This window comes from Leptolyngbya sp. FACHB-1624 (genome assembly GCF_047649235.1).
Lineage (GTDB): Bacteria > Cyanobacteriota > Cyanobacteriia > Leptolyngbyales > Leptolyngbyaceae > Leptolyngbya > Leptolyngbya boryana.
Genome location: NZ_CP180258.1, coordinates 5,967,555 through 6,082,897 on the forward strand (window position 1 = coordinate 5,967,555; position 115,343 = coordinate 6,082,897).

General features: G+C 47.1%; 97 protein-coding genes, 2 tRNA genes, 2 pseudogenes and 1 riboswitch (2 of these 102 cut by a window edge). Of the genes and pseudogenes, 53 read left to right on the forward strand and 48 right to left on the reverse strand.

The features are described from left to right. The 4 genes from ACMUEV_RS28415 to ACMUEV_RS28430 form a co-directional block, all read left to right on the forward strand. On the forward strand, positions 1-915 hold the 3' portion of the coding sequence (locus ACMUEV_RS28415; RefSeq protein WP_190652986.1) for a valine--pyruvate transaminase. 354 nt of this gene lie to the left of the window's left edge; only the last 915 of its 1,269 coding nucleotides appear in the window; its start codon lies off the left edge, out of view; its stop codon occupies positions 913-915. 3 nt (positions 916-918) lie between these two features. Next, positions 919-1,446 (forward strand): ribosome maturation factor RimM, encoded by a 528-nt coding sequence (rimM, locus tag ACMUEV_RS28420; RefSeq protein WP_017285804.1) that lies wholly within the window; start codon positions 919-921, stop codon positions 1,444-1,446. A gap of 511 nt (positions 1,447-1,957) precedes the next feature. Then, positions 1,958-2,488 carry a hypothetical protein gene (locus tag ACMUEV_RS28425; protein ID WP_017285803.1) on the forward strand — a complete coding sequence of 177 codons (531 nt, stop codon included), beginning with the start codon at positions 1,958-1,960 and terminating at the stop codon, positions 2,486-2,488. A 134-nt stretch (positions 2,489-2,622) separates the two neighbouring features. Continuing rightward, the gene (locus tag ACMUEV_RS28430; RefSeq protein ID WP_199329687.1) at positions 2,623-2,940 is read left to right on the forward strand and encodes a hypothetical protein; all 318 of its coding nucleotides are present in this window, start codon (positions 2,623-2,625) and stop codon (positions 2,938-2,940) included. 88 nt (positions 2,941-3,028) lie between these two features. Here ACMUEV_RS28430 and ACMUEV_RS28435 read toward each other — a convergent pair whose 3' ends face one another. From ACMUEV_RS28435 to ACMUEV_RS28480, 10 genes and pseudogenes are all read right to left on the reverse strand, one after another. Beyond that, a complete protein-coding gene (locus ACMUEV_RS28435; RefSeq protein ID WP_242044729.1) occupies positions 3,029-4,789 on the reverse strand; it encodes a mechanosensitive ion channel family protein in 1,761 nt (586 codons plus the stop codon). A gap of 77 nt (positions 4,790-4,866) precedes the next feature. Next, the gene (locus tag ACMUEV_RS28440; RefSeq protein WP_242044728.1) at positions 4,867-5,025 is read right to left on the reverse strand and encodes a hypothetical protein; all 159 of its coding nucleotides are present in this window, start codon (positions 5,023-5,025) and stop codon (positions 4,867-4,869) included. Between the two features lie 19 nt (positions 5,026-5,044). Beyond that, positions 5,045-5,170, reverse strand: a pseudogene (locus tag ACMUEV_RS28445) (hypothetical protein); the annotation flags it as partial. A gap of 173 nt (positions 5,171-5,343) precedes the next feature. Next, positions 5,344-6,147 carry a CPBP family intramembrane glutamic endopeptidase gene (locus tag ACMUEV_RS28450; protein ID WP_190652985.1) on the reverse strand — a complete coding sequence of 268 codons (804 nt, stop codon included), beginning with the start codon at positions 6,145-6,147 and terminating at the stop codon, positions 5,344-5,346. 28 nt (positions 6,148-6,175) lie between these two features. Next, complete coding sequence (locus ACMUEV_RS28455; protein WP_190652984.1) at positions 6,176-8,155, reverse strand: alpha/beta fold hydrolase; 1,980 nt, start codon at positions 8,153-8,155, stop codon at positions 6,176-6,178. Positions 8,156-8,225: 70 nt separating this feature from the next. After that, positions 8,226-9,539 (reverse strand): alpha/beta fold hydrolase, encoded by a 1,314-nt coding sequence (locus ACMUEV_RS28460; protein ID WP_190652983.1) that lies wholly within the window; start codon positions 9,537-9,539, stop codon positions 8,226-8,228. Next, positions 9,526-9,780, reverse strand: a complete 255-nt coding sequence (locus ACMUEV_RS28465) for a hypothetical protein (RefSeq protein ID WP_190652982.1) — start codon at positions 9,778-9,780, stop codon at positions 9,526-9,528. Before ACMUEV_RS28465 ends, ACMUEV_RS28460 begins: the two co-directional genes overlap by 14 nt. A gap of 64 nt (positions 9,781-9,844) precedes the next feature. Beyond that, positions 9,845-10,558, reverse strand: a complete 714-nt coding sequence (locus tag ACMUEV_RS28470) for a CPBP family intramembrane glutamic endopeptidase (protein ID WP_190652981.1) — start codon at positions 10,556-10,558, stop codon at positions 9,845-9,847. A 461-nt stretch (positions 10,559-11,019) separates the two neighbouring features. Further along, entirely contained in the window at positions 11,020-11,718 is a 699-nt protein-coding gene (locus ACMUEV_RS28475) for a hypothetical protein (RefSeq protein ID WP_199329686.1), read from the reverse strand. Between the two features lie 73 nt (positions 11,719-11,791). Next, positions 11,792-12,397 carry an SH3 domain-containing protein gene (locus tag ACMUEV_RS28480; RefSeq protein WP_242044727.1) on the reverse strand — a complete coding sequence of 202 codons (606 nt, stop codon included), beginning with the start codon at positions 12,395-12,397 and terminating at the stop codon, positions 11,792-11,794. A 452-nt stretch (positions 12,398-12,849) separates the two neighbouring features. On the opposite strand from ACMUEV_RS28480, the gene ACMUEV_RS28485 reads away from it, so the two are divergent. Beyond that, positions 12,850-13,749, forward strand: a complete 900-nt coding sequence (locus tag ACMUEV_RS28485; RefSeq protein WP_415354661.1) for a transposase family protein — start codon at positions 12,850-12,852, stop codon at positions 13,747-13,749. Between the two features lie 54 nt (positions 13,750-13,803). On the opposite strand, the gene ACMUEV_RS28490 is transcribed toward ACMUEV_RS28485, so the two are convergent. The 4 genes from ACMUEV_RS28490 to ACMUEV_RS28505 all read right to left on the reverse strand — a co-directional run bounded on the left by ACMUEV_RS28490 (position 13,804) and on the right by ACMUEV_RS28505 (position 17,897). After that, positions 13,804-14,823 carry a lipase family protein gene (locus ACMUEV_RS28490; protein ID WP_190651040.1) on the reverse strand — a complete coding sequence of 340 codons (1,020 nt, stop codon included), beginning with the start codon at positions 14,821-14,823 and terminating at the stop codon, positions 13,804-13,806. Continuing rightward, entirely contained in the window at positions 14,813-15,229 is a 417-nt protein-coding gene (locus ACMUEV_RS28495) for a hypothetical protein (protein ID WP_190651038.1), read from the reverse strand. Before ACMUEV_RS28495 ends, ACMUEV_RS28490 begins: the two co-directional genes overlap by 11 nt. Positions 15,230-15,248: 19 nt before the next feature. Beyond that, positions 15,249-17,219 (reverse strand): alpha/beta fold hydrolase, encoded by a 1,971-nt coding sequence (locus ACMUEV_RS28500; protein ID WP_190651035.1) that lies wholly within the window; start codon positions 17,217-17,219, stop codon positions 15,249-15,251. Between the two features lie 75 nt (positions 17,220-17,294). Further along, entirely contained in the window at positions 17,295-17,897 is a 603-nt protein-coding gene (locus ACMUEV_RS28505) for a hypothetical protein (protein WP_199329473.1), read from the reverse strand. A gap of 582 nt (positions 17,898-18,479) precedes the next feature. Between ACMUEV_RS28505 and ACMUEV_RS28510 the strand changes: the two genes are divergently transcribed. Further along, positions 18,480-19,835, forward strand: coding sequence for an AAA-like domain-containing protein (locus ACMUEV_RS28510; RefSeq protein ID WP_190651033.1), 1,356 nt, complete (start codon positions 18,480-18,482; stop codon positions 19,833-19,835). Between the two features lie 7 nt (positions 19,836-19,842). Further along, positions 19,843-23,769, forward strand: coding sequence for an AAA-like domain-containing protein (locus ACMUEV_RS28515; protein WP_190651031.1), 3,927 nt, complete (start codon positions 19,843-19,845; stop codon positions 23,767-23,769). Between the two features lie 43 nt (positions 23,770-23,812). On the opposite strand, the gene ACMUEV_RS28520 is transcribed toward ACMUEV_RS28515, so the two are convergent. Both ACMUEV_RS28520 and ACMUEV_RS28525 read right to left on the reverse strand, forming a co-directional pair. Then, on the reverse strand, positions 23,813-30,025 hold the full coding sequence (locus tag ACMUEV_RS28520; RefSeq protein WP_190651029.1) for an AAA family ATPase: 6,213 nt from the start codon (positions 30,023-30,025) through the stop codon (positions 23,813-23,815). Positions 30,026-30,321: 296 nt separating this feature from the next. Next, positions 30,322-30,813 carry a hypothetical protein gene (locus ACMUEV_RS28525; protein WP_190651026.1) on the reverse strand — a complete coding sequence of 164 codons (492 nt, stop codon included), beginning with the start codon at positions 30,811-30,813 and terminating at the stop codon, positions 30,322-30,324. 325 nt (positions 30,814-31,138) lie between these two features. Between ACMUEV_RS28525 and ACMUEV_RS28530 the strand changes: the two genes are divergently transcribed. The 4 genes from ACMUEV_RS28530 (at position 31,139) to ACMUEV_RS28545 (ending at position 34,862) form a co-directional block, all read left to right on the forward strand. Continuing rightward, positions 31,139-31,738, forward strand: coding sequence for a Crp/Fnr family transcriptional regulator (locus ACMUEV_RS28530; RefSeq protein WP_017285788.1), 600 nt, complete (start codon positions 31,139-31,141; stop codon positions 31,736-31,738). Between the two features lie 150 nt (positions 31,739-31,888). Continuing rightward, entirely contained in the window at positions 31,889-32,131 is a 243-nt protein-coding gene (locus ACMUEV_RS28535) for a hypothetical protein (protein WP_199329471.1), read from the forward strand. 102 nt (positions 32,132-32,233) lie between these two features. Continuing rightward, complete coding sequence (locus tag ACMUEV_RS28540) at positions 32,234-33,136, forward strand: ATP-binding protein (RefSeq protein ID WP_199329469.1); 903 nt, start codon at positions 32,234-32,236, stop codon at positions 33,134-33,136. Between the two features lie 625 nt (positions 33,137-33,761). Continuing rightward, entirely contained in the window at positions 33,762-34,862 is a 1,101-nt protein-coding gene (locus ACMUEV_RS28545) for a glycosyltransferase family 4 protein (protein ID WP_190651024.1), read from the forward strand. A gap of 162 nt (positions 34,863-35,024) precedes the next feature. Here the strand turns inward: ACMUEV_RS28545 and ACMUEV_RS28550 are convergent, their stop codons facing one another. The 5 genes from ACMUEV_RS28550 to ACMUEV_RS28570 form a co-directional block, all read right to left on the reverse strand. Further along, positions 35,025-35,456, reverse strand: coding sequence for a DM13 domain-containing protein (locus ACMUEV_RS28550; RefSeq protein ID WP_242044402.1), 432 nt, complete (start codon positions 35,454-35,456; stop codon positions 35,025-35,027). A 215-nt stretch (positions 35,457-35,671) separates the two neighbouring features. Continuing rightward, positions 35,672-37,333: a GAF domain-containing sensor histidine kinase gene (locus tag ACMUEV_RS28555; RefSeq protein ID WP_242044400.1), complete on the reverse strand. Its 1,662-nt coding sequence runs from the start codon at positions 37,331-37,333 to the stop codon at positions 35,672-35,674. Between the two features lie 448 nt (positions 37,334-37,781). After that, positions 37,782-38,456: a response regulator transcription factor gene (locus ACMUEV_RS28560; protein ID WP_017285780.1), complete on the reverse strand. Its 675-nt coding sequence runs from the start codon at positions 38,454-38,456 to the stop codon at positions 37,782-37,784. Beyond that, positions 38,453-39,457, reverse strand: coding sequence for a HAMP domain-containing sensor histidine kinase (locus tag ACMUEV_RS28565; RefSeq protein ID WP_347277604.1), 1,005 nt, complete (start codon positions 39,455-39,457; stop codon positions 38,453-38,455). The genes ACMUEV_RS28560 and ACMUEV_RS28565 overlap by 4 nt, the downstream gene beginning before the upstream one ends. A 253-nt stretch (positions 39,458-39,710) precedes the next feature. Next, positions 39,711-40,073 (reverse strand): hypothetical protein, encoded by a 363-nt coding sequence (locus ACMUEV_RS28570; protein ID WP_348251562.1) that lies wholly within the window; start codon positions 40,071-40,073, stop codon positions 39,711-39,713. Between the two features lie 305 nt (positions 40,074-40,378). Between ACMUEV_RS28570 and ACMUEV_RS28575 the strand changes: the two genes are divergently transcribed. The 7 genes from ACMUEV_RS28575 to ACMUEV_RS28605 all read left to right on the forward strand — a co-directional run bounded on the left by ACMUEV_RS28575 (position 40,379) and on the right by ACMUEV_RS28605 (position 46,227). After that, entirely contained in the window at positions 40,379-40,717 is a 339-nt protein-coding gene (locus tag ACMUEV_RS28575; protein ID WP_242044395.1) for a hypothetical protein, read from the forward strand. Positions 40,718-40,765: 48 nt separating this feature from the next. Continuing rightward, positions 40,766-41,062, forward strand: a complete 297-nt coding sequence (locus ACMUEV_RS28580) for a hypothetical protein (RefSeq protein WP_199329467.1) — start codon at positions 40,766-40,768, stop codon at positions 41,060-41,062. A gap of 520 nt (positions 41,063-41,582) precedes the next feature. After that, a riboswitch (cobalamin riboswitch) is annotated at positions 41,583-41,713 on the forward strand. 30 nt (positions 41,714-41,743) lie between these two features. Next, positions 41,744-43,018 carry a precorrin-3B synthase gene (gene cobG, locus ACMUEV_RS28585; protein WP_190651016.1) on the forward strand — a complete coding sequence of 425 codons (1,275 nt, stop codon included), beginning with the start codon at positions 41,744-41,746 and terminating at the stop codon, positions 43,016-43,018. Next, on the forward strand, positions 43,011-43,634 hold the full coding sequence (locus ACMUEV_RS28590; RefSeq protein ID WP_199329465.1) for a precorrin-8X methylmutase: 624 nt from the start codon (positions 43,011-43,013) through the stop codon (positions 43,632-43,634). Before cobG ends, ACMUEV_RS28590 begins: the two co-directional genes overlap by 8 nt. A gap of 3 nt (positions 43,635-43,637) precedes the next feature. Further along, on the forward strand, positions 43,638-44,333 hold the full coding sequence (locus ACMUEV_RS28595) for a precorrin-2 C(20)-methyltransferase (protein ID WP_190651013.1): 696 nt from the start codon (positions 43,638-43,640) through the stop codon (positions 44,331-44,333). Next, complete coding sequence (gene cobJ / locus ACMUEV_RS28600) at positions 44,321-45,700, forward strand: precorrin-3B C(17)-methyltransferase (RefSeq protein WP_190651010.1); 1,380 nt, start codon at positions 44,321-44,323, stop codon at positions 45,698-45,700. The genes ACMUEV_RS28595 and cobJ overlap by 13 nt, the downstream gene beginning before the upstream one ends. Before the next feature lie 71 nt (positions 45,701-45,771). Next, positions 45,772-46,227 carry a hypothetical protein gene (locus ACMUEV_RS28605; protein ID WP_190651008.1) on the forward strand — a complete coding sequence of 152 codons (456 nt, stop codon included), beginning with the start codon at positions 45,772-45,774 and terminating at the stop codon, positions 46,225-46,227. 10 nt (positions 46,228-46,237) lie between these two features. On the opposite strand, the gene ACMUEV_RS28610 is transcribed toward ACMUEV_RS28605, so the two are convergent. Further along, a complete protein-coding gene (locus ACMUEV_RS28610) occupies positions 46,238-47,560 on the reverse strand; it encodes an SGNH/GDSL hydrolase family protein (protein ID WP_190651005.1) in 1,323 nt (440 codons plus the stop codon). A gap of 658 nt (positions 47,561-48,218) precedes the next feature. On the opposite strand from ACMUEV_RS28610, the gene ACMUEV_RS28615 reads away from it, so the two are divergent. Beyond that, positions 48,219-49,424, forward strand: a complete 1,206-nt coding sequence (locus ACMUEV_RS28615) for a hypothetical protein (protein WP_190651003.1) — start codon at positions 48,219-48,221, stop codon at positions 49,422-49,424. Between the two features lie 102 nt (positions 49,425-49,526). Here ACMUEV_RS28615 and ACMUEV_RS28620 read toward each other — a convergent pair whose 3' ends face one another. Beyond that, a complete protein-coding gene (locus tag ACMUEV_RS28620) occupies positions 49,527-49,964 on the reverse strand; it encodes a type II toxin-antitoxin system VapC family toxin (protein ID WP_017285767.1) in 438 nt (145 codons plus the stop codon). Continuing rightward, positions 49,958-50,215: a hypothetical protein gene (locus ACMUEV_RS28625; protein ID WP_017285766.1), complete on the reverse strand. Its 258-nt coding sequence runs from the start codon at positions 50,213-50,215 to the stop codon at positions 49,958-49,960. Before ACMUEV_RS28625 ends, ACMUEV_RS28620 begins: the two co-directional genes overlap by 7 nt. Before the next feature lie 93 nt (positions 50,216-50,308). Here ACMUEV_RS28625 and ACMUEV_RS28630 point away from each other — a divergent pair, with 93 nt between their 5' ends. The 3 genes from ACMUEV_RS28630 (at position 50,309) to ACMUEV_RS28640 (ending at position 52,173) form a co-directional block, all read left to right on the forward strand. Then, a complete protein-coding gene (locus tag ACMUEV_RS28630) occupies positions 50,309-50,899 on the forward strand; it encodes a helix-turn-helix domain-containing protein (RefSeq protein WP_190651000.1) in 591 nt (196 codons plus the stop codon). Positions 50,900-50,930: 31 nt separating this feature from the next. After that, a complete protein-coding gene (locus tag ACMUEV_RS28635) occupies positions 50,931-51,518 on the forward strand; it encodes a Uma2 family endonuclease (RefSeq protein ID WP_190650996.1) in 588 nt (195 codons plus the stop codon). Between the two features lie 112 nt (positions 51,519-51,630). After that, a complete protein-coding gene (locus ACMUEV_RS28640) occupies positions 51,631-52,173 on the forward strand; it encodes a Dps family protein (RefSeq protein WP_017285763.1) in 543 nt (180 codons plus the stop codon). Positions 52,174-52,230: 57 nt separating this feature from the next. On the opposite strand, the gene ACMUEV_RS28645 is transcribed toward ACMUEV_RS28640, so the two are convergent. Both ACMUEV_RS28645 and ACMUEV_RS28650 read right to left on the reverse strand, forming a co-directional pair. Continuing rightward, the gene (locus ACMUEV_RS28645; protein ID WP_190650993.1) at positions 52,231-53,757 is read right to left on the reverse strand and encodes a phytoene desaturase family protein; all 1,527 of its coding nucleotides are present in this window, start codon (positions 53,755-53,757) and stop codon (positions 52,231-52,233) included. A 109-nt stretch (positions 53,758-53,866) separates the two neighbouring features. After that, complete coding sequence (locus ACMUEV_RS28650) at positions 53,867-54,454, reverse strand: Uma2 family endonuclease (RefSeq protein ID WP_190650991.1); 588 nt, start codon at positions 54,452-54,454, stop codon at positions 53,867-53,869. Between the two features lie 167 nt (positions 54,455-54,621). On the opposite strand from ACMUEV_RS28650, the gene ACMUEV_RS28655 reads away from it, so the two are divergent. From ACMUEV_RS28655 to menB, 10 genes are all read left to right on the forward strand, one after another. Beyond that, complete coding sequence (locus ACMUEV_RS28655) at positions 54,622-56,850, forward strand: tetratricopeptide repeat protein (RefSeq protein WP_242044394.1); 2,229 nt, start codon at positions 54,622-54,624, stop codon at positions 56,848-56,850. Between the two features lie 231 nt (positions 56,851-57,081). After that, entirely contained in the window at positions 57,082-57,297 is a 216-nt protein-coding gene (locus ACMUEV_RS28660) for a hypothetical protein (RefSeq protein ID WP_190651051.1), read from the forward strand. 34 nt (positions 57,298-57,331) lie between these two features. Further along, the gene (locus ACMUEV_RS28665; RefSeq protein WP_190650988.1) at positions 57,332-57,667 is read left to right on the forward strand and encodes a XisI protein; all 336 of its coding nucleotides are present in this window, start codon (positions 57,332-57,334) and stop codon (positions 57,665-57,667) included. 225 nt (positions 57,668-57,892) lie between these two features. Next, complete coding sequence (locus ACMUEV_RS28670) at positions 57,893-58,078, forward strand: hypothetical protein (RefSeq protein WP_415354711.1); 186 nt, start codon at positions 57,893-57,895, stop codon at positions 58,076-58,078. A 16-nt stretch (positions 58,079-58,094) separates the two neighbouring features. Continuing rightward, positions 58,095-58,376: a type II toxin-antitoxin system RelE family toxin gene (locus ACMUEV_RS28675; protein WP_199329463.1), complete on the forward strand. Its 282-nt coding sequence runs from the start codon at positions 58,095-58,097 to the stop codon at positions 58,374-58,376. 134 nt (positions 58,377-58,510) lie between these two features. Beyond that, positions 58,511-59,887 carry a cytochrome P450 gene (locus ACMUEV_RS28680; protein WP_190650981.1) on the forward strand — a complete coding sequence of 459 codons (1,377 nt, stop codon included), beginning with the start codon at positions 58,511-58,513 and terminating at the stop codon, positions 59,885-59,887. A 109-nt stretch (positions 59,888-59,996) separates the two neighbouring features. Next, positions 59,997-61,379: an isochorismate synthase MenF gene (locus ACMUEV_RS28685; protein ID WP_190650978.1), complete on the forward strand. Its 1,383-nt coding sequence runs from the start codon at positions 59,997-59,999 to the stop codon at positions 61,377-61,379. Further along, the gene (locus ACMUEV_RS28690; protein ID WP_190650975.1) at positions 61,376-62,053 is read left to right on the forward strand and encodes a Uma2 family endonuclease; all 678 of its coding nucleotides are present in this window, start codon (positions 61,376-61,378) and stop codon (positions 62,051-62,053) included. Before ACMUEV_RS28685 ends, ACMUEV_RS28690 begins: the two co-directional genes overlap by 4 nt. Beyond that, on the forward strand, positions 62,050-63,753 hold the full coding sequence (gene menD / locus ACMUEV_RS28695) for a 2-succinyl-5-enolpyruvyl-6-hydroxy-3-cyclohexene-1-carboxylic-acid synthase (protein WP_190650973.1): 1,704 nt from the start codon (positions 62,050-62,052) through the stop codon (positions 63,751-63,753). The genes ACMUEV_RS28690 and menD overlap by 4 nt, the downstream gene beginning before the upstream one ends. After that, positions 63,750-64,583: a 1,4-dihydroxy-2-naphthoyl-CoA synthase gene (menB, locus tag ACMUEV_RS28700; RefSeq protein WP_017285750.1), complete on the forward strand. Its 834-nt coding sequence runs from the start codon at positions 63,750-63,752 to the stop codon at positions 64,581-64,583. The genes menD and menB overlap by 4 nt, the downstream gene beginning before the upstream one ends. A gap of 184 nt (positions 64,584-64,767) precedes the next feature. On the opposite strand, the gene ACMUEV_RS28705 is transcribed toward menB, so the two are convergent. Beyond that, positions 64,768-65,670, reverse strand: coding sequence for an ADP-ribosylglycohydrolase family protein (locus tag ACMUEV_RS28705; RefSeq protein ID WP_190650970.1), 903 nt, complete (start codon positions 65,668-65,670; stop codon positions 64,768-64,770). Between the two features lie 192 nt (positions 65,671-65,862). Here ACMUEV_RS28705 and ACMUEV_RS28710 point away from each other — a divergent pair, with 192 nt between their 5' ends. Further along, positions 65,863-66,273, forward strand: coding sequence for a XisH family protein (locus ACMUEV_RS28710; RefSeq protein WP_017285748.1), 411 nt, complete (start codon positions 65,863-65,865; stop codon positions 66,271-66,273). Beyond that, on the forward strand, positions 66,264-66,617 hold the full coding sequence (locus tag ACMUEV_RS28715) for a XisI protein (RefSeq protein ID WP_017285747.1): 354 nt from the start codon (positions 66,264-66,266) through the stop codon (positions 66,615-66,617). Before ACMUEV_RS28710 ends, ACMUEV_RS28715 begins: the two co-directional genes overlap by 10 nt. Before the next feature lie 135 nt (positions 66,618-66,752). Here ACMUEV_RS28715 and pdhA read toward each other — a convergent pair whose 3' ends face one another. Further along, entirely contained in the window at positions 66,753-67,784 is a 1,032-nt protein-coding gene (gene pdhA / locus ACMUEV_RS28720) for a pyruvate dehydrogenase (acetyl-transferring) E1 component subunit alpha (RefSeq protein ID WP_017285746.1), read from the reverse strand. Between the two features lie 347 nt (positions 67,785-68,131). Between pdhA and ACMUEV_RS28725 the strand changes: the two genes are divergently transcribed. The 9 genes from ACMUEV_RS28725 (at position 68,132) to ACMUEV_RS28765 (ending at position 83,111) form a co-directional block, all read left to right on the forward strand. Continuing rightward, positions 68,132-70,219 carry an IMS domain-containing protein gene (locus ACMUEV_RS28725; RefSeq protein WP_190650967.1) on the forward strand — a complete coding sequence of 696 codons (2,088 nt, stop codon included), beginning with the start codon at positions 68,132-68,134 and terminating at the stop codon, positions 70,217-70,219. Between the two features lie 64 nt (positions 70,220-70,283). Next, entirely contained in the window at positions 70,284-71,285 is a 1,002-nt protein-coding gene (locus ACMUEV_RS28730) for an AEC family transporter (RefSeq protein ID WP_199329461.1), read from the forward strand. A gap of 80 nt (positions 71,286-71,365) precedes the next feature. Then, positions 71,366-72,130 (forward strand): response regulator transcription factor, encoded by a 765-nt coding sequence (locus ACMUEV_RS28735; protein WP_017285743.1) that lies wholly within the window; start codon positions 71,366-71,368, stop codon positions 72,128-72,130. A gap of 54 nt (positions 72,131-72,184) precedes the next feature. Next, positions 72,185-73,471, forward strand: coding sequence for a PAS domain-containing sensor histidine kinase (locus ACMUEV_RS28740; protein ID WP_190650965.1), 1,287 nt, complete (start codon positions 72,185-72,187; stop codon positions 73,469-73,471). Positions 73,472-73,628: 157 nt separating this feature from the next. After that, positions 73,629-74,417, forward strand: coding sequence for a pseudouridine synthase (locus tag ACMUEV_RS28745; RefSeq protein ID WP_026148340.1), 789 nt, complete (start codon positions 73,629-73,631; stop codon positions 74,415-74,417). Beyond that, a complete protein-coding gene (locus ACMUEV_RS28750; RefSeq protein WP_190650962.1) occupies positions 74,414-75,205 on the forward strand; it encodes a helix-turn-helix domain-containing protein in 792 nt (263 codons plus the stop codon). Before ACMUEV_RS28745 ends, ACMUEV_RS28750 begins: the two co-directional genes overlap by 4 nt. A 161-nt stretch (positions 75,206-75,366) precedes the next feature. Further along, positions 75,367-76,704: a UDP-N-acetylmuramoyl-tripeptide--D-alanyl-D-alanine ligase gene (locus ACMUEV_RS28755; protein WP_190650959.1), complete on the forward strand. Its 1,338-nt coding sequence runs from the start codon at positions 75,367-75,369 to the stop codon at positions 76,702-76,704. Between the two features lie 159 nt (positions 76,705-76,863). Next, positions 76,864-80,052, forward strand: a complete 3,189-nt coding sequence (locus tag ACMUEV_RS28760; RefSeq protein WP_190650957.1) for an MFS transporter — start codon at positions 76,864-76,866, stop codon at positions 80,050-80,052. A gap of 200 nt (positions 80,053-80,252) precedes the next feature. After that, on the forward strand, positions 80,253-83,111 hold the full coding sequence (locus tag ACMUEV_RS28765) for a UPF0182 family protein (protein WP_190650953.1): 2,859 nt from the start codon (positions 80,253-80,255) through the stop codon (positions 83,109-83,111). Positions 83,112-83,173: 62 nt separating this feature from the next. Here the strand turns inward: ACMUEV_RS28765 and ACMUEV_RS28770 are convergent, their stop codons facing one another. From ACMUEV_RS28770 to ACMUEV_RS28780, 3 genes are all read right to left on the reverse strand, one after another. Next, positions 83,174-85,114 carry a sensor histidine kinase gene (locus ACMUEV_RS28770; protein ID WP_190650950.1) on the reverse strand — a complete coding sequence of 647 codons (1,941 nt, stop codon included), beginning with the start codon at positions 85,112-85,114 and terminating at the stop codon, positions 83,174-83,176. A 2-nt stretch (positions 85,115-85,116) separates the two neighbouring features. Further along, positions 85,117-85,995 (reverse strand): substrate-binding domain-containing protein, encoded by an 879-nt coding sequence (locus tag ACMUEV_RS28775; protein WP_199329457.1) that lies wholly within the window; start codon positions 85,993-85,995, stop codon positions 85,117-85,119. A 367-nt stretch (positions 85,996-86,362) separates the two neighbouring features. After that, on the reverse strand, positions 86,363-88,423 hold the full coding sequence (locus ACMUEV_RS28780; RefSeq protein WP_190650947.1) for a recombinase family protein: 2,061 nt from the start codon (positions 88,421-88,423) through the stop codon (positions 86,363-86,365). 165 nt (positions 88,424-88,588) lie between these two features. Between ACMUEV_RS28780 and ACMUEV_RS28785 the strand changes: the two genes are divergently transcribed. Beyond that, positions 88,589-90,055: a proton extrusion protein PcxA gene (locus ACMUEV_RS28785; protein ID WP_017285735.1), complete on the forward strand. Its 1,467-nt coding sequence runs from the start codon at positions 88,589-88,591 to the stop codon at positions 90,053-90,055. 99 nt (positions 90,056-90,154) lie between these two features. Here ACMUEV_RS28785 and ACMUEV_RS28790 read toward each other — a convergent pair whose 3' ends face one another. Further along, positions 90,155-91,111 (reverse strand): RNA polymerase sigma factor, RpoD/SigA family, encoded by a 957-nt coding sequence (locus ACMUEV_RS28790; protein ID WP_190650944.1) that lies wholly within the window; start codon positions 91,109-91,111, stop codon positions 90,155-90,157. Positions 91,112-91,433: 322 nt separating this feature from the next. Here ACMUEV_RS28790 and ACMUEV_RS28795 point away from each other — a divergent pair, with 322 nt between their 5' ends. Further along, positions 91,434-91,583, forward strand: a complete 150-nt coding sequence (locus ACMUEV_RS28795) for a hypothetical protein (RefSeq protein WP_190650942.1) — start codon at positions 91,434-91,436, stop codon at positions 91,581-91,583. 197 nt (positions 91,584-91,780) lie between these two features. Here the strand turns inward: ACMUEV_RS28795 and carB are convergent, their stop codons facing one another. From carB to ACMUEV_RS28820, 5 genes are all read right to left on the reverse strand, one after another. Then, on the reverse strand, positions 91,781-95,017 hold the full coding sequence (carB, locus tag ACMUEV_RS28800) for a carbamoyl-phosphate synthase large subunit (protein ID WP_017285733.1): 3,237 nt from the start codon (positions 95,015-95,017) through the stop codon (positions 91,781-91,783). 87 nt (positions 95,018-95,104) lie between these two features. Then, the gene (locus ACMUEV_RS28805; RefSeq protein ID WP_017285732.1) at positions 95,105-95,395 is read right to left on the reverse strand and encodes a protealysin inhibitor emfourin; all 291 of its coding nucleotides are present in this window, start codon (positions 95,393-95,395) and stop codon (positions 95,105-95,107) included. 15 nt (positions 95,396-95,410) lie between these two features. Then, positions 95,411-96,484 (reverse strand): M4 family metallopeptidase, encoded by a 1,074-nt coding sequence (locus ACMUEV_RS28810; RefSeq protein WP_190650940.1) that lies wholly within the window; start codon positions 96,482-96,484, stop codon positions 95,411-95,413. 132 nt (positions 96,485-96,616) lie between these two features. Further along, entirely contained in the window at positions 96,617-96,877 is a 261-nt protein-coding gene (locus ACMUEV_RS28815; RefSeq protein WP_190650938.1) for a hypothetical protein, read from the reverse strand. A 4-nt stretch (positions 96,878-96,881) separates the two neighbouring features. Continuing rightward, positions 96,882-97,655, reverse strand: a complete 774-nt coding sequence (locus ACMUEV_RS28820) for a tetratricopeptide repeat protein (protein WP_017285729.1) — start codon at positions 97,653-97,655, stop codon at positions 96,882-96,884. Between the two features lie 608 nt (positions 97,656-98,263). On the opposite strand from ACMUEV_RS28820, the gene ACMUEV_RS28825 reads away from it, so the two are divergent. Then, entirely contained in the window at positions 98,264-99,019 is a 756-nt protein-coding gene (locus ACMUEV_RS28825) for a 2-phosphosulfolactate phosphatase family protein (protein ID WP_017285728.1), read from the forward strand. A 74-nt stretch (positions 99,020-99,093) separates the two neighbouring features. Here the strand turns inward: ACMUEV_RS28825 and ACMUEV_RS28830 are convergent. The 4 genes from ACMUEV_RS28830 to ACMUEV_RS28845 form a co-directional block, all read right to left on the reverse strand. Next, positions 99,094-99,164: transfer RNA gene (locus ACMUEV_RS28830), tRNA-Gly, on the reverse strand. Positions 99,165-99,326: 162 nt separating this feature from the next. Beyond that, positions 99,327-99,875: a Uma2 family endonuclease gene (locus ACMUEV_RS28835; RefSeq protein ID WP_190650936.1), complete on the reverse strand. Its 549-nt coding sequence runs from the start codon at positions 99,873-99,875 to the stop codon at positions 99,327-99,329. 121 nt (positions 99,876-99,996) lie between these two features. Then, positions 99,997-101,619, reverse strand: a complete 1,623-nt coding sequence (locus ACMUEV_RS28840) for a radical SAM protein (protein ID WP_190650933.1) — start codon at positions 101,617-101,619, stop codon at positions 99,997-99,999. Positions 101,620-101,693: 74 nt separating this feature from the next. After that, positions 101,694-102,212, reverse strand: a complete 519-nt coding sequence (locus ACMUEV_RS28845) for a DUF4330 domain-containing protein (RefSeq protein ID WP_190650931.1) — start codon at positions 102,210-102,212, stop codon at positions 101,694-101,696. 179 nt (positions 102,213-102,391) lie between these two features. Between ACMUEV_RS28845 and ACMUEV_RS28850 the strand changes: the two genes are divergently transcribed. Further along, a complete protein-coding gene (locus ACMUEV_RS28850) occupies positions 102,392-103,222 on the forward strand; it encodes a M48 family metallopeptidase (protein ID WP_190650928.1) in 831 nt (276 codons plus the stop codon). 157 nt (positions 103,223-103,379) lie between these two features. On the opposite strand, the gene ACMUEV_RS28855 is transcribed toward ACMUEV_RS28850, so the two are convergent. Continuing rightward, positions 103,380-104,132 carry a metallophosphoesterase gene (locus tag ACMUEV_RS28855; RefSeq protein WP_190650926.1) on the reverse strand — a complete coding sequence of 251 codons (753 nt, stop codon included), beginning with the start codon at positions 104,130-104,132 and terminating at the stop codon, positions 103,380-103,382. A gap of 143 nt (positions 104,133-104,275) precedes the next feature. Continuing rightward, positions 104,276-104,998, reverse strand: coding sequence for a DUF1995 family protein (locus ACMUEV_RS28860; protein WP_017285722.1), 723 nt, complete (start codon positions 104,996-104,998; stop codon positions 104,276-104,278). Between the two features lie 73 nt (positions 104,999-105,071). On the opposite strand from ACMUEV_RS28860, the gene ACMUEV_RS28865 reads away from it, so the two are divergent. Continuing rightward, positions 105,072-105,971, forward strand: coding sequence for a class II fructose-bisphosphate aldolase (locus ACMUEV_RS28865; protein ID WP_190650924.1), 900 nt, complete (start codon positions 105,072-105,074; stop codon positions 105,969-105,971). Between the two features lie 2 nt (positions 105,972-105,973). Here ACMUEV_RS28865 and ACMUEV_RS28870 read toward each other — a convergent pair whose 3' ends face one another. After that, a complete protein-coding gene (locus ACMUEV_RS28870) occupies positions 105,974-106,144 on the reverse strand; it encodes a hypothetical protein (protein WP_154660817.1) in 171 nt (56 codons plus the stop codon). 258 nt (positions 106,145-106,402) lie between these two features. Beyond that, positions 106,403-107,722, reverse strand: a complete 1,320-nt coding sequence (gene gshA, locus ACMUEV_RS28875; RefSeq protein ID WP_017285719.1) for a glutamate--cysteine ligase — start codon at positions 107,720-107,722, stop codon at positions 106,403-106,405. A gap of 75 nt (positions 107,723-107,797) precedes the next feature. Here gshA and ACMUEV_RS28880 point away from each other — a divergent pair, with 75 nt between their 5' ends. Beyond that, complete coding sequence (locus ACMUEV_RS28880) at positions 107,798-109,402, forward strand: DUF1565 domain-containing protein (RefSeq protein ID WP_190650922.1); 1,605 nt, start codon at positions 107,798-107,800, stop codon at positions 109,400-109,402. Positions 109,403-109,415: 13 nt separating this feature from the next. Here ACMUEV_RS28880 and ACMUEV_RS28885 read toward each other — a convergent pair whose 3' ends face one another. Further along, a complete protein-coding gene (locus ACMUEV_RS28885; RefSeq protein WP_225885719.1) occupies positions 109,416-109,715 on the reverse strand; it encodes a DUF3493 domain-containing protein in 300 nt (99 codons plus the stop codon). A 69-nt stretch (positions 109,716-109,784) separates the two neighbouring features. On the opposite strand from ACMUEV_RS28885, the gene ACMUEV_RS28890 reads away from it, so the two are divergent. Beyond that, positions 109,785-109,856: transfer RNA gene (locus ACMUEV_RS28890), tRNA-Thr, on the forward strand. A gap of 396 nt (positions 109,857-110,252) precedes the next feature. Continuing rightward, the gene (locus ACMUEV_RS28895; RefSeq protein ID WP_190650920.1) at positions 110,253-111,284 is read left to right on the forward strand and encodes an Arm DNA-binding domain-containing protein; all 1,032 of its coding nucleotides are present in this window, start codon (positions 110,253-110,255) and stop codon (positions 111,282-111,284) included. On the opposite strand, the pseudogene ACMUEV_RS28900 reads toward ACMUEV_RS28895, so the two are convergent. Both ACMUEV_RS28900 and ACMUEV_RS28905 read right to left on the reverse strand, forming a co-directional pair. Next, positions 111,261-112,408, reverse strand: a pseudogene (locus ACMUEV_RS28900) (ISAzo13 family transposase). The gene ACMUEV_RS28895 and the pseudogene ACMUEV_RS28900 overlap by 24 nt on opposite strands. A 335-nt stretch (positions 112,409-112,743) precedes the next feature. Further along, positions 112,744-113,253, reverse strand: a complete 510-nt coding sequence (locus tag ACMUEV_RS28905) for a hypothetical protein (protein ID WP_190649209.1) — start codon at positions 113,251-113,253, stop codon at positions 112,744-112,746. A gap of 748 nt (positions 113,254-114,001) precedes the next feature. Between ACMUEV_RS28905 and ACMUEV_RS28910 the strand changes: the two genes are divergently transcribed. Both ACMUEV_RS28910 and ACMUEV_RS28915 read left to right on the forward strand, forming a co-directional pair. Beyond that, positions 114,002-114,931: a glycosyltransferase gene (locus ACMUEV_RS28910; RefSeq protein ID WP_190649212.1), complete on the forward strand. Its 930-nt coding sequence runs from the start codon at positions 114,002-114,004 to the stop codon at positions 114,929-114,931. Positions 114,932-114,936: 5 nt separating this feature from the next. Further along, positions 114,937-115,343 carry the start of a glycosyl transferase gene (locus tag ACMUEV_RS28915; protein WP_190649214.1) on the forward strand. Its footprint extends 580 nt past the window's final position, so the window shows 407 of its 987 coding nt (coding positions 1-407); its start codon is at positions 114,937-114,939; the stop codon falls past the right edge of the window.

Sequence of the window (115,343 nt, forward strand, 5' to 3'; positions counted from 1 at the left end):
GCTAATGCATTTGGGGGTTACACCGCGAGCGGAGAACTGAGAAAGATTGTTCTTCCTCTGAGTCCAGACTATACCGGATATGGCGGGGTCACACTGACTCCAGAAGCGCTGATTGCCTATCGGCCTGAATTAGAAATCGATCAAGAAAATCATCGCTTTAAGTACCGTCCAAATTTCAATCAGTTACAAATTGATGAACAAACGGGATGTGTCATTTTTTCCCGTCCGTGTAATCCTACGGGGAACGTACTGAGTGACGATGAAGTGAATAAAATTGCAACACTTGCAGCAACGTATGATGTGCCAGTGTTGATTGATTCTGCTTACGCTCCGCCTTATCCAGCCTTAAACTTTACAGACATGACTCCGCGTTTTGGAGGAAATGTTGTTCACTGTATGAGTTTATCGAAAGCAGGATTGCCTGGAGAACGTATCGGAATTGCCATTGGCGAACCCGAAATTATTCACACCCTCGAATGTTTTCAAACTAATCTCTGCATTCATTCCCCGCGATATGGACAAGCGATCGCAGCGCGCGCGATTCAATCCGGCAGACTTGCTGAAATTTCAACCAATGTGATTCGACCGTTCTACCAACATAAGATTGAGATTGTTGAAGCAACGCTCGATCGTAGTATGCCGCGATCGCTGCCTTGGTATCTCCACCGTGGAGAAGGCGCAATCTTTGCGTGGCTTTGGTTGGACGAATTACCGATCACGGATTGGGAATTTTATCAAGCATTGAAACAAGTTGGAGTCATTGTTGTTCCGGGTAGCACCTTCTTCCCAGGCTTACGAGAGGACTGGCAACACAAACAACAATGCTTAAGAATCAGTTTGACTGGAACTGATTTAGAATTACAAACTGCGATGGAACGACTCGCGCAAGTTGCAGAGCAAGTTTATGGAAGATAAAGCATGGGTTATTTAGAAATCGGGAAAATTGTTGCGGCGCAAGGACTAAAAGGCGAACTGCGAGTCTATCCCAACACAGATTTTCCCGAGCGATTTGAAGAACCAGGAGAGCGCTGGCTATTGCGCCCTAACCAAACCGAACCCGAAGTGATCGAACTCGTCTCCGGTCGCTATCTCGATGGCAAAGGTTTATATGTGATTCAAATTAAAGGCATTCGCGATCGCGATGCTGCTGAAGCTCTGCGCGGCTGTCAACTGCTCGTACCTGATAGCGATCGACCAGATCTCGAAGAAGGCGAATTTCATGTTGCGGACCTGCTGGGCTTATCGGTATACGAACAAGCTAGTCAAGAATTAATTGGAACAGTCAGCGATGTGATTCCGGCTGGACATGATTTATTAGAAGTCAAAAAAGTTACGCCGGAAGGCAGAACGATCTTAATCCCATTTGTCGAAGCGATCGTGCCCGTAGTTGACTTAGCGCAACGCCGAATTGAGATTACCCCTCCGCCTGGATTGCTGGATCTCTAGGCTAAATCGCTCTATCGCCATCCGGTTATCTCGGATAAGTAAACGATTATTACTAAAACAAATCTGTTTAATTCCGCATGGTAGCTTAAATAAAGGTTAGCTCCGCTACAAAACTGGATTGTTCAAGACAGAGTAAGGATTAGTGAATTGTGAAGCTAGGGATTAAGTAGTCAGAATTTGGACTGTCACGTTGTCAAGTAATCCCAACATGACAGGCATGATTTGATGGTTATGTAGCAGATTTAGGGCAAGGTATCGGCAACGCTATGCAATAGCAGAGTCGATTTCTGCGTGTTCGATCGCTCATTTTTCCGCCGTGTTGATCAGACTGATCCCATCAGAAAAATTTTCAGATATCTGCCTTCCGCTTTCCGAAATGACTTCCTAAGAGGGAGTAGTAATACGTAGACCGTGACTGAAACTATTCACTAGCCCCCGTGGTGAAATCAAACTCAGTCAACCGCATCCTCGCACCCCCTGTTAAAGACTTTATTTATTGAGAGGGCATTCCATGAAAGCATTACTGACTTACCTCCTCGCCCCTGTTAAACAGGTAACCCCCGTGATTGCTGGCTTCTCGCTTGCGGTTGCAGGTTTAATGGCGATGAATGCACCTGCTCAAGCTGCTCCCCGCACTCTGGTTAACACTGCAATGGCGCAGGCAACCACACTGCCGGATGGAGTTTACCTGTATGGGCAATCTGCACAGCCGAATCAACTTGGTCAAGCTTACTTTGTGTTTGAATCTCGGCAAGGCAAATTAGTTGGCGCACTCTACATGCCAAATTCCTCGTTCGATTGTACCTATGGTTCAGTTGAGCCTGAAAAGCTTTCGCTCATGGTGATCGACACATACGATCGCTCTGAGAATCCTTATGTGATTGCAACCGAGCAACCTGAGACAACCGTTGCATCGCGCTTAAATCCGGTTGCATCTCCGGTGAGCCTAGAAGGCTACCACCGCATTCAACAAGTGAGTGCAAACGATCAGCGAATTTTGAATACGTGCAAGCAGAACTATCAAACTCGCGTTTGGAAGTAGATGAAATGCAGGGGTTAAGTGTGGGTGCTGATTGATTTCAAGTTTAAACAGCACCCGCTTTCTCTGAACTCTTGGAAAAATTGGTTAAATTCAGCTGAATCGTCCCAGTTTAGCGCTAAGGTTTAGGCAAATTTTTGCTCTTTAAGCTTTTGGTGACGCTGGTGAAGTATTTTTTTCTATCTGATGGTTGGAGTGTGGGTCGAGTCTGGGAGCTAGGTGGCTTGTGGAATGAGACCGCCTGGAGACGCAAACCTCAAATTGATCGATTGAATATTTGTATTTGGGAAAATGGCGAAAAGCTCTGGCTTTATCGTGTTGAAGATGAAATTTTAATGGTCGAAGTCAAGCCTACTGAAAGTGTCGAGTCAAGCTCGATCGGGCAAGTGGTTTTGAAACGGTTAATTACAGCAGATCAAGCGATCGATCTCATTGGTAGCAATGTGGAATTTTGACTCATAAGTTGTGGGGGCAGTTTGCCCTCATCATGAGTTCAGAAGACCTGTTCTGCTCCGTCGATGATGAGCGAAATCATGCTCCAGGTTAGGAAATTTTGTTGAAATCTGTGTGATAAGTGATCAATTGAGGTTTGCCAATCTGAATTTGATTCGCTTCAAAAGCTTGCCGAACTCGTAATCGAAATTCTCGCCCAACGCTCCATTGTTCCATTGGGGCTGTTTTAATCCAAACGCGCACGAGCATTCCGGTATGGGAAAGATCATCGATGCCTAGCACTTCAGGCAGTTCGGGTATGCGATCGCGCCATTGGGGATCATCATACATTTGCTGTGAGACTTGCTTTAAAACATCAAGCACTTTTTTGGGGTCGTTTTCATAAGCAACTACGATCGAAAAATCAATCCGTGACCAGAGACGGGTGAGATTACAAACATTTGCGATCGTGCTGTTCGGAATGGTAATCAGGTGACCTTCGCTATTTCGCAGTTGAGTTACCCGCAAATTGAGATTTTCCACCAAACCGCTCTGCTGATCAATTTGAATCACATCTCCGACCGCAAATTGATCTTCCACTAAAATCAAGCAACCATTGACGAGATCTTTAATCAGACTTTGAGACCCAAAAGAAATCGCCAAACCAATGACTGCGCCTCCTGCCAAAATTGAACTCGTCGGAACGCTGAATAGATCCAGTGTCCAAATGATTCCAACCATGACTAAAACAAAAGTAATTAGTCCTTTCAAGGCTTCCGCGATCGTCGTACTTCTCATGACGACCCGTTGAGCTTCTCCTAACGGAAGCAGCGAACTCTGTTTCCAAGAGTGCATCAAGCGATCAATTAAACTTTTGCTGATTCGGATCGCTAAACTGATGCCAAACCAGAGAACTAAGAGTGCGACGGGCGTTGCCCATAAGTAAAAGCCCCACCTCATCAAAACGGGAATGATCGACAGGATATGAGCAATGCCGACATACCACATCAGGATGAATATCCACAGCAGCGCCCATTTGAGAAACTTGTTAAAGTCTAATTGCCGCTTTAGGCTAAATTGATGTTGCAAAGTTGCTAAAAACCGCGATCTTAGATTTGCAATTTCTCTTGCTTCTGTTTCTTCGGGGATCTCTGATTGCTGCGCTTTTTCTTCTACAAGCGCGTCTAATTGTTGCTGATACCGAGTTTCTATTAAGTTTTGCTGATGAGTTAGACCTCGCCGCAGTAACCAGATCACTCCACTCGACACCAGCAATCCCAGTAAGATTTGTGATGCTTGTCCAATGCGTTGCCGTAAGACTTCTGGTGCGGTCATCTGCTTGAACCGAACCATTTCAGCTTGAAGAATTTTTTTCCACTCTTCTGCTAATTCGTCCAGAGGTTTTCCATTGAAGTCAGCATCCGGTTCTGTCACTGTTACTAATCGAATCGGGCGAGTAGATTGACCGTCACTAATCTGAAGGATTAGGTGTTTATTCAAAGTTGAGATCGCTACTGTTGGAGGCTGTTTCGCCTCAATTGTTCGAGATAGTACTCGCCACAGCCGCTCATTCACCTCACTGGCTCGAATCTCGATCGGTAATTTATCGTCTGGAACTTTGTCTCGATTCAGAATCGTGGGTGAAGTTACCTCAAATAAGACTTTGCTATCTAAAGGCGATCGAATCGCAGCCGTTTCATACTCCCCATAGCGATTCACTCCATCAGGTAGAGTGAACGAAGAATTGGCAGAATTCGTTGGCAATGGGGGTAGTTGGCTCTGAGCGAACGGAGTCCAGCCAAGAACTAAGCTGAAGGTGAAGGCACTGACTAAAACAAAGTGAATCAGAGAAGAACGAAACAGTCTACGCATAGATAGCTCCTACAGATTTACCCCGCTATGGAACTAAACTACGAATTGCGCTGTAACGCAACCACTCCGGATTCAATCTAATAGAGACCTGAGTCTTGTTCCCTCAGATAGCTATCGATCATAGATTGAGCTTCACTGATGTCTCTCGAATTCCAGGAGCGACCATTTTGTAAGCGTTTTCCTTGAGGGCGGCACCACTGATGCACCATGCCCAACGCCTGGGAAGTTGTAAACATAGGCGGTTTTCAACTTCTTAGCTACAGCTTCTCCATAGGGCTGGGGAGTAACCGGGTCGTAAGCGCCATTCAATACCAGGGTGGGAATCTCCGGATTTTCGGTGACATAACCACAATCTGATTGGGCGGCAACAGAGGCAGGCACGTTAAAGGTTTTACAGTCAACAGTTTTCCATGTCGCACCAAAGCTGGTACGATTAGGGGCCGCGCTATTAACTGTACTGCTGCTAGTAGTGACAACCGCAACCGTAAGCAGGGTGAATGATCAAAAATGAGCCAGCCGTGGGTTCATGAGGGATTGTCCTTAAACGTACTTGCTTAGAGATTGACAGGTTTGGGCAGATCAGCGATCGCCCGCTCCGGGACTTGCTTGATCTGCAACCACATCACAATGCCCCCAATGAGTTCAATGGGATCGCTGAGTTGCACGATCGATCTCATAGCTGTGGCAGTTTGTTCATCCACCAGCGACGGTGCGACAATCTGCACAAAGTCCCACAGCCAGTGGAAGATAATCAACGGCAGGATGTTGTTAAGTTTGAGCATCAACGGCGCAAAGAGAAAGCCAAACTGAAAGGTATTGAGCAATTGTATGGGGACAGCTAGCAAAGGAACGCCCCCAAACACATTGACGGCATGGAGTAGGGAGAAGGCGATCGCGCTCACCAGCATGGCCCAACGGACTCGGTTGGTGGTCAAAAAGGCATGTAACACAATGCCCCGATACATGATTTCTTCCCCAAACCCGACTAACAGAGTGGTGAAGCCAACCAGGGCAAACGATTGCCATTGGGCGGCACTCAGGGAGGCACGAGCCAGACCCGACAGGAAGACTACCCAAGTGGCAATCAGCACAGCGATTAAGGGCAGAAACCATAGCAGTTGCTGACGGTTGAGGCGACGAAAGCCGATCGTCTGCCAACTAAAATAGCGAGTCACCCAGAAGACATTGACAATATTGAGCATAATGAGGATGAACCAGAGCAGGTTCATCATTTCTGGTTGACCGTAGTTGATGCCCATGAAGGTTTTCATGTAGAACATCCCGATACCCATAATCGCCGTATAGAGGACTGCGGCGACGATTGCGATCTGCGGCTTTGAAAACGAATTTAAATTCATACAGGTTGCTTCTGGTTAAATTTTGCTTCTACTTCGATGTAGTTGGCAGTACAAACTTCGGTTTCAGCGCGGCGGTACAGCTTGGGTTGGGAGGGATCTCAGGACGGTTAATAAACGCGATGCCGATATCTCTGCCACAGGGATTTGGGAGCACCACATGACCCTGGCTATAAAATTCTACATAGGTGCCCTTGCTTAACCATTCCAGGGCGCGTTTCCCGCGATCGGTGGTGGTGCTGGCATCGTAGCGACCCTGCAAGACCAGGGTGGGAACGTTAATTTTCACGACTTGCCGTTCTATGGGGTCTGCGGGTTTAACCGGCCAGTGTTTACAGGTAGTGATGAATTCCAGATTCTCCCCAAAGCTTGCTTGGGCTAACAGAGGCAGCGGCAAACTGCGATTCATGGCTTCGGCTTCTGCCACGGAACTCCAGGACACATGCTCGCGACAGTCGAAGCTGAAAGTCATTCCTATCATGATCCCCCCTTCATCGACGGGACTGACCTGATTGATGCTGTCTGTCAGCAGTTCATAAATGTGCCGAATCTCTGCCTCGTTCATGATCTGCAATTTTGCTTGGAGGGGTTGGGCGGTTTTAGTTGGAAAGATTTCAGCGATCAAGTCCAGCAAGGTCTTGCGATCGCGCGCCCGGTCGGCATCGTAGCCTGCACCATAGAAGTTGGCGATCGCGAGGTTTTGCTGGGGTTCTGGCAACGTCTTCAGCGACGTTTTTACCTGCTTGACCCACTGGGCTGAAGGCCGGTTTGCCTGGGCAGCGGCAGCGTTTGCCTGGAGGAGTTCCTGGGCTTTAATTTCAAAATTAGTTGCCAGTTTCCGATACTGCTCGACCACTGGCAAACCCTCAGGTTTGGGGTCTGACTCGAAGAGTTTACCAGAGAGGGCTTGCACATAGGTTGTTGTTTCGCCTCGTTCCAGTTCAGCAATCATCAACGGCAAATAGCCCCCGAAGATCCGTTGACCCAGCCATTGCGGTACATTGTTAGCAAAGCTCTCGAGCGTAATGCTGGTTTCGGGTGGGGGTGCCCCTGGGGGTGTGGCAGACGTCGTTTTGGGCAAAGGAATCGGCTGTTTAGCCAGTTTTTCGAGCAAGGCGTTGAGGCGAGCTTGCAGATTGGGGTATGCCTGGTTACACGCGGGATCGGCGGCACAATCCTCCAACAGGTTAACCACAGGTGTCACGTTCCGTTTTCCTGCCTCGGTGTATTTGTTGACATGGGGGGTAGCGGTGGAATCCAGGACAACACTCCGGACTACGGTAGGGTAGTTCCGGGCGATCGCCATCGCCAGATAGGTGCCATAGGAAATGCCATACAGGTTGATCTGTTTGTACCCCAAAGCAGTGGCTAAATTCACCGTATCGCGGGCACTATTGGGAGTGTTGAACTGACTTAAATCAAAGCCATGTTTTTGCAGCACCTGGGCGCAGAGCGCATGCTGGGCGATAGTGCGATCGTTTGTCAACGGATTATTATCGGCAATCTTTTTCACGTACTGGTCAAACTTGTTCCCCAACTTATCCAGGGCAAAGGCCGTGGGCGCACAGCCTAAGGAACTGGAAAACTGAGTTCCCCGCTGGTCAAAAAACACTACATCGCGGGTCTGGCGGTGAGGGACAAAAATAACCCGACTGTAAAAATCCAGCCGACTCACAGAGCTGCCCCCTGGACCCCCTTCTAAAAAAAAGATCGGATCGGGCAACGGTGACTGGCTGGTGCTGTAAAAGCGGGCATAGGTGATTTCGACTTGACGACCATTCGGCTGCTCATAGTTTTCGGGGACGGTGAGCACGCCGCAGGTCACGGTTTTTCCTTCCGTTTCCGCTGGCAGTGCGACCGGGCAGGGAATGGTTTGAGTGCGGTACGTTGGGGGAGACGAAGAGGCGGAGGCGATCGCGGCTTCCGGTTTGTTTACAGTCTGGGTCGATCCACAACTCGTTGAGAGCGCAGCCATGACGGCCAGTCCTAAAAATGGGTAGATTTTTTGCATGGGCATTATCCCTGATTGCTAATGGATTGCTAATGAAGGCGATCGCTCAACGTTCATGCAAAAGGCAGGTTTACTTCACCACAAAGAGCGGCTTGACTTGGGTCAGACAACTGCTGTTGGGCGCTTGCTTTGGGTTCGCCAGAAAGCCAACGGCAATTTGAGTTATGCAGGCTTCCGCAGCCATACCCCGAGGCGCAAATAACGCCCCATGCCCGACACCAGGGAAGGTGTAAACATAGGCGGTTTTTAAGTTCCTGGCTACGGCTTCCCCATAAGGCGAGGGAGTCACCGGATCGTAAGAGCCGTTTAACACCAGGGTGGGAATCTCCGGATTTTCGTAGACAAAGGGTGGTTTCAGGTCGGCTTGCAGAATGGAGCAGACTTTCGCCACCGTTTCACCTTCGCGGATGCCCAAGGGGATCAGTTGCGGATAGGGCGGCGGCAGCACCTGGGCGGGCGTAACTTGCACCGATTTCGCCCGAGCACAGAGGACGGTGTGATACATTCCTTTGGCGCTCTCATTCCGACTTTCCAGATCCCCTGAAAGGCCTTCTGCCATCCAATCAAAGTTGCCCTGGCTCGCGGTCTGGATGAGCTTGGGGATAGAAGTACCACGGGCACTTTCACCGGAATAGGGTCGGGTTAAACGAGATTCGAGGCCAATGAGAAAGGCATTGCCATCGAGTTGGGTCACGAATGTTTTTTTGCTGGAGGGAATGGTCAGGGTCAGAGGCACCGGTTTCTGGTTGAGTTGATCGACGATCGCCAGAAATTTCTGCTCCAGGTTGGGATAGGCTGAGCTGCATTGTTGATCTTGGGCGCAGGCGTGAAACAGATTTCGCAGGGCATAGCTCATGGTGTGACCCGACGCCAGATTAAAATCAACATCCGGTCTGACTACGCCATCCAGGATCACACTGCGGAGTTTCGCCTTGTGCTTGTCCGCCTGAGCGGTGACATATTGCCCCAACAAGGTGCCGTAGGAAACGCCATAGTAGTTGAATGTCCGGTAACCCAAAGTCTCTGCGACGAAGTAGACATCGGCTGCGTTTTCGCGGGTATTGAAGGCGCTGAGGTTGATGCCCTGTGATTTGAAACGCTCTTGGCAGGTCTTGAACCAGCTTGGGTCGGTGTATCCCATCTCCCCCTTGGCGATGGCGATGTTCTTGGCGTCGTACTCCGGGCAGGACAGGAAAGGCCTGGAATACCGGGTCCCCCGCTCCTCTACGAAGATCAAATCGCGGCTTTTTAACAAAGCTTGTAGTTCGGGAAATGCCGGCAAAGCTCCATCGAGAATAGCGCCGATGGTTGAGTCACCAGGGCCGCCCTGTTCAACAAACAATGGATCGGCGGCAGGGGCTTTGCTGGTGCTACGGGCACGCACGACAGCAAGCTGGATGGGTGCGCCCCTGGGGTTGGGCGTGCTGTTCGGGAACGGTGACGTAACCACAATCCGACTGGGCAGCAACGGCGGGAGGCACGTTAAAGGTTTTGCAGTCAACGGTTTTCCAGGCTTTACCAAAGCTGGCACGATTAGGGGTTGCGCCCTGGGCGGCACTGCCACTGATGGTAACCGCAACGGTGAGTATGGCAATTTGGCACAGGCGAGTTAGAGGCATCGTCATGACTGGTGATGGTAAAGGTGAGTATGGCAATTTGGGGCAAGTGAGCAGAGGTATCGTCATGGGGTCAATCCAGGAGAGGATTGGGGACATCGGAGATCGATCGCTCTGGTACGTGCTTGATCTGCAACCACAGCACAATGCCCACAATGATTTCAATGGGAATGTTGAACAGTCCGATCGCAGCCACAGCCGCGTGCGTTTGTTCACCCGCCAGGGGAGCGGCGAATACCACAAAATCCCAGAGCCCGTGAAAAATAATCAACGGCAGGATGTTGTTGAATTTGAGCATCAACGGTGCAAAGAAGAATCCAAATAGAAAGGTCGTGATCAATTGCATGGGGAGAGCCACTAAAGGAGCGCCCCCAAACACATTCACTGCATGCAGTAGCGAAAAGCCGATCGCGCTTACCAACATCGCCCAACGGACTCGGTTGGTCGTCAAAAAGGCGTGTAACACAATGCCCCGATACATGATTTCTTCCCCAAACCCCACTAACAGGGTGGTGAAGCCAGCCAACGCAAATAATTGCCACTGGGCGGCACTGAGGGAGGCACGACTTAAGCCCGATAAACAAACAACCCACATGGCAATCAGCAAAACGATCGAGGGTAGAAGCCACACGAGTTGCTGACGACTGAGGGAACGGAAGCCGATCGCCTGCCAGCTAAAATAGCGAGTCACCCAGAAGACATTGATGGCATTGAGGAGAATCAACACCAACCAGAACAGGTTCATCATGGCTGGATCGCCGTAGGTAATGCTCAGGAATGTTTTCATGTAAAACATCCCGATACCCATGATTGCCGTATAGAGGCATGCCGCTAGGATTGCGATTTTGGGTTTTGAGAGTGATGCAAGCTTATCCACAATGGTTAAGTTCCCTTTTTATGCAATGGTTTCTTCAATGCTTCCGACTCCTGCCATCATCGCCCTCGAACCTCATGAAGCTAGGAGGGTGCAACACAAAACGAGGCTTTAAACTGGCACGACAGTCAGCCTGGGCACACGCAACGGATCACTCACAAAGCTAGCTCCCACATCCCTGGGCACTTTGGGAAAAGATCAGTCCCTCATGGTCAAGATTCGGGTATTCGAGCAAGGTCGCTTTCGATAACCTTCGATCGAGCTACGCCCTGCCCGACTATTGGTTTGGATGTGAATTCCGGAAACTATGTTTGTGTCGCCGCGAATTTATTCATCAAGGCATTCATGCAAAAAGTCTATAATTGCACCGTAAGCTAAAATCGGTTTCTGCTGCTCCAATCCCCCGACTCACAGCTCCCCCGGAAACGTTCGATTCCATCGATCGCAATTCGACCACTCCGCCGATCAATCGTGACACGCGGATGATTTAGCCCATTCATCCGATATTTGCCTGTAATCTGGTCAGGCGTAATCTTGAGGTCGTTGAGCTTCCACCATCCGTTAGACCCGCCCGAATTGATTGGTGCAATTAGCTTTCCGGTTAGATGAATTTTCCCCTGCATATCGCGAACCTCGACTTGCACATCGGAATCGAAATTGTCAGTTGATGACTCGACACGATCGCGTCGGACAAATCGGTGGCGGCGATCGCTCCATTCATAACCAGCACGGGTTTCAACACCAGGTTTGCGGCCTTCCCCGTAGCAGATCAGGGTCAGACCTCGACGCGCTGAATCGCTATTTTCATGGGTAGAGCTACCTTGTTCCCGCAGATAGCTATCGATCACAGACTGAGCTTCACTGATGTCTCTCGAATTGCAGGAGCGACCATTTTGTAGAAGTTCTCCTTGAGGATTAAACAGTACCGTGCAGCCACTTCTAGGTCTCATTCCAGTTACGCTTAGATTGCCATTGTCTAAGGTATCAATCACGGCTTGAGCGTTAGCAGAACTTGTTCCGGTAAGAGCGAGCAAACCGAGGAAGATAGGAGCTAAAATTTTTGAGGATTTCATGGGTTGTCTTAAAGCAAATTGATTTGGACAGTTTGTTGATTTTCTGCAGGAGATCGACCTGCTGCGCAATCTACTATTCTGCAAAGAGGATGAAGTCACTGCGAACCCAGCCGATCGATTTAGATTGGACGAATTGCACTTTGCACCAGTTGAGGTCACTGCCGGAAGTATCTTTATCCGGTACGCACTCAAGGACGCTCACCTTGTCGCCTGGGACTCCATAGCTCGGTGAACTGGAGTTGACGGTTGGCTGCGATCGCACATTAATCTGAGCATTCGCACTACTGGCTTTCAGCGTACTAATGCCTCTTGGCGCAGTCGGTTGAGTGGTTGTAGGCGCTGTGCTCCAGTACACGTAGACTAGACCGCTCGGCAGTTTGAAGATCTGCCCTTTGTCTCCCAGTCCTGTCTGACGATAAACAGCGCCGCCTCTTTGATCGACATAGTTACCAGGATTGCTTCCAGTCGGCGTAAACTCATTGCGGACTCCATCTGCCCATTCGATGGAAATATTGCCCTGACGTTGAGAGAACTTACAAGACGTTGAAACGGTTGCTTTACTTTGTCCATTTGGATAGTATTCGCAACGGGCATTTGTAGTATCAGCTTTTGCAGATACAGCAAAACTAGCGGACGCGATCGTTGTCGCGAAGAGCAAAGATAGATTGCGTTTCAGCATGATGAAAACTCCAAGACTACGAATTTAGAGAATGATAAAGTTGTGCTGATGGCTCTTTAGACAAAAGACTTGATGCAGGAAGCTGTGATTTCAAGATTATTTCAAGATTTCTGATTGCTGAGTAGCAAAGCTCTTGAATAGAGCAAGTAGCTAAATGAGGAGGTATTGATAACAATATGTTAGTTCAAGGAAAGCTGTCAAATAGAATTGCTCCAAATCGATTAGGCACAAATCTGCTACAAACGGAGATGCACATTGTTAAACTCCTGGTTAACTTTCTGGCGTATTTTCGCTTCTGCTTCTTGCGCGATCGCAGTTCGATAGGTTTCGACGATGTGATTGGGCATGATGTCACCTTGATAGGATAGAAATGACCATTGCTCTCCACCATGCACGAATTAGACCTGTTGGGAAATAAGTGATAATAGACAAGAGAACCGTCATCTTACCCGATGCTAAACCTTGAACGCGCACTGAACCAAGACCGACTGCTGCGAGCATTGACAGGGCTAAATCGCAAAGCTTTTGATGCCTTGCTGCCGAGTTTTGAGCAGGCGTATGAGGTAAGTCGAGTAGCAGCAAAGCCCGTGCGAAAACGAGCAAGGGGAGGTGGACGCAAAGCGAGACTGCAAAGCATAGAAGCGAAGCTGTTCTATATTTTGCTCTACTTCAAGTGCTACCCGACGTTTGATTTAGCGGGAATTTTGTTTGACCTGGACCGCTCCCAAACACACGAATGGATGCACGAACTGCAACCTGTTCTTGAAGCAGCGTTGGGTCATGAGATGGTGCTACCAGAGCGCAAGCTGCGGAGTATTGAAGCGTTCCTAGAAATGTTTCCAGGTGTGGAGCGGGTGATGATTGATGGGACAGAGCGCCCGATTCAACGTCCGCAAGATCCAGACACTCAGACGCAGAACTACTCCGGCAAAAAGCGCCGACATACTCGCAAGCATCTTGCGGCAGTAGACCAAACCAAGCGAGTGTTAGTGTTGAGTCCATCTCGTGAGGGAAAGCTCCACGATAAGCGATTTGAAGCGGAAGAGGAGATCGCTTTTCATATCCCGGATGAGATCCCAATCGAGGTAGATTTAGGCTTTCAAGGCTTGCAATCCGAGTATGTCAATATTCGTATTCCACACAAGAAACCGAGAGGAGGTGAGCTAAGCGAGGAACAGAAACAAGAAAATCGCAGTTTGAGCCAATCGCGAGTTGTCTGTGAAAATGCGTTTGCAGGCATCAAGCGTTATGGGGCGGCGAGTGCGATTTATCGGAATCGCACACAAGATTTTGATGACCGTTTGATGCTGACTGCTGCCGGACTCTGGAACTTTTACTTGATCGCTGCTTAACCTGATGGCAAAAAGCAGGAATTTCACAACTCTACAACTTATTCCCCAACAACTCTATTCTATATTCAGTTGTTTGCTCATCGGTAGTAGAGGGATCGTATCGGCTAGATTGACGATTCGATAGTGATTTGGAATCAGGTTGCTGTGAGCCTCAATAAATTCCTTGTCGCCCACTCGTGGCCCTGCATACGCATAGAGCCGTAAATTTGGTCGAAGCTTGGGATAAAGTAGGGCGACTTCCATTGATGCAAATACTGCAAGCGCTGCCCCAAGACTATGACCTGAAACTAGCAGGGGTTTAGTTGGATCTAGGGATTGCACAGCCTCTGCAATGGGTTTCGCGAGAAACGTTTTGTAAAAATCATAGATTCCATAGTGAACTTTACCGATCTCAGTTTCGGTTTTGGGATCACTGTAGGGCGCTTGGAGTGCAAGGACATTCTCTAACCATTCAGTTTGACGCTGAGTGCCCCGAAGCATCAAGAGATTGACCTTGGGCGACGTTAACAGAAAGCCGTAGTAAACTGAGATCTTCTGCTGGAGTTGGACGACTTGCTTGACTTGATCTTGAATCACTCCCTTTGTTTCATTCAAGCGATCGCGAAGTTGATGCAAATTCTGGTTCGCGGAGAGTTCTGAAATGGGAATCTCGACAGGGATCGACTCTTCAACTTGCTCGTCTGCTTTGAAGGAAGTCACTTGCTTAAAGCTTGTAAATCCTTCTGAATAGAGGGGCAAGCTGGCAATACTGCCATCATAATCTGCTTGGTATTTGCCGCGCAGGTATTGATAAGTGCAGATCTTACTTCCAGTGATCAGAAGCTTTGAGATTTTCCGATCGTAAGGAACCGTGGGAGATCGTAGTTTGACGCTCTGCTGAACGGAAAGCGTATCTTTAAGCGCCGTCATATCTGAGCGGAAGGCAGTTTGAATCGACTCAGTTGGGTTGTACAACTGTCGAAGCTCAGCTTGCTCAGCTTCAATCTCACTTCGTTGCCAGTGATCTCGCCCTAATGCAGCCGCGATCGTGGCACCTAATCCTGACCAGAGTAGAAGACGGCGATTAAATCTCATCGGTTTGTTCCATCCCTCTAGGAGCTTTGCTGAGATAAAAATGATGCACAGCTTGTCCGATGCCCCAGAAGTAGCAGAATGCCATTGCTCCGGGTGCTAAAACCATCAACCGAGGCGATCTGAACAAGACCGCCAAAATAAATAGCCCCAACCAAGCGAATCCTGCACTCAGAATCGCTCCAGCAATGCCAAAGAGAATTCCCATTCTCGCAAGTAAGTCTCCTCCCTTTTGAAAGTGCCAGAGCCGCGCAATTCCCATAATCAGGAAAAGATTGAGAACAATCAGCGTGATCGCTTTGAGAAGATCAATATTTGGGACAGGGAGCAACGCCACGATCGAGGCTCCCAGCGCATAGTCTAAGATCAGATCCCGAACTTTGACATTGACCCTAGCAGGATGCTCCATGACGTGCAGAACACTCCTATTATCGAGGTGGGAGAACAAACTTAGGCTTCAAATCCTCTCTACATTCCGCTTTGGGAGGACGAGTCGGGTTATTGACAAAGGCAGCCCCGGCATCTCGCGCACATTGCGAAAATAACAATGCACCATGCCCACCATTCGGAAATTCTAGGTAAGTGCCGTTGGCTAATCCTGCAGTTGCCTCCTTGCCGATTAGTGTTGGGGTTTGGCTGTCATAGCGACTCTGTAGCACGAGAGTTGGAATGTTGCTCTTGAGTACGCCAGCGAAGGCAGCAGGTTTGACTGACCAGAACTGACAGATCGCATAAGCTGCTATGCCTGCCTCGACTCGCGATCGTCCCAGTTCAGGCATTTCCATTGCTTTGGACACCGCAGCACTCCGGGCGGGATCATTGCCTGCAATCATATCCTGACAGTCCATTGAGCGAAAGGCTCCCTGAGTTATCCCGCGATCTACAGAAGATGTTGAAGTCAGAATCCCTGAAATGACTTCATAAGCGTGACGAATTTCTGCGTCGGGCAGCGTTCTCAAAGGTTGAGTTAACGGCTCTCTCATCTGTTTGGGAAAGATTTCGGCGATTGAGGCAATCAAGGTATTGCGATCGCGCGGCTGCCCCTTGAGAAAGCCTACTCCGTAAAAATTGCCTCTAGCAATGGTGCGGTCTGCTTCTGGCAAAGTCTCGATCGCATCTAGGACTTGCTTCACCCACTTTCGAGAAGGTCGCTGTGATTCTGCTAGTTGAATTCTTTGAGACAGTAGCTTTCGAGCCTCTGCCCGCAATTCATCTGATTTGGAGATCAAATTCTGAGGTTCACCAATGGGAGGGATTTTTGTTGCAGGGGTTTTAAAGATTCTTCCGGATACAACTCCGACATACGTTGTCGTGACTCCCCGCTCTAATTCAGAGATAATCAGGGGCACATAGTTACGGATTCGATTGTCTGCATCTGAGTTGAGTGAAATAATCAAATCAGCAAAGGCATCAGAATTGATACTTTCTGGAATTGGTTTGTCTGACTTAAAATTCTGTTTAGGAATTGGGATCGGCTTTTTATCAAGGGATTTGAGCAGTGCGATCGTGCGGGCTTTGAGGTTTGGATATGCTCGATCGCACACTGCATCTTTCTGGCAATCCTCAATCAAGTTAAGGGTTACCACTTCAAGGTCAAGCGGATTAGCTTCGTACTTCCTGACATTGGGTGGAATAGTAGAGTCTAAGATTACGCTGCGAACCCGTTGAGGATGATCCCGCATAACGCGCATCGCTAGGTAAGTTCCGTAAGAAATCCCATACAGATTGACTTGATCATATCCTAGAGCAGAAGCAAGGCTGACGACATCTTTCGCGTTGTTGGAGGTGTTGTACTGAGTGAGATCATTCCCGTGCAGTTCTAGAACATTAGAACAGAGCGCGAACTGTGCCAAAGATTCACCTGTCGGATCAAGCTCGTTTTTGAATTTTGTAGCAAACGTTTCAAATTTCTTTTTCCACGGGCTGCCTGGAACCGTGAGCACCTGTGCAATGATATTGAGGGTTTGAGAACAAGCTAAATCGCCAGAATACTGTGATCCGCGTTGGTCAAACAGAATCACATCGCGGGTCTGACGCTGATGGTTATGAGCCTGAGTAAAGAATGATAGCGCTGAAATATCACTCCCGCCTGGCCCTCCGTGCAAGACGATTAGGGGATCAGGTTGGGGCGTGAGACTTTTACTTCGCAAGAGCGCGTAAGTTAGCTCGATTTGCCGCCCGTTGGGTTTACTGTAGTTTTCGGGAACAGTAACTACACCACAAATAGTGGTTTTTCCTTCGATTTCATCCGGATTGATCGGGGTTGGGCAAGGAATCTGAGTATTGCGAATTGGCTTCACAGTAAGCTGCTGAGTTTGCCCAGAGGCAGCCTGAGCAAGAGCCACAATCGGAACTAGGGCGTAGTTCAACAAAAGCGCCTTCAAGAAACGTTTCATCATAGTTTAAACTTCTAGTTTTCGATAATGCGATCGCGAGTTCGTGGGGCATTCAGAACTCGCGATCGACACTAAGATCTACAAGCCGCCTTCATTGACATCCGAGAACTGATAGTTATAAAACTCAGTTCCGGTTACTTCATTGATGATGACGACTCTTGCAGTACCGCGATCGTACATGACTCGCACCCGTCCATCCGATCCCACAAACATATTGCCAGAGGTGCGCTTCAAGATACCAGAGAACTTGAACTCTGCTTCTGTAATGGTTGCTGCTATCTCGTTTGCGTTGCGAGAAGTCATTTGGGTGATTGGAGTTGCAGATTGCATCGTATTCGGATTTGCAGGCTTGGGTTTAGGAGATGCAGTGGGAATCCAATAAACGTAAATTGACTCATTTGCAAGGCGATAGATTTGTCCTTTGTTGCCGAGTCCCGATTGCTGATAAGCAGCGCGACCGTTTTGGTCGAGATAGGTACCAGGCTGATTTCCTCGCGGACGTAATTCATAGCGTCTGCCGTTCTTAAGTTGAATGCTGACAAAGCCTTGTCGTTGTGAAAAGGTACAAGCGCCGGAAGATTTTGCGCGATCTTCTCCTTTTGGATAAACATCGCAACGAGCATTCACAGTGTCCGCTTTTGCGGTCATTGCAGGACTGAGAGATGCGATCGAGACTGCCACTGCTATAAGAGAATTTTTAAGCCTCATTTCAAGAAAGCCCCCTAGTTATTATTGGGATGTGGAAAGCAAGAAGTCGTACATTAATTGCGCTTAGTAGCGCCTGATTTTAGAAGAATAAATCGGAGCTTAATTGATTGCTGAACTGGCTGTACGCGCGAGGTTATTGCAAGTACTAAGCGAATTAAACTAAAAGCATCATAAGCCAAGAAATGTTCAGAAGATAGAGTGTCAACCCTCTTATGTAGGATTTATAACTTCCCTAAATCAGAGGAGGCGAGTTTTTCTGCTTCAGATAACAATATCCCTTTACTATTTAAATCAAATCAGTCAGAAAATACTGAAATTAACCGACAATTAGCCAGAATAAATCAGTTAATTAATTCTAAAGAAAATCTTGAATTTCTAATTGAAGTTAGCGCGACGATAAGAGACAAACTTCTATCGTAGAAATAGACTGAATCTATCAGTTAAGTCAGTTAAGTTACAAATACCAATCTAGTTTTAACCGACTGTCCATGCTAGTCTTGAGCATAGAAAATTAATCGACGATCACACCTCGATTCTTTCCCTTCCTAGCTGTCCATGACCTCGACCCCCAACCCTAAATCGAGCACGAAGCGAAAGCGTGGAATCTCTCTCAGTCCAAGTGGTTTGCGACGATTGAATCAGGCGATTCAGATTGTAGAAGCCTCAGAGAATGCTGGAAAGCGATTCACAGTCGAAGAGTTAAGCAAGCGAACTGGAATTTCGACTAGTACTTTGAGCCGTTTGTGGGCATCTAAATCTGGCATCGATCGCAGAATTCTACATTTGCTATTTAATGCATTTAAGCTGGATCTCCTCGATGGCGATCTACAAATCGATTCGGATGAGGTTGAAGCAAAAGAGATTCAATCTTGGGCTAGTACTGCTTCGACGATCGTGCAGATCCCCTATCCAAGTGGTTCGCTTCCAGTTGATTCACCGCGCTATGTGAGTCGTCCGGAGGTAGACGATCGCGCCTTGCATGAAATCGTACAGCCGAGTTGTGTGCTTCGCATCAAAGCTCCTAGTGGTTTTGGCAAAACTTCGTTGCTCTTGCGGCTCTTACATCACTGCAATCAACTTGGATACGCAACGGTTTCGATCAATCTTCAGCAGGCAGATACAGAAGTGCTTGCAGATTCTCACGCCTTTTTTCGCTGGTTTCGTGCAGTGCTAGCGCTCAAGCTAAAGTTGGATTCTAGTCAGGATCAATACTGGGATGAGCTACTTGGAAGTAAGCTCAGCACAACCCTGTATCTGCGAGAGACAGTTCTACCGCAGTTACACCGTCCCTTGGTTCTGATTATTAATGAAGTTGAGCAGGTCTTTGAATACGCTGATACTGCGAGAAACTTTCTGCCTTTACTGCGATCGTGGCACGAAGAAGCCCAGCACGATGAAGTCTGGCAACAACTTCGGCTCGTCGTTGCCTATTCAACCGATGCTTACCTACCGTTAGACATCAATCAATCCCCATTCAATGTTGGGCTACCTTTAACGCTGCCAGAGTTTAACCAAGAACAAGTGCAAACTCTGGCTCAGCTTTATTCGGTCAGTTGGAGTGAGCAAGATTGCGATCGTATCCTGGCACTCAGCGGCGGCAACCCTGCTTTAGTCAGTCTTGCTCTCTATCATCTGAATCAGGGCATGAGATTCGACGACTTACTACAATCTGCTTGTACTTTAAAGGGAATTTATCGAAATCATCTTCAGCGCCTGCTTGCTCAAGTAAATGGGAATGCACAGTGGATAGAACGCCTTGCCCCCCTGGTACAAGGAGCAGATTCAATCCATCTTGATCCAATCTTTGCCTACAAACTAGAGGGAATTGGACTGATTCAGCCTACATCGGGTGGATGGAAACTGAGTTGTGAACTCTATCGAACTGCGTTTCAAACTTATTTACTGAATTGATCCCTTCATGACAAACTCATTTCACTATAAAGTGGGTGGTAGCCTCCAAGCAGATGCTCCGACCTATGTTGTTCGACAAGCTGACCTTGAACTCTATCGGGCACTGCAAGCTGGGGAATTTTGCTATGTGTTCAATGCGCGGCAGATGGGAAAATCATCGCTGCTCGTGCGCGTTAAACAACAACTTCAACAAGCTGGAGCAGAGTGCGCTTATCTAGATATGAGTCGATTAGGAAGCGATCGACTGACTCCGAAGCAATGGTATTACGGCATTATTGTAAGTCTGCTCCAGAGCTTTCAGCGATTGAATCAAGTCAACTCTCGAGAATGGTTTGCGGCTCATGCCGATTTACCGCTCATTCAATGCTTAACTGCTTTTATTGAAGAGATTCTATTTGCAGAGTTTGCAACTGCACCAATTTATATCTTTATTGACGAGATTGATAGCTTACTTAGCTTAGAGTTTCCAGTCGATGATTTCTTTGCCTGGATTCGCTCTTGCTACAATCAGCGATCGCATGATGTTCGATATCAGCGCTTCAATATTGCTCTGTTTGGGGTAGCGACTCCTGCGGATCTGATCGCCGACAAGCAACGCACGCCTTTCAATATTGGTCGCGCAATTCAGCTTGATGGATTCACTTCAGAAGAAGCAATCCCACTGGCAACGGGGCTACAATCTGCGATCGACCATCCGATCTCAGTTCTGCAAGCGATTCTGCACTGGACAAAAGGACAACCCTTTCTCACGCAAAAGCTCTGTCAACGAGTCATTGATACGATCGGGCAAGCAACTTCGCTTCAAATTCCACCCGGTATGGAGTCCTTTTGGATCGATGAATTAGTCAAAGCTCATCTTCTAGACAATTGGGAAGCCCATGATGAACCTGTGCATTTGAGAACGATTCGCGATCGACTATTCTGGAATGAGAATCGCACTGGACGACTATTAGGCATCTATCAACAACTTTTACAAGGCGAGGCAATTCTCCTGGATGATAGTCGAGAACAGATTGAACTATTACTCTCAGGCTTGGTTGTTCGGCAAGGGAATTTACTGGCGATCAAAAATCCAATCTATCAGCAAGTTTTTGACCTGAAATGGGTCAATCAACAATTCAGTACCCTACGCCCCTATGCCAATGCGATTAACGGCTGGATTGCTTCTGCTCGAACTGATTCGACCTATCTTTTACAAGGGCGAATGTTGCTCGACGTACAGCAGTGGGCACAAAACAAAAGTCTCAGTGATTTGGACTATCAGTTTATCGCTGCAAGCCAAGATGCAGAACGGCAGCGCATTCAGCAAGAGCTAGAAACTCAGCGAGAAAGCGAACGATTTTTTCGGCAACTTGCAGAAGCGGTTCCTCAAATTGTGTGGATTGTGGAACCTGATGGCACCTTGTCTTACACGAATCAGCAAGGAAGTACTTTCTCTGGGCGCTTGTTTTCTGAAGTCGCAGATTGGAAGCGATTGGATGTTATTCATCCTGACGATCGAGAGCAGAGCCTTACGGCTTGGACGCATTCTCTCGCAACCGGAGAACCTTACGAAATCCAACTGAGAATGCAAGATGCAACTGGAAACTATCGTTGGTTTCTGAATCGAGCCATTCCCATTCGAGATAGCAATGGGCAGGTTGTGAAATGGTTCGGAACGAGCACAGACTTAGATTCGCTCAAACGAGAAGAAGAAGTTCGCCGCTTGCAAGAAGTGGAAAAACGACTGCATCAAGAACAACGCGCGGGTCGTCTGCAAAAATGGCTGCTTGGAACAATTAGCATCGCCTTTGTGATTGCAAGTGGACTCGGACTCTATGCCTTTGCCCAAAAACACGAAGCGACTCTGCGCGAAATCGAAGCGATCGCGAATGTTTCAGAAGCTCAATTTGCCTCTGGCGATCGCTTAGATGCTCTGATCACAGCTATCAAGGCACACACTCAGCTCAATCAGTTACAGAATGTTCCTGCTGAGCTTGCCGATCAAGTCGATCGAGAACTGCGCCGTGCTGCCTTTCAAGCGGTTGAGCGTAACCGATTTGCTCCGGATAAAGGCAGAGTTCGAGGTGTTGCAGTCAGTCCCGATGGGCAACGCCTCGCCACAACTCACGATCGTCCATCTATCATTTTATGGAAAGCTGATGGCACTCAACTTACCACTATTCCAGAGAAAGCTCAGAAAGTCCTGTTTAGCCGAGATGGGCAAGTTCTGATCACGGGACTAGATGACGGAACAGTGCGCTTGTGGAGCAGTCAAGACGGTAAGCCGATTGCAGTTTTTAAGGGAAGCGACAAGCTCATAATGTCGATCGACATCAGCCCGGATGGACAACAGATTGCCGCAGCGACGGGTAATCTCATCAAAATCTGGAGCTTCGATGGCAAGCTGATACGTACTTTAACTGGACATCAAGCAACCGTGTGGGAAGTAAAATTTAGCCCCGACGGGAAATCGATCGCGAGTGCGGGTGCAGATAACACTGTGATTGTCTGGAACTCAGAGGGCATCAAGATTCGCACCTTAAAAAATCCAATTGCCTCGAATGAAGGCGAAAACCGTCTCGTCGGGCTAGCTTTTAGCCCTGATAGTAAACTGCTCGTTGCAGGTGATTGGTATGGCAATATTCTCTGGTGGAACAACGAAGGGAAGCTGATCAATACTACTTCTGAGCATCGTAATGCAGTGGATAGTCTAGTCTTTAGTCCCGATGGGCGAATGCTAGCGTCTGGCAGTTGGGACAGTACGATCAAGCTATGGGATGTGAATGGAACGCTACTTCAAACCTTGCCTGGACACCCTAGCGGTACTTTGTCGATCGCATTCAGTCCCGATGGACAACAGCTTTTCTCTGGCGGTGAAGATGATCTAATTCGAGTCTGGCAACTCTCGTCTGATTTTGCCACGATCCTACGAGGACATCGCGCCTCAGTCTGGAGCGTCAAACTCAGCCCAGATGGACAAACCGTCATTTCTTCTGGCTCAGATGGCACGATCAAGCGCTGGAATCAAAGCAGTCAACTGTTGCAGAGTTTACCTTCAGAACATGGAGAGATTTGGGCAGTCGATCGCAGTCCGAATGGACAAACGATCATTGCAGGAAACGATGATGGTACGCTGACGTTCTGGAGCAAAGAGGGCAAGCTTCTCCGCACAGTAAAGGCTCACACAGCCGCAACGTTTGGTCTCACGTTTAATCCGACTGGCGAAGAAATTGCCTCTGTCGGCTGGGATGGAGCTATCAAACTCTGGAACCGCGATGGCGATCTGATTCAAGCTTTAGAAAAAAGTCGAGAGTCGTCTGATAAACTCAGCGATCGCATTAACGCTGTCGCTTTTAGCTCAAATAACCAATGGCTTGCAACCGTCGGTCGAGACGAATTCATCCGGCTCTGGCAGCGCAACGCTAACGGGCAATTTACTCCCCGCCCTCAACTCAAATTTAACGGACAGCAAGGCAATCTTTGGGATGTCGCCTTTAGTCCCGATGCTCAAATCCTCGCAACCGCGAGCGAAGACAGTACGATTAAACTCTGGTCACTGAATGGAAGCTTAATTCGCACCTTGAAAGGACATCACGATCGCGTCAATTCAATCACCTTTATTCCACCGAACGCTGGACTGCCTGCTGAATGGGGAACAGTTATCGCTTCTGCAAGTTGGGACAAAACCATCAAACTGTGGAAACTGGATGGAACACTACTCACCACACTCGAAGGACATGAAGACAGAGCTTTAGATGTGACGTTTTATCCAGCAACCCAAACGAGCAGTGCATTCCTCGCTTCTGCTGGACTCGATCGAGCAGTGATTTTATGGCGGCTTGATCGAGTGCTCAAGACCGATCAGATTTTGAACGCGAGTTGCGTCCGAGTGCGCGACTATCTGCGGAGTCAGCCAGAGTTGAGCGATCGACAATCTCTGTGTCAAAATTAAATTGTTTGACTACAGATGAATTTGGATAATCGTCGATAACTATCTATGCAGGCAGTTGGATCAGGAATTCAGTTCCCGCCCCCAAACTGGAGTTGACTAAAATCTGACCTCCATGTTTTTCCTCCACAATTTGACGGGCGATCGCTAACCCCAAGCCGGTTCCTTTTCCAACACCTTTTGTAGTGAATAAATGGTCAAAGATTCTTGCTTTCACCGCTTCGCTCATACCCTTGCCATTATCCCGAATCCGAATTTCGACGTGATTGCCTACGATGGCGGTCTGAATCTCAATACGTTGCGGGTTGGCTTCTAATTCAGCATAAGAGAAGCCTTGTGCCATTTCATCAAACATATCGATCGCGTTTGCCAAGATATTCATGAACACTTGATTCAATTGTCCAGGAAAGCACTCAACAGCCGGTAATGTTCCATACTCTTGAATAACTTGAATCGCTGGGCGAGCATCATTTGCTTTGAGGCGATATTTCAAGATGAGCAACGTGCTGTCGATGCCTTCATGCAGGTCAGCACAGACTTTATGCTCGGTATCGGCGCGCGAGAACGTGCGAAGACTATTACTAATTGACTTAATGCGATCGACGGCACCTCTCATTGAGTTCAGTACCTTCGGCAAGTCCTCGTAGATAAACTTCAAATCAATGTCTTCCGCATTGTCTTGAATGGGTGCAGCTGGGTCGGAATAATGTTGTTGATACAGTGCTAGGTGTCCGAAGACATCTTGCACATAATCGCTGGCATTTCTGATACTGCCATTGAGAAAGCCGATCGGGTTGTTGATTTCGTGAGCGACTCCAGCGACTAGGTTGCCCAAGGATGCCATTTTTTCGCTTTGCACCATTTGGAGTTGAGCATTTTGCAATTTGGCTAAGGCTTGTTCAAGTTCCTGAGATTTTTGCAAAACCGCATTTTCAGCCCGTTTGCGATCGCTAATATCTCGCGCCATTGTCGAGAAGTACTCAACTTCCCCATGACTCGATTTGTGGGCAAGCACCACTTGAGAAATCGGAATCTCCTGTCCAGTTTTATCGAGGACGGCTGTTTCACCGATCCACATTCCTGAACGGACAGCTTCAGGCAAAGCTTGATTCGCAATGATCTCGATTGCCCAATCAGGATGGTGATCGGCGATATTCGTTCCTTCTTGATCGAGACGCAACAGATTGCGCCAAGCCCGGTTCACGTAGAGAATTCGTCCTTCCGGATCAGCGGTGCCAATAAAGTCTGAGGTACTCTCTAAAATGGCGAGTAACCTTGCTTGTTCTGCTTCAACTTGTTTACGATCGCTAATGTCAATCACAATGCCATCCCAAACGACTTCGCCATCCTCCCGACGCTCGGGTTGAGAAATCGCTTGTACCCACTTCATGGCGCCAGTCGGTGTTATAATGCGCCACTCATGCCGAAATGGTGTGAGATTCTGAGCAGACTCTAGTACAGCTTGAAAAACTCCTTCTTGATCGTCGGGGTGTTCAAACTCTCGCAGGCTATACTTCCCACTCATCAGATCTTCTGCTGCGACCTCATACAGAGTTTGGCAGCCCGAACTTACATAAGGTATCGATGATGTGCCATCAGGCTGAATCCGAATCTGATAGATTAACCCTGGAATATTATCTGCAAGCTTCTGGAAGCGGGTTTCACTGACTTTTAACTGTTCTAAAGACTGTTCTAGCTGTTGTCCGTAGACTTGAGAGGCTTGGTAAAGACGCGCATTCTCTAAAGAAATTGCTGCCTGAGTACAGAGAAAATTGAGCAGGAGCAAGCGATCGCGCGTAAACACGCCACTCGTGGAGCGATTTTCTAGGTAGACCATGCTGATCAAATTTCCCCGATTCAGGATGGGCACGCAGAGGACACTTTTCGGCTGATGTTTGCTCAAATATTCATCAATTACGGGTAACTCTGTGTCGCAATTGTCAATCAGCACCATATCTTGGGTGCGTTTGACATACTGAATCAGTTTAATCGGCAGATGAGCATGATCCGCTAAGGGTTCTGTACGAAGTGCTGTCGCGTCAGCTGTGGCGATCGCTTTTACAATCCAGTCTCCCGCTTGATCGGGTAAGAGTACTGCACAGAGATCGCTGCCTGAGTATTGCAGAATCACTTGCGTCAGTTGATGAAGTAAGTCATCGAGTTGAATAGTTCCTGACAGGCTTTGGGAGGTCTTGAGGATCGCGTTAAAGTCTAGCGTGAGATTAACGCTCATCTCAGAAGAATGATTTGAACTAGTAGCGGGATGGATCGAAAGTGGTAAAGCAATTGGGGCAAGAGTTTCGAGCACATTGAAAACTGGACTCACGGGCTGGAGAATTGGATGAAGTAAATCTGGATATCGGTTTTCCAGATCAGCTGTTTTGGCTTTGGCTCCCCAACGGCTGTAGCAGTAGTATGCTTGCTGTATGTAACTTGCAGCAATTTTGGCTTTGCCCCAGTGGAGGTAAAATTTTGCTGCCAGTTCGTTGGAAAGCGCTTCATCTTGAATAAAACGATTTTCCTTGGCAATGGCGATCGCGCGATCGTAAGCTTCGATCGCATTCGTTTTATCGCCGAGAACTCGACATCGTTCTGCTTCCACCAGTTCCCAACGATGTTGATGGTTCATTGGGGCTAAGGTTGCCCAATGGTGCAATTGGTCTTGATGCTCTTGCACTTTGAGGAGTATTGTTTGACGCTCTTCGTCTGCAACTTCTGAAACTTGAGCCAGTTGAATGAGTGCCTCAAACCAGGAGTAGAGCGGAACCATAAACGTTCCTAATCCGCCATCAAGGTATTGGGCAGTTTGGGCAGAGGTTTCGATAGCCTCCCGATTTTTCTCAAAGAGATAGTAAAGAATCGTTTGGTTAATGTGCCAGATAAACAACGCAGCGCGATGATTCATCGCTTTTAGCTGAGGCAAACATTGGTCGTGGTGAAAAATCTCGCCAGTGAGCCGATAAGGAACTGCGGTCTGTCCTAGTAAATTCAGAACAGTTTGTTGATAGATCTCTTGGTAGGGTAGGCTGAATGTCTGTTTGTATCGCGCAATCGTTTGACGGTAAGCCTCCAAGGTTGGAGCCAAATCGACTAAGTCCTGCCCTGCATGATAGGCGTAATAACAATAAGCTGTTGCATTCAAGCTCAGGGATTCAATGTCTCCAGTTTCCAGCCCACTCTGATAGGCTTCCTGCAAAGGCGGAAGCATGTTAGATAAATGGGTTTTCCAATGTTTGATGTAAGTATGAACTACATACCAGGAACGACTCTTGAAGAGTTTGTCTTGCAGTTGTTCTAGTAAACTTAGTGCTAACTCTCCAAACTCATACCCGTTATCAATATCACCGATCACACAACTCAGAATCAAACCGTAGTCTGCGTAAGTAAAGATAGAAACCGGGCTGTTCCCAAATTGGATGGATAATTCAACTTGCTTGAAAATTAGTAAGGGCATTAAGTTCGGTGCTGCCATGTAAGCTGCAGACACCAATACCGTCAGGATTTCCATCGTAGCTAATCGATGGGAATCAGTCATTGCGGGCAGTTCGAGTAAACGCTGAGGTGCTTGATCTGCCCAAAGCGATCGCGTTACTCCAAAGGCTTGTCCAATGTCTGCTTGGGTGGGTTGGGCTGGAAATTCGATTCCTAATTCTTTTAAGACCTGTAAACCAACGGCGATTGAATCGAGGAATTGCCCTTGGACTTTGGCTCCCATGATTCGGATTTGCTGTACTTTGATGGTATCGAGTAAAGTTCTAGCATGGTGCAACACGATGCCTGCCCACTGTTCCATCTGCTCAAAATCTGTGTTCAGATAGCTGGCTTCAGCAATTTCTTCATGCAGTGCCAACATTAGTGGATAGTGGCTCTCCCACGCGGCTTCTGGCAAGAGTTCAATTCCTATCCTCAGATAAGCGATCGAGGCTCCATAAGCTGTCGAAGTCTTCGCTTTGCGGCCCGCTGCTACGTTTAACTCCGCCAGTTTTTCCCGTTCTGGCAGATGTGTGATCAAGGGAATACCCACATTAAGATGATTAGCAATTTCAAAGAGGCGGTCTTCCCGTTCCTGCTGAGAAGAATTCTGGAGTAATAATTGCCCCATTTTTAGATGCGTAGACTGCTGCTGACCAGCAGCAATGAGAGAATAAGCAGCTTGCTGTACTCGATCGTGCAAGAATTTATAAATCACAATAACTTCGTTCTCTTGCGTATCTCGATCCTGCGATTGAAAGAACTTGTAGGTTTCATTGATCGGGAGAATCAATCCTTCTTGTAATGCCTTCCATAACTGACTTGCTGTTTCGATCGAGGATTGTTCTGCAACGATTGCCAAGGTTTTCAAATCAAACTGGTTGCCAATGCAAGCGGCAAACTTTAACACAGTCTGCGTCTCCACAGGCAGCTTCTGCAACTGCTGCGCCATGAATTCCACGACATCATCAGTAAGTGTTAACTGCCGCATTGATGCTAAATCACATTGCCAGTATCCCAAATTAGCCTGGAATGTAATCCACCCCTCTTCATAAAGAGCTTTGAGAAACTGCGTCGTAAAGAAGGGATTGCCTTGGGTTTTTTGATAAATCAGTTGCGTGAGAGGACGTGCTAGGTCATCAGTGCAACTCAAAGTGTCAGCCACTAACAGATTTACCGTCATTTCTCTCAGAGGAGCAAGGGTAATTTTATTGATCGTGGCTTGTGCTTTCTGAATTTCTTCCAAGGTCAGCATTAAGGGATGGGTTGTGAAGACTTCGTTATCGCGATAAGCTCCCAGAATCAGTAAATAGCCAGAACTCGCTTGGCTCATTAACAACTTCACAAAGTTCAGTGAAGCAGAATCTGCCCACTGCAAGTCATCCAGAAACATAACCAGAGGATGCTCTGAGGTGCTAAACACCTGAATAAATTTCTGAAACAGAAGATTAAAACGATTCTGAGCCGCAGTGCCAGAAAGTTCTGGCGCAGGAGGTTGCACACCAAGAATGCGTTCGAGTTCCGGAATCACTTCAATAATGACTTGAGCATTCTCGCCTAAAGCTTTAAGAATCCGGGATTTCCAGGTGTGCAGTTGCTCATCTGATTCTGAGAGCAGTTGTGCCATCAAGTCGCGGAAAGCTTGAACAAAGGCAGAGAAGGGAATGTTGCGATTGAATTGGTCAAATTTGCCTTTGATGAAGTAGCCGCGTTGTCGCACAATCGGCTTATGCACTTCGTTGATGACCGCAGTTTTGCCAATTCCGGAGAATCCCGCGACTAGCATTAATTCGGTCTGTCCCTGCGCAACACGATCGAAGGCATCGAGCAAGTCTTGTACTTCCGCTTCTCGTCCATAGAGCTTTTCGGGAATGGTGAAGCGATCGCTGAGATCGCGAGTGCCGATCTCGAAAGGTATCACTGTGCCGGTTTCTTTCAGTTGATGTAGGCAAGTTTCCAAGTCATACTTCAGACCCAAGGCGCTTTGGTAGCGGTCTTCCGCATTTTTTGCCATGAGCTTCAGCACGATTTCCGACACGGTGATCGGGATCTCTGGATTGAGTTCATGGGGTGCACTCGGGACTTTAGCGAGATGACTATAGACGAGTTCCATCGGGTCATCGGACTGAAACGGAAGTTGCCCGGTCAACAGTTCGTACAAGGTGGCTCCAAAAGCATAGAAGTCACTGCGGTAATCAATGCCCCGATTCATTCGCCCGGTTTGCTCTGGAGACAGGTAAGCGAGCGTTCCTTCTAAACTGTTCGGATTCTGGATTTCTTGGGTTTCCCGAGGAAGGAGTGACGCGATGCTGAAATCGATCAACTTCACTTGTTTCGAGGTAGGCTGAATCAGAATATTTGCAGGCTTGAGGTCTTTATAAATGACCCGCTGCTGGTGCAAATCGTGCAGAATCTCGGTCAGTTGTATCGCGATCGTCAAGACCTCACACACGGACAGCGTAACCTGACGGGTATAGTCCTGAAGGGACAGCCCGCCAATGTCTTCCATGACTAAAACATAGCTGTTGCCATAGGCTTCAAGGCTATAGGGACGAATCACCCCTGGCAGGTTGAGGGCTTTGGCGATCGTGTATTGATTGCGAAAATGCAACAGATCGTCGAAGGTGGGATACTCCTGCTGTAGGAATTTCAGGACGACAGGACGCTGGCTAGACTCTTCCACCGCGCGATAAACCCGAGTGCGTGATCCAGCATACAACTGCTCCACGATCTCATAGCCAGAAAGGCTTGGAAAAGGCGTTGGATGGGTGTGAGTTGCCGGTGCCATAGGAAGGATGCGTCTCAAAAATCTAGGTTTTTTCTAGATTTCCCCTGACCTTTGGCGCGAGCAACAGGCATAATCTATGGGTTGGGCTGAAGATCACCTTAGTAATTGAGCTATGTCTAGTTTCTGAAAGGCGGCATCGACTCGGGAATGACGACTCCACCTTATTTTTCAGACTGTAAGAGAACTTTGAAGAAAACGGTCATCTCTATTGTTCAGTCTATCAATGAAAGAAATGGACAAAGTTCAGACATCTGAGCTTTGTCCAGCATTGGTGTGACAATGAGCAAGCTGAGCGATTAATTTCGAGGAGGAACTTGAATCCGAGCTGTACCAATTGGGATTTCTGCATTGAGTCCAACTTGTTTAGCTGTGACACTATAGAGTAAAATTTCGCCTTCTTCCATGGTGATATCGGTATCAGAGAAATTAATCTCGATTGTTTTTCCTGAAATTACGGGCTGATTGAACACGACTGCTACTCTTCTATCAACTCTCTCAATTTTTGCAGGAATCATTTTACCTGTTTCATCAGCCACAGTGATGCTCCGAAACTTCGCCATTTGAGGAGGAACGAGAACCATCACATCTTGTAATGACATTCCCAAAACCATCACACGGATCAGATGATTTTCACCTCGAATTTCGGAACTACTGATAAAAGGGGAATTGAAGCTAAAAAACATCTGATTGTTCTGGGATCTCACCAGAGGAGCGGTAGCAGTAGCAGGAAGAAATGTTGCTACTGAAAGTGCGATCGAGGATAGACCAACTAAGACAAAGCGTTTCATAAGCATTGTCCTGGATAAAAAGTGGTTGGATACGATTGAGTTCAGTCGAGTGTTGAACTGCTTAACTAGATAATGCTGTATGAAGCTCTAGAAAACCTGAGAGCGAGATTAAGGTTAGCTGAGAGATAGAGCTTGTAGGAAGGTTACTACGAGCATGAGGAAACTATGTTGTGCTTAAAAGATGAGGACTCACAGTTTAGGGTTTCTCAGCGTGTATAAAGTCATCTCTCATCAACCGTTAAAGCAAGTAGTGGATACTAGGCAAATTGCAGTCGTATATCCCGGTTGACCTAGGGATTAGAAGATTACCGTTTCTCTTAAAGATATGAACTTCTCAAATTTTGACCAACTTCCTACCGCCTTACAGACCGTCGTCACTCAGCAAACCTTGACGATAGGTCAGGCGCTCTTTCATAAAGGTGAACCTGCTGACACAGTATTTGTGATTCAGTTTGGACGGATTCGGTTACTGCATTACACCGAAAGTGGGCAGATTGTAAATCACTACCAAGTCAATCCCGGTGAACTTTGTGCAGAGTTGGTACTATTCATTGAGACTTATGCTTGCACTGCGATCGCGGAAGAACTCACTCAGGTTTTAGTTTTTCCGAAACAAGCCTTTCTGAAAGCACTGCAACAAGATTCGGATCTTGCGATCGCGTTTATGGCACAAATGGCGTATCGATTGCACTTGACGAAAACAATGCTAGAAGTCCGTGGAATTCGGTCAGCACGAGAACGGGTCTTGCATTATTTACGGTTTGTGATGCCAACGGATCAAAACTCTGTCCTCTTAAAGCAGCCTTTGAAGAGCATTGCCTATGATTTGGGGATCAGTCCGGAAGTATTATCGCGTACTCTGACTCAATTAGAGATCGAAGAGGTTATTTTACGGGAAAAACGTCGAATTACACTCCTCGAATAAGCTGTAATCAACTTAAAATAATCTAAAGAATAAAGAATGCTGCAAAATTGATTTGAATCAAAGACAGGCAGAAAATTACCGCCTATTCTCGTTAAAACAGACGAAAGAATATTTCCTAAGTGATGAGAGCGCATGATCAACCAGCAGAGGATGCAACACGTCGATCAAAAGCAGAGCATTCTGGATTCTTTGACGACTTTAAGCTATCGTGCTCATGATTTAAGCAGCTATCTGCATGAAATTACCCGTGCAGTCAACCAACTCCTCGATTCTGATTGGACAATCGTGGTGCTCTGCGAAGGCAATACGATTCAGGTGATTGCGAGCAGTCTAGAAATCGAGACTGAGGCTGAAGTTTCGCTACATGGCACGCTCGCGGAAAGAGTTATGTAAAGTGGCGAGCCTTTTCTGATCGAAGATGCTGGGTGTGAAGCACTGCTAGAGACCTATTTTTGTTATCTAGGTGTTCCCCTTCGGACGGTTCCGGGCGAGATTGTGGGGACAATTTGTTCGTCTAGTCAGCAACACCACCAGTATAGTCAAGATCTCATCGCCTCTGTCGAACTCTTTGCCGAACGAGCAGCAACGGCGATCGATAACTATCGCCTCTATCAACAACAACAGCAGTTTAATGAACTGCTCGAAGCAGAAATGATCAAACGCACGATCGAACTCCGCGCCGCACAAGCAAAATTGATCGAGCAAGAGCGACTCGCTGCGATCGGAGAGTTTGCTGCGATGATTGTGCATGAAATTTGCAATCCACTCACAACCGTTCAGCTTGGATTAAATCATTTTTCAAAGCTTGACTTACCCGCATCGGCTCAAGCGCGATTGTCACTAGCAACCAATGAAGCAGGGCGATTAGCAAATTTACTCGATGAGATTCTACTTTACTCCAAACCTCAAGTGTTGCAGCTCGCTGAAATCGAGATCAATACTTTTGTTCAAGCCTTACTGATGCTGTTGCAATCTATGCCCCAAGCGCAAGAACGGAGGATTGTCTTTGTTCCTTGGGATTCACCAATTTATATCTTGGGTGATGCAGCCAAGCTCAAACAAGTTTTCATTCATCTGATCCGCAATGCTTGTGAAGCGGTTGATCCTGGTTCAACAATTCTATGGACAATGAGCTTGTTGCCAGAGCAGCTTTGTCTCTCAATCCAGAATGGGGGTGATCCGATCGCGCTTGATAGTCTACCAAAATTAACACAGCCGTTTTACTCGACAAAAGCGGAGGGAACTGGATTGGGACTCGCGATCGTCAAACGCATTGTCGAAGCTCATCTCGGAAGTCTGAGTATTACTTCTTCTGAGCCTGAAGGAACAATTGTGCAAGTGCAATTGCCCCTTCAACACCAGTCTTATCAAACCTTAGTCAACCAAGAAGCCGAATAATTTAAGAAGAGATTGTGAAATGTCACCCCAAATTTGCACAGAGCACTAAGAGTAGTATCCTTGTTCAATAAAGGACAAATGGAACGAACAACAGAAGTAGCAATGTGGTAGAAAGTAGTCACGCTTAAACTGTTTGTGCTTCTGTCCGAATTGAAGGGTCATTTCAGGTCCATCGTACTGAACAAAAGTAAGCTCAGTATGAATTCAAGACTTTGTAGAGGCTCTATAACTTCCTTCATATCAAAGGTAAGCTACTTCGCTTTGATTAAATCTATCTCAACCATAAGTCCTTGCCCTCTCACGGTATCAATGCTGCCTAGAATTATCTGATGTATCTCGGGACTTCTACTGAATATTTAACCTAAGCTTTACTAAAATTCTCCTATTATAAAGAGTCTATAAGCACTACTTCTCAGTATTACTAACAGTCGTAAGTCACTGTAAGATTTGAACAGACTGCACTCGGCATCTCCACAGTGCATCTATAGCGACGCTGTTGCAATGAAATTGCAAAACTTAAGATAAATCTCAGTATTGGCTTGTTCATCTTCAACTTAAGGCTTAAATCTAATTCGTCTAAGCCTTTAGCGAATCTACCCGTACACTTTATCTATCTGTGTAGACGATGAGACATCATATAGTTTTAAGTAAGCCATTTGATTTAGAGCAATTCAGCGAAGGCGCAAGACAAGGAATAAATCCACGCCATGTCTTAGCAGACTTAAGCCAGAAACTTGATGCGACGATTCACAAAACCGGAAATCACCCGATCACGTTTCTCGATCGAGTGTTTGCGAAGTTCTTCGGCACGTTACCTGAACAATGGGCAATGGCTCGATCGATAGTGCCCCAACTTAGCAATGAAGATATCATCTTTTGCAATGGGACTGATGTTGGTTTTCCGTTAGCCATGTTGTGTAAGGTTGCAGGCAAGCGCCCGAAGCTCGCGACGCATGTGATGGTTCCCGAAAACAGACGGGTACGTTTGCTTCTGAAGTTGTTTGCGCTAGACACTCATATTGATGCTTTTCAGGTTTACAACCAGAGTCAGGGCGACTTTCTCCAATCGTTTCTCAATCTCAGCAGCGATCGTGTTAGCGTGTTCGCGCTTCACACCGATACGGATTTCTTTTCTCCCGGTGCGACTTCTCCGAGTAAATCCCGTCCTATCATTGCGAGTGCAGGCTTAGAGCAGCGAGACTATGTGACGCTTGCCGAAGCAACCCACGATCTTGATGTGGATGTGAAAATCTGTGCTGCTTCCTGTGCGGCAAAAGCAGCAGGATCGGGGGGGTTTCCGAAAGTCATTCCGGCAAACATGGAAGCGCGATATTATGATTTTGCGGAATTGCGCCAGTTGTACCGCGATGCTGACATTGTGGTGGTTCCCGTCGTGAATCATACCTATTCTGCTGGATCAACGGTTGTCTTAGAGGCAATGGCATGCTGTAAGCCTGTGGTTCTCACCAGTACGCCGGGTCGTAACACAGCTTTGAGAGATGAAGGTGTGGTGAGAGGTGTGCCAGTCGGCGATGCAGCAAGTTTAAGAGCAGCGATCGTGTCTTTGCTCAACAATCCCCAAGAAGCTGCGGCTTTAGCACAACGCGGACATGAAAAAGTGCTGCGGGAACATACTACGGAAAGGCACTTGCAGTCCTTAATCTCCCTATTAACTGCCATGGAGACAGAATCAAGTGGCGATCGCGCTGTCACTGCAGAGGCTTGAGTCGTTCGATTACGGGCGCTTTGTCACTAATGCTGTTGTAGCACTTCTGACTTTGCCAGATTGAGCATATTCAGTCTGGCATTACCATTTCCTGTCTCATGCCCTGGCTACTCCCTGCAACTAGAGCCACTTGAAGGTCAAGTGACACTACAATTCTCCGAATTAACTTAATGGAGCAGTCCCAAAAGTTGCATTAAACTTACGACACCAAATTACAGTGGACTGAAAGCTTTTTAGGTCAACATTGGCTGGAATCGCATAGCTTTGAGCACCATTAAACTTTTGTAAAGGTGCGAGAACGACATATTCTCCCTCTTTCAAGGGATAGGAAGGTGGTTTTGCGGATCTCAGTACATTGTTGGAACGATGTAAAACAACAACTAAATCAGGTCCCAAACTGGAGGTTTTAAACCCTTGATCTAGTTCTAGGAAAGATTTGCCATTCTGAGTAACAATTTGAGCTTTTCCCTGGGTTGGATGTTCTCCAGACTGAAAACTGCCTGATTTTACAATGGTTGATGCTGGAGTTTTCGCCTGAGTTGCTAATTCTGGTTTTGCTGGAAGTTCCGGTTCCGTTGCCTGATTCTTAGCCATCGTTCCAACGCACCCAACAAAGATGAAAGAAGCTAGACTGAGTGAAATCCAATGGTTTACTTTCATGATTAAAGCTTTCTGGATGAATACACCCCTGATTATGATGGTTAGGTTGAGCAGCGAAATGATGAGCGCTTAAACAGTCCATAACAAAATGCTGATATTTCACAGAGAAAGTTTTCAGGTCATTCTCAGCGAATTCTCATCTTGAGGATTTATGGTGTTAGAGGCAGCAATACTTGAACGATCGTTCCTGTTGTCGCAGAGGATTCGATACTCAATTCACCTTCATGAGCTTCGATGATCCGTTTGACAATCGCGAGTCCTAACCCGGTACCCGCCGTTTTTGTCGTGAAGAAAGGTTTCGTTAAGTTGGGCAGACTCTCTGTAGGAATCGGTTGACCCTGATTTTGAATGTGAATGCAAGCTTGATGATTTCTAAGCGTATAGAGCTTAACCGTTACTGTCTCTCCGGTATTGCTGGCTTCATAGGCATTGATGATTAAGTTAATGAACACCTGTTTCAGCTTATCTTGATCCGCTAAAACTTGAATGGGTGCGGATGCGATGTCCACCTTTAGGTATTTCTCCGACGCAGCAGGAATGGTCTTGAGAGTATCAAGTGTTTCGGTGATCAATTGATCCAAAGCTAACTGCGATCGTTGTAAAGTTTGCGGTTTAGAATACAGCAAAATTTGGTTCAATAATCGCTGTAAACGTTCGGCTTCATCTAATGCAAGCGCAAGATATTCCTGAAACCGCTCTGTCAAATTCAGCCTTTTGAACGTATTTAGTCCCATTGAAATTGTCGTCAGCGGGTTTCGGACTTCATGCACAATCATCGCGGCTAGCTCACCAATTTCTGCGAGCCGTTCTAATGCTTTCTCGGCTTGTTTACGATCGCTAATATCACGGGTTACGCCTACAATCAGCGGTTGTCCGTTTGTATCTTGAGTCAATCCGATATTTGCAGTGAGCCAACGCCAGCCACCTTGTTTATGAGGAGCACGATATTCTGTTCCCGATTGTTTCTGTCCGGTTGAAAGCAATTGTTCGATCTCGCCAAGACAAGCTTGAATATCATCAGGATGGATGAACGATGTGATCAAGTTTCCTTCCATTTCCGAAGGCTGAAATCCTAGCACATCAGCAACATTAGGAGAAACATAGGAAAATACATTGTCCGGCGTGATTGCAAAGATAATATCATTTGCATTCTCAACGATTGCTCGAAACTTTGCTTCTGCTTGTTTGAGTTCTGCTGTGCGCTGCTCAACTCGTTGTTCTAATTCAAGGTTAGCAGTCAATAACTCTGATTGGGCGGCGCGGAGTTCGATTGTGCGTTTCATGACCTCCGCTTCTAACATTTCGTTGAATTGTTGCTGCTGTTGGTAAAGCTGATAGTTATCGATCGCCGTTGCAGCTCGTTCAGCAAACAGTTCTGCTAGCTTCACTTCGTTTTCTGTAAAGCAACGGGGCTGCCGTTGGAAAGAGCAAATTGTCCCAATCACGTCACCGCTTGAGGTTCGTAAAGGCACGCCTAAATAAGCCTGATAGCCTTCTGGTGCCTGACCATAATCCTTACAGGTACTTGCATTCTCGACGACTAACGGAGCGCCCGTTTTTACAACTGTACCAGTCAAGCTACCATGCAGCGAATACACCTGATTTGCTGCTTCCCCTAGCTCGATCGTACTTGCCAGAATCCGCTCGCTATCCCCTTGGCAATAGGTCACAACCGACCAGTCTAACCCAATCAGTTCGCTAACTCCTTGCGCCACTTCATACAAATAGGAGCTGAGTTCGCCCGTTCGATAACTCAGGGAGGATAGAATTGCTAAGGTTCGCTGCTCCGGTCTCGAAGGAATCGTCATCATTGCTTCCGATACTCCTCAAGGAGCGATGTACATTACGATGCAATTAGTTTGATCAAGTCTGCAAGAAATGGGCGTCCTTCAACTTCTGATAAAGTATCCTAAAGTTCTTTTGATGGAGATTGCTGTTCTTTCAGCAAAAATTAACCTTTCTATTAGAACTGCATCATCTATGCAATGTGACTGAATTCAGGGATGCAACCAAAATTCTTAGAACTCAGTTTTTTTGAAAAACTCTGAGTTCTCGCATTGTGTAGCCTTTGCCAACGTTAGTGTACGATCGAGGATTGTCCATAACTTGATCATTCAGCAGCAGCAGCATGGCTGCTCGTAACATCCCAGTAGAGAAATTTTAGCCCTGAAAGGACACTGTTCGATTAGCCTTTCAACTTGGGTGAGACAGCATCGCAATGCTCCGCTTTAACCCATCCCGATGGAAATGCTGCTTGAATCAATCGCGTAGCGTATAGCCAACTCCCCGAACAGTATGAAGGAGTCTCGGCTCTTGTTCTTCTTCTAATTTCAGACGTAAATAGCGAATGTAAACTTCAATAATATTAGAATCGCCGATGAAGTTATATCCCCAAACATGCTCAAGAATCTGATCACGAGTAAACACCTGACGCGGATGCCGCAAAAGATACTCTAGTAAATCGAATTCCTTTGCAGTAAGAGAAATCGATCGAGTGCCGCGATATACCTCGCGAGTCTTCCGATTCAGGCGTAAGGTATTGAACTGTAAAATCTCTTCATCACCGTCTTGCACTCGACGCAAATGAGCACGGACTCTTGCGAGCAGTTCCTCAATGCTAAACGGTTTCACCATGTAATCATCGGCTCCTGCATCCAGACCCGCAACCCGATCGCTTACCTCATCGCGTGCTGTTAACAGAATGACTGGAACTTTACTTCCGGTCGATCGCAATCGCCGACAGAGTTCTAAACCAGACAATCCTGGAAGCATCCAATCGAGAATCGCCAGATCGAGCGTCGCCTCGCGAGCAAGCATCAAGCCTGACATGCCATCATGCGCGACACTAACCGTATAGCCCTCACTAACCAGTTCTAGTTCGATAAAACGAGCAAGTTTAACTTCATCCTCAACTAATAGAATATGAGCACTCATGATCGGGTTCCTACTGCTGGAAGTGTTAATGTGAACGTACTGCCTTCACCGGGTTGAGATTCGACAGTAATATTGCCGCCCATCCGTTCTGCTAATGTTTTTGCGATCGTCAATCCTAAGCCAGTCCCACCAGTTGTTCGTGCCCGCGACGGATCAGTTCGGTAAAATGGCTCAAATACAAAGGCTTGTTGAGATGGGGAAATACCGCTTCCGCGATCGCGCACTTGAATAATCGCTGTGTTGCTTTCTTGGTGGAGTGTAATGATGATTGGAATATCTAAATTGGAATGTTTAATTGCATTGCTAATGAGGTGATCTAGAATTTGCATTAAATAGTCGCGATTTGTTTGGACTCGGATTGGCGTTGTGGATAATTTGGTTTCAATATTACAAGACTCAAACTGTTCGGTCATATTGACGACATCGTGAACAAAATTGTTTAAGATAACGACTTCTTCATGAATTGCAATATTAATACTTTCTATACGCGCAAGATCAATCAAGTCTTTTAAGATGAGCGTCATTCGCTCTGCTTCTGTAATTGCCATCGCAAGTGTTTCTTTTTGCGTGTCTGTCAATGTTTGATTTTGTTTTTGACTCCGCTGGAGATAGCCGTAAATTAAACTCAATGGCGATCGCAGTTCATGAGCGACCGCATTCGTAAATTGTCGCTGTTGATCTTTAACCGTTGCTAGTTGAGTAACGATCTCATTCCAACGTTGCGCTAATCCTTTGATTTCGGTCGGTGCAGGGTATAAATTGAGCGGATAGGGATCTAGTCGATTAGTTGAAGAAGTTGTCCATTGATGGAAATGTCGTAATGCTGAAAGCAATCGCCAAACTAATCCGAGCATGATCAACATCAGCACGCCAATAAAAATTAAGCTTAAGGTCGTTAACTGAGCAGCGAGCGTGAGAAATTTTGCAGTGGTTGCTGCATCAAACGAACTCATCGACAGAAAGTTTTGCACATCTCGACGACTGAGAAAAACGAAACTCACAGCAGCGATCGCAGAAAAGATCACGATACAGAAAAACAGCCGAAAATGGAGTGAGTTGGTATCGAGGTGATTCCATCTCAGTCTGAACCTTGTTCTTGAAAATCTACTCAAGCGACGCATGGAGATCACCTACTTTGACGCGGATAGCGTTCAAACTCAGTCTAGAATTATCAACGTCTAGAATTATCAACTCATTGTAGACTAGCTGGAACTCAACGAAGAAGCCAAATCGTTTCGGCTTCTTCAGGGGCACTCAATGCAGGTTAAGGTCGCGCAACTGATTGTCTACGGCATTGAGATAACCGCGATCGTCCAAAGTAGAAGCTGGCAGATGATGAGTATTCACTGCGGCTTGCACAATGTCTTTAGCGCTAACTTTGCCAGTATTATGATCTTGAATTAAGCTGCCATAGCCATTGATGCTCTGAGACTTGAAATAGCCGCGATAAGCAAAATGTGCAAGATCAGCTGGAGATAATCTGACGGTGGTTTGAGTCGTGCCTAGATTGTTGCTCGCGATCTCTTGGTTGATGCGAGGCTGAGCACTTGCGGGAACAGTTGAAGTCGTGGAGACCAGCATGAGCGAGAATGCTGTCAATAAGAAGCGTTTCATCATCACTCTCCTGAAGCTAGTAAGTGTTTGATAACAACAAGCATGACAAACTAGCCTGAATGCGTTCTGATCAACCGCTGAGAATTGACTGAGAAACTGATCTTAGGCGCATCAGCATAGTTTTCTGAGAAAATGCTGAGTTTGGCATAAGTTTTCTACACGGTTAACTTCACAGAAGGTTTAGTTTCGGTTTAAGCTCCTCTCAACGAAGACCTGCATTCTGGAATTAACTGAACTCCTCAGGAATGAACTTCATGAAACTTACTTCTTTACTCACCACAACTTTCACCACGGCTGCTTGAGTTGGCATGGTCACAATTTGGGATGCTCCACTCAAAGCCATCAATCCTCACCTCATGCAGGCATCAGCAGCTCAAGAAATGAAAGATAGTACAGGCTTAACCCCGTCGCAAAAGATCGCTAAAATTGTCCAGCATAAGGGACAGTTTGGGGGTGGTGATGAGTTACGACGCTACTTCTTTGGCGATTTAGAGCCAGTCTCCGTGCAACCTGGTGGTGCAGGTATGGTGGTCAATCTCTACAACAAAGCCAACAATACTACATTTGCTTACTGTGCAACCTATGATGTGGTTGTGGCAGTTAAGTCGGGTCGTGTTACACAATTTGCATCTAGTGAAGTGAAGTAACGGGGCTGTTTCTTCTCGTACTTGGAAAGGCTTCATCAGTGAAGAGACATGATCACCAAAGCACCATCTTACTTCTTGAATCAAATTGTGATGAACTTCAGAAAGGGAACGAGATCGCATCAAAAAGTCCCAGGGCAACTGTACCTCTGGATGGTTATTTTGATTTTCGGTGCTTCAAGTGCGGTCACGCGCAAGCTCACCGAAATTGGTGCTATCATTCTGCTCGGACTATTCTTCAGTCAAATTGGTATTCGTCAGATCTGCCGACGGACAAAGTGCGATCGAACAATGCAGCAAGCCGAGCAAATGGGCATCGAAATGGATCTGGGCTTTAGAGGAGTCTAATCCTTTAGCTTCTTTGAATATCAGTTTGGGCTTCCTAAATCTGAGTTATTTTCTCAACAAGCTGTCTGGAATTACCTTATCGTTATCGTTTGTGCGCGACTGATGCGCCACTGTCGAGAATGGAAGACGGTGTAGTCGAAACCGTATGGCAGTGGTGCAGAGGAAAAAATCGCGCAAGCCTTGATTGTGCTCACAACAGCAAGTTGGGTGTTGTTGTGGGCGTTGTGTGTATGATTAGAAACAGAATGCTCTGTCAGTGTCAGCATTTCGATGATGCGGCGAACATGGGCGTAGATGAATTTGAGCATTAAAAAGACATTTAGGGCAACTGAAGCCGAAACCGAACGCTGCTGAGATGCATTTGGACATAACGCGATCGCAGCACCATCGTTCGTCTATAGATCTAAAACATTACCGCCCCTGTCACGCTCATTCATGCTCTCAGTCATCCATGCCAAAAATTGAAGCTCAATGGATGATTTCGCGTTGAGAAAGATTTAGAGAAGTTTGAGAATCGAAATCTTGCGCAATCGAGTGTGATATGCTTCATTGGCTTGGATTGGGAAAATCCGGTGCAAATCCGGTACTGTGGCGCAGCTGTGATGATGATCAAATCGAGTCAGAATGCCAATTCCAAGTCAGTCTTCATTCAATTCTCTGCGAACCACGGAGAAGGAGCATATGAGTGAGTTAGTGAGTGCAAACCCCTGTCCAGGGCTATTTTATGAAACGCCTGCCCAAGATGGAATCTTGATGCGAATTCGAGTTCCAGGCGGGATTTTGACTGTAGCGCAGGCAAGTGCGATCGCTGAAATTACCGATCGCTGGAAGACTTCGACGATTCAAGTGACGAATCGTGCGAATCTTCAATTTCGAGCGGTTTCATCGGCTCCAGAAATCTTTGAAATCTTGAAAAATATTGGGCTTGCGGCAAAAAATGCTCAGGTGGATCATCTGCGCAATGTGATGGCAAGCCCAACCGCAGGAATTGATCCAAGCGAATTAATCGATACGCGATCGCTCGTTCAAGACATTGATACTTACATTCAATCTACGCCAGAACTAGCAGGTCTGCCCCCAAAATTTAGTATTGGGATTGATGGCGGTGGGCAAGTGAGTATCGGAACTCGCGCTGCACAGCCCTGGCAACATCGATACAATGAGATTCAACTTTCAGCGATATCATCGAATCAGCTTCAGTTAGCTTTTGCAGCAGATAAACAACTGTATGAAACTGGAGTCGTGATTGATGCGACGGAGTGTGTTTCTGCGATCGCAACTTTAGCCAAAGTTTATTTGAGCTATGTCCAACAATCTCAGCGTCCGAAAAAGCCAAGGATGAGAGATATGTTGAAAGATTGGGGGGTTCAAGGAATTCTCGATCGTGCAGGATTTGAAACCTTCAGCACTGCAATTTCTTTAAAGTCTGGGATTGTTTCCCTTATCGGAGTTCATCCTCAAAAGCAAGCTGGATTGTTTTATATCGGGATTGCATTACCTTTGGGGCAACTCTCGATCGCGCAATTTCAACACCTCATCGAACTTGCTAAAACCTACGGTTCAGGCGAAATTCGACTAACACCGTGGCAATCGATCATTCTGCCAAATATTGCCGATCCATCTACCGTATTGCAAGAGCTATCTGGTTTCTCAATTGACCCGATTCAATCCTCGATCGTTGCCTGTGCTGGCAAGCCTGGATGTGCTTCTGCTGAGACACATACGCAAGCTGATGCTCATGCTTTGACTCAGTCCTTAAAGCATCCCATTAATATTCACATTACAGGCTGTCCAAAAGGTTGTGCTCAACCGAGTCCTGCTGATATCACCTTGCTTGGAACTAGGATGGAACAGTCCGAAGCTTACTATCTTTTTGCTGGAGAGGAACTGCTGACAGAACAGCCTGTGTCAGACCTCTCTACGATCGCTCAACTTATCAATGCTCGATATGATTGATTACATTCGCAACGGTGAGGATATTTACCGTAAATCATTTGCCATTATTCGGTCTGAAGCGAATCTCGAACGGTTGCCTGCGGATTTAGCTCATGTCACAGTGCGATTAATTCATGCTTGTGGAATGACTGATCTCGCGAATGATATTGAGGCTTCTCCAGATGCGGTTCAAGCAGGTCGTCAGGCGTTAGCCAATGGAGCCGCAATTTACTGCGATGCTCAAATGGTGGCAAATGGGGTGACTCGAAAACGTTTGCCAGTCGATAATCCTGTGATTTGTACCCTCAATGACCCAACTGTTCCAGAACTCGCTCAGAAGCTGAACAATACGCGATCGGCTGCTGCTTTAGATCTTTGGGACATGAAAGGAGCCGTGATTGCGATCGGGAATGCGCCGACTGCATTATTTAGATTGCTGGAATTGCTCGATGAAGGTGCACCAAAACCTGCGTTGATTTTAGGCTTTCCCGTTGGTTTTGTTGGAGCGGCAGAATCGAAAGCCGAACTTGCAGCCAACAGTCGAGGTGTGCCGTTTATTACCTTGCATGGGCGACGAGGGGGAAGCGCGATCGCAGCAGCGGCAGTCAATGCTTTAGCAAAACAAGAGGAGATATAACTTATGACGGGTCGGCTTTATGGAATTGGAATTGGTCCTGGAGATCCAGAACTGCTTACAATGAAAGCGTTTCGCGTGTTGCGATCGGCGCAAGTTGTAGCATATCCGCTGTCAGATAGTGCTTTGAAATTAGCGCGATCGATTGTGGCAGAGTACTTACACCCGGAACAAATCGAAGTTCCCATGTACTTCCCATTTAAGCTCGAAGAATCTGCACAACCCTACTACGATAAAGCAGCAGAAACCCTCGCAGAACATCTTCAGCAAGGGCGCGATGTTGTCGTTTTGTGTGAAGGGGATCCATTCTTCTATGGCTCATTCATGTATTTGTACAGTCGGTTGTCGGATCGGTTTCCTACCGAAGTCATTCCAGGCGTGTCCTGTGTTATGGCAAGTCCAGCGATGTTAGGGACACCTTTGACTTATCGAAATGATGTGTTTATGGTTGTCTCGGCAATTATGTCGGCTGAAGAATTGAAAAAAAGCCTAGCAGTCGCAGATGCAGCCGCGATTATCAAGCTGGGGCGGCATTTTACAAAAGTTGTAACTGTCCTAAAAGAGTTGGGATTGTACGATCGAGCAAAGTACATCGAGCGAGCAACAACTTCTCAACAGCGGATTGTTCCGATTAGTGAGCTTGATCCGGCAGAAGTTCCTTATTTCTCTATGATTGTGATTCCGAGCAAATGGCAACCTTAATTGCAGTCATCGTTTTAGGTCAGGCGAGTGTGCCGATCGCACGTCAAATTGTCGATGCTCTACCCAATGCGACTTTGTATGGGCTAGAGCATCGCACGGCAGGCGTCGATGTTTCCTTTACTCAATTTGGCGAAACCGTTCGAGAGCTATTTACCCAAGGCACTGCGATCGTCGGAGTTTGTGCAGCAGGAATTTTAATTCGCACGATCGCTCCCTTGCTGTCAAATAAGTGGCAAGAGCCGCCCGTAATTGCAATGGCTGAAGATGGGAGCGCAGTCGTGCCATTACTCGGTGGATTGCAGGGCGTGAATGATCTCGCTCGCCAAATTGCAACTGTTGTAGAAGTCGCACCTGCGATTACAACTACTGGAGATATTCGATTTCGCACCGCACTGCTGTCTCCGCCCAGTGGCTATCGGTTAGTGAATCCCGATGATGCAAAAACATTCCTCGCTGAGCTACTGGCAGGAGCGACGGTTAAAATTGAAGGCTCTGCGCCTTGGTTAGAAAAGAGCCAGTTACCGATCGCGGATGATGCAAAGCTCACGATCAAAATTACAACAGAAGCAGTTCAAGGCAGTTCAGAATGTTTGGTTTATCAATCTTCTAAGCGGCTTGCCATCATTGGAACAGGTCCCGGATCGGCTGAATGGATGTCCCCTCAGGTCAAAGCGGTACTTCGCAATTCAACCGATTGGATTGGCTACCAAACTTACTTGAACTTAGTTGAGCCACTGCGCACCTATCAGAATTTGCATATATTTGATAATCGTGAAGAGCTAGACCGGGCAGCATTAGCACTCGATCTTGCAGCACAGGGCAGATCTGTTGTAATGGTTTCTTCGGGTGATCCGGGAATCTATGCGATGGCAGCTGCAGTGTTTGAAGTGCTAGAACGCGATGCGAAGCCAGACTGGCAGACGATCGAGATTCAAGTGTGTCCAGGGATTTCTGCGATGCAAGCGGCTGCGGCTCAAGTGGGTGCGCCGTTAGGGCATGATTTCTGCGCGATTTCACTTTCGGATATTCTCAAGCCTTGGGACACGATCGCAGATCGAATTTGTGCGGCTGCGAAAGCAGATTTTGCGATCGCATTCTACAATCCGATTTCTAACACTCGTACCTGGCAGCTTGAAAAGGCAAAAGAACTGTTGTTGAATTATCGATCGCCCAATACTCCGGTCGTGCTAGCGCGCAATTTAGGAAGACCTGGACAGCAAACGCAAGTGAAAATGCTGAAAGAGTTAGAGCCAACCGATGCAGATATGAGAACAGTTATTTTGATTGGATCAAGTCAGACCCGAATTTTCAATCAATCAGAAAGCAACGTTTGGGTCTATACGCCTCGTCACTATCGAAAAGATTAATTAAAAATTAAAAAAGTTTTCGCTTCCCCGGTATAGTAATGCTACTCAATATTTTCTCTGAGTCGATTCCTATGCCGCATCGTCGTGAAAACAAGTATCTCCGTCCACCTGTCGGTTATACGCCACCCACCGATCCGCATCAACAGGCAATTCGTCCGCCGATTGGCGGGGTCATCCCTTCTCATGATTTGATGGTGCCTCCTCCGATTGTAACGACTCCTCCTCCTGGCTATTTGAGCTATGAGATTAAGCCGCCGATCGGAGGAGTCGCGATTCAGCCATCTTATTTGCCGCCGATTGGCTCAGAACCTTCAACTTTGGTTCCAAGCGCGTCCGTTCAGCCGCCAATTGGGGCTGAACCGATTGAATGTTGTTCGTTTGCGCCGCCGATTGGCTCAGAACCTTCAACCCTGATTCCAAGCGCGCCCATTCAGCCCCCAACTGGTGCACATGCTGCAACGCTGATTCCGAGTTATCAAATTCAGCCCCCAATCGGGGGCGCACCGATGCCCTATCGAACTCCTTAGCGGATGAGGATTAGGAAGGCGGCACATCACCGCCTGCATAGGGTTTCGGCTGAACGTGCAGTTTGGGCGTGATCGTGTCAAAGAGACGATTCGCGATCGCGCGATTTGCAGTGTCTGTAAGATGAATGGCATCTTGGAAGACTTCACCCTGCGTTCCGTTCGCGATCTCAGCTAAATTCAGCGTCGAGAGCTGAGGTGAGCCTTTTTTCACCTGCTCGATCGAGCCTTGAAGCTTGGTATAACCTGATTTGATCTGCTCTGGGTACTGCGACCCCAACTGCTCTAGAATCTCTTTTTCTCGTCCGGCAGGCTTTGCGCTGCGAATCGATACTTCAGGTTGAAGTCCCACAAATAAAGGAATTTTAGCAGCAGAAGTTAGACGTGCCACTTGTTGGAGATTTTGACGATAGCGATCGGTACGTCTTTCTAGCTCTTTGGAATCTGCCGTGAGGTGATCTTGAACAGATGTATCAAATGCGGGCGGAATCATTTGATGGAAGCTAGCTTGTGGGCGTAAGACCCAATATTGGAACCCCTTAACGAGATAGAACTGATCAAAAAAGTTACGGATTCCATTGCCTAAGCCTGCCATCAAATGCCGAGGCGCACTTTCTAACATCGCGTCTGTCCCAGGCATATCTGCGCCTTCTTGGGCACTCGGAACCAAAAGGTCAGCATAGCCATTCATCAGAACGATCGCATCGGGCTGATAAGGCAAAATTTCAAACGCCAGTTGGGCGAGTTCGTTCCCAGAAGCATAGCCGGGAACTGCGGCATTCACCACGCGGTAGCGGGCTTCTCGAATTCGGGGCGGGAGTTTTAGCGCTTTTTCTAGCTCATCTGCGAAGTAAGGCAGCGTATCCGGTCGAAATTTATTCGGACTCGCTTTCTGAGCCGCGACTTGTTGATTGAGTCGAGTTTCGAGTTGACCCGCGATCGTACTTTGATTGTTGGTGCTCAGTTGCCCAAACGCTGCTGACCCGCCCAAAATGAAGACTCGGACTTCATCTTTGGGTTTATCTAAGTTAATCGGCTGATCGGAGCGGAACCCTTGATCATTAATTTTCCAAGCCGAATTTTGCTGATTGCCGACTAAGCGGTAGCCCATGACAGGACTGCGTTTTGCTGCTAATTGCCCATGATCTGGCAACCCGTCAAAAGGTTGCCCTTTCGCATCTAAAAACTTCAAGCGGTAGGCTGTTAAATTCAGCGGTTCGCCTTCAAAGGCGTTCAACTCTGCGGTTTTGCCTGTAGCACTGACGACCAACCGCGTTAATAATTCCAGCCCCAGTAGAACTAGCGGAATGGAGAGTAAGATCCACCGCTTCGGCACCGCCTTCTTCTTTTGGTATAAAGAACGGCTAGACCAGGAGGACTTTCGGCTAGACCTAAAAAACATTCACAATTCCTCTTTACGATCGCGTTGGGGGTTACGAGAGTCCGTATATTACCCAGGGAGATGAAATTTGATCGAGCACCTAAAAAAGCCTCGCTGATGCGATGGGCTTCAGTCAAGTTTGTTCGATCGCACCCCTTAATATGTCAGTACTCGGTCACTCGAATCAAGCTCGTTTGCTAATCAGTACATTCTGGTTGATGTGGTTTCAAATCTTACTACTATCCGATGCAATTTGATGATTTATTTTAAATAAATTTGTTGGCATCTACTGCCCCTATTCGCTAAAACCTCGGCAACAAGAGCAATTCAGAACTAAGAAATATTCGAAAAAATAAAGAATTTTCAACGCGATCGTCATCTCTTTCCTCGTTGATTGCCCGTTGATTTTCTAAAAATGGGTTGATCGACGAGCACCTTCATAGATTTGCTAGTAGTTCATCACAATAGATTGTGAGATTGTGATAAGGAGATAGCGAGCCATCTGAGCCTGGTTTCTCCCCACTCCCAACTCCCCACTTCCCTACGGCAAGATAATTGGGTACACAGGTGAAATGATCGGGAACGCTAGCGGTAAAGATCTAGAAGTCCCGCTATGGAAATTTCAAAATGTTACGAGGTGTTGGGATTAGAGTTGGGCGCATCAATGGAAGATGTTGACGCGGTTTATTCAGCGCGATTAATGCAAGCAATTCGGCAAGAGGCAAAAGAAGAAAAAGCGTTGCTGAAAGCTGCCTATGAACGAATTCAGGAACATATTTATCAGAGCGTCGAGACTGCCCAGACACGAGATCCCATTACTGAGTTATTGCATCGCTTGAATTTAGAACACTTTCAGGTTCGGATTCAGCAAGAAATACTGCAAATTTATATCAAAACAAATGGGAAAGCCGAGGTCGCTGATCGGTTATATCAGCACCTCACTCAATTGGAATTACCAGAAGAGATCAGCAAGATCGTGATTTATGGAATGCGATCGTCGAAAGCTGTTCTTTGGAAAAAGCAATTTGATCTACATGTGATCGAGAAAAATGATTTAGATCTGTATTCGTTTAAAAATCGCTATGTGTTGTTCTTAGCCTTTCCGAGCGCAATGAGTTTTGCTGTTTTGCTGCATACGATCGGCTTTCACCGGGTATTCATCTTTTTGCAAATTTGGATCCATGAATTTGGACATGCCACGATCGCTTGGTTTTCAGGACGACGGGCACTGCCTTTGCCCTTTGGCTGGACAACTGTGATTCCTGAGCGATCGCTGTTTGTGTATTTTGGGGGATTGATCCTCTTAGGTTTGCTGTTTCGAGCAGGATGGCGGGAGAAAAAGCGATCGACGATGATTGTGGCGATTGTTTGTGCGGTGATTCAGTTTGGCATGACTTGGTTGTTGCCAGAAGACACCTTTGATATGTGGCTGTCTTTTGGAGGAGTGGGCGGAGAGTTTTATTTGAGTGCTTTGCTGATTGCTGGTTTTTACTTTCGGCTTCCCGATTACTTTCGATGGGATTTCTGGCGATATCCTGCAATGTTTTTGGGAGCAAATACGTTTTGGACAATTTTCTCGTTTTGGCGATCGGTCAAGCAGGGAACTGAATCGATTCCGTGGGGGTCGCTGATTGCTGGCGATTCAGTTGGCGATATGAATCAACTCAGTGAGGTTCATAACTGGAGCAATGCCCAAATTATCAATACTTATACGGGGTTGGGAAATCTCTGTTGGTTCGTCCTGTTGGGCTTGTACATTTTCTTTGTGATCAAACATCGACGTTGGATTTTGGAACGAATTGTGAGCAAGCCACTTTAGTCGTTATTCTGAGCTTACAAATTGAGCAGCGATCGTGCTAAGAGTACGATCGCTGTTTTTTCTGTTACGACTTGCTAGCTTTATTGAAGCAGGAAGAAAAGCTTAGCTTGGAACTTGTACCAATCGAGAAACTGATTCTCCCAATCGCGTAAAATCCTTAGCGTTCAGGGTTAGAAGCGTATCAACTTCGGCTTTCAAGGCAGCTTGAGCAATCAGCGCATCATAAACGCCTCCACCTGCACGTCCCATATTGACCATTTGAGCTATCGCAGCTTGATAATCCTCTATCGTCAATACGATCGCTTCAAATGAACTCAAAGTTTCTGTGATCAAGCGTTGTGCTTGTGCTGGACTAATCCGAGGACGAAGCGGCAAATTTGTCAAAGTCGAAAAGCACTCAGCGTAAGACCGAATCGCAATCACACCTTGAATTTCACCTGACTTAACCTGCTCTAACCAAGGAAGACATTCCGAATGGCGCGGATGCACAGGCACGATCGCTGCAATGACAACAGACGTATCAAATAAAACTCTTACCAAGCTTCTAACTTCCTATCTCGTATTGCTCGATCTTGCTCAACTGCAAACTCAATGTCTTCAGGTGTTACCCCCTCATCAAGTGTCGCTTTTACGACTAAAACTCCATTCACATACTCAAATAAATCCTCGTCTGCAACATAGTGACTCTCTGACTTATGCTGCAAATCCTGAATAAATCCCATCACCTGCACACAATCTTCTTCGCTCAGATTGGCGATCGCATTCTGCAAAGATTCCTTGATTGGCGACATGATATCTACTAATACGCATATTCTCTATTCTAACAAAATTCTCATGCGATCTCACTGCTGGTAAAGTTGAGACAATCTGGTATTTTTGCTGTCATGGACTACACACCGCAAATTCGAGAACTGATGCGATTGCGTCAAATCAAAACCTTTCGCGAATTACGCGATCGTACGGGCATCTCTGAGAAACAGTTACTCAAAATCCGCAAAGGCGAATTTCAACAATTAAAGCTCGAAACCCTCACGCAGTTTGCGATAAAGTTAGAATTGAGCCTAGCAGATTTACTAGCACTGTTCGAGCTGATTCCATCGCTGCAAAAAGAATATGATCGGCTCAAAGCACAGCTATCTGAACAACGAGAAACTTTACTACAAGAGTTCCAACAATCGAGTCTACAAACTTTAGAACCTTGGCTCCTGCAATGGTCTGCTGCTGCTTATGCTGCTCAGCAAAATCCGCAGGCGCCTGCGGTGAAGCTTTTACCCTTAGTTCGTCCGATTGAGCAGCTTTTACAAGATTGGGGAATTGAGCAAAGCGCGATCGTTGGTTCTGAAATTCCATACGATCCGCAGCAGCATCAATTGATGGGCGGCATGGCTGAAGCTGGAGATTTAGTTCGAGTCAGATATGCAGGATATCGGCAAGGAGAACGATTGCTCTATCGTGCCAAAGTGAGTCCCGTATAATAAAACTACTCTCGTTGGGAATGTCGATCGTATGATTCTGCAAACTTCAAAACGTGATTACACCCCCGAAGAATACCTGGAATTTGAAATTCACTCAGAGGAACGGCATGAGTACATTGACGGTGAGATTGTTCTAATGACAGGTGGACTTCCGAATCACAATAAAATTGCTGGAAATCTTTACATCGCATTAAGCATTGACCTCAAGCGAAAACCGTATGAGATCTACATTACGGATCAGCGACTTTGGATTCCGAAGAAACGTATCTATACCTATCCCGATGTCATGGTCATGCCGCAACCCATTCAATATCAGGAAGGTCGGCGCGATACTTTGATTAATCCTATTTTTGTTGCAGAAGTTCTATCAAAATCCACTCGGAGCTATGACCGGGAGGAAAAGTTTGAAGCTTATCAAACGATCGCACAATTCCAAGAGTACCTGCTCATCGATCAGTACAAGGTTCAGATTGAGCATCGAATTAAAGACGATAACGGCATATGGACGACCAAAACTTATGAAGATGAGAATTTAGCGGTTTCGTTGAACTCTGTGCCTTGTCAGTTCGTGATTGCAGACTTATACGACAAAGTTGATTTTAGCGCTGACCAAGAATAAACCGCTCTCAAGGATGGGATTCTCGATCGCTGCCTTCTTTCCTGCGACTGATGCTGTTCTCGGTGGAATTTGGTGAACTAGTCAAGGAAACCGAAGATAAAGAGTAATTGCCATGCGTAAGATTAATATTGGTTTGTCGGATGAACAGCGTCAAGGCGTTTGTGAACTGTTGAATCGTGATTTGGCAGACATGAATCTGCTATTGATCAAAACAAAGAAATATCATTGGGATGTGACTGGTCCTGAATTTCGATCGCTACACCAAATCTGGGAAGAGCAATATACTATTCTGAATGAATCGATCGACCAAGCGGCTGAACGGATTCGCGCTTTGGGTGAGTACCCTGTCGGAACCGCTGCTGGTTTTATCCAATATTCGTCGATTAAGGAACATACTGGTGACGTTCCTTCTTCTTCTCAAATGGTGATCAACCTAGTAGACGATCACGAGCAAATTATTCGCAATTTGCGTCAGCACATTGATCAGTGTTCCGAAGATTTCCATGATGAAGGAACGGCTGATTTTCTCACCGGATTGATGGAAGGACATGAGGAAATGGCTTGGATGTTGAGATCGTTCGTTCAAGGTAAGCGCGTTGAGTCTGATAATGAAACGCCGAACGAAGTCAAATTCCCCGCAGGTGTTGCAAAGTAGTTCGCGAATTTGAGTGAACTTCCTAGTCAAATACCCAGTGCGAGAGTGCTGGGTATTTTATTGGATTTGTTTCAAGAGGTCTAAATGCTTCCGAATAGGTGCGATCGTATTTGCGGCAATCATTCCACTTGCTGCTACCGCAGGTAATCCAATTCCCGGAAAAGTTGAATCACCACAGCAGAGCAAGCCTGAAATTGGAGTTAAAGCACTAGGAAATAATCCATCTGTTGCTCGAATTGCTGCCCCATAAGTTCCACGATGTCGGCGGAGAAATCTTTCGTGTGTTAAGGGGGTTCCAACTAAAGCGAGTTCGGTTCTCGATCGAATATCTGGAATCACTCGCTCCAAAGCTTTCCACATCACCTCGGCTCGCTGTTGCTTGAGTTCTGGATAAGAGTCGCACTTCTCCCAAATCTCATAAGGTTCATTTCCGGGTGTGTAGACATGAATTGCGTGTTTCCCGGTTGGAGCAAGGGAAGGATCGAGTAACGATGGAATCGAAATTAAAACAACATTCTGCGGTGCTGTGATACCTAAGCTCCAATCATTGACAACAATGTGGTGGCAAGCTAAATGATCTAAACCTTGCCCATCAATTCCTAAGTGCAAGTGCATGAAGCTATCACACTGCGGAGTATCTTGGCGCTGCTGAGTAAATTCAGAACTGTTGACGAGTTTCAAAGTATCCCAGATTGAGGCATTTGAAATCACATAGCGCGATCTCAGTTCTTCTCCATTTCGCAACTTTACTCCAACTGCTTTTTGATTTTCGACTAAGACTTTCTCAACGTGAGCATTGAGGCGAATCTTGCCGCCGAACTTTTTCAATCCTCGAACTAAAGCATCGACGATCGCGCCACTTCCACCTTTTGGATAGTCAAGCTGCACATTCGGGCGATACCAATCTGCAAACATAAAAGCGACTTCAGCCGCATTGGTACTCTCGGCGGGTAATCCTGATAGTAAAAAGCAAAGTAAATCCATCCAGTTGCGAATAAATGGATCACTCACAACTTTATCCATGACAGGCGAAAAAGCTCCTGTAATTTGAGAAAGTCCGATCGCATTTTGCAGCATCTTAGGAAGATATTGTCCAACACTCAGTAAGGCTCCGAAATCATATCGAACAGCGGCAGGTGGAAGCGCGATCGCGGCTTTTGCCAAAGGAGTCATGACCTGTTGTAATTTCTTCCACTCTGCAACTGCATTTTCGCCTCGGAGTCGCTGTAAAACCTCACAAAACTGTTCTGACCCAACTTGCGTATCAAATGTGCCTTCAGGCAAACAACAGCCCCAAGTGTCGTAATTCAACCATTCGATATCTTCGTCGATCGCATCTAAAACTTGCCGCAATGGATTCGGAGACGGGCTGTAAGACATACCCGAATAGAGCGAGGGACCTGAATCGAATTTGAAGCCATTGCGCTCAAATCCGTGAGCGGCTCCCCCTGCGATCGCATGACTTTCGCAAACTAAAACGTCATAGCCATATTTTGCCAAAATCCCCGCACAGCTTAAGCCCCCGATTCCGCTTCCAATGACGATCGCATCTACCATCTTGCACTTCCAATCTTCAAATCTCATTGTAGGAGACGAGATCGTATACCAACCTCTAGCACGTCGTTCTATCTGAAAGTGAGATTGCTTTGGGTGTGGGATGGAGCGATCGCACTTTGAAGGAGAATGATCCGGTTTACTCTTCGATGAATCGATCGACCTGTAGCTCAAATCCAGGTAAAACTGTCTCGCCTGAGAGTAGAGTGGGCAGCGATCGTACTTCTTTTTCTTGTCCTTGCCGATAGATCTCGACTTGTTGATCTTGAGGATTGAGCAACCAACTGAGCCGGACTCCGCTTTCGAGATATTCCTGCATTTTTTCTTGCAAAGTTGTGAGATTATCAGTCGCCGATCGCAATTCGATGACAAAATCTGGAGCAATGGGCGGAAATTTCTTTCGTTGTTCTCGGGTGAGGGCTTGCCATCGAGACAATTCGACCCAGGCTGCATCAGGAGAGCGGCTCCCACCGTTAGGAAGTCTGAAAATCGTTGAAGAACTAAAGACTTTTCCGAGTTGAGTTTGGCGATTCCAGTTTCCTAAATCAATGATGTAATCTGCTTCTCTCTCACCGCTTTCTCCACCAACGGGGGGCATAACAATCAAGGCTCCTTTTGCGTTCTGCTCAATGTTCCATTCGGGATTGTTGATGCAGAGTTGATAAAATTGCTCATCGGTGAGATGAACGTGCTGGAGATCTAGCTTTAGAGGAAGCGTGAGTTCCATGTTGGGTGTCTCCGTTGCAGAATTGAAAATCGAAAGAGTCGATCGCAGGTTGAGCAAGCGTTTCTTTTATCGTACTGCTGCAATTGTGAGATGAAACGCGGATGCTTTGCGGAAGTCATTGGGTTCTGTAAGTATAAAAGAGATATCCCTCGTTCAGAATTTTTTAGATGAGTCCTGAAACGCCTGTTGATTTCTTCATCAGCTACAATCACCACGATCGAGGATTTGCAGCATGGATTGCCTGGATTCTCGAAGCGGAAAGCTATCGTGTCGTCATTCAGGCATGGGACTTTGGCGCAGGTGGGAATTTTGTGCTTGAGATGCAAAAAGCGGCATCGGAAGCGAAAAGAACGATCGCGGTGTTGTCGAAATATTCTCTGGAGTCGGGGTATGTGCAAGCAGAATGGGCGGCGGCGTTTGCAAAAGATTCAATGGGGCTGGAACGATCGCTGATTCCGATTCGGGTGGGGGAATGTACGCCACAGGGATTGTGGGCGCAGATTGTCTATGTGGATTTGGTGGGGGTGGAGGAGGCAGAGGCGGAAGAACGGGTAGTGCAGGCGGCAAATCGAGCCGTGACGAAGGAGCGGGGGAAGCCTTCTGAGAAGCCGGAGTATCCTCGATCGCAGATTGAATCGAAGCCTGTTTATCCGCCGAGTATTCCAGAGAATTTGCCGCGTTTGAGTGATGTGTTTGTTGGGAGAACGGAAGATCTCAAAAAGCTGCATGAGCAGGTGAAGAGTGGAAAGCCGACTGCAATTTCGGCGATCGCGGGAATGGGGGGAATTGGTAAGACGGAATTAGCGGCGCAATATGCAAGTCAGCAGCGAGATTTGGGGGTTTATCCGGGGGGTGTTTTGTGGTTGAGCGCAAGAACGGATCTGAGTGAGCAAATTATTGAGTTTGCGCGTTATCAGTTGCAGCTAAATATTCCAGAGGATGTTGAGCCTGAGAGGAAGGTGCAGGACATCTGGAAGCAATGGCAGCAGAAAGAGACTCTGATTGTGCTGGATGATGTGAAAGATTATGGGGCGATTCAACGGTTTCTACCGCCACAGCGATCGTATTTTAAGGTTTTGCTGACGACGCGATCGCGCTTTGGATCTCCGGTGCAAAATTACGAAATCAAGGTACTGAGTGAGGCGGCATCGTTGGAGTTGTTGAGGTCGCTGGTGGGGGATGGGCGAATTGATCAGGATTTGGATACAGCGAAGCGGGTATGTGAGTGGTTGGGCTATTTGCCGTTGGGATTGGAGCTAGTGGGGCGGTATTTGGCGCGGAAGAAGGGAACCTCGATCGCGAAGCTCTGGGAACGATTGCAAGCGCAACGGTTGGCGGCGAAAGCGTTACTAGAAGCTGAACCTGGCATGACTGCAACTTTGGGTGTGGTGGCAGCGTTTGAGTTGAGTTGGCAAGAGTTGAACGAGGACGCGCAGCGATTGGCGATGCTCTTGAGTTTGTTTGCTTTGGCTGAGATTCCGTGGTCGCTGGTGCAGGCTTGTCTGCCGGATGCGGATGAAGAAGAATTGGAAGATTTACGAGATCAACAGTTAGTAAATCTGAGTTTGCTGAGTTTTGAGCGGGATGGGATGTATCAGATCCATCAGTTGTTGCGGGAGTTTTTTGCGGTGAAGCGATCGACGATGCCAGAAGAGGAGGCGATGAAGCGATCGTTTTGTGCGGTGATGAGTGCGATCGCAGAGCAAATGCCGGGGGATTGGACACTTTCATCGATCGAGCAATTTTCAGCCACGATGCCACATCTGAAGGAAGCAACGACAACTCTGGAACCTTGGCTAGTAGACAATGACATCTATAAACCTGCAACTCGACTGGGACAGTTTTATGAGGGACAGGCAGCGTTTGCGGAAGCGGAGGAATGGTATCTGCATTGTCGATCAATCTCGACTCAACGACTCGGAGAATCGCATCCCGATGTGGCAACGAGTCTGAACAATTTGGCAGGACTCTACGAATCGCAAGGACGCTATGAGGAAGCCGAACCCCTCTTGATCCAAGCCCTGGAATTATACCGATCACTGCTGGGAGAAACGCATCCCGATGTGGCAAGTAGTCTGAACAATTTGGCAGGACTCTACTATTCGCAAGGACGGTATGAGGAAGCTGAACCGCTCTATGTCCAAGCGCTGGAATTAAGGCGATCACTGCTGGGAGAAACGCATCCCGATGTGGCAAGTAGTCTGAACAATTTGGCAGGACTCTACTATTCGCAAGGACGGTATGAGGAAGCCGAACCGCTCTATATGCGATCGTTAGCAATTAGTGAACGTGCTTTAGGAGTTTCTCATCCAACAACCATGACTATCCGCCAAAATTATTCAACCTGCCTCAAGTCAATGGAGTCAGCTTTCAATTCATCTACATCAATTCTCTGACAAATTCTTCGTAGAGAATCGAACATCCGAACTCTCCGATATCCGACAACACGATCGATCCTTCAAAAGCTACAAAGTGCATCAGACGAGGGTTGATTTTAGATTGGGAAAAGAGCGTTGGGGTTGCTTGCTGGACAGTTCGTAGTGCAAAGTCGATCGAACTTTCTGGGCAGCAAAGCGATCGGACAAATCTTGCCAGTACAATCAAATCAGACGCGATCGGAGACGCTCATGAAAGCATACGAATTTCCAGCCCACATCACCGCCGATGGAAAACTAGAACTCCCCGAAGCCGTATTACCAAGCGAACTCAACAATCAAGCCGTTAGAATCATCGTCTTAACGAACGACACAGATCCCGCCTCAGAACCGACCCAATGGCAAAACCTCACCGCAACCCAATTCTTAGCTGGGTATGACTCCGTTGATGCCATCTACTCAATCTGATCGTCTTTGATCCCACCGAGGAGACCATCGTGCAATGGATACCCTAGAAACCTATCGTCAAATCATTCGCACCGTTCTCACCCCTTACCTCCACATCCATTACGCAAACGTCGATGCTCAAAATCACGCCGCCTTTGATCCACAAACCGATCAATATCTTGTGATCTCGACAGGCTGGAGCCGAGAAGGACGGATTCACAGTTGCTTAATTCACATCAGCATTGAGAATGGAAAAGTGTGGATTCAACGCGACAACACAGAAGACGGCATCGCCAACGAACTCATCGCTGCTGGCATTCCCAAAGACGCGATCGTTCTAGGATTCCACGAACCCGAAATTCGCCCATACACAGGATTTGCAGTCGCTTGAGTCTGACTCGTGAAGTGCGGTGGCTTCGCTTCCCGGAGGGTTCGTCCATTTTCAGTCAGCAATCTTAGAGCAACGATCGCACATCCAAGCAAAAGTAACCGCGATCGCGCATCTTCACAACAACCTGCGATCGTGACAAAACTAGAAATAGACTAAAATTGAGCCAACGGACACCCAAGAGCGATCGCGCATCATCGTATGGAAAGCAATGAGCTAAAACAACTAGTGAAAGAGAGCCTAAGAGAAGTGCTTCGAGAAGAACGCCTCAAACTCTGCCAAGTTCTCATCCCCTACGTCAGTGACAAAGAGATGCAAGAAATCCAAACCAAACTCGGTTCACCTGCTGAACACAAAGCCACAGAATTTATCAACATGACCGACTGGGTAAAGAATAGAACTCGTCCTCAGTAAAGCCTCAATCAAATTCTTGGAAAAACTCTCTGCCAAAGAAACCGAAAAACTCCAAGACAGACTGGCACACCTCTTGCAATCGATTGAAGATGAAGGAATCATTCCCTTCAATGAGTTGGACATCAAGAGTCTGAAAGGAGACTGGAAAGGATTCTTCAGGATGCGGGCGGGAAAAGTCAGAGTCATTTTCACGATCGATACCGAAGCAGACGAATTGCAAGTCTACGACATCGACTTTCGAGGCAACATCTACAAACCCTTATCTCTTAATGCAACTCGCACTCGCTTAGAAATTTAAAGTACGCGACTGCTGTACAGAACGATCGCCCTCAGCGCAATTGATGTTTTTCGGTTTGTGTCTCATTGAGTAGAGGATGAGATTTGAATTGAAGAATTCCGTACACTAGAAACGTGTGTGCATTGCAATTTGCTATGACGTTGCCGATCGGTTCTTCCACTCCTGCTCTCTTTCAAACGCTGTCACTGGTCGCCGACCCGATCGCATTCTTCGATCGACAGTCCGCTCAGTATGGCGATACGTTCACCACAAGAGTTCTCGGCTTAAATTCCCCGCCTGTCGTGTTTCTCAGCCATCCTGATGCGATTCAGGCTGTATTCACGACTTTGGCAGATGCGTTTGAGTTTGGCAAAGTGACGGATGTATTTCGTCCTCTGGTTGGAAATGAATCGTTGATCATGCAAGAAGGCGCACGGCATCAGCGCCAAAGACAGTTATTAATGCCTGCTTTGCATCGCGAACAGTTGCACAGTCAGGGGCATTTAATTTGTCAGTTGGCGCAGAAGCGCATGATCGACTGGAATGTGGGAGACACGATCGCTCTGCGATCTGAAATGTCAGAAATTTCGCTGCAAGTGATTCTGCAAGTTGTGTTTGGACTGGTTCCTGGGGCGAGATACGAGCGGTTGAAACAATTACTAGCTCAATTGCTCGAAGCGATTACTTCGCCGCTTTATTCGACTCAGTTCTTTTTCCCTATCTTGCAGCAAAACCTGGGAGATTGGAGTCCTTGGGGCAAATTTCTCGACCAAATGGCTCAAATTGATGAATTGATTTATGCCGAAATTCGCGATCGACGATCTCACTCTCTGCAAAATCGCACGGATATTCTTTCTGTGCTGATGACAGCACGAGATGAACAAGGCGAATCAATGGACGATCAAGAATTGCGAGATCAGTTAATGACCTTGTTATTGCTTGGACATGAAACGACAGCATCGGCGTTGACTTGGGCGTTTTATTGGCTGCATCGAAATCCAAATTGTCTCGATCGCTTACGGCAAGAATTAGACGAATTCGGCGAAAATCCCGATCCGATCGTTCTTTCTCAGGCTCCCTATCTGACGGCAGTGTGTAAGGAAGCATTGCGAATTTACCCGATCGCGCTGATTTCACAACCGCGAAAAGTCAAGCGAACGATTGAAATCGAGGGCTACACTTACGAGCCAGGAACCGTTTTGATTCCCAGCATTTATTTGGCACACCGCAGAGAAGCAACTTACGAGCAGGCGGATCAATTTAAGCCGGAGCGGTTTTTAGAGCGGAAATTTTCAGCGTATGAGTATTTGCCGTTTGGCGGTGGAAGTCGCAGCTGTGTCGGAATGGCGTTGTCGATGTTCGAGATGAAACTGGTTTTGGCAACGGTTCTATCCTGGTATGAGTTTGAATCGACGTTAAACCGAGAGATTCGACCTGCAAGACGTGGCATTACCTTCGTGCCACCGGATTCGTTCCAGTTAAAAGTGGTTCGCGATCGTGCGATCATCCCCGAATTGATTCATAATCCTTAACAAAAAAAGCGGATTTTACGTTACATAAATCATCAATTGGAAATCGGAAAACCCAAATCCCGTAAGATCGGCTTGAGCATTATAAAAGCCATGTTTGGGATAGTTTGTTATGCCTGCGATCCAGTATCAGCTTCATCCAAAACCTGATTCTCAAGATCTTTATCAATTTCTTCTCAGGTGTAAACAATCTACTCATCAAGGTGTTGCGAGTATTTCTCTTAACGTTGAAGAAATCGACCTACTTGCCGTTCTCAATAGTTTTGTAAAGCCGGATCAAAAGCATTTCTATTTTGAAAACCACGGTGCAGTTTTAGCATTTGATACTGCATTACAGTTTGAAGCCGAAGGCAGCGATCGCTTTTCTCAAATCAAATCTTTTATCGAAACAACAAGGAGAAAATCTTATCAAATCGGTGCGCTAGATTCTGAATTCTCTGGCATTCATTTTTTCTGTAATTTCTCATTCTTTGATCAGACCAGCGATCGCTTATTTCCCGCTGCCAGTGTTTTCGTTCCGGCTTGGCAAATTTCTCGCAACAAAGGTCGATCGACGATCGTTGCCAACCTAGAAATCTCAGAATCTTTTGATCCAGCAACCGCGACAGACGAGGTTTTAAGCACAATTCAGCGAATTCGCAATGTTAAACTCATCCGACTCGCACTTGATACTCCTAAACCTTTTTTCAACCAACATCCTGTTTCAAACAGCTTTCAAAAATCTGTCACTGCTGCATTAAAGCTCATTCAATCAAAGCAGTTTCAAAAGATTGTCTTAGCTGATGCGTTAGATATCACTGCACCGTTGCCATTTAACTTAGTTTCATCTTTAAGTAATTTACGATCGCGCTATCCAAATTGTTATGTTTTCTCGGCAAGTAATGGCAAAGGGGCAACATTTATCGGTGCAACTCCAGAGCGCCTTGTCAAAATCGAGAACGATCGCTTATTTACAGTTGCTCTCGCTGGCTCAGTTCCCCGTGGTAAGACTCGTGCCGAAGATGCCCGTCTCTCCGCGACTTTACTCAGTCGCCAAAAGGAAAAACATGAACATCAAGTGGTGATTGACTCGATCGCCCAACATCTGAGAAATCTAGGACTCACGCCACAATTTTCACCTCCAAGCCTTTTACAACTCCCAAACATTCAGCATTTACAAACTCCGATTCGTGCCACGATTCCATCCGATTTACATCTCTTAGATGCGGTCGCCGAATTACACCCAACTCCAGCCGTCGCAGGCGCACCGAAGCTGATTGCTTGTGAGCATTTGAAATCGTTTGAGCCATTTGAGCGATCGTGGTATGCGGCTCCGATTGGCTGGATGGATCATCATGGCAATGGCGAATTTGCAGTTGGAATCCGGTCTTGTATTTTGCAAGGAAATCAAGCTCGACTCTTCGCAGGCGCGGGAATTGTGGCAGGATCAGATCCAGAGAAGGAATTCGCTGAAGTTCAACTCAAACTGCAAGCCTTGTTGAATGCCCTAACATGAACACTCCTTTGAGCACAATTCCACCTTTAGAAAACGGCGATCGCTTATCCCGCCCAGAATTTGAGCGTCGATACAGCGCTGATCCCCGAATCAAAAAAGCTGAACTCATCGAAGGAATTGTGTACGTGGCTTCTCCCTTAAGATTTGAACCCCATGCTGAACCTCATAGCGATATGAACGGTTGGCTGTATACATACATTGTTTCTACTCCTGGCGTTCGCCTGGGTGACACTCCTACAGTTCGCCTGGATTTAGATAATGAGCCTCAACCAGACTTAGTTTTATTCATTGATCCATCCTGTGGCGGCAGAATTACGATCGACAAAGAGCGCTATCTATCAGGTGCTCCTGAGCTAGTAGTTGAAATTGCGGCAAGCAGTGCGTCGATCGATACTGGAACGAAGAAGCAAGTTTATCGTCGAAATGGCGTGCAAGAGTACATTGTTTGGCAGTCTTTCGAGAATAAGCTGGACTGGTTTGAATTGATAGATGCTGAGTATCAGCCAATTTTGCCAGATGAACAAGGAATCATGCGATCGCGAGTTTTTCCTGGATTGTGGCTCAAAGCTGATGCGCTTTTAAGCGGAGATAGGCTTGCCGTTGTTCAAACCGTTCAAGCTGGTGTGCAATCTCCAGAACATCAAGCCTTTGTAGAAGCACTGCGATCGAGATGAACTTAGATTTTCGGAATATCAATACCTTGTGGGCATCGGTGCTCGTTGAGACATTAGCTCGATCAGGATTAAAAACAGCAATTATCTGTCCCGGTTCTCGATCGACTCCTCTAACGGTTGCTTTTGCTAGACATCCAGACATTGAAGCCATCCCAATTTTAGATGAGCGATCGGCCTCTTTTTTCGCGTTAGGAATTGCTCGAAGAACTCATCAGCCCGTTGTTTTAGTCTGTACTTCTGGCTCGGCAGGAGCTAATTTTTTTCCTGCTGTAGTCGAAGCAAGAGAAAGCAGAGTTCCCTTACTGATCTTGACCGCAGATCGCCCACCCGAATTGAGAAATTGCAATGCGGGACAAGCGATCGATCAACAAAAACTCTTCGGCTCATTCACAAATTTCTACACTGAGATTGCAATTCCAGAACTATCACTCCTGTCGTATTTACGCCAGACCGTTCTGAATACGATCGAGCAAACTCAATATCCAATTCCAGGAGTGGTGCATCTAAACTTACCTTTTCGAGAACCGCTAGCACCTATCGAACAATCAGGAATGCCTGCTCACTTACCTGCTAATTTCTTCGAGCATATTTCCAACTCAAAGTTCCCCAAACTTGGGGGATTTAGGGGGCTTCCCGATGACCTTACCACCCAAAGAGGCATCATCATTGCAGGAGTTGCTCAGCCTAAAGATCCAAAGCAATATTGCCAAGAGATCGCCAATCTTTCCAAATCGCTTTCAATGCCCGTTTTTGCCGAAGCGCTCTCTCCACTTCGGAACTACGCAAGCTTAAATCCGTACCTGATTTCAACTTACGACACCCTTCTCAGAAACAAAGAACTTGCCAAAACCCTTGCGCCTGAAGTTGTGATCCGAATCGGTGAAATGCCGACCAGTAAAGAAGCTCGACTCTGGCTTGAGCAAATTCAACCCTTGCAATACGTCCTTGATCCGAGCGATCGCAGTCTTGACCCGCTGCATAGCAGAACCATTCACATGCGCTTGTCGATCGAAGATCTCCAATCCGTTCAAACTCTACCCGTCACCGACTTTCTCAAAGATTGGCTTGCAGCAGAATCTAAAATGCGTCAAATCATTGACCAAAGCCTTGCGGAAGAGACGACCTTATTTGAGGGCAAATCTGCTTGGCTTCTGTCTCAAACACTTCCGCCTGATATTCCTCTTTTTATTGCGAGCAGTATGCCTGTGCGCGATGCCGAATTCTTCTGGAAGCCTGGAGATTTAAGGATTCAACCCTTTTTCAACCGAGGCGCGAACGGTATTGATGGCACGCTGTCTACTGCCTTGGGAATTGCTCATCATCAGAGTGCCGTGATGCTCACTGGAGATTTAGCGCTCCTACATGATACGAATGGATTTTTAATTCGATCTCATTTCAAAGGACATTTAACGATCGTGCTAATCAATAACAACGGTGGCGGAATCTTCGGAATGCTTCCCATTGCACCGTTTGATCCGCCCTTTGAAGAATTTTTTGCAACGCCCCAAAACATAGATTTCTCTAAACTCTGTCAAACATACGACGTAAAACATGAAATCATCGAAACTTGGGATCAATTGCGCGATCGCTTAAATCCTCTCCCACCTGATGGTATTCGAGTTCTAGAACTCAGAACCGATCGCCATCACGATGCCAACTGGCGCAAAACCAAACTAAAACACTTTGCGAATTTACTATGACTCTGGACTGGACACCTGTTAAAGACTACGAAGACATCCTCTATCACAAAGCCGACGGCATCGCCAAAATCACCATCAATCGCCCTCACAAACGCAACGCTTTCCGCCCTAAAACGATCGTCGAACTCTACGACGCATTTGCCAATGCCCGCGAAGATTCCCGCATTGGAGTGATCCTCTTCACAGGCGCAGGACCTCACACTGATGGCAAATATGCCTTCTGTTCTGGTGGAGATCAAAGCGTTCGCGGTCATGCAGGCTATGTTGACGAAGCAGGCGTACCGAGATTAAATGTTCTCGACTTACAGCGCTTGATTCGATCGATGCCAAAAGCGATCATTGCTTTGGTTGCGGGATATGCAATCGGCGGTGGTCATGTCTTGCATTTGCTCTGTGATTTGACGATCGCGGCTGATAATGCAGTTTTTGGTCAAACAGGGCCAAAAGTGGGCAGCTTCGATGGTGGATTTGGCGCAAGCTACATGGCTCGAATTGTAGGACAGAAAAAAGCTCGCGAAATCTGGTACCTCTGCCGTCAATACAATGCTCAAGAAGCTCTAGACATGGGACTCGTCAATACTGTTGTCCCCGTTGAACAACTTGAAGCAGAAGGGATTCAGTGGGCACAGGAAATTTTGGAGAAAAGCCCGATCGCGATTCGCTGCCTGAAAGCTGCCTTAAATGCTGACTGTGACGGACAAGCTGGACTTCAAGAACTCGCTGGAAACGCAACGATGCTCTACTACATGACCGAAGAAGGCTCCGAAGGTAAACAAGCTTTTCTAGAAAAACGCAAACCTGACTTTCGCAAATATCCCTGGCTACCTTAAGCAATTCTCACCGTGATTTCAGGCATTGGTACTCAAGGTTTACAGTAGTATCCGTGCCTGCTGTAGAAATGTTGATGTCGTCTCCTCGACCAGAAACTGAAGCTAGCTATCGTTCCCAATTATCCACCGCAGACAGTTTTGAATTCTAACCAATCATCTCTTTGCGAGCGGTGTGTGTTGAGGCTTATGCCGCAGCAGTTTTCAACTGATCAGCAAGCTTAGTAATTTCATCGCGCATCGTAAGTTTTCTAAGCCAATCGATCGGGATACCCGATTCTCCGTAATACGCTCCAGCAACTTGCCCACAAATAGCAGCGGTTGTATCTGCATCATCGCCCAAGTTAGTCGCTGTAAGGATTGCTTGTTCATAAGTTTCTGTTGTCCAGAAACACCAAAGTGCAGCTTCTAAACTCTCGACAACATATCCTGTGCCACGTATATCATTGACTTGTTTACTTTGATACTCCCCACGAGCAATCGATTGAATGGATGGAGATGTAATTGTTTCTCGATCATTCCCAAAAAGAATCTCTGTTTTGCTAGCTCCTGAGAGTGCGCGGAACAGGATGTCTCCAAACAAACGACTTGCCTCAATACACTCTGGTGCACCATGTGTTGTTCGAGAACTCTCACCGGAAAAATGTAGAATGCGATCGCGGTCTGAGAAATAAAACATGGGAATCGGTGCGAGTCGCATCAAACAGCCATTTCCGGCAGACCGTGGACTCGTGGAACCGCTAAATGGATTGCCAGAGGTTTTGTATTGATGCAAGGCTTGACAGACTGTGTTACCAATGTCAAAGCAGTCACCAGTACTGCTCAGATAACCGTTCTCATACCAATTGCAGTAACGATGCATTTGATCGATCGCATCAAATGCACCAACCTCGACGAGACTAGTCGCCAGGCATAACGCCATTGATGTATCGTCAGTCCATTGACCAGGCTTGAGGTTAAATGGGCCTCCGCCGACCATATCTGTTACAGGAGAGAAAGAGCCACGACGCTGAAATTCAACCGTTGTGCCTACAGCATCGCCTGCAGCTAGTCCTAACAGACACCCTCGAAATCGTTCTGATCGATTCATAGAAATTTACTGTGTTTTATAGTCTGCGACTAGACTCATATCTGATGATTCTAACCGAGAGATTTAATTTCATATCCCTACTGTTTACCTCGTGCTGGATCGAGATCGCAGTTTCTAGCCCATGTAGAGATCATGCTCGTTTTTTGAATCAGAGCTTATCTACAATGAGAAGAGAATGAGCTTAGAAGTCTAATGGCAAAAGATCGATTTCATCAAGTTGTAAGAACTGCCCTAGAAAAGGAAGGGTGGAACATTACAGATGATCCTTACGAGATCAATGTGGATGATGTCGATTTTGAAATTGATTTAGCTGCCGAACAACTCCTTGCCGCAGAACGAGAAGGACGAAAGATTGCAGTAGAAGTCAAAAGTTTCATCAGTCCATCCAATGTTGGAGAGTTTCATACTGCTTTGGGGCAGTTTCTGAATTATCGGGACGCACTGACACAAATTGAACCCGATCGACGGCTTTACCTTGCGGTACGCGAGCCAGTTTACACCACTTTCTTTCAGAGAAAATTTATCGTTTCAGCAGTTGAACGGTATCAACTTCGCTTGGTAATTTATGACGTACAACAGGAGGTCTTTACACAATGGCTGTAGAGCAATATCGCCAATACATTCGTCAGTTACTTTCTGAACGTCGATCGCGTGCTTCTCGACCTCGAAATGCTCAGGAGTACGAAGTCCAAACTTTATTTGATACAGAACAGGATCACTATCAACTGCTCTATGTGGGCTGGCGGGGTACACGTCGAGATTTTGGCTGCATTCTACATCTAGATATTAAAGATGGAAAGATTTGGATTCAGCATGATGGAACAGAGGAAGGAATTGCAAATCGACTGGTCGAGCTAGGTGTTCCAAAGCAAGATATCATCCTGGCGTTTCATGAACCTGAAATTCGTCAATATACGGATTTTGGAACAGGTGAGGCTGTGGCTTAAGAGACGATCGCGGTTTCATCAGCTACAGCCACAAAGATGTTGCTTTCCGCACTTCTCAACTTCCAATTCCTAAAAGCCCTTGCGATTTCAATAAATTAATAAAAAAGGTCGATCCTAAGACCGACCTCAACTCGATTAATCCTCAGCAAAGATGTACTTATAAAGTTCACTCGGATCAGGTTCAGGACTCTCTAACCCAAACTTCACCGCATCCTCGACAACAGCTTGTACCTTCTTCTCGATGTCCTTCAATTCCGACTGCGTCACCAAACTCTGCTCAATCAGATAAGCCGAAAGCTTCTTCAACGGATCACGCGCTAACCAAGCTTCTTTCTCTTCTTTCGATCGCAGTTCATCCGGATCAGCCAGCGAGTGTCCTCTAAATCGATATGTCAAACACTCAATCAAAGTCGGCCCTTCTCCAGCCCGTGCCCGTCTCACCGCTTCTTGAGCCACGCCCCGAACCGCTAGCACATCCATGCCATCGACTTCGTAACCCGGCATCCCAAAGACACTCGCCTTTTTGTAAATTTCAGTCTGAGAACTGGCGCGATCGTGTGCCATGCCGATCGCCCACTTATTATTCTCGACCACGAAAATGATCGGCAACTTCCACAACGCTGCCATATTCAGACATTCAAAGAACTGACCATTATTCGTTGTGCCATCGCCGAAAAAGCAAGCCGTAACCTGATCGGCACTCTCATCGCCCATCACTTCGCGACGATATTTCGACTGGAATGCTGCCCCAGTCGCGACGGGAATCCCTTCTCCGATAAATGCAAATCCGCCGAGTAATCGATGCTCTGCTGAAAACAAGTGCATCGAACCGCCCCGACCCTTACTACAGCCCGTCGCCTTGCCAAACAGCTCCGCCATCACCTCGCGAGCCGGAACTCCGCAACTGAGTGCATGAACGTGATCCCGGTACGTACTACAGACATAGTCCTCACTCTGCCGCATCGCTCGGATTACACCCGTCGAAACCGCCTCTTGTCCGTTATATAAGTGAACGAACCCGAACATCTTGCCGCGATAGTACATTTCGGCGCACTTATCTTCAAAGAAGCGACCGAGAACCATATCTTCATATAGCATCAAGCCTTCCTCGCGAGTCACTTGCGCGGGAACGGTCTGGAATGCGGGAAATGCTCTTTCTTGAACCATGAGAATCCATTAACCTCGCTGCAATACTCGACCCGAAAGTAATTGAAAACTGCGCCTAAGATTGCGCGCCATTCTGAATAATCTAATCTAAAATACCTTCCTGATGTATCAAAGATCAAATGCTCAAACCGGAAACGTATCAGACACAGAGGCAGATTTTAACAAATTTCAAGAATTATTTAACTTGAAGTGGTTCCATCTCTCTATAGATGAGATTATTGTTAGGATCACCTTTTAAAGTTACGCACCCGGAAGCTACCGACTTTGCATCTACAGGGTATGATGGCTGTCAACTTGAACGTCATCTTCTCAATCTTTACTCGATACCACTGCTGGGGACGTGAACCGTGCGTATACCGCTCGACTACTACCGAATTTTAGGTCTGCCGATGCAAGCGACGGCAGACCAACTGAAGCAAGCTCATCGCGATCGCACTTTACAACTCCCGCGCCGCGAGTACTCGGAAGCTGCCATTGCCACGCGCCGCAGCCTTTTAGATCAAGCTTATGCGGTGTTGTCTGATCCAGAGCAGCGTAAACAAGTAGACGAAACGCTACTCAGTACTCAGTACGAATCAGACAGCGATGCGATCACGATCGAGATTGACGATCAGCAACTCATTGGTGGATTGCTGATTCTCCAAGAGCTGGGTGAATATGAATTAGTTCTGAAGATCGGTCGTCCTTACCTCAGTAGCGGAACCGCAACGATTAAAGATGGGCGCTTTGGTGATCCCCGGATTGTATTGTCGGATATTGTATTGACGATCGCGCTTGCGTGTCTCGAACTGGGTCGGGAGCAATGGCAACAAGGACAGTATGAAAGTGCCGCCGAAGCGCTGGAAACTGGGCAAGAATTGCTGTTACGAGAAGGCTTATTTGCGGGAGTGCGGGGTGAGATTCAGTCTGATTTGTATAAACTGCGACCCTACCGGATTTTGGAACTCTTAGCGCTGCCGGAAAGTGAGGCGAACGATCGTCAGCACGGGTTGCGCTTATTGAAAGACATGCTGCGAGAACGGGGCGGCATTGATGGAACCGGAAACGATCAGTCTGGGTTAAGCATTGATGACTTTTTGCGGTTTATTCAACAATTGCGCGGTTACTTGAGCGCGGAAGAACAACAAGCCCTGTTTGAAGAAGAATCGCGTCGTCCTTCAGCTGTCGCAACTTATCTAGCCGTATACTCGCTGTTAGCCAGAGGATTTGCTGAGCATCAGCCTGCCTTGATTCGCCGTGCCAAAGGGATGTTATCGCGGCTAGGCAGTCGGCAAGATGTCCATTTAGAGCAATCGGTCTGTGCCTTACTGCTCGGTCAAACTGAAGAAGCGAGCCGAGTCCTTGAACTGTCTCAAGAATATGAGCCGCTCGCCTTTATTCGTGAAAATTCCCAGGGTGCTCCGGATCTATTGCCCGGACTGTGCCTTTATTCTGAACGGTGGCTTCAAGATGAAGTCTTTCCCCATTTCCGCGATCTAGCGAAGCGCGAAGCCTTGCTGAAAGAGTATTTTGCAGATGAGCAAGTGCAGGCTTATCTCGAAGAACTGCCCGCAGACGGTGAAGTTGTGGCGGATTGGTCTTTAGGAGAGCGCGGACTCCATCGCGAATTGATCTCAAGCGTTAGCCGCAATGGTCGATCGCGCAGTCAAACCTTCGTGACTGAAGAGAACTTGGGGGGCTATCGTTCTGCAACGGCAACGCTGACCGCTGAAACCGCTCCGCTGCCTGCGGCGGAAAGGTCTGCAAAACTTGGTTCAAATGGCGCAAGAACAAAGCCGCGATCGGAACGTCCTCGAAATGGTCGTCCTCGTCCGACTCAATCGCGCTATCAAGCACCGGATCACGATGAATCCACTGCACCTCCCAGAGAAAGCCGTCGATCGCGCTGGTTGCTCCTTTTACTGGGAGTGGCGCTGGCGATGGGGTTAGGGTTCCTGATGATTCGCGCACTCAGAGCCATTCTAAGTCCTGGCGCTCCAGCAGTTGATCCGCTGCTCGTACAGCTTGATCAGCCCATTGTGAACTTAAAACCCGCAGAACAGCCCGTTTCACTCACGGGAGAGATGAATGTCGCTCTGGCACAAACCGCGATCGAAACTTGGCTCAATGCAAAAAAAGCGGCAATGGGAAGCAATCATGACCCTAGCAAACTGACGCAAGTTTTAGCCGAGCCGAAGTTGGCAGAATGGCAACGTGCATCTGACGAAGCAAAACGCGAAAACCAGCACATTGAATACGATCATGCGGTGAAAGTAGACACGGTAGAGGTCAGCCCGACCGATCCGACTCAAGCGATCGCTAAAGCAACGGTGACGGAAGTTCGTAAATATTTTTCGCCGGGTCAGCCTGCCGAGACTCAGACCGATCGCGATATGTCAGTCAGCTACACCCTTGTTCGTCAAGACAATCAGTGGAGAATTAAAACCTGGCAGTAATTTTTTGCCAAAAATGTCTCTCTTCTGACTGTACTAATTCCTTTCATGATCCGTTACGATAGCGATGGGAGTAGCGCCCAGTGGCGGAAAGGGCATGATCGGAAGTTTGGTTCACGCTTACACCCCCTTAATCCTTTGGACAGGGGTGGGAGCATTGTTGTTTCGTTTTTTACCAGAATCGTTTCCAAGATTCTTAGGTCGAAGTCTTTACTGGGTCGGTGTTCCTTGGCAGATCTTTGCCCTGGTACGAGAAACAGATTTTTCATCCAATATTGGGATTGTTCCGGCAGTGACGATCGCCACCCTCGGCACAGGGTTAACGATCGCGTGGATTGCTTTGCGAATTTTGATTTGGCTCAAAACTCAAGTCAAACCCGCTTGGCTCGATAAAATTGAACCTTGGTTTCCGCCGCTTGACCGCGCTTCTCAAGGTACATTTGTGATCGCAGCGACGATCGGCAATACTGGGTTTGTTGGGTTAGGACTTATTCCGGCTTTGATTGGCGATGGAGATCTCAGTTGGGCTGTGTTTTTTAGCGTGACGCAAAATCTTGTGGGAACCTTTGGCGTTGGCGTTTTAGTCGCGAGTCACTATGGGCGATCGGAAACTCAAAGTACGCCTTTAACCTTGCTGCGTGACATTTTGACGGTTCCGACGTTATGGGCATTTGCGGCTGCTTATTTTACTCAGTCGATCGCATTTCCCAACTGGGCGGAAACGCTCTGCCAATCGTCGTTATTGTTTGTGATTCCTGCTTCTTTCCTGCTGATGGGGATGCGCTTGATTCAACTGAATGGAATTGATAGTCTGAAAGCAGCGGCTGTCCCGGTTGCCTTGAAAGCAGTCATTTTGCCAAGTTTAGTTGCGATCGCCGTTACCTTATTAGGACTGAATCACGATGCCCGGCTATCGTTAATCATCATGGCAGGCGTTCCCAGTGCCTTTGCCAGCTTGATTTTGGCAGAAGAATACAACTTAGATCACAACCTGGCAGCGAGTAGCATCGCCCTCAGTACGATCGCCATTCTGGTGACAATTCCGATCTGGCTGGTAATCAGTTATTAGAATCATAAAAAACTGTATAAATCCATACTAGATTCTGGATCAATGGTAGAATTTTGCCGACAAGTCGAGATGCACTTTATATGCCGACCCCGATTCTGACCGAATCCGCACCCATCTCACCCAAGCTCACGCTCGGACGCATTTTGGTTGTCGAAGACGAAGATTTAATTCGAGATACGATCGCGCTCACCCTTTCTGATGAAGGCTACGAAGTAACGACTGCTGTAGATGGGCAACAAGCATTAGCGCGATTACAAGCGGCGATGAATGCAGACCGTAGCAGCGAGACGGCTCTGCCTGACTTGATTATTTTGGATTTAATGCTGCCTTATATCAACGGATTAGATATTTGTCGTTGGATGCGACGCGAAGGCAGCAGCGTTCCCATTCTCATCCTCAGTGCCAAAGGCAGCGAGATGGATCGCGTTGTCGGACTCGAAGTCGGCGCGGATGACTATCTGACCAAGCCTTTTGGCATGCGGGAATTAGTCGCGCGCTGCCGTGCGCTCCTGCGTCGTCACCAGCAATTTCAGCCCGCTCAGACTGAGCCGACTCTGCAATATCAGGAAGTCACAATCTATCCGCAGGAATGCCGGGTGACCGTGCGTGGTGAAGTCGTGAACTTCTCTCCCAAAGAATTCAAACTGCTCGAACTGTTTCTGCGTCACCCCAAACGAGTTTGGTCACGAGATCAACTGCTCGAAAAAATCTGGGGACACGATTTTATTGGGGAAAGTAAAACAGTTGATGTTCATATTCGTTGGATTAGAGAAAAGCTAGAAATTGATCCGAGTAATCCGCAGTATTTAATCACAGTCAGAGGCTTTGGGTATCGATTCGGTTAAGCTAGGAGTCATGAGCACAACGCTCATAGTGAACTCTCGCCCCCTGTTTTGCCTGTGTCTGTTTTCTGGTTTCTGGCTGGACTTGCGATCGGAATTCTGCCACTGACGATTTACCGGAGTCATCTTAGTTCTCGCATTGACCAGTTGGCAAAGACGCTGCCGCCGGATGAGGCAAGCGTGGACTTATCGATCATGTCTCGATTGTCCATGCGACTTGCACATGATCAAGCTCAGACGGAACAACTCGAACGCAAACTGGAAGTTTGGAAGCAGATTCTTTACCTGGCTCCCATCGGCTACTTGCAAGTCGATGAAGAGAATCAGTTGATTTGGTGCAATTCTGCGGCTGTGCAACTGTTGGGGATCAATCAGGGCGATGACTATGCTCCACGGCTCTTGTTGGAGTTAGTGCGATCGTATGAACTGGATGCTCTGATCGAAAAAGCGCGGGAAAAAGGTCAACCCCATCAGCGCGAATGGCGATTTTATCCGGCTTCTGCCGATGCTGAAAACCTCTCTCAAGCGCGCTCAACTCCGCTGCGAGGGCTGGCTTTTCCACTTCAAGGTGGAGAAGTGGGTGTTTTCTTAGAAGACCGCCAAGAAGCGGTTACTCTATCGCAACAACGCGATCGCTGGACTTCTGATGTCGCCCATGAGCTTAAAACTCCCCTGACTTCGATTCGACTGGTTGCCGAAACCCTGCAATCTCGCATCGATCCCCCAAATCGTCAGTGGGTGGATCGCCTGCTCAATGAAACCTTGCGCTTAAGTCGTTTAGTTCAAGACTTGCTGGATCTGAGCCAACTGGATCTCAATCCGGCGCAGCGATTGAAGTTAAAGCAAACGGATCTCGTCACACTGATCAATGCTGCTTGGCAAAGCTTAGAACCGATCGCAAGTGAAAAACAAGTACAATTTTATTACAGTGGTCTAGCATCTGTGATCGTTCGCGCAGATGAGGCTCGAATGCACCGCGTTTTTCTCAACTTGCTGGATAACAGCCTCAAGTACAGCCCAAACAAAGGGATCATTCGGATCGAAACCAGTGTAAACGACCAATCAGTTTCCCCTCAGATTCAAGTCGATCTCGTTGATGCTGGCGCAGGATTTCCTGAAGACGCTATCCCTCATATCTTTGAACGCTTTTATCGAGCTGATCCTTCCCGAGTTCGTTCGACTCAAGGGCGAGAAGCAATGCAGCCAACCAGCGGCAGTGGTTTGGGACTTGCGATTGTCCGACAAATCATTGAAGCCCATCAAGGCACTGTGCGTGCACAAAACCATCCTGAAACGGGAGGGGCATGGGTACAAGTCATTCTGCCCTATGAGCGAACTTCATAAATACTTATCGCTAAGTCGCAGCGGATTACGAATTCCGAACGATTCAATTCTTCCGCCATTTTACTGAATACAGGCTGATGTAATATTTGTACATATTAGTTTTGATGCACATAGTTACGGTGATGTTTCGGTATTATTCCTCTTGCCCAATCTTGTCATGACCGAAAGAGTACAAAAAATTCTTTCACAATGGGGAATCGCCTCCCGACGGCAGGCGGAACAGATGATTCTCGAAGGACGAGTTCGGCTGAATGGCGCGATCGCCGAATTGGGACAAAAAGCTGACCCTGACCTAGACCAAGTCGAAGTCGATGGGCAAGTGATTTACCCCCAAGATCGCCCCGAATTTCTCTATTTACTCCTCAATAAACCTGTAGGAGTGGTCACGACCTGCCACGATCCGCAAGACCGCCGTACTGTTCTTGAGCTTCTCCCTGAAGACTTAAGACAGGGGCAAGGTCTTCACCCGATAGGGCGGTTAGATGTAGAATCGACCGGAGCGCTTTTATTGACCAACGATGGCGCATTGACTCATTATCTGACTCATCCGCGCCATCACATTGCGAAAACCTATGATGTCGAAGTGGTGGGACAATTGTCTAGTTCCGCTCTGCGGCAATGGCGAGAAGGCGTAATGTTAGACGATCGAAAGACTTTGCCTGCAACTGTGAACATTCTAAACCGGAATTCCTCTGGTACACTATTGCGAGTTGTCTTACGAGAAGGTCGAAATCGGCAAATTCGGCGCATTGCTGAGCAGTTAGGTTATCCTGTTGTTCGGCTTCACCGAATCGCGATTGGGGATGTTTTACTCCAGCCACCGAGCAAATCTACCTTGCGCCCAGGACAATATCGCTCACTCGAAAAGTTTGAAATTCGCTTGTTGAAGCAGGGAATGACCCTCCCAGAGAGGTTGCCAGCACAGATGAAGGAGCAGCGCAGATGAGACAGCAAACCCTCCAAACGAATCGAGAACAAGCCGAACGGCTCGCTGAATTGGGTGCTCGACTCCGCGATCGCCGTCAAGCACAAGAGATTCCCCTCGAACGGGTGGCAGGCACGACTTGTATTCAGCCCCGATTGTTACGTGCGATCGAACAGGGCAAGATTGACGAGTTGCCTGAGCCTGTTTATATCCATAGTTTTATCCGCCAATATGCCGATGCGATCGGGCTAAATGGTGTGCAATTTGCCAGCGAGTTTCCGACGACTGGTGTGATGGCACTCCCTCAGATCCGTGCGCCTTGGAGAAGTCTGCCCGGAGCACAGTTGCGCCCGGTGCATCTGTATCTGCTCTATCTGCTGCTGATTGTTGGGGCAGTGAATGGCTTATCGTATTTTCTCAATCGATCGGTTCAGTCGGCAGTGGCAACGATTGAGATGCAGAAGCCTCCCACGGTTCCGATGGGACCGATGTTCCCGGCGAAGCAAGAGACAGGGGCTAAGAAAGTTGCTCCATCCTCGAATAAGCCTGTGCGGGTTGGCATGACCTTGACTGCGGAGTCTTGGGTGCGAGTGACCGCAGATGACCAAGTTGCCTACGAAGGAGCGTTGCCGAAGGGGACGCAGCGGACTTGGACAGCAGACAAGCAGGTCGTGGTCACGGCAGGAGATGCAGGGAGCGTGATTGTTTCTTATAACGAGAGCGCGGGGCAGCCTTTAGGCTCACCGGGAGAGGTGGAAGAGAAAGTGTTTCCACCAACTCCGGCTATGGCAAATGCAAATCTGCCGTAGAGGGTAGAAAATTCGAGAGAAATGGGGTGAGTCTCGCCCCATTTTTTTCGTCCCATGGTTTTTGGGAGTGGGGAGTGGGGGGTAGCAGGAGCTTTCGATCCCCTCTAGGCAAGCGTAGCGCCAAGATGTAAACTCAATCCGTTAAACGCCAATTGATTCTCATGTCTTTCCACGCAACTCTAGAGCAGATTATTTCAGTCCTTGAGGCATCTTTTCAGAATTTACCTGATCGGTCATGCACGGCAACTTCCATCACAACAGATAGCCGTGCTGTCAAACCAGGTGAAATCTTTCTGGCATTACGTGGTGAGAAATTCGACGGACATGATTTTGTAGAATCCGCGATCGCGCAAGGGGCAATTGCCGCGATCGTGGATGCTCAATTTGATGCAGGTGATCTTCCTGTCCTGATCGTTCCAGATACCTTGGTTGCGTATCAAGCGATCGGGCATTGGTGGCGGACTCAATTTAAGATTCCAATTATTGCGATTACCGGGTCAGTTGGAAAGACGACGACAAAAGAATTGATTGCAGCAGTTTTATCGAAATACGGCAAAGTTCATAAGACGCAAGCAAATTACAACAATGAGATTGGAGTTCCGAAAACACTTTTGGAATTAAATCAAGCTCATGATTTTGCAGTGATTGAAATGGGAATGAGAGCGCTTGGAGAAATTGCGCTGCTGTCTCAGATTGCAAGTCCTGATATTAGTGTGATTACCAATGTGGGAACAGCGCATATTGGAATTTTGGGATCGCGAGAAGCGATCGCTCAAGCCAAATGTGAGTTACTGGCTGAGATGCCGAAAGATTCAGTGGCAATTTTGAACTATGAAAATCCGCTTTTACTAGAAACAGCAAAAACAGTTTGGCAAGGCAAGTCCATCACTTACGGGCTGAGCGGTGGTGATGTGCAGGGACACTTGATCAATCCTGAAACTCTGAAAGTAGAGGATCTAGCGTTTCCTCTACCTTTGCTAGGAGAACACAATGCACTGAATTTTTTAGCAGCTTTGGCAGTGGTGAAAGCTTTGAATCTGGATGCATCGAAGCTGACCGAGGGAATTGAAGTTGATTTACCGAGCGGTCGAGCAAAACGCTATGAACTCTCAAACGATGTCGTCATTTTAGATGAGAGCTACAACGCTGGATTGGAGTCAATGCTAGCGTCTTTGAAATTGCTAGCACAGACCGAAGGAGAACGGAGAATTGCTGTGCTTGGAACCATGAAAGAACTGGGCGACTGGTCAATTCAATATCATCGGCAAGTTGGAGAACAAGTCAAGAATTTGAAACTCGATCGACTGTTGATTTTGGCTGATCCCGGGGAAGCTGAGGCAATGGCAACGGCAGCGGCTCCTGTTCTAGCCGAAAAGTTTGAAAATCACGAGGCAGTTGTTGCTCGACTGAATCAATTGATGCAATCAGGCGATCGCTTATTGTTTAAGGCTTCTAGAGCGGTAGGTCTCGATCGCGTCGTCGCTCAACTCCTCCCATAGGATCGACCTTCTCCTCCTTTGAGAAGACCCCCCCTCTCACCTGAGAAAGATGCTTAGAACCCGTACACTCAGCGATTCTAGCGTCAAAGGTAGTGTTTCAAAATTGCAGCCTCACTGACACAGATGTTGTGTTAGGCGAAGTCTGATGAGGGAATTTCTATGAGTCAAGTAACAAATTTAACATTGGAACTCGGTCAGAGTTTTCTGGCGCAGGTTCCGATCGACGGACGGGTGTCAACACCAGAGCAAGCTGCATTGGTGTTTTCAGGTCCTCGATTCTTTGTCGCTCTAATTTCAGGCATTGTATTAGCGTTTGCATTTCAATTACTGTTTACAAATCTTTCTGTCGCGGCTGGGATTTCGTATCTCGGACGATCTTCAGATGATGATGATCATCATGCTTCTGGCAATGGTGGCGGAACGATTCGCAAAATCGGATTCGCAGTGGGCATGTGGACGCTGATTACAGTGTCCATTTCATTGTTCATTGCTTGCTTATTAGCTGTGAAATTGAGCTTGTTGACCACTGCTAGTCTGGGTGCGATCATTGGTGTTGTCATCTGGGCTGCCTACTTTACCCTATTGGTTTGGGTCAGTTCGACGACAGTTGGATCATTGATCGGTTCTGTCGTTAATACGGCAACTTCAGGCTTCCAAGCGATCGTTGGAACTGCAACCGCAGCACTGGGAGCAAGAGCGGTGAATCAGCAGGTTGTTTCGACCGCTGAAGCCGCTGCCGCCGCCGTGCGACGAGAATTGGGATCTGGGCTTGATCCAGCAAGTGTGCGCGATTCATTAGAAGACTATCTAGAGCGGATTCGTCCGCAACAGTTGGATTTTCGCAATATTCGAGGCGAGTTGGAAAAGCTGGTGCATGACCCTGAACTCCAGAATATTGTGGGTACAGGATCGCCTGCTGATGTGATCGATCGATTGCGCAGTGTCGATCGCAATACGTTTGTGAATTTGATCAGCAACCGGACAGATCTCTCGAAGAGAGACGCGGCTCGATTGGTTGATCAATTAGATTCAGTTTGGAAAGACACGATCGGACGCTATCAACCTCGCCAAGACCCAACTCAAGAACTCGTTGAGTATCTGAAAACTGTTCAATCGGGGCAAGTCGATACGAATGAACTCAGTCGCCGCTTGGATCAACTGACTGAAGAAGTGCGCCGTCAAGGTCAAATCTTGCAGAACACTCAGCAAGATCAAGTTTCGGGAATGCGCGATACTTTATCTTCGCTAGCACAATCGAATAAAGCAGAGCAACCGAGCTTAGTTGATCGTGCGATGCAGTTCGGGTTCTCAACGTTGATGGGAACGGTCATGGGACGGACGGATCTCTCTGATCTCGATGTTGAAAAGATCATGGGACAGCTTCAAAGTGCAAGAGACAAGATTACTCAAGGCGCACAGAATGTCGCTGAGAAAGCAACTTCTGGCTTCAGTCCGATTAAAGCTGACGTTGAGAACTATCTGTTAAATAGCTATGCTTGGCACTTTAATCGTGAGACTTTAGAGACTGAATTTCGTGAAGTTCTCTATGATCCAGAAGCTGATCCGGCTGTGGTGAGACGCGAATTAGAACGCCTCAATCGTGGTGATTTTGTCAACCTGCTAACGCAACGCGGCGACTTACCTGTGGCACGAGTTGCGGAAATTGCCGATCAGCTTGAAGTCATTCGCTCAACTGTGCTGAGTACAGTTCAGCAGGCAGAAGAACAGTCCGAATCGACGGATCTCAGAAGTCGGGTTGAGCACTATCTGCGCAATACCAACAAAGATGAGTTGAATCCTGATGCGATCGAGCGTGAAGTTGCGCTTCTGCTCGATGATCCGGAAGCGGGTTATGACGCGCTGAGAACTCGGTTGAGCCATTTCGATCGCGATACTTTGGTGCAATTGCTCAGTCAACGGCAAGATTTGACTCCTGAAGAAGCGGATAACATTGTGGGTCGATTTGAATCGACACGCGATCGCGTGCTGAATTCTGCTCAAGACGTTCAGAACAGAGTGCGTTCTGAAGCAGAAGCCCTACGATTGAGAGTGGAATCTTACCTGCGCAATACAGATAAGAACGAATTGAATCCTGAAGGCATCAAGCGCGATTTCCGATTGTTGCTCGATGATCCACAGGCTGGAGCTTCGGCACTGCGAGGACGGTTAAGCCAATTCGATCGCGATACCTTGGTGCAACTGCTCGGTCAGCGTCAAGACTTGACTCCTGAAGAAGCCGATCGCATCGTTCGCCAGCTTGAAGACGTTCGCCATAACATTCTTCATGCGCCTCAAATTGCCGTTAGTAAAGCGAAAGATCAAGTTGATAGTGTCACGACGACGATTGAAACTTATCTTCGTAATACGAATCTCTCTGAGCTTGATCCAGAAGGGATTAAGCGCGATTTGACGATATTACTCAATGATCCGAAAACAGGTGCATATCGCTTAGGTCGGCGATTATCGCAAGTGGATCGAGACACGATCGTCAAACTGCTTGCTCAGCGCCCTGATTTAACAGAAGAACAAGCAAACCGCATGGTCGATCAAGTTCAAACTTCGATTCGTAGCATCGTGCGTGCTCCTCGTCGCTTGGCTTCTCGAACTCAGCATCGCGTGCAAGACTTCCAATCGACCTTTGAGAACTATCTGCGGAACACGGACAAAGAAGAACTCAATCCTGATGGAATTAAGCGCGATTTAACGATTTTGCTGAGAGATCCGAGAACTGGATTCGATCTGCTCGGAGATCGCTTATCTCACATCGATCGTGCAACGATGATTGCGTTGCTCGCGCAGCGTCAGGACATGACCGAGGAAGAAGCCAGCCGCGTGGTCGATCAAGTCCTCTCGGTTCGCGATCAATTCACCGCTCAAATTCAAGCGATTCAAACGCGGATTCAGAGCGTGATTGATGGCATTCTCAATCGCATTCGGGATTACCTGAATTCGATGGATCGCCCCGAATTGAACTATGACGGCATCAGCGATGATCTCCGCACCTTGTTCCACGATCCGAAGGCAGGTTTTGAGGCATTGCGCGATCGCTTAGGCAGCTTTAATCGCGATACGCTCGTCGCCTTGCTGTCTTCCCGCGATGACATTTCAGAAGCCGAGGCGAATCGGATTATCGATCGCGTTGAAAATACTCGGAATACGGTTTTACGCCGAGCTGAGCGGTTCCAGACCGAAGCTCAAATGCGGTTAGAAGAAGTGAAACGCCAAGCGCAAAAACAGGCTGAAGAAACTCGCAAAGCCGCAGAAACAGCGGCTTGGTGGTTGTTCGGCACAGCTCTTGTTTCAGCAGGTGCATCAGCCTTAGCAGGTGCGATCGCCGTTGGCATCTAAGTATTGAGATGAACTCTCTCTAATTAGCTCCTATCCCCAAATTGCCATCGCGCAGTTTGGGGATAGCTATAGATTCAGAGTTGAAATGGGTTCTCCAGTCCTAAATCAGATCGCTACATATCTTGACCCTACATTTCTCTGTAACCCTGCCATCAGTGCTAGGCTTAGTCATGCTTTCTTTTGATTAACCCTCAGTCACCGTGTTCAAACAGATTTTCTTGCGATTTCTGATTCTGTGCTTCGGAGGATGGATTCTTCTGGATGTCATAGCGCGCTTCGGAGCAGAACTTCTCTGGTTTCAGGAAGTCAGCTATCTCCCAGTCTTTCTGCTCCGACTTACGACTCAAGGATTACTGTGGCTTGGGGTGACAGCTATTACGATCGCATATTTTCGCTGGAATCTGAAACGAGCTAATCAACTCAAACATCCATCTCCTCAAACGGATACCCTGGAACTTCGCAAACCTCCGCTCTCGATTCTGCCCCTGCGCTTAAGAACACTGTTGCCGCTTACATTCGGACTCAGTTCGCTGCTTGCGTTAATGCTCATTCACTACGGGCAAATCGCAGTGCAGTACTGGCAGATTGGAGAGGTCAACCTGCCAATGCCCATTTCGATGTTTAATCTCTTCGCAATTTGGCAAGTTGGACAGCAGATTAGTACACAGGTAGGGTATACATCTGGAGCAATTTTGGCAGCGATCGCTGTACTCGTCTATCCGCAGTTTACGTTGAGTGTGATCGCAGTTGTTTTTGCGGCTCTGCTCGGATTTATTGCTGCACAACACTGGGCAACGGTCTTACAGTATCTTCAACCCACGGCATTTAATGCAACTGAACCGCTATTCAATCGCGACATCGGATTTTATATTTTCACACTGCCCTTTATCGAGCTTTTAGTTCTTTGGTGGATTGGACTTACACTCTATGGATTTATTGCTGTTGCTTTAACTTATCTCACATCTGGACATAGTTTAAGTGAAGGTAGATTTCTTGGATTTTCGCCTCCACAGCAACGTCATCTGTTCGGTGTGAGTGCTGGAGTGATTGGAACAATCACAATTGGCTATTGGCTCAGTTGCTATGAATTGCTATATTCCAGAAGAGGCGCATCTTTCGGAGCTAGCTATACCGATGTCGTCGCCCAACTCCCGGCTTATATTGCCCTAGGAACAACTGCGAGTGTAATTGCACTTTACCTTTTGGGACGCTGTATCTTTTGGCAGCCCCAATCCAAACGGCGGCGTTGGGTTGGAATTGGCTTAGTGGTGTATGGAGTATTAGCGATCGCGGGAATTTTCATTCCTGAACTTGTGCAATCGGTGGCAGTTCAGCCGAATGAACTGGTTCGAGAGCGTCCCTATATCGAGCGAACGATCGCGCTAACTCGGCAAGCGTTTGGCTTGAATGATATTGATATTCAAACGTTTAACCCACAGGGACAGTTGAGTGAAGCGGATCTGCGGAACAATCCTCTCACGATTCGCAATATTCGCCTTTGGGATCAACGTCCACTTTTGGACACAAACCGTCAGCTTCAGCAGATTCGACTGTACTACCGATTTCCAGATGCAGACATCGATCGTTATACTCTACGGACAGAACCCACTGCGCCGCGAGAACAGCGGCAAGTCCTGATTGCTGCGAGAGAATTAGATTACAACGCGGTGCCGCAAGAAGCTCAAACTTGGGTAAATCGCCATTTAATCTATACTCATGGCTATGGCTTTACGGTCAGTCCAGTAAATACCGTAGCTGCTGGAGGACTTCCCGAATACTTTGTTAGAGATATTGGCAATGAGGGAGAAGGGGCGCTAGTCACGTCAAGTCCATCGATTCGAGAAAGTATTCCGATCGAACGACCTCGTATCTACTATGGCGAAATTACAGATCCTTATGTCATGACGGGAACTCGCCAACGAGAGCTAGATTTTCCGAGCGGAAGTGACAATACCTATAATTCCTATGATGGACGCGGCGGAATTGCATTAAATTCGCTCTGGCAACGGGCATTGTTTGCCGTATATCTCAAAGATTGGCGAGTCCTTGTCACGCGAGAATTTACTCCACAGACCAAACTCCTGTTTCGCCGAAATATCAATCAGCGAATTCGAGAGATCGCACCTTTTTTGATGTACGATCGCGATCCTTACTTAGTTGCTGCTGATAGTAGCACTGCTCCGGCTCAGAACAATCTTTACTGGATTGTTGATGCTTACACTACGAGCAATCACTATCCTTATTCCGACCTAGTAGAAGGAATCAATTACATTCGGAATTCTGTGAAGGTTGTGATTGATGCTTATCACGGATTTGTTACCTTCTATGTCGCCGATCCCACTGATCCGATGATTCAAACTTGGTCTAGGATTTTTCCCAGTTTATTTAAGCCATTGAGCGCGATGCCAGCAGCACTCCGGCAACATATTCGCTATCCTGTTGACTTCTTCAATTTGCAATCCGATCGCTTGATGACCTATCACATGACTGATCCGCAAGTGTTCTACAATCGCGAGGATCAATGGCAAATTCCAAATGAAATTTACGGCAACGAAGCGCGACCTGTTGAACCGTACTATTTGATTACGAGTTTACCAAATGTTCCATTTGAAGAGTTCATTTTACTGCTTCCCTATACCCCTCGACAGCGAACGAATTTAGTCGCTTGGCTAGCAGCCCGTACTGATGGTGAAAATTACGGTCGATTGTTACTCTATACCTTTCCTAAAGAGCGTTTAATTTTTGGGACTGAACAGATTGAAGCCCGAATTAATCAAGATCCAGTCATCTCTCAGCAAATCTCCTTGTGGAACCGCCAAGGCTCAAAAGCAATTCAAGGGAACTTACTGGTTATTCCGATCGAACAATCGCTGCTGTATGTTGAACCACTTTATCTAGAAGCTGATCAAAACAGTTTACCGACCTTAGTTCGAGTAATTGTTGCTTATGAAAATCGCATTGTGATGGCTGAATCCTTAGAGCAAGCTCTACAGGCTATTTTCCGCGCCGAACCCACGCCTGAACCGATTGTTCGTCCCGTTGAATCACCTGTGCGCTAGCAGTGCTAACGCGAAATTAGCTTGCGATTTAGCTGGGTAGAAGCGCCTTCTGAAGGCGACAGTTATGTTGAGTGGCGAATTGGAATTTCGATTGTGAACATTACCCCTTCATCTTCGATCGAATCGCAACGAATGCTGCCTTTGTGTTTCTCAGTGATAATTTGATAGCTAATCGATAATCCTAAACCTGTTCCTTTACCGACAGGTTTTGTCGTAAAAAATGGGTCAAAAATTCGCGATCGCACATTCTCTGGCATTCCCACCCCATTGTCTGAGATAGAAATTTGCACACAATTTTCTGAGAGGCATTGCGTTGAAATCTGGATTTTCGGAGCAGCCGGAGTGGATGATTCGCGCGGTTCTAACTCTTCTAAAGCATCGATCGCATTTGCTAGTAAATTCATTAGCACTTGATTTAGATAGCCTGGATAGCACTCGACTTGAGGTAACTGACCATAGTTTTTAATAATTTCGATCTCGGACCTTCCCGGTTTTGCCTTGAGACGGTGCTGCAAAATTATGAGCGTATTATCAATCCCTTCATGGAGATCAACTTGCTTGAACTCTGCCTCATCTAAGCGAGAGAAGTTGCGTAATGAAAGCACAATGTCTTGAATTCGACCCGACCCGACATTCATCGATTTAAGAATTCTCTTGAGATCCTCAACCAGAAAGTCAAGATCCGTCTCATCAATTACTGCTTGCAAGTCTAACGAGGGTTGCAAGTGCTCTCTTTGATAAGCATTAAGCACTGTGAGCAGATCCTGCACATATTGCTCCACGTAAGCCAAGTTTGCATGGATAAAGTTAACTGGATTGTTGATTTCATGTGCGACTCCTGCCACCATTTGCCCCAGAGCCGACATTTTCTCGCTTTGAATCATCTGGCTTTGAGTACGATGCAGTTCATCCAGCGTCATTTCTAGCTGGTGCATTTTTTGCTTGAGCTGATACTCATGCAGAGCAAGTTGTTCTGCCATTGTATTGAAGCCCTCTGCTAGCACGCCGACTTCATCTTGAGTATCGACTTGGAGCCGAGTCGTTAATTCTCCTTGTGCAAGTTGCTGTGTTGCTTGTGTAAGCTTTTGAATTCGATAACTCAAGGATTGTGTCGCTCGTAATCCTAAAATCATCACACCTATAATCAGTCCGCCTCCTAGCAATCCAAAACTTCCAATGATGAACCACAACCGATAGATTGTTTGCTCAGCACCTTCAACTGATTTCAGTACGGCAATTTTGAGTGTGGTCTGATCGAAGCCAGGGATCTCAACAATTTTCGTGAGATAAGGTTTTCCTGCAATTTCGATCCGAGTGGGGGAGGTACTTGCTTGAGGTAATTTTAAGAGTTTGTGTCGATCGAGCGGCAAAGTCGATGCAGTGATTTGATCGTCTTGCAAGGCAACGAGATGCATTGAAGTATTGCCTCGAATTTGCTGGAGAAATGTATCGTCGATCGCAATACCAACGACTAAGTTTGCCAGAACTCGTTTGGAAGATTTAATCGTGTTAAAACTGACCAAAGCCGATGAAGTTTTCGAGGTTGATAGCAGAATGCCAGATCCTGCAACTCCTGTTTTTGCTATTGTGTTGATCGTTTGATCTGGAAACTGAGCTTGAGTTAGCGATCGCTGTTGAGAAGATATAAGGGCTTGTCCTTGCAAGTCTACAATTCTAAGCAAATCAAATTCTAGAGCAGCTTGAATCGGTAGAAGAGTGCGGAGTGATTGCATTTGATCTCCCGATTCGATCACTTCAGTTACCTGTTTCTCATCGCTCACCCAACGCGCTTTTAAATTCAGCAATTTTTGCTTTTGCTGAAGGTCTTGTTGAAGTAATTGAGCGAGATCAATCGTTTCTTTTTGCGCAGTTTTTTCTAAGTTATTGCGAGCAAAGTAACCAAACGAAATTGTGCCTACTGTCCACAGACTAAGGAAAAGAATCACAGGGAATGCTAGCAGTTTGACAGATACGGAAAGTTGGGCATATCTGGCTTTCAACATTGTTACTTTTGCGACATCGCAGTTTGAGGAGCAGTTGCAGCAAAGCCCGCTTTCTCTAGAACGGTGGCTCCAGGAGGGCTGAAGACATAGTTGACGAAGGCTTGAGTAGATTCAGACGCCTTTTTATTCCAAAGCACATTGATCCTGCGGAACATGGGATATTTTCCTGTTTTCAAGGTTTCTGGAGTCGGCTCAATGTTGTTTAGACTCAGTCGATTGACCAGTAAATTGTTAGAAATGGCATAAGCCAGGGAGAAGGCGCCAATGCTATAAGGAGTACTTTGTAAGGTCTGAATCAGTTCTCCTTCTTTTCGCATAATGATCGCGTTGGGTGCATTCTTCAACTCTTTGCCTAAGTAATGCTGACGCAATAGCTGCTTAGCAGATTCATCTTCAGGTCGATCTAGAACGATGATTTGAGCATCAATTCCACCCAGTTCTTTCCAATTTGTGATGCTGCCGCTGTAAATGCCTTGAAGGTCTTGTGTTGTCAAGTTTTTGATGCCCGTCACACTTGGATGAGTTGCAACTAGGAGCGCATCTTTCGCAACTTCACGATATTCTAAGTTGCCATCGGTTTCTTCAGGTTTTAGGACTTTGGAAATTATCCCAATATCGACTAATCCTTGCTTAATTCCAGCAATAATGTTCTCCGACTGTCCAGGTTCTAAGAGCGTAACTTGCCCATCCGAATTGGTGTTCTCATAGGCAGCTTTTAGCGTTTTCAACAAATTGACTGTACTGCTAGAACTTCCAGCTTTGATCGGAGTTTGGGTGTTGCTCGCGGTTGCTGTGGAAGCTGTATTTGGGCTAGTTGAGCAGCTAGGTAGCCCTATGAGCGATGCGCCTAAAGCCAGGATCACAAGAGTTCGTTTCATCATGTTTCATCATTGGAATGAATTGGAGAAGCCAGTGCTAGTGTTCCCGTTCACTTGAACAAGTTGCGCGTATTCGTTACAGAAATTATAAGGATTGCGAAATTCGCTATCTTTCATCATTCACCAGCCGCAACAAGCTACTGTTCAAGGTTCTCGTTCATTGCATTCACCTGCTCTGGACTAGAAGTCGGGGAAGAGCAGAACAAAGTCCCCACTTATGGGACTGGGAGAAAATTTCAGCTTTTTCACTCAGTTTAGATTGGACGCTCAGCTATCAGGATTAGGGCAAGCAGATCTTCGGCGTGAAGCGTTCCTACGACTATGTAGAACATCGCATGAGTTGCTTGCAAATGGTGATTGCGACATGGGCTTAACTTAAAGGAATGGCTGCATTCACAAGCGAAGTCAAAATTCCGGTTTGCTCTTTTCCACTCGTCGAAAGGTCGCTGTAGCACAAGAATAAGCGCTCCTCAGCACGGGCTAGTAGATCGAGTAAAATGCGTCGTAATCGTTGTTCATTCATCATCTGAGTATCTTCTACATCCCAGACTCGCCCTGACCAATCTTGCAAAAATAACGGAGCCGCAAATAGTGAATCGACTCCACTTAACCAACGTGACGAGCCTGCATCTAGCCAAAACTGCCACCGATGCGATCGCCGAGTGGAACGATATTGAAACACCGTTGCTAATGTCACCGCATTCGGCTCAATCAACCGGACTGGGAATGGATTTGCAGTGACCGCTCCACTTCTGAGCAGTTGAATAAAATTTCGCACCGTCAGCGATTGAGGTGCATCACTGAGATCGCTCCGGCGCAATCGATCGTCTACTTCCCAATAATGCTGAGCCGTCTCGATCAATTCTCGCAGTCCAGCCAGTTGATCAAAAGGCAGATGACTTCCCCCAAAAAAGAATCGCTGAATTGCTCGATCGAGCATGACGACCGGGCTAGCAATCAAACGATGGTCTAACTGCGATCGCTGTGACTCAATCCAGCGCACAATTCCCTCATAGGCTTCAGAGGCTTGATACCCTAAACGATCCCAGCGAGGAAACGTATTTGCAGCAAGTAAACGCGGTTGGTCTGGATGTGGCTCGAAACAATGATCAGCAAGTAATCCAGCCCGAACCGGATCAATCACATAGGTTGTTGTCAATTCAGTTTTTTGACTGAGAATGACTAACATTTCAGCGATCGTATCTCGATTTGTCGCTCTGCCTAAGCCTGGATAGATCAGCGTCAGTAAAGTGAGCAGCGATCGCACAATCGGGCTACTGGCTAAAGGGCGCTGATCGTTGAGTAACTCGACTGGAATATTTTGGCGGGTCAGAATTTCTCGTAACGCATAGCGAGAAATCGGATCAATCCCAGGCCCAATTAAAGCAATCTCGCGCGGTTCGACTTGCCCGGATTGCACGCCTTTAATGATCACTTCTGCGGTGTGGCGAATCAATTGTGCCTGAGTTGTGGTCTGAAGGGTTTGAATCGAATCTGGTAAGCTCGCAAAAAAGATCGGATCACTAACGAGATCTAAAATCGATTCTCCTAATTGATCGATCAAACAAGGATGAGTACGATCGCTCAGTTCCACGACTGTACAGCGATCGCTTAACTGTGCTAAGTAAGCTGGATCGGCTCCCAAGCCTAATCGCACCGCTCCATTCGGGTTAAAGCTAAACGCGCAAGGGATGTTTCGATCAAGCAAAAAATCAAACAGCGATCGCACAATTGCCGGATACTCATCGAGATCATCTGCGACGACCGCCTGAAACCGCTCTAACAAATGCTGCTGATATACCGGATCATGGAGTAAATAACGTCCGTACAAATCTGTGATCAAGCTATAAGTCAACAATCCTCGCCGCAAGCACCAGGCTCGCCAACGCTGCATCATTTCTCCAATTGTTTCTGGCGACAAAGCTAATTCTGAAATTTTTCCTTCAACTTTTAGTAAGCCTTGATGGAGCAATGCTGGAATTTCCTCGATCAACAAACCACTTAAGGCTGCAAGCTGCATCAAATCTAGAACTCGCCGCACTAATCTAGCTTCAGGAATGCCAGCTTCAGCGATTGCGTGATCTAATTCCACTCGCCAAAGTTTGGTCGCGAGTTCCTGTTCATTCTCAGGGCGCAACCTCAGCGGAAACTGAGCTTTCAGATCTAAGCGTTGTACAAGCAAAGCCCAAAAAAGCGTCACTTCATCCTCAAAGAATCCGAGCGGCGTTGTCGCGCGAAACGGAAATTTTCCTTGCGTTGCTTCGCTAATGCGATCGCTCAATGCCAGACGATTATCCCCGATCGCTGCCAGCACTAAAATTCCAGAGCGCTTCATTTTCATCCATTCGCAAGCTTGTGCCACCAATCGATCTGTTTTGCCGCTGCGAGTGGCTCCTGTAATCCAGACAGATTGAACTGTTTGCTTTTGCACGGAATCGCCTCAACACAATTTGCTAGGATGTTGCTCACCTTTAATGATAAAGATGTTCTTGTATTCTAGATCTTCTGAAAAAGCAGTTTTAGAATAGAGCGATCATTGCAGTTTGCCTCTGCTTCTCCACTGATGTTTGATCTTGCACTTGCTACGTCTTGAGCTATGAACAATAATTCGCTGTTGTCACAATTGAGAAACTACGTTCGGCGTGCTGAACAATGGTATCTTGAAACCCCAGATCGAGCGCTAGATCAGGCTTATGATGCGGCTCTTAAAATTAGGGCGATCGAGAATGAGCATTTCGGCGGACAGAAAATTTCGCCTCGTGCGACTCAGCTTCGAGGGAATGCACTCGCTTATTTTGAAAAAGATTTGCAGAAGTATCTGCGAAACATTCGGATGAGATTGACCGAGTTTCATCGCAGTCGTTCAGCCTTGGCGATTACCAATCCCAATCAAACGGCGGATACATTACGGACGATCGAAACTACTGAGGTAGGAACTGATCGATTTGTGCCGACTGTCCAGGATAAACCCTCCATCACGCTCGAAAAGCTGCGATTTATTGATGAAGTGTTGATGCGATATGCAGAGGAGCAACTGACGTTAGAAGCAGTTTCAGCTTCGATGCTTGCAGTTGAAATGAATGGAAGTCCCGATAAAACAACCAAACCTGACAAAAAGAATTCTGACCCCAATCTTACCGTTGCGGATACTCAAAACGTTCCAGCGAATGCAGCCGAAAAGTCCGAAGATTTTGAAAGCCTTTCTGATAAAACTGGGTTACTGCCTCGATCGATTCTCACGACGCTCAATCGGCTGAGGCGAGATCTCGATCCCAAATCCGAAGCCGAAGTGCTACAAAATTACAGAGTTTCAAAGGTCAAAACTTTATTAGCAGTTCGATTCGTTCTCATTTTGATTTTGGTGCCGTTGCTCGTGCAGCAAGGGGTTCGCAATATTGCATTATCGAACTATCTGATTCCGGGTGCGTGGATTACGCAGAATTTCAAAGTTGAAAACCCCGATCGTATTTTTCTCAATGGCGAAATGGCAGAGGAAGCTCTGAGAGAATTGCAGGGCTTCGAGGAACGTCTGAAATTTGAAAATCTGCTCAGAGAGACGTTTGAACGAGAAACCTTGCCTGCTGAAGAACGCGAAGCCAGAGTCAAAGAGCGATCAGAACAAGTTGAGGTGCGAGTTCGAGAAAAAGCGACTGAAATTGCAGCCAGTTTTTCGACTCAAAGTGCGAATGCAATTAAAAATTGGATTGCTGATATCGCAGGCACGATCGCATTTGTCTTAATTTTACTGAATGGTAAACGCGAGATCGACATTCTCAAATCGTTTATGGATGAGACGGTTTACGGACTCAGTGACAGTGCTAAGGCATTTATCATCATTTTGTTTACCGATGTCTTTGTCGGCTTTCACTCTCCCCACGGGTGGGAAATCATTCTTGAAAGCGTTTCAAAACATTTCGGCTTACCTGCTAATCGCGATTTCATTTTCTTATTTATCGCAACGTTCCCAGTGATTCTAGATACGATTTTCAAGTATTGGATTTTCCGGTATCTAAATCGTGTCTCGCCGTCTGCGGTGGCGACGTATCGGGAGATGAATGAGTAGAAGGAGTAGAGGGGTAGGGAGTAGAGGAGAAACGCTCTTACCTTCAATGAAAACTCGAAAGGCTTTTCCTACTTCCCTACTCCCCACTCCCCACTTTTTCTAGCTCGCCAAATACTCCCCCATATCCCCTTTCCGCTTCCGCAATTTCGTCAACGCTTCGCGCTCAATCTGACGGACTCGCTCTCGGCTAATATTTAAGCGATCGCCAATTTTCGCCAGGGTCAACGCCTTGCCATCTTCTAAGCCAAAACGTAACGCTAAGACTTCACGTTGCTGCGGAGTCAAATCTGACATCAACGCGTCTAAATCTAGCTTTAGCGAAGTCTGTGCTGTAAATTCTTCGGGCGACATGCCTGGATCTTCTAGCAGTTCCCCTAATTCTGTATCCTGATTATCCCCAACTCGCAGATCGAGCGATAAGGGTACTCGTGCGCGTTCTAGATAATCGCGAATTTGTGCGATCGGCAATTCTAATTCGGTGGCGAGTTCTCCTAGCGTTGCTGCTCGACCTAAGCGTTGAGACAGGCTACGCTGTGCTTTTTTAATCTTATTGAGCTTCTCGGTAATATGAATCGGTAAGCGAATCGTTCGCCCCTTTTCTGCGATCGCTCGGGTAATTGCCTGCCGAATCCACCAGTACGCATAGGTTGAGAATCGATAGCCTTTGGTGGGATCAAATTTTTCGACCCCCCGCTGCATCCCAATCGTTCCTTCTTGGATTAAATCCATCAGTTCGACATTGCGCTTGGTATACTTCTTCGCCACAGAGACGACTAACCGCAAATTTGCCTCAACCATGCGACGTTTTGCGAGTTCTCCCTCCGCTAAAATCTGTCGCAACTCGGTTTCTGAAACTTCAGCCGCCTGTGCCCAAGTCGCGTCATCAGGGCTTGTCCCTAACTTCTCGATTAAGGCATTTTTGACCGAATTGACGATCGCCAATCGCTGTACCTGTTTTCCATAGAGCACTTCTTGTTCATGGGTCAGCAGTGGGACGCGACCAATTTCGCGGAGATAAGCACGGACGGAATCAGTTGGAGTCTGAGCGGTTTTCATATCAAGATCAGAAAGCGATGGGTGTGGGCAATTGGGTGAAATGTCAGACGCTCGAACGCGCGCAAATTCAGAAATCTAAATGAAGGTGGACACGGCTAGAAAGTGGTTGCTATGAAGTGCGCTAAGCTTAGGCTGAAAACAGCCTCGCTAGGAAATGGTTACATAGCCATGTGTCAAAGACATGGCGAAAACTCGTAAACTCTGTGTGCCGCTTTTGACCTTTATTAGATTTGTCTAGGTGAATGGTTATATTAAGATTATCTCTTATTGTGTTAAGTCTTGTAAAGTTACTGAGAAAAAAATCTTGCTAAAGGAGGATTAGATGCCAATCGGCTCAGCGAAGCACGCCTTAGCCAATACGGTATCAGAAACGAACTTTACGAATGTCTTATCTGTAACAGAATTGAGGAGTTTAGCCAAGTTTCTGCCCCCGATCGAATATGACAGTCTGACTGAGGAAACCTTTAAATAATATTAAGAGCACAGTTGAGAAATGAAGGGCGATCGCGGTTAGATTTATATCCGGGTTTGCCGCAAATCGTTATATAGGCATACGCGATCGCTCTTAGAATAGGCATCTATCTTTTGGCAGAAGATTAGAGTGGGGAGGTTGAAAATCGTATCAAGCCTAATGGCTTTCTATTCCCCCCTTCCCCGCTCTCTTCTCGCTCATCGACGTAAATAATCCTGCAAAGCCGTTACAGTCAAAGCCTCAGCCTGCATTGATCGAATCGCCGCTGCCGTCGCTTTTGCCCCTGCGATCGTGGTAATCATTGGAATCTTGTACGTCAATGCTGTTCGTCGGATTAAGCGATCGTCTTCGTGCGCCTCTTGTCCTGCAGGAGTATTGATAATCAACTGAATCTGCTCATTTTTGATAGAGTCCAGCACATGCGGTCTGCCTTCATGCAGTTTGAGTACGAGTTCGACATCTAGCCCATGTTCTTTTAGCGTTTTGCAAGTTCCAGCAGTTGCAACGACTTTAAAGCCAAGCTCCATCAACTCTTTGACTGCCGGAACAACTGCTGTTTTTTCACGATCGTTCATCGACACAAACACGGTGCCTTGACGCGGCAAACGCTGACTGGCAGCGAGTTCTGCTTTGGCATAGGCTTTCCCAAAATCAGAATCGATCCCCATAACTTCGCCCGTCGATCGCATTTCTGGACCCAAAATTGTATCGGTTCCAGGGAATTTCTCGAAGGGGAGAACGGCTTCTTTGACTGAGATGTGCTGTGGAATGATTTCCTGCGTAAAGTTCAAATCAGCCAGGGTTTTGCCGGACATGATTCGCGCTGCCATTTTTGCCAGTGGCACCCCGATCGCTTTCGACACAAACGGCACCGTTCGAGAGGCACGCGGATTCGCTTCAATGATATAGACTTGATCCCCTTGCACCGCAAACTGAATGTTCATCAAGCCAACCACTTTCAAGGCTTTCGCAAGTTGAACTGTCCAAGTCCGAATCTGATCGAGAACGGCTGGTTTTAAAGTGACAGGTGGGATCGAACAGGCTGAGTCCCCAGAGTGAATTCCAGCTTGTTCGATGTGTTCCATAATGCCCCCAATCACGACATGACCGGTCTGATCGGTGATTGCATCCACATCGACTTCGATCGCATTTTCGAGAAACCGATCAACCAAAATCGGATGATCCGGCTCCACTTGAACTGCATACGTCATGTACCGTTCTAACTCAGTGTCCGAGTAAACGATCTCCATCGCTCGCCCACCTAAGACGTAGCTTGGGCGCACGACGACCGGATAACCAATCTCACGCGCAACTTTCTTCGCACCGGAATAATCCCGTGCAAGCCCGTTTGCAGGTTGTTGAATGTTCAACTCGCGCAGGATTTGTTCAAAGCGTTCGCGGTCTTCAGCCGTGTCGATCGAGTCCGGCGACGTTCCCCAAATTTTGGTCGAAACTGTGCCTTGTTTGAGGAATGCAGCGAGGGGAACCGCTAATTTCAAAGGCGTTTGTCCTCCGAATTGAATAATCACCCCTTCCGGCTGTTCCATTTCGATGATGTTCAACACATCTTCTTTGGTCAGCGGCTCGAAATATAAGCGATCGCTGGTGTCGTAGTCGGTCGAAACGGTTTCAGGGTTGGAATTGACCATAATGGTTTCAAACCCGTCTTCTCGCAACGCAAAAGACGCATGACAACAGCAATAATCGAACTCGATCCCCTGTCCGATGCGGTTCGGCCCGCCTCCTAAAATCATCACTTTCCGTCGAGTTGAGGGGGCAACCTCATTCTCTGCATCGTAGGTGGAGTAGTAGTAGGGAGTGAAGGCTTCAAATTCAGCCGCGCAAGTATCGACGGTTTTGTAAACCGGAGTCACATTCAAGGATTTGCGGTAAGCCCGAACTTCGTCTTCGGTCGATTTTGTGGCATACGCAATTTGACGATCGCTAAACCCTTGTTGCTTAATCGCAAGCATTTTCTCTTGCGTCAACTCTTTGAGCGTCAACCGCTTCAGGGTTTTCTCAGTTTCAAGCAAGTCAGACAACTTATCGAGAAACCAGGGATCAATGTTCGTCAATTCATAGATTTCATCGTTCTGCATTCCCATCAGCATGGCATGACGCACGGTGAAAATTCGATCGGGATTCGGCGTTCTCAATCCGGCGCGAATTTGTTCTAAGCTCGGCAGTTTTTCCGGCTTATCACAGCCCCAACCTGCGCGACCCGTTTCGAGCGATCGCAACGCTTTCTGAAACGATTCTTGGAAGGTTCGACCCATTGCCATTGCCTCACCCACCGACTTCATTTGAGTCGTCAAATACGGTTGAGATCCTGGGAATTTCTCAAAGGCAAAGCGGGGGATTTTGGTGACGACATAATCGATCGTCGGCTCAAAACTCGCAGGGGTTTTCTTGGTAATGTCATTCGGAATTTCATCCAGGGAATATCCGACAGCGAGTTTGGCTGCCATTTTTGCGATCGGAAATCCTGTCGCTTTAGAAGCCAATGCCGAACTACGAGAAACGCGCGGATTCATTTCAATCACAACGACTTCACCCGTCACCGGATTGACTGCGAATTGAATGTTTGATCCGCCTGTTTCGACTCCAATCTCGCGAATAATTTTGATCGAGGCATCTCTGAGCCGTTGATATTCTTTATCAGTCAAGGTCTGAGCCGGGGCAACGGTGATCGAATCTCCGGTATGAATCCCCATCGGATCTAAGTTTTCGATCGAGCAAATAATCACCACGTTGTCGGCGAGATCGCGCATGACTTCGAGTTCATACTCTTTCCAGCCGAGCAGCGATTTTTCGATGAGAATCTGCGAGACCGGACTCGCATCCAAGCCCGACTGGGCAATTTCCTCGAATTCTTGCTGGTTATAGGCGATGCCGCCGCCTGATCCGCCGAGTGTGAACGCAGGACGAATAATCAGGGGATATGATCCAATCTGATGCCCGATCACTTTTGCTTCTTCGAGCGTTTCTGCGAGTCCGGATGGGCAGACCCCGACTCCGATCCGCTCCATTGCTTCTTTGAATAATTTGCGATCTTCCGCCATCTCGATCGCAGGTAACTTTGCTCCGATCAATTCGACGTTATATTTCTCCAACACGCCGCTTTTTGCCAGCGAGACGGCAAGATTGAGCGCAGTCTGACCGCCCATCGTCGGCAATAGTGCATCCGGGCGTTCTTTAATAATGATTTGCTCGACTAACTCAGGAGTCAGGGGTTCAATATAAGTGCGATCGGCGGTTTCGGGATCGGTCATAATTGTCGCCGGATTTGAGTTCACTAGAACCACCTCAAATCCTTCGTCTCGCAGTGCTTTACAGGCTTGAGTCCCAGAGTAATCAAACTCGGAGGCTTGCCCGATGACGATCGGACCGGAACCAATGAGCAAAATTTTGTGCAGATCTTGGCGACGGGGCATAGTAAATTTACGCTCTTCTTTCTAAATCCAAACCATTCTAGAGGCTTTCGATTCGATTTCTGTACTGCCTTTATCTAATCCCAAGGATCAGTGCGCTTTTTCTTGTACCCATGCCATTAATGGACGCAATTGGGCAGGCATATTCGTCTCACTAACTTGGATCGTGTGCGATCGTTCATCAGTTTCGATCGATAACTGATATCCAAACCGATCGGGCTGAGGAGCGCGATCCGTCATGGAATTCAATTGAAAAAAATCTGCGTCCTTGACTAGTTGTTCTAGTTCTTGCGCTTCAGACGGGGAAAGATCCTGAGTATCGATGGTTTTCATGATCATTAACCCCGCGAACCCGCCACTCTGCTCTAGCGTGACTTTCATCTTTCCCCCTGAAATTTAAATCACTCCAACGGTTCTCCAAGCATTTTGAACGGCTTGTTGCTCTGTGCTATCTATGCCGTATAACTCAGATGCGATCGTTGCGGTTGCCCGCGCTGCGTCTTGGAAATTCGATGAAGTCCGTAACCGCTCGGTCAAGGCAATGTACCAAATCTTGCCCGCTTTTTCCCAGGCATATCCGCCTAAGGCAGATGCTACTAGGTAGAAGGCGCGATTGGGAATTCCAGAATTGATATGCACTCCGCCATTGTCTGCTGTTCCTTTGTAGAGATTTTTCATCTCTGCAGGCTGGGGATCTTTGCCGAGCACTCGATCGTCATAAGCTGTTCCGGGAGCTTTCATCGATCGCAATGCCTCGCCATTGACTTTAGCAGTCAGCAATCCGGCTCCAATCAGCCAATCAGCCTGATCTGCCGTCTGATTCAAAACTTTCTGCTTGACTAAAACGCCAAATACATCCGAAAAAGACTCATTCAAGGCCCCTGACTGTCCTTGATAAACCAGTCCTGCTTCAGTTTGAGTAATGCCGTGTGTCAATTCATGAGCAATCACATCCAGCGAAATCGTAAAGCGATTAAACAATTCCCCATCGCCATCGCCATAGACCATCTGGCTACCGTTCCAGAAGGCGTTATTGTAGCGCTGCCCGTAATGAACTGTCGAATTGAGGCGCATTCCATAGTCATCGATCGAGTCACGCTCATAGACCTCTTTGAAAAAGTCATAGACGGCTCCTGACCCATCAAATGCCTCGTTAACTGCAACATCGGATACGGCTGGAGATGTTTCTCCCCGTACGATTCTCCCAGGCAACCTTGTTCTATTTGCTGCATTATAAATTGTTCGACGTTTTTCATTTGCAGCGACAAGGAAAGGCTGGATGGCTGCACCTATGACTTCCCGCCGTCCTCGAAACTGTTCTGAAACCCGAAGATTTTGTAATGCCCAATCGCGCTGAGTCTCAGTTCCATTGATAATGATGCGATCGGTGATATGAGGCGGCACGATGCAACAGATTGTACAAATATGCTGATCTCTACGGCGGCAGCGAGATTGACGACGGTTTCTCATATGTAGATTGCTCCTAGTCTCTTTCAAAGTGAAGAATCTGACTTGCCTGTAGCGCTCATCCACTTTAAATCGCTCTGAGACAGAGTGCTTCTCTAACTACATTTTCTTCAGAAAGTCGCGATCGTAACTTGCTTAAGAGTTGTTTGAGTAAGTTCCGGCGTAGCCGATAAATCCTTTTAGCGTACGATTGATGCGGATTCCAGATCCACCTTCGTGGTGAATCTCAACAGTTTCAGCTGGCTCAAGATTAAATGTCTGTGCGAGCAATAAATTCAGTGTGATGGCTTGAAATGCAACTGTGGCACAGTCGCTCAGATGCCGGGTGATCGTAATTGGGATTCCCGATGGGTCGAATGTGCCAATACAGACTGAAATTGTTGTGTTGTCTTCCATATTTCTAGGAATCTGTGAGCGCTTTGATCCAATTATTCACCTGGGATCGCACTCGATTACCCGAAATCTCAGATTCTGGGATCAAATTCAGCGCCCGGCGATAATCAGCCATCGCGAAATTCCAATCGCCTACTAAATGGTGCGCTCTCCCTCGGGCTGCATAAATATGGGCTTCTAATATCGAATTGTCGTCGAGATTAATCGACATTAATTCTTTGATTTGCAGGGCGTGTTCAAAATTTTCGATCGCGTCTACATACAATCCCAAATCGCGAAAGGTAATGCCTTGATTTAACCAAGCTCGAATATTCGTGGGGTCAAGATCGACTGCCATGTCATAATCTGCGATCGCGGCTTCTAATTCTCCTTGAGCCGCATAATAATTGGCGCGATTATTATAAGCCCCTGCGAGTCGAGGATTGAGTTGGATCGCTTTGTTGTAGTCTTCGAGCGCGGCATCTTGATCACCGCATTGAAAATGGACTAAACCTCGATTGTTATAATCCAGCGCATTCTTAGGGTTGCGATCGATCAAAATGGTCAATCCAGCGATCGCTTCTACATAATTGCCTTGTCGAGCTTCTGAGAGTGATCGCCGCCGAAGTAGGCGATCTTGAGCAGAAGCGTCAAGCCAAGTCGTTGGACGCGAAGAACGCTGAGCGTTGAACCGGGTAGGATTGGACGATCGACGGCTCGGAGCCGCAGCGCGCCCAGAAATGACTGCACGGTTTTTCTGAGTATTTAGGGAACTACCATTTAGAGATGTACGAGCGTTCATGCCATCCTCACATGTCTATGAACTAAAGTTACCGACTCGCTAACTGAATTCTTTCTGTCCTAGTGCCACAAATGAATACGTCTACGGTCAGAGATTGGATGTTCTCAAACAGCAGAGCATAGATTTTCTGCATTTTAGGGGTCAGAACTCACTACACGAGAGTCCGATTCCATTTCTGAAACGAGCCATTTCATAGCCGTCAAAAAAACTCCAGAACTTTAGACATCAACAGGAAGGGATAGCGGTTAAAGGTTTCCGTAACTTTGCGGAATCTTTGCACCAGCTTTGCACAGTCTTAAAGTTCCCACTCAGTATTATTTTGTCTCAAATCATCCAGAGTTTTAGTAAGAATACGGAGGCTGTTTCGGATTGTGCAGAGATCCGGCGATCGATACGGCAGCCGACTGTGGGATTTTACAACGCGAATGCGAATTCGCAGCGTCGCTTCATACTGTGCAGCCAATGACGACTTCGGACTACTATTGATTTGACTCTATAGTGAACCGCTAAGATATGTTTCACATTTTCTCCAAGCATTTAGTATTCTGAAGTCTGCGACCCTCTTCAATTTTTGATTTTTTCATCGCAGTCCTAATTTCTCTACAATCATGAAATTCTCTGTATTCCACACGCCCGAACTGACCCCAACCCAAAACGCTGCGGATTGTGCGATCGCGATTGATGTTCTTCGAGCCACAAGTACGATCGCAACGGCGCTATCCTCAGGTGCGGATGCTGTGCATGTCTTCAGCGATATGGACAAACTCATGCACCAAAGCGAAGCCCTTCCGCCCGAAAAACGGCTTCGGGCAGGAGAACGGGGCGGCAGTAAAGTCGAGGGCTGTGATTTAGGAAATTCTCCACTTGACTGTACTCCTGAATTAATGACGGGTCGTCATCTGTTCATCAGTACGACGAATGGCACTCGTGCTCTGCAAAAGATTCAAGCTTCGCCAACAGTACTGGCGGCAGCATTAATTAACCGCAAAGCCGTTGTTGATTATTTGGTTGAACATCAGCCGGAAACTGTTTGGATTGTCGGTGCAGGATGGGAAGGGTCTTTTGCGCTAGAAGATACGGTGTGTGCTGGCGCGATCGTCCAAAGTGTGGCTGAGCGACTGGGTTGTTCTCTAGAAGAATTGATTGGCAATGACGAAATGGTTGGTGCAATTTCGCTGTATCAACAGTGGAAAAGTAATCTGCTCGGTTTGATGTACCATGCCAGCCACGGCAAGCGGTTGCTCCGATTGGATTGCCTCGAAGATCTGAAATATTGCGCTTCGTTGGATACGCTCAATGTTCTGCCGATTCAGCGTGAGATTGGCACATTGGTCAAACATGCCGTGGTCGCTCATGCTGCGTAGTATCTCATGAAGATTAGAAAAGATTAAAAATTCTGCTAACCTCCGGTTTGTCGCGCTGGAGGCTTTTTTTTGGAAGCGGGTAGCGAGAATCGAACTCGCAACTAAACCTTGGGAAGGTCTCGTTTTGCCACTAAACTATACCCGCGCTGAATTTCTAAATCATAGCAAAATCAGCACTATCTCAATCTTACAAGAATTGGAAAAATTGAATCGATTGCAATTAAGGACTGATATCGGACTCAATTCCTTGTTTTCAAAAATTCTTAAGATTTGAATCGATTAAGCAGAACGATCGCGAACTCTAAACTCAAGGATTGATGATTTTTAGCACCTCGATCGCTAACTCTGGAAATGCCAAAGGATTGAGAGTGCCGCTTTTTACTCGGAATTCAGTTTCATATTCTCCACCTTCAGGATCTCTCATGACGATCAACTCGTGGGTTTGAATACTGACAATCCAGTACTCCTGAATTCCTGCTTCAGCATAAATCTTTGACTTGATCTCTAAATCTTTCTTTAACGTGGAGTCTGAGTATTCGATTAGCCAGAAGATGTTCTCAGGATAAGGATGATGAGATCTATATTCTCGACGCTCACAGACTGAAATATCTGGCTCAGGCTCACTTCCATTGGGTAAGGTGATCGGCTTGGCATTTCTGACTTTCGCCCGATCGCCCAAAAGCAGGAGGAGATATTCATGTGCCTCGCCGTTAGAATCCGCATGATCAGGGCTTTCTGGAGCCATCTCGATAATCTCTCCACGTAAAAGCTCAACCTTTTTATCGGCTAGGAATCCTTGCTCGATTAACCTGTGGTATTCCTCGATCGTCCATTTCACGTGGGGGAGAACTGTCATAAAGTTTCTTGATAAGAGAGACGATGGACTCAGCTACCTAAGATTTTGACATACTCGCAGAGCTTGGCTTCGATCGTCCCTCTTAGTAACTTGCTTTTAAGTCGCTTTTCTTAATTACGACTCAATGCCCAACCGTTAAAGGCTCAGGAAAGCTCGATGCCATATGCTTTTCTAAGGTGCTTTGCGGTAATGCTCCTTGTAAATGGCTCCAAGGCAGAACCCGATCGACTGTCCAACGATCGAAGACATAATCATTCAAATCCGGCAATTGCCCTTTCAATTCCTTAAATGCTCGCCGATAGCTGCCCAAGCTATCCCCGTAATGGCGCGTCAATTCTAAAAGCTTTGACAATCGACGATCGCCGCGCGACAATAGCGCCTGAATCACAGACCAGTTATAGCTTTCAGGTCGAAAATCAATTCCATTCGATCGCAGTTGTTTCTGCAAACTTTGCAAGCGTTTCTCAGCTTGCGGATTCACTCCAAACCACTGAAATGGAGTATGAGACTTGGGCACGAACGTACTGCATCCCAAGGTTAATCGCAATCCAGGCGCAGCTTTTTTCAGCGATCGCATCATTGCTACGGTCTGTTCCACATCCTCAGATTCTTCTCCTGGAATTCCTACCATTCCGTAGAGTTTCAGCGAATTCAGCCCCCCTGCTTTCGCATTCACAGCTGCTTGGACAATCTCATCGGTTTCGAGTTTTTTATTGACAATCTTCCGAACGCGATCGCTCCCACTTTCTACTGCGATCGTGATCGATTTCGCATCATGTTTTACTAACGTTCGTGTTAGCTTTTCTGTCACTGTATTGGTGCGAACAGAAGACAGACTAATTCTCACATCATCAAATTGAGGTTGATTCAGATGATCTAATAAGCTTTCAAATTCGGGATGCTGAGTCACAGATGCGCCGAGTAACCCTAGGCGATTTGTAACTGTTAGCCCTTGCTCGATCGCGGGAATCAATGAATCCTCAACATCTGCAACTCGAAACGGCAAGGTTAAATAACTGGCTAAACAGAAGCGGCACATTTCTGGACAACTGCGCACTACTTCCACCATGAAAATATTTTCCCAAGCGGCTTTCTCAGTCACAACACTCGACGCAGAAAGAGTATTGCCTCGATAAGTCTGTTTCTGAACTTGCGCCGGAATTGTGGCATCGATCGGGGTAATTGATGCGATCGCACTATCAGGACTCTGATAGGTCACTTGGTACATACTCGGCACATAGATGCCGGGAACCCTTGCCAAGTGCTTTAACTGCGTGTCTCGATCGGCATGTCTGACTTCTTGATAAGCATGGATAAATGCGTCGAGCAGAATTTCTCCATCTCCAAGCAAAAAGACATCAAAAAATTCTGCATAAGGTTCGGGGTTCGCCGTCAGCACGGGGCCGCCTCCGAATACGATCGGATGAGAATGACTCCGCTCTCGGCTCCAGATCGGAATCTCCAATGATTCCAAAACGCCCAGAATATTTACATAATCTAATTCCCAGGACATTGAGAATCCAAGCAATTCCGGATTCGCAGGCAAAGGCTCATGAATATCCGTAAACAGACGCGCAACATCGAGATCCGATCGCGCTGCAAGAGTTGCCCAAACCACTTGATACCCGAGTGAGGTAATGCCGACACTGTATTCGTTCGGAAAAGCAAAAATGAGTGGAATCGCGTCTGCTTGAGGAGTTGCAGGCGTGAATAAAAGGCGTTCGGATGAGAAAGGAGAAGTCACAGGCTGGGAGCTACGCGAAGAAAATTAGAATGATCACTGACTTCAGCCTAGCACCCAGTCTTTGAATATCGGGTCTAGGATTTATTGATGCGGATGGCAACAACACTCGTACCGAAGGTATAGGTCGGACCATCTAGCTCGATCGTCGTTCCAACCTTGACCTTTTCACCTCCTAATACAGGAGTGCCGTCTACGATTGGGACTTCATTCGTCAACGTCATCAGCATGTCATTCGTTAATGCCAATTCTGGACGCGGATCGGGAAATACCTTCAACGTTCCATCAGGCTGAGGCGTTGCCACTGTCCGAGGCAAAAATCTCAGTTCTTTGAGCTTGACACTGCCAGAAGGCTGCTTTCGCACCAGAATGTTCGTCGTATCGCCAACTTTAATAAAGCTTTTAGGATTTGACGCGCTCAGTCCACGTACCACAACATCGACTTCTACAGGCTGTCTTGCGCCTTGTGCTCCTGCCCCTGTTGGTCCGGGATAGACAAAGATTCCAACCACCACCAGTAAAATTACTAGTGCTGCACCCACATCTAGGATGCTGATTTTCCCGAATAATCGACCTTGAGAATCCACAATAGCCATAGTTAAGATGTCTAGATGTCGTGTACGTTGTGTGTTTGCCATGCAACGCCTGTCAAGATTAGCATGACTCGACTCAGCCGTATCAGCAAATTTGTCGAAAATTTGCCTAAACGATGCAACTAAATCGAGTCGCGTTGCGTCCTACTGTTTAGCGCCTCACGCATTTTTCACGCTCTCCTATGATTACAAAAATACTGCGTCGCCGTTGGCTATATCCCGTTTTATCGATCGTGATCGCGGCTGGCATCTGTTTCGGTCAGCCCATGCTCGCACAAGCTATTTCTTGGACTGATCTGCTTCGAGGTGGGATTCAAATCATCCAAGCGAATCAACTGTCTCGATTGTCGGATAGTCAAGAAGTCGATTATGGTCGGCAAATTAATAATCAGTTAACGACTCAAGAAGTCCGACTGGTTAATGATCCGAAACTCACCGCTTATGTCAATGAAATTGGTCAAAGACTCGCAGCCAATAGCGATCGACCGAATATTCCCTATACGTTCCAAGTCGTCGATCAAAAGAGTATTAACGCATTTGCAACGATGGGCGGTTTTGTCTATGTGCATCGCGGTTTGTTGGATGCAGCGGATAATGAAGCTCAAGTCGCCAGCGTCATTGGACACGAAATCGGACATATTGCTGGAAAACATGCGCTCAACCAAATGCGCCAAACAGCAGTGCAGCGAGGGTTATTGGCAGCAGGGGGACTCGATCGTAGTACGATCGCAAATCTAGGGGTACAAGTCGCGCTGCGCTTGCCGAATAGTCGCCGCGATGAGTACGATGCGGATGCGCGAGGAGTTCGCATGATGGGACGGGCAGGATATGCTCAATCTGAAGCAGTCACCTTTATGCGCAAGCTGTTGAATTCTGCTTCACCTCCAACGTTCTTGGCAAATCATCCAGCCACGTCTGATCGCATCACTCGAATGCAACAACTGATTCGCCAAAATCCCGGTTCGGGAACGGCAGGACTTGATCCCGCAAGTTATCGGGCGCGGCTTCGATAGAAGTTTGAAAGTCTGAAAACGCGAGAGTAGCCGTTATACAGTCAATCTGATAAGGGGATAGAGAGAGGAGGAAGATCCGAAATAGGATTGCTACTCCCCTCTCTCCATCTCCCTACTTCCCCATTTCCCAGCTTCGCAAAACAAATCCGCTGAACGATTACCGTTTTAAAACCTGCCGCCCTCTAGGCTGAGGTTCGATCTTGGTTGTGACCTCATCAAGCCCCAGTGTCCGCACCTGATTGGTATACATATTTGCCTGATGCACGATCGCATTATCGATATCTAAGGCAGTCAGCCAGCCGCTTTTAGGATGATATGCGCCTGTGTCAATGCCAAGCCATCCTTGCCCCCGAGCGATCGCTCCCGGTACAACGCCTTGAAAAGTAAAAGTGATCGTATGTCCAGTAATAATCACCTTGTCTGAGAAATAAGGTTGAGTCGAGCGATGAAACTCATCGCGAATCCAACAGAATTCAGCATATCCTTGCTGTTCGAGCGGCATTTCAGGATGGACTCCAGCATGAACTAGCCAGACATCCCCCAAATCTAAATAAGTCGGTAATGTGCGAATCCACTGCACATGCTCGACAAGCACGTCTATATCGGTATAACTTGCAACTGTTGCTCGTCCGCCACTTTGAAGCCAAGCCTGCAAAGCAGGTGCATACACTTGCCCATTGGGAAACGCTTCGAGGAGTAAATGCTCGTGATTTCCAAGTAAAGATTGGTAAGGACTGTTTTTAACAAACTCAATGACTTGATAACTTTGCGGACCTCGATCGATTAAATCCCCTAGAAAATAGACCTGATCCGACGCTTCCGGCGCGATGGTATCCAGCAAATTCATCAAGCCATCGTAGTGACCATGAACATCACCGATCACGATTCGACGGGTGGGTTGCTGACTCATGCGATCGTCCTTAGGAAACAGTAAGACTAGAAATTACACAGCAGAAACTGAGCATACGGATCTGAGCGTATGCCACAATTATGCCCTGTCCACTTCTAAAGTTGACTGAAATTTGACTGAAACGCGGATTTTCTATGGGAACTTTATCTTCCTAACGCCTTGATGAATTGTTGCAATCCGGCGAATAAACTTGGTTTTGCCGATTGACCTAATGCTTTGGCAAAAATTTCATCGAGTTTCTCAGAGTCAGGGCGATCGCGCTCCTCGGCAATTAGTTCATAAGTGCCATCAGGCGCATACCAGACTTGCCAAGGGGACGGATAGCAGCGAAAAATTGCGGATTGATCATCCAGCGGACGCAAATAATAACAAGGCTCGATCGTGTCTAAAAATCGCTGTCTCAGTTGCCGTCCTGCATAGCCAATGCCGATTGTTGCGACGTCTTCTAATCTTGGATTGAGCAGAATCACTGGGCGTTCTCCGGCGGCATTGCAAATTTGCTCGACTGGGGGAACTTCCACGGCACTCGGAGAAACAAAGACGTAAAGTTCGTCTTCGGGATCAACTTGTTCTGTAACGGGGGTCGTCTGCCGGGAGCCTGCAACATCTAAGCTGCGGATTTGGTGGGGTAAGTCGCCCCAATCTCGTTTTGCGAGTGCAGCAATCCCGGAGTCTGTGAAAAAGAGTTTCAGCCCTGCACCGCGATCGCGAAACATCGTAATGAATTGCTCTGCGATCGGCATTGGTTTCAACTCTGGAAACACGAGTTCGACTTGTAACCGGGTATAACCCGCTTCTAGAGCCGCTTGGGTCGCGATTTGGGCTTGCGCGATCGCATCTTCTAAGGTATCTGGCAATTCAGGCATAACGATTTTTTTAAACTGCAAAGTCTTATCGTACAATTCGGTCTAGTCTTAATTCTATCGGGAGCCGCAACGGATGCTGACTTCGACACGGGAACTCTTGGAAACGGCTCGCCGAAATATTTTTGCGATCGGAGCGTTCAATGTTTACAATCTCGAAGGCGTAAAAGCAGTGATCAACGCCGCAGAGATCAGCCGCAGTCCTGCCATGCTGCAATTACATCCAAGCGCTTTGAAATACGGCAGTTCTCCTCTAGTTGCTCTGTGCTTAGAAGCCGCAGAAGCTGCAACTGTGCCCATTTCAGTACATCTCGATCACAGTACTTCCGTGAAAGATATCGATCGGGTTTTGCAAGACGGTGTGCGCTCAATTATGGCGGATGGCTCGCCGCTTCCCTATGAGCAAAATCTAGAATTTACGCGCCATATGACGCGATTGGCTCATTCTTATCATGCGATCGTCGAAGCGGAGATTGGACGAATCAGCGGCACAGAAGACGGATTAACGATCGCTGAAAAAGAAGCAAAAATGACGGATCCTCAGCAAGCCGTCGAATTTGTCAAAGCGACGAATGTCGATGCTTTGGCAGTGACGATCGGGAATGTTCACGGGGAATATAAAAGTCCTCCCCGTTTAGATTTTCCGCGCTTAGAACAGATTCGGATGTTACTCGACATTCCTCTTGTTTTGCATGGTGCATCTGGGTTGCCTGCCGAGATGATCGCGCGCTCGATTCAGCTTGGGGTGTGTAAGTTTAATGTCAATACCGAAGTCCGGCAGGCGTATATGCAGGCACTCAAAGATGAGATTTGTGGGCAGCAGGAGAAGGACTTACTAGAAGTGACCGGGGAAGCGATCGCAGCTATGCAAGATGTGATTCTTGAGAAACTAGAATTATTTGGCTCTGTCGGTAAAGCTCATCTCCACGAGACTCCCTATGCTACGGTTTTGGCAGCAGCAGCCCACAGAAATTAATATTAATTGCCGTACAGACCGGACAAAGATTGACGCAATGGAGTCATCGAATCGACCGATCTCGCTTGCGAGTCAAAATTTGGTAGAGGCAAAAGAGCGGCAATGGTTCCCGTGATTGAGAGGAGCGCGAATAGCCGGATCAGCATCCGCCGATCAAAACGATGATGCATCATGAGCTTGCTGCGTAAACAACTTACAGGTTTTGCCTGTAAGTGTACCGTGCGATCTCGATCGTGAAAATTCGCTAAAAAAGGACAAATTATCAGCTTCGATCAACATTTGGAGCTAATGTGGTAGTCCTAAATCAGGTGGGGAGTGGGGAGTAGTTCTTTTGGTAGTTCCCTACTCCCTACCCCCTACTCCCCACTCTCTTGAGCAGTTACAACTCAACAAGATCGACATCGTTTATCGTCGAAACCAGATCGCGATTACTAAGCAACCAATGATTGGCAAATTTGCCCTTCGAGTTCTTTTTCTCGCAGTTGCATCGCTTGAATCGATTGCACCAGGATTTCTCGATTGTTCAAGCCTTGTTCGCTCAGTTTGATCCAGCGTTGTGCCTCATTGCCTTCGCGGAGAATCTTCTTCACAGGCAGCAAGAAACAGCTAAAGCCTGCTTTTTTCGCGATCGCAAACGTCTCAGCATACAGTTGCTCAATCCATTCGCGCGCCAAAATCGGCTGTCCGTCTTGCCAATGTCTCAACTCTGCATCCAAACTGGATTTAGCTGCTGCTGCCTCATTCTCATTGGCAATTTCAACTAAATCTTCTGCATTCAACTTGCTCTGCTGCAACGGATCAAGACTGGGATCTGCAATCAATTGCTGCAGCCGAGCTTCTAACAATGCAGTCACTGCCAGCAACGCGATCGGATCAGAGACTAAATCACAAATTCTCAATTCTAAGCGATTCAAATTGTAAGGACGGCGATCACCGTTCGGACGCACCGCAGACCAGAGATGACGCACATTTTGCATCGTGCCGATCGCAATTTGCTCCTCTGTCCACCGAATAAAGTGAGCATGGCTTTCAAAGATTGGCACATGAGCAGGCGTTTTCGGAAACAGTCCCCAGCGCGTGGAATGATACCCCGTCATTTCGCCATTAAACCAAGGCGATGCAGCACTCAAGGCTAAATACAACGGCGCTTCCATTCTCACTAAGCGACACGCTCGCATCAATACTTCAGGATCACTGATGCCAATATTAATATGTACACTTGCAGTAACAACTTTTGTACCGTAAGTTTTCTCAATATAATCATGATAAGGATTGGCTGGATCAGATCGCCAAAACCGATCGCCCTGTCCTGCTAAGGGCAATGTACTTCCTGGAATTAAGGTGTAATCACCTTTTGACTTTAAAAATTGACGTAACCGCAGTCGAGGCGTGACCAAATCACACAGCGATCGCTCATATCGAAAACAAGGCGGGGTCGTATATTCGACATTACGGCTATCGGGTTCTCGGACAAACCCATCTAACGCCGCAACAATCTCATCAGACATCCCGACGACATCTCCTTGAGGTGTGCCGGTATAGACCTCAATTTCAAACCCTTTTGATAACATCACTGACTCCCAACTGGCTGTCGTCTCTTCTAGTATCCGAGAAAACCGATCATCTGCCACCGTCTGAAGAAATGCGATCGCACTCTTCTTACAAAAATCGATCAATCCTTCATATTTCTGGTGCATCGCTTTCCGAAATCTTGCGGTATATTTCAGTAGCCAATCCTGGGGAACTTGCATCTATCCAGGCTGGTCATTTTCGATTAGATACAAGGTCAATCCTGGCATTCACCCCCTTCCCTGTATAGAGAACATATGACACGTCTAGGCACTTCTAAAATTTTTGCGATCGCGCCCTTGGGCTTGATTTCCTTACTCTGGCTCGGTGGACAAACGGCGCTGAAAGCCCAAGTCACCCCACCTCCAGAAACGCTAACCGTTCCGCTCAACACTGTGGGGACGACAATCTTATACGTTAACCCTGCCAGAGGAACGGATCAAACCACTGCCGGGCGGACAGAGGCAGTTCCCTTCAAAACGCTGAAATTTGCCCTCGATCAAGCGACCGCAGGCACGATCGTTCAATTGGCTCCTGGAACTTACAATCTTCAATCTGGCGAAGTCTTTCCCTTGATTGTTAAAGCAGGGGTAACGGTTCGAGGAGATGAAGCAACCAAAGGTCAATCCACGATCATTCAAGGAGGGGGCGATATTATCAGTCGCTCTTTCGCAAAACAAAATGTATCGATGTGGTTGGCACAAGGGAGCCAGGTTCGCGGGGTGACGGTAACAAATGAAAACTCGCGTGGAACCGGAATTTGGGTGGAGGAAGGTAGCCCCACGATCTCAAACAACACGTTTGCCAATAGCGTTCGTGAAGGGGTCTTTATTACAGGGAATGCCAGCCCAACTGTAACGGACAATGTTTTTGTGAAAAACCAAGGCAATGGAATCTCGATTACGAGAGCTGCGAGCGGTCAAGTGAAGAACAATTCCTTTACTGAAACGGGATTTGGGCTTGCGATTAATGGAACAGCAACGGCGCTGATTGAAGGCAATCAGATCGTCAAAAACCGGGGTGGATTTGTGATTGGTGATTCTGCAAAACCTGTGCTCCGAGGCAATATGATTGCGGATAGTAGCGAAGATGGCATTGTAGTTCTTAGTAGTGCTCAGCCTGATTTAGGTACACCGGAAAGCCTTGGCAATAATACGATCCGCAATAGTAAAGGGCGCGATATTAACAATACGACTCAGAATGTTCTCACTGCGATCGGGAATCAGCTGGATCAGAAAAAGATTGCAGGTCTGATTAATTTTGCTCCTGGTGGCGCAATCGCTTTTTCTGATGTACAAGGACATTGGGCGCAGCAATATGTCCAAGCTTTAGCATCAAGGGGGATTATTACGGGCTTTCCAGATGGCACATTCAAACCGAATGATCCGGTCACGCGTGCTCAGTTTGCCGCGATCGTGCTGAAAGCGTTTGCCCCTGCTCCCAAGAATGCCGCAGTCAACTTCTCAGATGTTTCTAGCAGATATTGGGGCTTTGCTGCGATTCAGTCGGCTGCGCGCGGTGGGTTTATGGCAGGATTTCCGGGTGGGACGTTCCGACCTGAACAACGGATTCCGAAGGTTCAGTCCTTAGTGGCTTTGTCGAATGGATTAGAGTTTGGAGCGGGTGATCCGTCGCTCCTGTCTCGCTTCCAAGATGCAGCTTCGATTCCAACTTGGGCAAGAAGTCCGATCGCGGCGGCAACTCAACGTCAAATCGTGGTGAACTATCCGACGGTCGGACAATTTAATCCCAATCGGGATGCAACTCGCGCAGAAGTTGCTGCATTTATCTATCAGGCGTTAGTGAGCGCAGGCAAGGCTGAAGCGATTTCTTCTCCCTACGTGGTGGGTGTTGCCCGTTAGATTCGAGTTCTGGCTATTTTGATGAACGATTCTCGAATCGAAAGAGCCAGACCATCAATGCAATTACGCCCAGTTGCAGGGCAAGATTTGGAAGTGCCGTTTCCAGATCTCGTCCTGCCAGCGTTTGGGCGAGAAAGACGAAAGCTCCAATCGCGCCTGAGCCACCAAATGCAATGTAGATAAATTTCCGCAATCCTCGATAAGGTGCAGCGGCTTCGGCTTTGAGCCGCGCATATTTTTCGGGATCGGATTGTCTCAGACGTTCGGATTGCTGGCTCATATAATAAGGGAGGATTTTTGTCGATCGTGACATGAGATGGAATTTTCTGCAATTTCTGTTTCAGAAACGAACGATTATCTGTTATACTGCATGAGGCCTTTTGCCGATGTAGCACAGTGGTAGTGCATTCGATTCGTAATCGAAAGGTCATGGGTTCAAATCCCATCATCGGCTTCCTAAGTAAATCGCTGGCTTTCCAGGTTCGGCACGGCTTTCAGGTTTCGCTTTACTTGTGTCAGCCCTCACTTTACTCCAAATTGATCACTCATGTTTGATCAGTTTGAGGCATCGGTGGAGATAAAGGTGGAGATAAAGGTTTTGTGAGAGCAAATTAATTGCCCGATTTTGGGGTTGAGGAGTCTCTCTTTATGTAAATTTTTGTGTAGTCCAATCAGCTTGAAAGCGGAATGCGTTGCAGGGATTGGCTTTGGGAATGTGCTACAACTCTTTAAATTTCCACTTCTCCAGTTGCGGTATAGTCCGAGTCAGCGGGATCGATTTAACTCAGCAACGCAGGTCGCTTTCCTCAATTCAAAGTTGTCACTTTTTGAATTTTGGAGACTTGTGTTTATGCAATCCGGAAATCATCAAAATCGAAAATCGAATAAATCAAAGCCTGGAACGGTTCAGATTCGCTGTTCTAACGAGCGGTTGCAGCTTGTGTTTCGCTTCGGAGGTCAGCGGTACTTTATTTCGCTAGGTTTGTCGGATACGTCTTATCATCGCAAACTAGCTCATGACAAAGCGTTGGAGATTGAGCGCGACATCCAATATGGAGAATTTGATACCACGCTTCAGAAGTACAAGCCAAAATCGGTTTTGAGTACCAGCGATCCAGTTGCACAGATTGCTTCTGATCCTCTAACCTTGCGTCAATTATGGGAGCAGTATGTCGAGTACAAGCGCCCGAAAGTCTCGCCCAATACGATCACTTGCACCTATGACCCTGTTACGGTTCATCTTTCTCGATGTGCAACTGATGGATTGACCGATACGTTGAAGTTTCGGATGGAATTGCTGCAAATCACGACTCAATCGCAGGCGCGTCGAACCTTGATGCAATTGTCTGCGGCTTGTAAGTGGGGAGTGCGACACACTTTATGTCCTACAAACCCATTTGCAGGAATGTATAAAGAACTGGAGGCAACGATTCCTGATCCGCCTGTAGCGTTCACTGTGGAGGAGCGCGATCGCATCATTGCAGCTTTTGAAAACCATACGGGCTGCTACCAGTACTACGCTTCGTTTGTCAAATTCTTGTTCTGGACAGGTTGCCGTCCTTGTGAGGCAGTCGGTTTACGTTGGGGCAGTATCACTGAGGATTGCAGCAAAATCCATTTTCATGAAAGCATTGTGGAAGTTGCTGGCAAGATGAAACGGCGCAAAAAAACGAAGACTGGAGTGAAACGCTGGTTTAGCTGCCCACTAAAGTTGCAAGAGCTTTTATTGTCGATTCGTCCCCACAAGCCAAATCCTGAACAGTTGGTCTTTCTAGGACCAAAAGGCGCTATCTTGCGCGAAAGTAGTTTTAGCGATCGTGGATGGAATCGAGTGCTTAGGCGACTTCTTCCAATGACTTTACCCATTAAGTGGTCGAATTAAGATATCCCATTTCGGTAGGTCTGGATTGCGTTCTAATCTGCACTCAACCTCACGCATCTCAACTTTGGAAAGTGCAATACCTTTTGGATAAGGGTTGGTGTTCAACACCACGATGGGATGAATGCCTTTCCAAGTCATACTTTCTGCCCAAGCGAGCATCGTTTGCACCGTGGTCAGTTGAGTTCCATTCCAATGCTGTTCGAGGATGCCCCAACAGCGTTCAATGGGATTGTACTTGCTATGGTAGGGCGGATAGTAAAGCAGTTGAATGGATACGCCAATCTGGTCTGCAAATTCGACCATGCGGTTGAGAAACTGAGTGCGAATCCCACTACTCTCTGGTCCATTATCGACTTTGAGTTGCAAGCGTTCGGTCAGTCTCTGTTGCTTGAGGGTCAAGCGACTCCACCAATCTTGAAGGGTATCGACGATGAAATCACTGGTTTTATGCGAACTGCTAAAGTAGAGATGCAGTTGTCCACTATCTTCATCCACAATCCCACAAGGAATGTACGTTTCCTCGCATCCCATATCGTGGTCAAGTGCTTGAGGATTGCCTCTGGTTTGCCCGCCACGAGAATACTTGCCAATGTTCACCGTGGCTTTGCAATCCAGACTCAATCGTTTGATGCTACCGTTTTCACTTTTGCGATCTTTGGCTTTGATGTTGTCGAAGATCGCATCGGTTTCGGGCAGTTTTTTTGGGGAATGGCTTTGACCACGGGCTTCAATCGATAACCCATCCGATTCAAGATCACTGCCATCGTGCTGGGTGCAGGCAATTGCTCCTCCCCAAACCCTTGTTCTCGCAGTTGAGCAATCGCCGCTTGTGCCGTTAATCGCGTGTAAGCAATCGTCGTCTTAAACGTCGAGTCTTGTTGAGCGTGATCTTCCGCGATCTGCTGCAACGCTGAAGCAACTTCGGGATACTTTTCTTCCCAGCGTTTCGCCCCACTATTGCCTACTTGCGCGCTGATACACACCAGTCCAGTGCGACGTTCCCCTAGCCCAGTTTCCACATTCACTCGTCCCCAGCCAAACACTCGCTCTGCAATGCGGGCGCTTCCCTCGCAATATTTCAGCGCCATCTCTGCCTGAAAGCTCCGTTGTTCTGCCCCACGCATTTTGGACGCTGCTAATCGAAGATCCTCAACCTGATAGGCAGTGAGGATGGGGTCTTGTGTGCGCTCATCGATTCTGTCCACCCGATTGTTCCTAGATTTCTGAGAGAATGAGGACTATTCTAAAGCCTGGGTAAATCTTTTAACAGAAGCCGCCTAAGCATCCAGAAAGTTATACAGAAAAGACAACTATCACACTATTTTCATAATCAGCAAAATTATATTTGGTTGAGCCTGATAGCAGGCAATCTCCCCATTCCTCTACTCCCCCACTGACAAAATCTTATCCATCAAGCAGAATTTTTATTGAGTGATTTTTAGCTCAAGACTTCTTCTGATTATCGATTGAGAAGCAGAAGAGAAATAGTGCCGCTGTAAACCTCAGACTTTTGTGGCGGAGTAGACTCGTACTGCATCAACAAGTTCTGTGTTTCGCTGACTACGATATTAGTTCCAGCATGGTTTTCAAGGTTCGAGGTTGCTGATGGCTGAACGCTCGTTGGTTCTGCACCGGGCTTCACGAGAATGACTTGAACAGGAATAGTTTTACCCTCCGCATTTGTTAGGATACTCGCCGTTACTTTGAGGTCATATTCCTGCTCACTATTGGTTGAAATCGCTAATTGAGCGACTTGTTGCATTTGCTGGTCAGCTAGAGAGATATTGCTAAGCACTTGCACTGAGCTGATTGGAGTTGAGGTCGCAACGAGCTTGAGAGCTGGCTCCACGGTACCTGAGAGCTGAATCTCAGTCATTGTTCCTGCAACAGCTTTTGGGCTAAAAACTCCCGTAGTTGCTAGGAGCAAGTTAGATATCACGATCGCGGAGCCAATCCAGTTTTTCACCACAGTCTTATTTCCCTTCAGCATCAGAAGACAACATCAAGACATAGCACTTCAATGAAGGCACGATCACTGAGACTCTCATGCTCGGGTTTCGGGAAGAACCTCAAGCTCTATGACCGTTTGATCATCAGTGCTATATCGTTGTCGTATTTCTAATGTAAAAAAATTGGAGCTCTTCAGCTTCCGAAATAAGCAGGATTCGTATGTAATGTTTTGGATAAGCTTCTACGTATTCTCAGTATTTCTTACAGCTTGGCCCTTCAGTAGATCAACATCCAGATTGATACTTACTCTGCTCCAATCATCTACTAGCCTGCTGCGACCGCTTTGATCAACGACTGAATACTCGTTGAATCTTTTGATTTAGAAAGTCAGGAGTACGGAATCAAAAAATAAAAGCTCAAAGAAATTACTGCTCAGTATTCTAAATAGTCTTAACTAGAGTCGTCGTTGATCGCGACTGTATATCACCTGCGTATTTGAACTTAATTATGTACGGGTCTCCTCTTGGTTTGAGCCTCAAAATTGTGTCGCTAAAATAGCAGGGTAGGAAAGCTTAATTTCCTCTGGCTTTGCTCTAGATGACGACTGATTGACACGATCGCAAAAGCTGCATTGTCCTGATATATCGTCTACTTTTTCAACGCAACTGAAACTTATACAGTAATGACAACGGTTAGCCTGCTTTCGTAAACACGATCGCAAATTCATTGCAGCAACACTAAAACTAGTTCTAATCATTAATTCAGGTATGTCCCTAATTAGTGTGGTTATTTGTACTCACAATCCTCGTGAGCAATATTTGCAACGAGTTCTCGACGCGCTGCAACGACAAACACTCCCTCTCACAGATTGGGAACTGCTCATAATTGATAATGCAAGCCAGATCCCTCTATCTTCAACATGGAATTTGAGTTGGCATCCTCTAGGACGCATTATTCGTGAGAAAAAGACGGGACTGACTGCTGCCCGTTTATGTGGCTATCAAGCAGCCAAGAGCGAAGTTCTTGTGTTTGTTGATGACGACAATGTGTTGGAACCGGACTACCTAGCGCAAGTCCACCAAATTTTTCAGCAGTACCCAGGGTTGGGAGCGATCGGAGGAAAATCTATACCAGACTTTGAAATTGCTCCCGAATCTTGGATGGTTGAATTTTACAAGATGTTAGCACTTCGAGACTTTGGAGAACAGTCCTTGATCAGCCAAGCTTTTGATTCAGAGGGACCGAATGCTTATCCAGACTTTGCTCCAGCAGGCATTGGCTTAGCAATTCGGCAATCTGCATTTCAGATCTATGCAGAACGTGTGCTCACGGATCAACAACGATTATCATTCGGTCGTACAGGCCAGCAACTGACCTCTGGCGAAGATAACGATATTGTGTTGACGATTTTGGAGCAAGGTTGGCAAGTCGGCTATTTTCCCGAATTGAAGATTATCCATATAATTGCAGCGAGCCGATTAAATAAGGAATATTTAGCACGATTGAACTACGCCTCAACTCGATCCTGGGTGCAAGTCTTGAGAGTACATAGAATTGAGGCATGGCAAAGGATTCAGCCTTGGACCGTAATGCTCCGCAAACTCAAAGCGTTCCTTGCTTATCAAGCTTGGCGGAATGCAGCAGCTTATGTCCGTTGGCGTGGAGCCTGTGGCTTATATGAAGGTTTAGCAGAGTAGAGCCAATGAATCAATCGACACAGCTTATCCACAATAGTATTTCTAGCGTTGCAAAAAACCTGCAACTGGGACGAGTTCTGTATTGGTCATACTATGTTCCTAAAGGAATGATACAGAGATCGCTGAAGCGAAATCCCATTCGCCGCTGGGGTGATGGTCGTGCTCAGGCTCAAATGGAACGCACTGCTTATCATTTGCCGCCTCTTACGCCTAGCAGTAATCCAGACAAACTCTACTTCCTCAGCGGTCGTCGTTTTTGGTATCAAACTTGTTTTTGTGCCTATTCCATGGTTACTCGATCGGGAGTTTATTTTAGACCAGTTATTTATAATGATGGTACCTTAAGCCAGCCCTTCCAGGATGAAATTCGGCGCATCTTTCCTGATGCAGAAATTATTGATACTGAAATCAT

Coding starts and splice junctions, on each gene's coding strand:
- rimM (WP_017285804.1), top strand. CDS start 919: ATGGGTTATTTAGAAATCGGGAAAATTGTTGCGGCGCAAGGACTAAAA.
- ACMUEV_RS28425 (WP_017285803.1), top strand. CDS start 1,958: ATGAAAGCATTACTGACTTACCTCCTCGCCCCTGTTAAACAGGTAACC.
- ACMUEV_RS28435 (WP_242044729.1), bottom strand. CDS start 4,789: ATGCGTAGACTGTTTCGTTCTTCTCTGATTCACTTTGTTTTAGTCAGT.
- ACMUEV_RS28440 (WP_242044728.1), bottom strand. CDS start 5,025: ATGTTTACAACTTCCCAGGCGTTGGGCATGGTGCATCAGTGGTGCCGC.
- ACMUEV_RS28450 (WP_190652985.1), bottom strand. CDS start 6,147: ATGAATTTAAATTCGTTTTCAAAGCCGCAGATCGCAATCGTCGCCGCA.
- ACMUEV_RS28455 (WP_190652984.1), bottom strand. CDS start 8,155: ATGCAAAAAATCTACCCATTTTTAGGACTGGCCGTCATGGCTGCGCTC.
- ACMUEV_RS28465 (WP_190652982.1), bottom strand. CDS start 9,780: ATGACGATGCCTCTAACTCGCCTGTGCCAAATTGCCATACTCACCGTT.
- ACMUEV_RS28470 (WP_190652981.1), bottom strand. CDS start 10,558: ATGAAAACATTCCTGAGCATTACCTACGGCGATCCAGCCATGATGAAC.
- ACMUEV_RS28475 (WP_199329686.1), bottom strand. CDS start 11,718: ATGAAATCCTCAAAAATTTTAGCTCCTATCTTCCTCGGTTTGCTCGCT.
- ACMUEV_RS28480 (WP_242044727.1), bottom strand. CDS start 12,397: ATGCTGAAACGCAATCTATCTTTGCTCTTCGCGACAACGATCGCGTCC.
- ACMUEV_RS28485 (WP_415354661.1), top strand. CDS start 12,850: ATGCTAAACCTTGAACGCGCACTGAACCAAGACCGACTGCTGCGAGCA.
- ACMUEV_RS28490 (WP_190651040.1), bottom strand. CDS start 14,823: ATGAGATTTAATCGCCGTCTTCTACTCTGGTCAGGATTAGGTGCCACG.
- ACMUEV_RS28495 (WP_190651038.1), bottom strand. CDS start 15,229: ATGGAGCATCCTGCTAGGGTCAATGTCAAAGTTCGGGATCTGATCTTA.
- ACMUEV_RS28500 (WP_190651035.1), bottom strand. CDS start 17,219: ATGATGAAACGTTTCTTGAAGGCGCTTTTGTTGAACTACGCCCTAGTT.
- ACMUEV_RS28510 (WP_190651033.1), top strand. CDS start 18,480: ATGACCTCGACCCCCAACCCTAAATCGAGCACGAAGCGAAAGCGTGGA.
- ACMUEV_RS28515 (WP_190651031.1), top strand. CDS start 19,843: ATGACAAACTCATTTCACTATAAAGTGGGTGGTAGCCTCCAAGCAGAT.
- ACMUEV_RS28520 (WP_190651029.1), bottom strand. CDS start 30,025: ATGGCACCGGCAACTCACACCCATCCAACGCCTTTTCCAAGCCTTTCT.
- ACMUEV_RS28525 (WP_190651026.1), bottom strand. CDS start 30,813: ATGAAACGCTTTGTCTTAGTTGGTCTATCCTCGATCGCACTTTCAGTA.
- ACMUEV_RS28530 (WP_017285788.1), top strand. CDS start 31,139: ATGAACTTCTCAAATTTTGACCAACTTCCTACCGCCTTACAGACCGTC.
- ACMUEV_RS28535 (WP_199329471.1), top strand. CDS start 31,889: ATGCAACACGTCGATCAAAAGCAGAGCATTCTGGATTCTTTGACGACT.
- ACMUEV_RS28545 (WP_190651024.1), top strand. CDS start 33,762: ATGAGACATCATATAGTTTTAAGTAAGCCATTTGATTTAGAGCAATTC.
- ACMUEV_RS28550 (WP_242044402.1), bottom strand. CDS start 35,456: ATGGCTAAGAATCAGGCAACGGAACCGGAACTTCCAGCAAAACCAGAA.
- ACMUEV_RS28555 (WP_242044400.1), bottom strand. CDS start 37,333: ATGATGACGATTCCTTCGAGACCGGAGCAGCGAACCTTAGCAATTCTA.
- ACMUEV_RS28560 (WP_017285780.1), bottom strand. CDS start 38,456: ATGAGTGCTCATATTCTATTAGTTGAGGATGAAGTTAAACTTGCTCGT.
- ACMUEV_RS28570 (WP_348251562.1), bottom strand. CDS start 40,073: ATGATGAAACGCTTCTTATTGACAGCATTCTCGCTCATGCTGGTCTCC.
- ACMUEV_RS28575 (WP_242044395.1), top strand. CDS start 40,379: ATGGTCACAATTTGGGATGCTCCACTCAAAGCCATCAATCCTCACCTC.
- ACMUEV_RS28580 (WP_199329467.1), top strand. CDS start 40,766: ATGATCACCAAAGCACCATCTTACTTCTTGAATCAAATTGTGATGAAC.
- cobG (WP_190651016.1), top strand. CDS start 41,744: ATGAGTGAGTTAGTGAGTGCAAACCCCTGTCCAGGGCTATTTTATGAA.
- ACMUEV_RS28590 (WP_199329465.1), top strand. CDS start 43,011: ATGATTGATTACATTCGCAACGGTGAGGATATTTACCGTAAATCATTT.
- ACMUEV_RS28595 (WP_190651013.1), top strand. CDS start 43,638: ATGACGGGTCGGCTTTATGGAATTGGAATTGGTCCTGGAGATCCAGAA.
- cobJ (WP_190651010.1), top strand. CDS start 44,321: ATGGCAACCTTAATTGCAGTCATCGTTTTAGGTCAGGCGAGTGTGCCG.
- ACMUEV_RS28605 (WP_190651008.1), top strand. CDS start 45,772: ATGCCGCATCGTCGTGAAAACAAGTATCTCCGTCCACCTGTCGGTTAT.
- ACMUEV_RS28615 (WP_190651003.1), top strand. CDS start 48,219: ATGGAAATTTCAAAATGTTACGAGGTGTTGGGATTAGAGTTGGGCGCA.
- ACMUEV_RS28625 (WP_017285766.1), bottom strand. CDS start 50,215: ATGTCGCCAATCAAGGAATCTTTGCAGAATGCGATCGCCAATCTGAGC.
- ACMUEV_RS28630 (WP_190651000.1), top strand. CDS start 50,309: ATGGACTACACACCGCAAATTCGAGAACTGATGCGATTGCGTCAAATC.
- ACMUEV_RS28635 (WP_190650996.1), top strand. CDS start 50,931: ATGATTCTGCAAACTTCAAAACGTGATTACACCCCCGAAGAATACCTG.
- ACMUEV_RS28640 (WP_017285763.1), top strand. CDS start 51,631: ATGCGTAAGATTAATATTGGTTTGTCGGATGAACAGCGTCAAGGCGTT.
- ACMUEV_RS28645 (WP_190650993.1), bottom strand. CDS start 53,757: ATGAGATTTGAAGATTGGAAGTGCAAGATGGTAGATGCGATCGTCATT.
- ACMUEV_RS28650 (WP_190650991.1), bottom strand. CDS start 54,454: ATGGAACTCACGCTTCCTCTAAAGCTAGATCTCCAGCACGTTCATCTC.
- ACMUEV_RS28655 (WP_242044394.1), top strand. CDS start 54,622: ATGAGTCCTGAAACGCCTGTTGATTTCTTCATCAGCTACAATCACCAC.
- ACMUEV_RS28660 (WP_190651051.1), top strand. CDS start 57,082: ATGAAAGCATACGAATTTCCAGCCCACATCACCGCCGATGGAAAACTA.
- ACMUEV_RS28665 (WP_190650988.1), top strand. CDS start 57,332: ATGGATACCCTAGAAACCTATCGTCAAATCATTCGCACCGTTCTCACC.
- ACMUEV_RS28680 (WP_190650981.1), top strand. CDS start 58,511: ATGACGTTGCCGATCGGTTCTTCCACTCCTGCTCTCTTTCAAACGCTG.
- ACMUEV_RS28685 (WP_190650978.1), top strand. CDS start 59,997: ATGCCTGCGATCCAGTATCAGCTTCATCCAAAACCTGATTCTCAAGAT.
- ACMUEV_RS28690 (WP_190650975.1), top strand. CDS start 61,376: ATGAACACTCCTTTGAGCACAATTCCACCTTTAGAAAACGGCGATCGC.
- menD (WP_190650973.1), top strand. CDS start 62,050: ATGAACTTAGATTTTCGGAATATCAATACCTTGTGGGCATCGGTGCTC.
- menB (WP_017285750.1), top strand. CDS start 63,750: ATGACTCTGGACTGGACACCTGTTAAAGACTACGAAGACATCCTCTAT.
- ACMUEV_RS28705 (WP_190650970.1), bottom strand. CDS start 65,670: ATGAATCGATCAGAACGATTTCGAGGGTGTCTGTTAGGACTAGCTGCA.
- ACMUEV_RS28710 (WP_017285748.1), top strand. CDS start 65,863: ATGGCAAAAGATCGATTTCATCAAGTTGTAAGAACTGCCCTAGAAAAG.
- ACMUEV_RS28715 (WP_017285747.1), top strand. CDS start 66,264: ATGGCTGTAGAGCAATATCGCCAATACATTCGTCAGTTACTTTCTGAA.
- pdhA (WP_017285746.1), bottom strand. CDS start 67,784: ATGGTTCAAGAAAGAGCATTTCCCGCATTCCAGACCGTTCCCGCGCAA.
- ACMUEV_RS28730 (WP_199329461.1), top strand. CDS start 70,284: ATGGGAGTAGCGCCCAGTGGCGGAAAGGGCATGATCGGAAGTTTGGTT.
- ACMUEV_RS28735 (WP_017285743.1), top strand. CDS start 71,366: ATGCCGACCCCGATTCTGACCGAATCCGCACCCATCTCACCCAAGCTC.
- ACMUEV_RS28745 (WP_026148340.1), top strand. CDS start 73,629: ATGACCGAAAGAGTACAAAAAATTCTTTCACAATGGGGAATCGCCTCC.
- ACMUEV_RS28750 (WP_190650962.1), top strand. CDS start 74,414: ATGAGACAGCAAACCCTCCAAACGAATCGAGAACAAGCCGAACGGCTC.
- ACMUEV_RS28755 (WP_190650959.1), top strand. CDS start 75,367: ATGTCTTTCCACGCAACTCTAGAGCAGATTATTTCAGTCCTTGAGGCA.
- ACMUEV_RS28760 (WP_190650957.1), top strand. CDS start 76,864: ATGAGTCAAGTAACAAATTTAACATTGGAACTCGGTCAGAGTTTTCTG.
- ACMUEV_RS28770 (WP_190650950.1), bottom strand. CDS start 85,114: ATGTTGAAAGCCAGATATGCCCAACTTTCCGTATCTGTCAAACTGCTA.
- ACMUEV_RS28775 (WP_199329457.1), bottom strand. CDS start 85,995: ATGATGAAACGAACTCTTGTGATCCTGGCTTTAGGCGCATCGCTCATA.
- ACMUEV_RS28785 (WP_017285735.1), top strand. CDS start 88,589: ATGAACAATAATTCGCTGTTGTCACAATTGAGAAACTACGTTCGGCGT.
- ACMUEV_RS28790 (WP_190650944.1), bottom strand. CDS start 91,111: ATGAAAACCGCTCAGACTCCAACTGATTCCGTCCGTGCTTATCTCCGC.
- ACMUEV_RS28795 (WP_190650942.1), top strand. CDS start 91,434: ATGCCAATCGGCTCAGCGAAGCACGCCTTAGCCAATACGGTATCAGAA.
- carB (WP_017285733.1), bottom strand. CDS start 95,017: ATGCCCCGTCGCCAAGATCTGCACAAAATTTTGCTCATTGGTTCCGGT.
- ACMUEV_RS28805 (WP_017285732.1), bottom strand. CDS start 95,395: ATGAAAGTCACGCTAGAGCAGAGTGGCGGGTTCGCGGGGTTAATGATC.
- ACMUEV_RS28810 (WP_190650940.1), bottom strand. CDS start 96,484: ATGAGAAACCGTCGTCAATCTCGCTGCCGCCGTAGAGATCAGCATATT.
- ACMUEV_RS28815 (WP_190650938.1), bottom strand. CDS start 96,877: ATGGAAGACAACACAACAATTTCAGTCTGTATTGGCACATTCGACCCA.
- ACMUEV_RS28820 (WP_017285729.1), bottom strand. CDS start 97,655: ATGAACGCTCGTACATCTCTAAATGGTAGTTCCCTAAATACTCAGAAA.
- ACMUEV_RS28825 (WP_017285728.1), top strand. CDS start 98,264: ATGAAATTCTCTGTATTCCACACGCCCGAACTGACCCCAACCCAAAAC.
- ACMUEV_RS28835 (WP_190650936.1), bottom strand. CDS start 99,875: ATGACAGTTCTCCCCCACGTGAAATGGACGATCGAGGAATACCACAGG.
- ACMUEV_RS28845 (WP_190650931.1), bottom strand. CDS start 102,212: ATGGCTATTGTGGATTCTCAAGGTCGATTATTCGGGAAAATCAGCATC.
- ACMUEV_RS28850 (WP_190650928.1), top strand. CDS start 102,392: ATGATTACAAAAATACTGCGTCGCCGTTGGCTATATCCCGTTTTATCG.
- ACMUEV_RS28855 (WP_190650926.1), bottom strand. CDS start 104,132: ATGAGTCAGCAACCCACCCGTCGAATCGTGATCGGTGATGTTCATGGT.
- ACMUEV_RS28860 (WP_017285722.1), bottom strand. CDS start 104,998: ATGCCTGAATTGCCAGATACCTTAGAAGATGCGATCGCGCAAGCCCAA.
- ACMUEV_RS28865 (WP_190650924.1), top strand. CDS start 105,072: ATGCTGACTTCGACACGGGAACTCTTGGAAACGGCTCGCCGAAATATT.
- ACMUEV_RS28870 (WP_154660817.1), bottom strand. CDS start 106,144: ATGATGCATCATCGTTTTGATCGGCGGATGCTGATCCGGCTATTCGCG.
- gshA (WP_017285719.1), bottom strand. CDS start 107,722: ATGCAAGTTCCCCAGGATTGGCTACTGAAATATACCGCAAGATTTCGG.
- ACMUEV_RS28880 (WP_190650922.1), top strand. CDS start 107,798: ATGACACGTCTAGGCACTTCTAAAATTTTTGCGATCGCGCCCTTGGGC.
- ACMUEV_RS28885 (WP_225885719.1), bottom strand. CDS start 109,715: ATGTCACGATCGACAAAAATCCTCCCTTATTATATGAGCCAGCAATCC.
- ACMUEV_RS28895 (WP_190650920.1), top strand. CDS start 110,253: ATGCAATCCGGAAATCATCAAAATCGAAAATCGAATAAATCAAAGCCT.
- ACMUEV_RS28910 (WP_190649212.1), top strand. CDS start 114,002: ATGTCCCTAATTAGTGTGGTTATTTGTACTCACAATCCTCGTGAGCAA.